The sequence below is a fragment of the Pseudomonas sp. B19125 genome (assembly GCF_044218855.1).
GTDB lineage: Bacteria > Pseudomonadota > Gammaproteobacteria > Pseudomonadales > Pseudomonadaceae > Aquipseudomonas > Aquipseudomonas edaphica.
Genome location: NZ_CP162589.1, coordinates 2072059 through 2186458 on the forward strand (window position 1 = coordinate 2072059; position 114400 = coordinate 2186458).

Annotated in this window: 100 protein-coding genes and 1 other RNA gene (2 of these 101 running past the window's edge); 45 read left to right on the forward strand and 56 right to left on the reverse strand. The window is 60.2% G+C overall.

Translation table 11 applies throughout. The features are described 5' to 3' along the window. Together AB4P96_RS09580 and AB4P96_RS09585 are read right to left on the reverse strand one after the other, a co-directional pair. A protein-coding gene (locus tag AB4P96_RS09580) for an NCS1 family nucleobase:cation symporter-1 (RefSeq protein ID WP_017134732.1) crosses the window boundary here: on the reverse strand, positions 1–78 show its start. The gene continues 1452 nt to the left of window position 1, outside the view; 78 of the gene's 1530 nt are visible here — the first part of the coding sequence; its start codon is at positions 76–78; its stop codon lies off the left edge, out of view. Positions 79–544: 466 nt separating this feature from the next. Continuing rightward, positions 545–1279 carry a phosphoadenylyl-sulfate reductase gene (locus tag AB4P96_RS09585; RefSeq protein WP_236460260.1) on the reverse strand — a complete coding sequence of 245 codons (735 nt, stop codon included), beginning with the start codon at positions 1277–1279 and terminating at the stop codon, positions 545–547. Positions 1280–1430: 151 nt separating this feature from the next. On the opposite strand from AB4P96_RS09585, the gene thrH reads away from it, so the two are divergent. Continuing rightward, positions 1431–2048, forward strand: a complete 618-nt coding sequence (thrH, locus tag AB4P96_RS09590) for a bifunctional phosphoserine phosphatase/homoserine phosphotransferase ThrH (protein WP_236460261.1) — start codon at positions 1431–1433, stop codon at positions 2046–2048. A gap of 109 nt (positions 2049–2157) precedes the next feature. Here thrH and AB4P96_RS09595 read toward each other — a convergent pair whose 3' ends face one another. The 6 genes from AB4P96_RS09595 to AB4P96_RS09620 all read right to left on the reverse strand — a co-directional run bounded on the left by AB4P96_RS09595 (position 2158) and on the right by AB4P96_RS09620 (position 7624). Then, complete coding sequence (locus tag AB4P96_RS09595; protein WP_099548788.1) at positions 2158–2514, reverse strand: type II toxin-antitoxin system HigA family antitoxin; 357 nt, start codon at positions 2512–2514, stop codon at positions 2158–2160. Beyond that, positions 2514–2816 carry a type II toxin-antitoxin system HigB family toxin gene (locus tag AB4P96_RS09600; RefSeq protein ID WP_099548789.1) on the reverse strand — a complete coding sequence of 101 codons (303 nt, stop codon included), beginning with the start codon at positions 2814–2816 and terminating at the stop codon, positions 2514–2516. Before AB4P96_RS09600 ends, AB4P96_RS09595 begins: the two co-directional genes overlap by 1 nt. A gap of 227 nt (positions 2817–3043) precedes the next feature. Beyond that, positions 3044–4387 (reverse strand): aminodeoxychorismate synthase component I, encoded by a 1344-nt coding sequence (pabB, locus tag AB4P96_RS09605; RefSeq protein ID WP_395600713.1) that lies wholly within the window; start codon positions 4385–4387, stop codon positions 3044–3046. Between the two features lie 179 nt (positions 4388–4566). Further along, positions 4567–5553: an alpha-L-glutamate ligase-like protein gene (locus tag AB4P96_RS09610; protein ID WP_395600714.1), complete on the reverse strand. Its 987-nt coding sequence runs from the start codon at positions 5551–5553 to the stop codon at positions 4567–4569. Next, positions 5553–7085: an inactive transglutaminase family protein gene (locus AB4P96_RS09615; RefSeq protein WP_017134739.1), complete on the reverse strand. Its 1533-nt coding sequence runs from the start codon at positions 7083–7085 to the stop codon at positions 5553–5555. Before AB4P96_RS09615 ends, AB4P96_RS09610 begins: the two co-directional genes overlap by 1 nt. A gap of 5 nt (positions 7086–7090) precedes the next feature. After that, positions 7091–7624 (reverse strand): ATP-dependent zinc protease, encoded by a 534-nt coding sequence (locus tag AB4P96_RS09620; RefSeq protein WP_017134740.1) that lies wholly within the window; start codon positions 7622–7624, stop codon positions 7091–7093. Between the two features lie 272 nt (positions 7625–7896). Between AB4P96_RS09620 and AB4P96_RS09625 the strand changes: the two genes are divergently transcribed. The 6 genes from AB4P96_RS09625 to prpD all read left to right on the forward strand — a co-directional run bounded on the left by AB4P96_RS09625 (position 7897) and on the right by prpD (position 16334). Next, positions 7897–8610 carry a GntR family transcriptional regulator gene (locus AB4P96_RS09625; protein WP_017134741.1) on the forward strand — a complete coding sequence of 238 codons (714 nt, stop codon included), beginning with the start codon at positions 7897–7899 and terminating at the stop codon, positions 8608–8610. Next, a complete protein-coding gene (gene prpB / locus AB4P96_RS09630; RefSeq protein WP_395600715.1) occupies positions 8607–9500 on the forward strand; it encodes a methylisocitrate lyase in 894 nt (297 codons plus the stop codon). Before AB4P96_RS09625 ends, prpB begins: the two co-directional genes overlap by 4 nt. Positions 9501–9542: 42 nt before the next feature. Continuing rightward, on the forward strand, positions 9543–10670 hold the full coding sequence (gene prpC, locus AB4P96_RS09635; RefSeq protein WP_099548790.1) for a 2-methylcitrate synthase: 1128 nt from the start codon (positions 9543–9545) through the stop codon (positions 10668–10670). A gap of 183 nt (positions 10671–10853) precedes the next feature. Continuing rightward, a complete protein-coding gene (gene acnD / locus AB4P96_RS09640; protein WP_395600716.1) occupies positions 10854–13448 on the forward strand; it encodes a Fe/S-dependent 2-methylisocitrate dehydratase AcnD in 2595 nt (864 codons plus the stop codon). A gap of 10 nt (positions 13449–13458) precedes the next feature. After that, the gene (prpF, locus tag AB4P96_RS09645) at positions 13459–14649 is read left to right on the forward strand and encodes a 2-methylaconitate cis-trans isomerase PrpF (RefSeq protein ID WP_395600717.1); all 1191 of its coding nucleotides are present in this window, start codon (positions 13459–13461) and stop codon (positions 14647–14649) included. Between the two features lie 200 nt (positions 14650–14849). Then, positions 14850–16334 carry a 2-methylcitrate dehydratase gene (gene prpD / locus AB4P96_RS09650; RefSeq protein WP_395600718.1) on the forward strand — a complete coding sequence of 495 codons (1485 nt, stop codon included), beginning with the start codon at positions 14850–14852 and terminating at the stop codon, positions 16332–16334. Between the two features lie 161 nt (positions 16335–16495). On the opposite strand, the gene AB4P96_RS09655 is transcribed toward prpD, so the two are convergent. Both AB4P96_RS09655 and AB4P96_RS09660 read right to left on the reverse strand, forming a co-directional pair. Further along, positions 16496–17818 carry an AAA-associated domain-containing protein gene (locus tag AB4P96_RS09655; protein WP_138449325.1) on the reverse strand — a complete coding sequence of 441 codons (1323 nt, stop codon included), beginning with the start codon at positions 17816–17818 and terminating at the stop codon, positions 16496–16498. Positions 17819–17832: 14 nt separating this feature from the next. Next, on the reverse strand, positions 17833–19578 hold the full coding sequence (locus AB4P96_RS09660; protein ID WP_099548794.1) for an ABC transporter permease subunit: 1746 nt from the start codon (positions 19576–19578) through the stop codon (positions 17833–17835). Between the two features lie 390 nt (positions 19579–19968). Here AB4P96_RS09660 and AB4P96_RS09665 point away from each other — a divergent pair, with 390 nt between their 5' ends. Then, positions 19969–20817, forward strand: a complete 849-nt coding sequence (locus AB4P96_RS09665; RefSeq protein ID WP_395600719.1) for a hypothetical protein — start codon at positions 19969–19971, stop codon at positions 20815–20817. Between the two features lie 62 nt (positions 20818–20879). Here the strand turns inward: AB4P96_RS09665 and AB4P96_RS09670 are convergent, their stop codons facing one another. The 5 genes from AB4P96_RS09670 to AB4P96_RS09690 are packed head-to-tail and all read right to left on the reverse strand — an operon-like array spanning position 20880 to position 26365. Next, a complete protein-coding gene (locus tag AB4P96_RS09670) occupies positions 20880–21611 on the reverse strand; it encodes an alanyl-tRNA editing protein (protein WP_017134750.1) in 732 nt (243 codons plus the stop codon). Between the two features lie 2 nt (positions 21612–21613). Further along, positions 21614–22606, reverse strand: coding sequence for a serine O-acetyltransferase (locus AB4P96_RS09675; protein ID WP_017134751.1), 993 nt, complete (start codon positions 22604–22606; stop codon positions 21614–21616). Positions 22607–22643: 37 nt separating this feature from the next. Then, positions 22644–23558, reverse strand: coding sequence for a PLP-dependent cysteine synthase family protein (locus AB4P96_RS09680; RefSeq protein WP_017134752.1), 915 nt, complete (start codon positions 23556–23558; stop codon positions 22644–22646). Between the two features lie 15 nt (positions 23559–23573). Then, on the reverse strand, positions 23574–25436 hold the full coding sequence (gene moeB / locus AB4P96_RS09685; protein ID WP_099548797.1) for a molybdopterin-synthase adenylyltransferase MoeB: 1863 nt from the start codon (positions 25434–25436) through the stop codon (positions 23574–23576). A gap of 35 nt (positions 25437–25471) precedes the next feature. After that, positions 25472–26365 carry a DMT family transporter gene (locus tag AB4P96_RS09690; protein ID WP_017134754.1) on the reverse strand — a complete coding sequence of 298 codons (894 nt, stop codon included), beginning with the start codon at positions 26363–26365 and terminating at the stop codon, positions 25472–25474. Between the two features lie 160 nt (positions 26366–26525). On the opposite strand from AB4P96_RS09690, the gene AB4P96_RS09695 reads away from it, so the two are divergent. After that, on the forward strand, positions 26526–27950 hold the full coding sequence (locus AB4P96_RS09695; protein ID WP_099548997.1) for a PLP-dependent aminotransferase family protein: 1425 nt from the start codon (positions 26526–26528) through the stop codon (positions 27948–27950). A 178-nt stretch (positions 27951–28128) separates the two neighbouring features. On the opposite strand, the gene AB4P96_RS09700 is transcribed toward AB4P96_RS09695, so the two are convergent. Further along, the gene (locus AB4P96_RS09700) at positions 28129–28947 is read right to left on the reverse strand and encodes a pyruvate, water dikinase regulatory protein (RefSeq protein ID WP_003193298.1); all 819 of its coding nucleotides are present in this window, start codon (positions 28945–28947) and stop codon (positions 28129–28131) included. 178 nt (positions 28948–29125) lie between these two features. Here AB4P96_RS09700 and ppsA point away from each other — a divergent pair, with 178 nt between their 5' ends. The 8 genes from ppsA (at position 29126) to AB4P96_RS09740 (ending at position 37266) form a co-directional block, all read left to right on the forward strand. Next, on the forward strand, positions 29126–31501 hold the full coding sequence (gene ppsA, locus AB4P96_RS09705; protein ID WP_017134756.1) for a phosphoenolpyruvate synthase: 2376 nt from the start codon (positions 29126–29128) through the stop codon (positions 31499–31501). Positions 31502–31607: 106 nt separating this feature from the next. After that, the gene (locus tag AB4P96_RS09710; protein ID WP_017134757.1) at positions 31608–32597 is read left to right on the forward strand and encodes an alpha/beta fold hydrolase; all 990 of its coding nucleotides are present in this window, start codon (positions 31608–31610) and stop codon (positions 32595–32597) included. 234 nt (positions 32598–32831) lie between these two features. After that, positions 32832–33320 (forward strand): ribonuclease E activity regulator RraA, encoded by a 489-nt coding sequence (gene rraA, locus AB4P96_RS09715; RefSeq protein WP_169985266.1) that lies wholly within the window; start codon positions 32832–32834, stop codon positions 33318–33320. A gap of 25 nt (positions 33321–33345) precedes the next feature. Beyond that, positions 33346–34341 (forward strand): zinc transporter ZntB, encoded by a 996-nt coding sequence (locus AB4P96_RS09720; protein WP_099548798.1) that lies wholly within the window; start codon positions 33346–33348, stop codon positions 34339–34341. An 86-nt stretch (positions 34342–34427) separates the two neighbouring features. Beyond that, positions 34428–34673, forward strand: a complete 246-nt coding sequence (locus AB4P96_RS09725) for a hypothetical protein (RefSeq protein WP_005790375.1) — start codon at positions 34428–34430, stop codon at positions 34671–34673. Positions 34674–34675: 2 nt separating this feature from the next. Further along, entirely contained in the window at positions 34676–35500 is an 825-nt protein-coding gene (locus AB4P96_RS09730) for a mechanosensitive ion channel domain-containing protein (protein ID WP_003193288.1), read from the forward strand. A gap of 87 nt (positions 35501–35587) precedes the next feature. Then, positions 35588–36178 carry an RNA polymerase sigma factor SigX gene (sigX, locus tag AB4P96_RS09735; RefSeq protein WP_017134760.1) on the forward strand — a complete coding sequence of 197 codons (591 nt, stop codon included), beginning with the start codon at positions 35588–35590 and terminating at the stop codon, positions 36176–36178. Between the two features lie 107 nt (positions 36179–36285). After that, positions 36286–37266, forward strand: coding sequence for an OmpA family protein (locus AB4P96_RS09740; RefSeq protein WP_017134761.1), 981 nt, complete (start codon positions 36286–36288; stop codon positions 37264–37266). Between the two features lie 60 nt (positions 37267–37326). Here AB4P96_RS09740 and cobA read toward each other — a convergent pair whose 3' ends face one another. From cobA to AB4P96_RS09780, 8 genes are all read right to left on the reverse strand, one after another. Beyond that, positions 37327–38070, reverse strand: coding sequence for a uroporphyrinogen-III C-methyltransferase (gene cobA, locus AB4P96_RS09745; RefSeq protein ID WP_099548799.1), 744 nt, complete (start codon positions 38068–38070; stop codon positions 37327–37329). Positions 38071–38080: 10 nt separating this feature from the next. Then, entirely contained in the window at positions 38081–40789 is a 2709-nt protein-coding gene (locus tag AB4P96_RS09750; protein ID WP_395600720.1) for a molybdopterin-dependent oxidoreductase, read from the reverse strand. Then, positions 40789–41106, reverse strand: a complete 318-nt coding sequence (gene nirD, locus AB4P96_RS09755) for a nitrite reductase small subunit NirD (RefSeq protein ID WP_017134764.1) — start codon at positions 41104–41106, stop codon at positions 40789–40791. The genes AB4P96_RS09750 and nirD overlap by 1 nt, the downstream gene beginning before the upstream one ends. Then, positions 41103–43556 carry a nitrite reductase large subunit NirB gene (gene nirB, locus AB4P96_RS09760; protein WP_395600721.1) on the reverse strand — a complete coding sequence of 818 codons (2454 nt, stop codon included), beginning with the start codon at positions 43554–43556 and terminating at the stop codon, positions 41103–41105. The genes nirD and nirB overlap by 4 nt, the downstream gene beginning before the upstream one ends. Positions 43557–43787: 231 nt before the next feature. Continuing rightward, on the reverse strand, positions 43788–45458 hold the full coding sequence (locus tag AB4P96_RS09765; RefSeq protein WP_395600973.1) for a protein kinase: 1671 nt from the start codon (positions 45456–45458) through the stop codon (positions 43788–43790). Beyond that, positions 45458–46669, reverse strand: coding sequence for a NarK/NasA family nitrate transporter (locus AB4P96_RS09770; RefSeq protein ID WP_170039289.1), 1212 nt, complete (start codon positions 46667–46669; stop codon positions 45458–45460). The genes AB4P96_RS09765 and AB4P96_RS09770 overlap by 1 nt, the downstream gene beginning before the upstream one ends. Positions 46670–46852: 183 nt before the next feature. Beyond that, complete coding sequence (locus AB4P96_RS09775) at positions 46853–47428, reverse strand: ANTAR domain-containing response regulator (protein ID WP_053257467.1); 576 nt, start codon at positions 47426–47428, stop codon at positions 46853–46855. Between the two features lie 13 nt (positions 47429–47441). Beyond that, a complete protein-coding gene (locus AB4P96_RS09780; protein WP_395600722.1) occupies positions 47442–48668 on the reverse strand; it encodes a CmpA/NrtA family ABC transporter substrate-binding protein in 1227 nt (408 codons plus the stop codon). Positions 48669–48956: 288 nt separating this feature from the next. Between AB4P96_RS09780 and sctC the strand changes: the two genes are divergently transcribed. The 4 genes from sctC (at position 48957) to AB4P96_RS09800 (ending at position 52575) form a co-directional block, all read left to right on the forward strand. Beyond that, positions 48957–50414, forward strand: coding sequence for a type III secretion system outer membrane ring subunit SctC (gene sctC, locus AB4P96_RS09785; RefSeq protein WP_395600723.1), 1458 nt, complete (start codon positions 48957–48959; stop codon positions 50412–50414). 206 nt (positions 50415–50620) lie between these two features. After that, a complete protein-coding gene (locus AB4P96_RS09790) occupies positions 50621–51022 on the forward strand; it encodes a winged helix-turn-helix domain-containing protein (RefSeq protein ID WP_017134770.1) in 402 nt (133 codons plus the stop codon). Next, positions 51015–51470 (forward strand): transglycosylase SLT domain-containing protein, encoded by a 456-nt coding sequence (locus tag AB4P96_RS09795; protein ID WP_099548806.1) that lies wholly within the window; start codon positions 51015–51017, stop codon positions 51468–51470. The genes AB4P96_RS09790 and AB4P96_RS09795 overlap by 8 nt, the downstream gene beginning before the upstream one ends. An 85-nt stretch (positions 51471–51555) precedes the next feature. Further along, positions 51556–52575 carry a quinone-dependent dihydroorotate dehydrogenase gene (locus tag AB4P96_RS09800; RefSeq protein WP_017134772.1) on the forward strand — a complete coding sequence of 340 codons (1020 nt, stop codon included), beginning with the start codon at positions 51556–51558 and terminating at the stop codon, positions 52573–52575. Between the two features lie 285 nt (positions 52576–52860). On the opposite strand, the gene rmf is transcribed toward AB4P96_RS09800, so the two are convergent. Beyond that, on the reverse strand, positions 52861–53076 hold the full coding sequence (rmf, locus tag AB4P96_RS09805) for a ribosome modulation factor (protein WP_002553055.1): 216 nt from the start codon (positions 53074–53076) through the stop codon (positions 52861–52863). A gap of 532 nt (positions 53077–53608) precedes the next feature. On the opposite strand from rmf, the gene rlmKL reads away from it, so the two are divergent. Together rlmKL and AB4P96_RS09815 are read left to right on the forward strand one after the other, a co-directional pair. Then, the gene (gene rlmKL / locus AB4P96_RS09810) at positions 53609–55873 is read left to right on the forward strand and encodes a bifunctional 23S rRNA (guanine(2069)-N(7))-methyltransferase RlmK/23S rRNA (guanine(2445)-N(2))-methyltransferase RlmL (RefSeq protein WP_017134773.1); all 2265 of its coding nucleotides are present in this window, start codon (positions 53609–53611) and stop codon (positions 55871–55873) included. Between the two features lie 151 nt (positions 55874–56024). Further along, complete coding sequence (locus tag AB4P96_RS09815) at positions 56025–58409, forward strand: diguanylate cyclase (protein ID WP_395600724.1); 2385 nt, start codon at positions 56025–56027, stop codon at positions 58407–58409. Between the two features lie 107 nt (positions 58410–58516). Here the strand turns inward: AB4P96_RS09815 and dacB are convergent, their stop codons facing one another. After that, positions 58517–59977 carry a D-alanyl-D-alanine carboxypeptidase/D-alanyl-D-alanine-endopeptidase gene (gene dacB, locus AB4P96_RS09820; protein ID WP_017134775.1) on the reverse strand — a complete coding sequence of 487 codons (1461 nt, stop codon included), beginning with the start codon at positions 59975–59977 and terminating at the stop codon, positions 58517–58519. 236 nt (positions 59978–60213) lie between these two features. Here dacB and AB4P96_RS09825 point away from each other — a divergent pair, with 236 nt between their 5' ends. Continuing rightward, positions 60214–60558, forward strand: coding sequence for a YggL family protein (locus tag AB4P96_RS09825; protein ID WP_017134776.1), 345 nt, complete (start codon positions 60214–60216; stop codon positions 60556–60558). A gap of 36 nt (positions 60559–60594) precedes the next feature. On the opposite strand, the gene AB4P96_RS09830 is transcribed toward AB4P96_RS09825, so the two are convergent. Beyond that, complete coding sequence (locus tag AB4P96_RS09830) at positions 60595–61785, reverse strand: benzoate/H(+) symporter BenE family transporter (protein WP_017134777.1); 1191 nt, start codon at positions 61783–61785, stop codon at positions 60595–60597. Positions 61786–62000: 215 nt separating this feature from the next. Here AB4P96_RS09830 and AB4P96_RS09835 point away from each other — a divergent pair, with 215 nt between their 5' ends. Continuing rightward, positions 62001–62765, forward strand: a complete 765-nt coding sequence (locus AB4P96_RS09835) for a GntR family transcriptional regulator (protein WP_017134778.1) — start codon at positions 62001–62003, stop codon at positions 62763–62765. 170 nt (positions 62766–62935) lie between these two features. On the opposite strand, the gene guaD is transcribed toward AB4P96_RS09835, so the two are convergent. The 4 genes from guaD to xdhA all read right to left on the reverse strand — a co-directional run bounded on the left by guaD (position 62936) and on the right by xdhA (position 69044). Next, positions 62936–64240, reverse strand: a complete 1305-nt coding sequence (guaD, locus tag AB4P96_RS09840; protein WP_395600725.1) for a guanine deaminase — start codon at positions 64238–64240, stop codon at positions 62936–62938. A gap of 15 nt (positions 64241–64255) precedes the next feature. Beyond that, positions 64256–65095: a xanthine dehydrogenase accessory protein XdhC gene (xdhC, locus tag AB4P96_RS09845; RefSeq protein ID WP_017134780.1), complete on the reverse strand. Its 840-nt coding sequence runs from the start codon at positions 65093–65095 to the stop codon at positions 64256–64258. 120 nt (positions 65096–65215) lie between these two features. Beyond that, the gene (gene xdhB / locus AB4P96_RS09850) at positions 65216–67603 is read right to left on the reverse strand and encodes a xanthine dehydrogenase molybdopterin binding subunit (protein ID WP_170039265.1); all 2388 of its coding nucleotides are present in this window, start codon (positions 67601–67603) and stop codon (positions 65216–65218) included. Next, positions 67596–69044: a xanthine dehydrogenase small subunit gene (xdhA, locus tag AB4P96_RS09855; protein ID WP_017134782.1), complete on the reverse strand. Its 1449-nt coding sequence runs from the start codon at positions 69042–69044 to the stop codon at positions 67596–67598. The genes xdhB and xdhA overlap by 8 nt, the downstream gene beginning before the upstream one ends. Before the next feature lie 280 nt (positions 69045–69324). Between xdhA and AB4P96_RS09860 the strand changes: the two genes are divergently transcribed. From AB4P96_RS09860 to ffs, 6 genes are all read left to right on the forward strand, one after another. Further along, positions 69325–69984, forward strand: a complete 660-nt coding sequence (locus AB4P96_RS09860; RefSeq protein ID WP_017134783.1) for a GntR family transcriptional regulator — start codon at positions 69325–69327, stop codon at positions 69982–69984. Between the two features lie 2 nt (positions 69985–69986). Then, on the forward strand, positions 69987–73475 hold the full coding sequence (gene smc / locus AB4P96_RS09865; RefSeq protein WP_170039260.1) for a chromosome segregation protein SMC: 3489 nt from the start codon (positions 69987–69989) through the stop codon (positions 73473–73475). A 284-nt stretch (positions 73476–73759) separates the two neighbouring features. Beyond that, positions 73760–74629, forward strand: a complete 870-nt coding sequence (zipA, locus tag AB4P96_RS09870) for a cell division protein ZipA (RefSeq protein ID WP_017134785.1) — start codon at positions 73760–73762, stop codon at positions 74627–74629. A gap of 87 nt (positions 74630–74716) precedes the next feature. Further along, the gene (gene ligA, locus AB4P96_RS09875) at positions 74717–77074 is read left to right on the forward strand and encodes an NAD-dependent DNA ligase LigA (RefSeq protein ID WP_395600726.1); all 2358 of its coding nucleotides are present in this window, start codon (positions 74717–74719) and stop codon (positions 77072–77074) included. Between the two features lie 161 nt (positions 77075–77235). Next, positions 77236–78402, forward strand: a complete 1167-nt coding sequence (locus tag AB4P96_RS09880) for a putative zinc-binding metallopeptidase (protein WP_395600727.1) — start codon at positions 77236–77238, stop codon at positions 78400–78402. 240 nt (positions 78403–78642) lie between these two features. Further along, positions 78643–78739, forward strand: an RNA gene (gene ffs / locus AB4P96_RS09885) — signal recognition particle sRNA small type. Positions 78740–78780: 41 nt separating this feature from the next. On the opposite strand, the gene AB4P96_RS09890 is transcribed toward ffs, so the two are convergent. Beyond that, positions 78781–78948: a hypothetical protein gene (locus AB4P96_RS09890; RefSeq protein ID WP_017134788.1), complete on the reverse strand. Its 168-nt coding sequence runs from the start codon at positions 78946–78948 to the stop codon at positions 78781–78783. Between AB4P96_RS09890 and AB4P96_RS09895 the strand changes: the two genes are divergently transcribed. The 3 genes from AB4P96_RS09895 (at position 78947) to AB4P96_RS09905 (ending at position 81674) form a co-directional block, all read left to right on the forward strand. After that, positions 78947–79876, forward strand: coding sequence for an N-acetylmuramidase family protein (locus AB4P96_RS09895; protein ID WP_395600728.1), 930 nt, complete (start codon positions 78947–78949; stop codon positions 79874–79876). The genes AB4P96_RS09890 and AB4P96_RS09895 overlap by 2 nt on opposite strands. 156 nt (positions 79877–80032) lie before the next feature. Next, on the forward strand, positions 80033–81079 hold the full coding sequence (locus AB4P96_RS09900; RefSeq protein ID WP_395600729.1) for an N-acetylmuramidase family protein: 1047 nt from the start codon (positions 80033–80035) through the stop codon (positions 81077–81079). Position 81080: 1 nt separating this feature from the next. Next, positions 81081–81674: a hypothetical protein gene (locus AB4P96_RS09905; RefSeq protein WP_169984919.1), complete on the forward strand. Its 594-nt coding sequence runs from the start codon at positions 81081–81083 to the stop codon at positions 81672–81674. Here the strand turns inward: AB4P96_RS09905 and AB4P96_RS09910 are convergent. Next, complete coding sequence (locus tag AB4P96_RS09910; protein WP_395600730.1) at positions 81671–82534, reverse strand: LysR family transcriptional regulator; 864 nt, start codon at positions 82532–82534, stop codon at positions 81671–81673. The two genes, AB4P96_RS09905 and AB4P96_RS09910, sit on opposite strands and share 4 nt — an antisense overlap. 102 nt (positions 82535–82636) lie before the next feature. On the opposite strand from AB4P96_RS09910, the gene AB4P96_RS09915 reads away from it, so the two are divergent. After that, complete coding sequence (locus AB4P96_RS09915) at positions 82637–83596, forward strand: DMT family transporter (protein WP_099548815.1); 960 nt, start codon at positions 82637–82639, stop codon at positions 83594–83596. Here AB4P96_RS09915 and AB4P96_RS09920 read toward each other — a convergent pair. After that, positions 83510–83881 (reverse strand): VOC family protein, encoded by a 372-nt coding sequence (locus tag AB4P96_RS09920; protein WP_395600731.1) that lies wholly within the window; start codon positions 83879–83881, stop codon positions 83510–83512. The genes AB4P96_RS09915 and AB4P96_RS09920 overlap by 87 nt on opposite strands. 54 nt (positions 83882–83935) lie before the next feature. Continuing rightward, the gene (locus AB4P96_RS09925) at positions 83936–84712 is read right to left on the reverse strand and encodes an amino acid ABC transporter substrate-binding protein (RefSeq protein WP_236460278.1); all 777 of its coding nucleotides are present in this window, start codon (positions 84710–84712) and stop codon (positions 83936–83938) included. A gap of 133 nt (positions 84713–84845) precedes the next feature. Here AB4P96_RS09925 and dnaX point away from each other — a divergent pair, with 133 nt between their 5' ends. From dnaX to AB4P96_RS09950, 5 genes are all read left to right on the forward strand, one after another. Continuing rightward, positions 84846–86936 (forward strand): DNA polymerase III subunit gamma/tau, encoded by a 2091-nt coding sequence (gene dnaX, locus AB4P96_RS09930; RefSeq protein ID WP_017134796.1) that lies wholly within the window; start codon positions 84846–84848, stop codon positions 86934–86936. Positions 86937–86982: 46 nt separating this feature from the next. After that, complete coding sequence (locus AB4P96_RS09935; protein WP_003175481.1) at positions 86983–87321, forward strand: YbaB/EbfC family nucleoid-associated protein; 339 nt, start codon at positions 86983–86985, stop codon at positions 87319–87321. A gap of 132 nt (positions 87322–87453) precedes the next feature. Further along, the gene (locus AB4P96_RS09940; RefSeq protein WP_395600732.1) at positions 87454–88488 is read left to right on the forward strand and encodes an NADP-dependent oxidoreductase; all 1035 of its coding nucleotides are present in this window, start codon (positions 87454–87456) and stop codon (positions 88486–88488) included. A gap of 66 nt (positions 88489–88554) precedes the next feature. Beyond that, complete coding sequence (gene recR / locus AB4P96_RS09945; RefSeq protein ID WP_017134798.1) at positions 88555–89157, forward strand: recombination mediator RecR; 603 nt, start codon at positions 88555–88557, stop codon at positions 89155–89157. 172 nt (positions 89158–89329) lie between these two features. Next, complete coding sequence (locus AB4P96_RS09950) at positions 89330–90478, forward strand: acyl-CoA dehydrogenase family protein (protein WP_395600733.1); 1149 nt, start codon at positions 89330–89332, stop codon at positions 90476–90478. 115 nt (positions 90479–90593) lie between these two features. Here the strand turns inward: AB4P96_RS09950 and AB4P96_RS09955 are convergent, their stop codons facing one another. Then, on the reverse strand, positions 90594–91142 hold the full coding sequence (locus AB4P96_RS09955; protein ID WP_017134800.1) for an adenine phosphoribosyltransferase: 549 nt from the start codon (positions 91140–91142) through the stop codon (positions 90594–90596). 81 nt (positions 91143–91223) lie between these two features. Beyond that, positions 91224–91958: a fumarate/nitrate reduction transcriptional regulator Fnr gene (fnr, locus tag AB4P96_RS09960; protein ID WP_056861531.1), complete on the reverse strand. Its 735-nt coding sequence runs from the start codon at positions 91956–91958 to the stop codon at positions 91224–91226. A gap of 153 nt (positions 91959–92111) precedes the next feature. Here fnr and AB4P96_RS09965 point away from each other — a divergent pair, with 153 nt between their 5' ends. Further along, entirely contained in the window at positions 92112–92597 is a 486-nt protein-coding gene (locus tag AB4P96_RS09965; protein ID WP_017134803.1) for a hypothetical protein, read from the forward strand. A gap of 5 nt (positions 92598–92602) precedes the next feature. Here the strand turns inward: AB4P96_RS09965 and hemN are convergent, their stop codons facing one another. From hemN to ccoN (AB4P96_RS10045), 16 genes are all read right to left on the reverse strand, one after another. After that, positions 92603–93985: an oxygen-independent coproporphyrinogen III oxidase gene (gene hemN, locus AB4P96_RS09970; protein ID WP_236447997.1), complete on the reverse strand. Its 1383-nt coding sequence runs from the start codon at positions 93983–93985 to the stop codon at positions 92603–92605. A gap of 103 nt (positions 93986–94088) precedes the next feature. Continuing rightward, positions 94089–94772 carry a sulfite exporter TauE/SafE family protein gene (locus AB4P96_RS09975; protein ID WP_017134805.1) on the reverse strand — a complete coding sequence of 228 codons (684 nt, stop codon included), beginning with the start codon at positions 94770–94772 and terminating at the stop codon, positions 94089–94091. Next, on the reverse strand, positions 94765–94977 hold the full coding sequence (gene ccoS, locus AB4P96_RS09980) for a cbb3-type cytochrome oxidase assembly protein CcoS (RefSeq protein ID WP_017134806.1): 213 nt from the start codon (positions 94975–94977) through the stop codon (positions 94765–94767). Before ccoS ends, AB4P96_RS09975 begins: the two co-directional genes overlap by 8 nt. A 22-nt stretch (positions 94978–94999) precedes the next feature. Continuing rightward, entirely contained in the window at positions 95000–97450 is a 2451-nt protein-coding gene (locus tag AB4P96_RS09985; protein ID WP_017134807.1) for a heavy metal translocating P-type ATPase, read from the reverse strand. Positions 97451–97565: 115 nt separating this feature from the next. Further along, complete coding sequence (locus AB4P96_RS09990) at positions 97566–98105, reverse strand: FixH family protein (RefSeq protein WP_017134808.1); 540 nt, start codon at positions 98103–98105, stop codon at positions 97566–97568. Positions 98106–98122: 17 nt separating this feature from the next. Beyond that, complete coding sequence (gene ccoG, locus AB4P96_RS09995; protein WP_236460282.1) at positions 98123–99538, reverse strand: cytochrome c oxidase accessory protein CcoG; 1416 nt, start codon at positions 99536–99538, stop codon at positions 98123–98125. A gap of 207 nt (positions 99539–99745) precedes the next feature. Further along, on the reverse strand, positions 99746–100156 hold the full coding sequence (locus AB4P96_RS10000) for a type II toxin-antitoxin system VapC family toxin (protein ID WP_236460283.1): 411 nt from the start codon (positions 100154–100156) through the stop codon (positions 99746–99748). After that, positions 100156–100410 (reverse strand): type II toxin-antitoxin system Phd/YefM family antitoxin, encoded by a 255-nt coding sequence (locus AB4P96_RS10005; RefSeq protein WP_395600734.1) that lies wholly within the window; start codon positions 100408–100410, stop codon positions 100156–100158. The genes AB4P96_RS10000 and AB4P96_RS10005 overlap by 1 nt, the downstream gene beginning before the upstream one ends. A gap of 171 nt (positions 100411–100581) precedes the next feature. Next, positions 100582–101559 carry a cytochrome-c oxidase, cbb3-type subunit III gene (ccoP, locus tag AB4P96_RS10010; protein ID WP_017134812.1) on the reverse strand — a complete coding sequence of 326 codons (978 nt, stop codon included), beginning with the start codon at positions 101557–101559 and terminating at the stop codon, positions 100582–100584. After that, complete coding sequence (locus AB4P96_RS10015; protein ID WP_005790274.1) at positions 101556–101741, reverse strand: CcoQ/FixQ family Cbb3-type cytochrome c oxidase assembly chaperone; 186 nt, start codon at positions 101739–101741, stop codon at positions 101556–101558. The genes ccoP (AB4P96_RS10010) and AB4P96_RS10015 overlap by 4 nt, the downstream gene beginning before the upstream one ends. Before the next feature lie 5 nt (positions 101742–101746). After that, positions 101747–102355, reverse strand: a complete 609-nt coding sequence (gene ccoO, locus AB4P96_RS10020) for a cytochrome-c oxidase, cbb3-type subunit II (RefSeq protein WP_053257425.1) — start codon at positions 102353–102355, stop codon at positions 101747–101749. After that, positions 102355–103797, reverse strand: coding sequence for a cytochrome-c oxidase, cbb3-type subunit I (gene ccoN, locus AB4P96_RS10025; protein ID WP_099548822.1), 1443 nt, complete (start codon positions 103795–103797; stop codon positions 102355–102357). The genes ccoO (AB4P96_RS10020) and ccoN (AB4P96_RS10025) overlap by 1 nt, the downstream gene beginning before the upstream one ends. Positions 103798–104245: 448 nt before the next feature. Continuing rightward, positions 104246–105193, reverse strand: coding sequence for a cytochrome-c oxidase, cbb3-type subunit III (gene ccoP / locus AB4P96_RS10030; RefSeq protein ID WP_017134813.1), 948 nt, complete (start codon positions 105191–105193; stop codon positions 104246–104248). Beyond that, positions 105190–105390 (reverse strand): cbb3-type cytochrome c oxidase subunit 3, encoded by a 201-nt coding sequence (locus tag AB4P96_RS10035; protein WP_017134814.1) that lies wholly within the window; start codon positions 105388–105390, stop codon positions 105190–105192. Before AB4P96_RS10035 ends, ccoP (AB4P96_RS10030) begins: the two co-directional genes overlap by 4 nt. 3 nt (positions 105391–105393) lie before the next feature. Further along, entirely contained in the window at positions 105394–106002 is a 609-nt protein-coding gene (gene ccoO, locus AB4P96_RS10040) for a cytochrome-c oxidase, cbb3-type subunit II (RefSeq protein WP_017134815.1), read from the reverse strand. 10 nt (positions 106003–106012) lie between these two features. After that, positions 106013–107437 carry a cytochrome-c oxidase, cbb3-type subunit I gene (gene ccoN / locus AB4P96_RS10045; RefSeq protein WP_099548824.1) on the reverse strand — a complete coding sequence of 475 codons (1425 nt, stop codon included), beginning with the start codon at positions 107435–107437 and terminating at the stop codon, positions 106013–106015. Between the two features lie 79 nt (positions 107438–107516). On the opposite strand from ccoN (AB4P96_RS10045), the gene AB4P96_RS10050 reads away from it, so the two are divergent. Beyond that, positions 107517–108209, forward strand: coding sequence for an alpha/beta family hydrolase (locus tag AB4P96_RS10050; RefSeq protein WP_236460284.1), 693 nt, complete (start codon positions 107517–107519; stop codon positions 108207–108209). Between the two features lie 84 nt (positions 108210–108293). On the opposite strand, the gene AB4P96_RS10055 is transcribed toward AB4P96_RS10050, so the two are convergent. Beyond that, positions 108294–109859 carry a PAS domain-containing methyl-accepting chemotaxis protein gene (locus tag AB4P96_RS10055; RefSeq protein WP_056861515.1) on the reverse strand — a complete coding sequence of 522 codons (1566 nt, stop codon included), beginning with the start codon at positions 109857–109859 and terminating at the stop codon, positions 108294–108296. Positions 109860–109932: 73 nt separating this feature from the next. Then, positions 109933–110724 carry a CPBP family intramembrane glutamic endopeptidase gene (locus AB4P96_RS10060; protein ID WP_026013506.1) on the reverse strand — a complete coding sequence of 264 codons (792 nt, stop codon included), beginning with the start codon at positions 110722–110724 and terminating at the stop codon, positions 109933–109935. 421 nt (positions 110725–111145) lie between these two features. On the opposite strand from AB4P96_RS10060, the gene AB4P96_RS10065 reads away from it, so the two are divergent. Further along, entirely contained in the window at positions 111146–112006 is an 861-nt protein-coding gene (locus tag AB4P96_RS10065) for a DMT family transporter (protein ID WP_017134819.1), read from the forward strand. A gap of 55 nt (positions 112007–112061) precedes the next feature. On the opposite strand, the gene AB4P96_RS10070 is transcribed toward AB4P96_RS10065, so the two are convergent. After that, complete coding sequence (locus AB4P96_RS10070; RefSeq protein ID WP_017134820.1) at positions 112062–113465, reverse strand: FAD/NAD(P)-binding protein; 1404 nt, start codon at positions 113463–113465, stop codon at positions 112062–112064. 158 nt (positions 113466–113623) lie between these two features. On the opposite strand from AB4P96_RS10070, the gene AB4P96_RS10075 reads away from it, so the two are divergent. Both AB4P96_RS10075 and AB4P96_RS10080 read left to right on the forward strand, forming a co-directional pair. Beyond that, positions 113624–113914: a hypothetical protein gene (locus tag AB4P96_RS10075; protein ID WP_176991419.1), complete on the forward strand. Its 291-nt coding sequence runs from the start codon at positions 113624–113626 to the stop codon at positions 113912–113914. A gap of 159 nt (positions 113915–114073) precedes the next feature. Further along, positions 114074–114400 carry the start of a glycosyltransferase gene (locus AB4P96_RS10080; RefSeq protein ID WP_026013507.1) on the forward strand. It continues 648 nt past the right edge of the window, so 327 of the gene's 975 nt are visible here — the first part of the coding sequence; it begins with the start codon at positions 114074–114076; its stop codon lies beyond the right edge, outside the window.

Sequence of the window (114400 nt, forward strand, 5' to 3'; positions counted from 1 at the left end):
GCCGGGGCTTGCGGCCTCGAGATTCAGGGCGGAGGAGGGCAGATCCAGTGCGATGTCATTCGAGAGGCTTGTACGCATTCCGGCAGGCTCCGGCGCATCTGCAGGAACGCTGCAGATGGCAAAGTGTATGTATGTTTTGTATTTATTGTATACAAAGAGCAATTCACCTTAAGCCACATGCGTGCCAGTTTTGGGTCTATGAAAATCAGGGTTAATTTCGTTTTTATAGGTCTGTTGAATAAATTGCTGAATTAAAAGCAATATAAATTGACCGATTGAACAGGTATTTATTTTTTGTGGGGAGGCGCTTTATTTAAGAGGGAAGCAGCGTTAGGAAATGAGTGTTACGTTTTGGTGCGGGAGAATACGGATTGCACACATAAATGGCACTTATGGTTACATTAGTGTGTACATTTTTATGGGCTGCCCAAAACAAAATGTGGGAGCGGGCTTGCCCGCGAAGGCGGCTTCTCAGCCGACTTATAAGTGACTGATCCACCGCAATCGCGGGCAAGCCCGCTCCCACATTTTACCGCGTCAGCCCTCAAGCCTTGCTGATGATATTCCCGGCATGCAGCCCGCATTCCTTCTGCGTGGCTTCTTCCCACCACCAGCGGCCTTCGCGCTCATGCTGGTTAGGCAATACCGGGCGGGTGCAGGGCTCGCAGCCGATGCTGATAAAACCGCGCTCATGCAGGCTGTTGTAGGGCAGCTCCAGCATGCGGATATAGCCCCAGACTTCCTCGCTGGTCATCTGCGCCAGCGGGTTGAATTTGTACAGGGTGCGCTCCGGGGTGGAGAACGCTGTATCGATCTCCAGCGCCGCCACCTGGCTGCGGGTGCCGGGGCTCTGGTCGCGCCGTTGGCCGGTGGCCCAGGCGTTTACGCCGGACAGTTTGCGCCGCAGCGGTTCGATCTTGCGCACGCCGCAGCATTCACCATGGCCGTCTTTATAGAAGCTGAAAAGGCCCTTTTCCTTGACGAAGGGTTCCAGCTTGCTCTGGTCCGGCGAGATCAGCTCGATGTCGATTTTGTAGAAGTCGCGCACCTGCTCGATAAACCGGTAGGTCTCCGGGTGCAGACGGCCGGTGTCGAGGCTGAACACCTTGACGTTCTTGCTCAGCTTCCAAGCCATATCGACCAGCACCACATCCTCGGCACCGCTGAAGGAAATCCACAGGTCATCACCAAACTGGCTGAATGCCAGCTTGAGAATGTCCTGAGCGGATTTGTTGGCATAAGTCGCGGCGAGTTCAGCGACGTCGAAGGCTTGGTTCATCAGGACGGTTCCTACAGGTCAGTGGCGCTGAGCGCTCTATAGGGGAGTGATGGTATCAAAATCCGCTCTGCGTTGCGGCGCCGCGCTTGAATCGCTAGAGTTCGGCAGTCCTTTTGCTCGCTCAACTAACAACATTTAATAGGAGTGTCTTGTGGAAATTGCCTGTCTCGACCTGGAAGGGGTGCTGGTTCCGGAAATCTGGATCGCCTTCGCCGAAAAAACCGGTATTGAATCCCTGCGGGCCACCACCCGTGACATTCCCGACTACGACGTGTTGATGAAGCAGCGTCTGCGCATTCTTGACGAGCATGGCCTCAAACTCGCCGATATCCAGGAAGTAATCGCGACCCTCGAGCCGCTGGACGGCGCCATCGAGTTCGTCAACTGGTTGCGCGAACGCTTCCAGGTGGTGATTCTGTCGGACACCTTCTACGAATTCTCCCAGCCGTTGATGCGCCAGCTGGGTTTCCCGACCTTGTTGTGCCACCGCCTGATCACTGATGAAAATGATCGAGTGGTGAGCTATCAACTGCGTCAGAAAGACCCTAAGCGCCAATCCGTACTGGCGTTCAAGACCCTTTACTACCGCGTGATCGCCGCTGGCGATTCCTACAACGACACCACGATGCTGGGTGAAGCTGACCGTGGGATTCTGTTCCATGCGCCAGAAAACGTGATTCGCGAGTTCCCGCAGTTCCCGGCGGTGCATACCTTTGAGGACTTGAAGAAAGCGTTCATCAAGGCGTCGAATCGGCAGTTGAGCCTGTAAGTGACTCAGTGCTGTTGATGGCCCCATCGCAGGCAAGCCAGCTCCCACACTGAATGCGGTCAACCTGTGGGAGTTGGCTTGCCTGCGATGAGGCCAGTGCGGCCACTGCCTAAACCCCGGCCAGTAACCGCTCATATGGAATGCTCAAGCCTTCATGCAGCCGCTTGATCATCGACAGGCTCAGCTTGCGCTTGTGGTTCAGCACCTCTGACACCCGCCCACTGGTGCCGATAAAGGGCTCCAGATCACGGGCAGTCATGCCTAATTGCTCCATGCGAAATCTGATCGCCTCCACTGGGTCCGAAGGCGGCATGGGAAAGTGTTCCGCCTCGTATTTCTCAATAAGCACGGCAAGAATTTCCAGCTCGTCACCCTCTGGCGAGCCAATGTCCGCGCCCCAAAGCTGCTCCACACGCGCAAGCGCAGCGGTCAGGTCTTCCTGGGAATGAATAGGTTTGATGTTCATCACACGGTCTCCGCGTTGATCTGGTCGTACTGCATATGGGTTCCCACGAAACGCACGAACCCCAGCTGTCGTTGATAGTCGATCGCCATGATCACTCGATACTTGTTGCCGCCCACGTTGAAAACAACTCTGCCGCCCTTGAGAATGCTCGCCGTTCCAAGCTCTGCCTTGAGCGCCTGTGGCGTTGTGTAAGTGGTCCTCTCCATATGGCGATACAGTTCGACCAGCGGTGTCTTGGCATCGGTATAAGCGCGATGGCTTTCCCAGAATGTCCTTAAGGTAGAGAGGGCGATTATCCGCATCGCTGCTCCCTCCCAATTTGGGAGATGTTAGGTGGGGTTCGTGTGAGATGCAATCCCGGAAATAATTTCTGACGAGTAGGCATTCGCTTCATGTGATCCTTCACAGGTGGCGGGTGGACGGTCTGAGCCGGACGCTATCCGCCCGCTCATACTGCGTCCACAGCCGTTCTGATTCAGGTTTTTTCTGTCACTGGGCGCCGCGTACGAGCGCCAGGAAAGGCGGGGTGCTACAGGTTTTCCAAAGTGTGTAACAAGACCCGCACCTTGGTCAGTGACTCTTGATACTCCGCCTCCCACTCCGAATCCGCCACGATCCCGCCACCGCCCCAGCAGTTCACGTGCCCATCCTTGACCAGCAAACTGCGGATGGCGATGGAGCTGTCCATCTCGCCGCGTACATCCAGATACACCAGCGAGCCGCAGTACAACCCGCGTCGGGTCGGCTCCAGCTCATCGATGATCTGCATCGCGCGAATCTTTGGCGCGCCGGTGATGGAGCCGCCAGGGAAGCTGCCGGCGATCAGGTCGAGGGCGTCTTTGTCGTCGGCCAGCACCCCCGTCACGCTGCTCACCAAATGGTGCACATTGGGATAACTTTCCAGGCTGAACAACTCCGGCACTTTCACCGAGCCGGTGCGGCAAGTGCGGCCGAGATCGTTGCGCAGCAGGTCGACGATCATCAGGTTTTCGGCGCGATCCTTGGCGCTGGCCAGAAGTTCGGCGGCGTTGGCGGCGTCTTCTTCAGGCGTCAAACCCCGCGGGCGGGTGCCTTTGATTGGGCGGGTTTCGACCTGGCGTTTGCTGATCTGCACGAAGCGTTCCGGCGACAGACTGAGTACCGCGCCGTCATCGGGCAGGCTCTGAAACCCGGAAAACGGGGTAGGGCAGGCCTCGCGCAACGCGCAATACGCCACCCAGGGATCGCCGCTGCAGGGCGCGCGAAAACGTTGCGCAAAGTTGACCTGGTAGCAGTCGCCCGCCTGGATGTAGTCCTGAATACGCGCGATGGCCTCTCGGTAGGCCTCGGGCGTGAGCTCCGGTGCCATGGGACCGTTGAGCTTGAAGGTGTCAGATGATTCAGCAGCAGGTTGCCCGAACAGGTTGACCAACCGCAGCCGTTCGCTGTCGGCCAGCGTGGGGTGAAAGACCAACTGGCTGGTCTGTGCCTGGTGATCGCTGATCAGCGCCCAGGCATACAGCCCGAAGCGCGCATCCGGCAGGTGCAGGTCATCCACAGCCCAATCAGGCATTTGCTCCAAGTGCCGGCCAAAGTCATAACTCAAGTAGCCAATCAGGCCGCCAGCAAACGGCAGCGCATAACCTGCAGGCAGATCCGCTTCGCCCAACTGCGTCAGGTTGGTCCGCAAGCGTTGCAGGAAATCACCGCCACTTTCGTCAGGCGCAACCGTCAATGTCGCTCGCGGCCAGGCGCTGAGCAAGTCATAACGCCCGCGTTCGGCAGCCGGGCGGCCACTGTCGAGCAGCACTGCGCCAGGGGCATGACGAATCGCCGCAAAGTAGTCGGCGGGGTTGGCCCGGTAGGGCATCGGGTGTACGGAGCAGGTCGACATTGCAGGGTGGATCAGCTGTTGGCGTGGGGGTGGCGATTGTAGTCCCCTGAAGGGTTTGGTCCTAGAGGGGATGTCGGTGATAGCTGGATAGAGGTGTTGCTTGTCAGAAAGCTATCGCAGGCAAGCCAGCGCCCACTGGTTGATCGCGTGTGGGAGCTGGCTTGCCTGCGATGAGGCCATCAGCCTTCTACCGCAGGAATATGCCCAAACATTTCCTGCACAAACTTCACCCGTTCTTCCGCAGTTTCGGTCACGCCAGCCGCTTTGAGTTCGTCCAGTCGCGCTTCAACCGCATGGGTACGCAACGTCAAACCGCAGTCGTTAGCGATCTGGATATTCAGCCCCGGTCGCGCATTCAGCTCCAGGATCAACGGACCTTTTTCCTGGTCCAGCACCATGTCCACGCCGATATAGCCCAGCCCGCACAGCTCATAGCAGCCGGCCGCGAGCTTCATGAACCCGTCCCAGTTGGGCAGCTGCACGCCATCCACCGCGTTGGTGGTGTCGGGGTGTTTGGTGATGATGTTGTTCAGCCAGGTGCCGCGCAGTGTCAGGCCGGTGGCGAGGTCCACACCCACGCCAATCGCGCCCTGGTGCAGGTTGGCCTTGCCGCCGGACTGGCGGGTCGGCAGACGCAGCATGGCCATCACCGGGTAGCCCATCAGCACGATAATGCGGATATCCGGCACGCCTTCGTAGCTGATGCTCTTGAAGATCTGGTCGGGCACCACGCGGTATTCGATCAGTGCGCGGTCGCGGTGGCCGCCCAGGGAGTACAAACCGGTGAGGATGCTGGAGATCTGGTGCTCGATTTCTTCATGGCTGATGATCTTGCCGGACACCGTGCGGTAGCGCCCTTCAAACCGGTCGGCTACCACCAGGATGCCATCACCGCCGGCACCCTGGGCCGGTTTGATCACGAAGTCGCTGCGCCCACCGATGATATCGTCGAGCTTGTCGATTTCCTTCTCGGTGGAAATGATCCCGTACATCTCGGGCACATGGATGCCCGCCGCAATCGCCCGTTCCTTGGTGATGATCTTGTCATCCACGATCGGGTACAGGCTGCGCTTGTTGTACTTGAGCACGTAGTCGGCGTTACGCCGGTTGATGCCCATGATCCCTCGTGCTTCGAGGGCCTTCCAGGTTTTCCAGAAGCCGAACATTACGAATCAGCCTTGAGGAAGGCCTTGAAACGCACCAGCTCGGTCAGGCGATAGCCGCGATAGCGACCCATGGCCAGCATGAAACCCACCAGGATCAACAGGATGGCCGGGAAGGTGAACACAAAGTAGACCAGCTCCGGCACGCTCATGATGATGTGCGCCAGGGCGGCGGCGAACAGTGTGCCCACGGCCACTTTCAACGCATGGTTGGCGCCACGTTCTTCCCAGGTGATCGACAGGCGCTCGATGGTCATGGTCAGAATCACCATCGGGAACAGTGCTACCGACAACCCGCGTTCCAGGCCCAGCTTGTGGCTGAACAGGCTGATGGCCGCAATCAGCACCACCACAAAGGTCAGCACCACCGAGAGCCTCGGCAGCATCTGCAGCTTCAAGTGTTCCAGGTACGATCTGAGCGACAGGCCCAGCGCGGTGATGATAGTAAACAGCGCAATGCCGAAGCCCAATTGCGTCTCGCGAAACGCCAGGGCGATCAGTACCGGGGTGAAGGTGCCCAGGGTTTGCAGGCCGATCAGGTTGCGCAGGATCAGAATCACCAGCACGCCGATGGGGATCATTACCATGATCATGAAGGTTTGCTGGGTTTGCAGCGGCAGGCCGTACAACGAGTATTCGAGGAAATTGGCGTCGGTGTTTTCGTCCGTCAGCTTGGCCAGGCGAATCGCGTTCATCTCGCTGTTGTTGAGGCTGAAGGTCACTGCGGCCTTCTTGCCGCCATCCACCGTGATCAGGTTTTCATCGCCGGTCCACCACAGCAGCCGGTCGGACGGCAGGCCTTGCTCGCCGGTTTCCGGGTTGAAGTACAGCCAGTCATTGCCGTTGAAGCTGCGCAACCACAGTTCCGGAGTTTGCGGCTGGTCGGCGACTAGCCGGATGGTGTGGACTTTTTCCACCGGCACATGGGCGATGGACAGCAACAGTTCGACGATCTTGGCTTTGTGTGGCGTGGACGGGTCGCCCGCCAGCAATAGCTTTACATTGTCGTCGTTGAGGTTGTTGGTGCGCTTGATCGCCTCGGTGATAAAGGTCTCGACGTCGGCCGAATGCTGGCGGATCGGCGCCAGCAGGGCTTCGGCGGCGATTTTTTCCGGGCCTTCCACAGCGATGCTGTCACGGAAGGTCGGGCCTTTGACCTTGACCTTTTCACCGCTGTAGCGCTTGGTCAGCACCAGGCGGTAATACAGGGTCTGCTTGCCTTTGGCCCGGCGCGCCGACCAGGTGACCTTGCGGTTGCCGTCGGTGCGGTTGACGCTCACGCCGTAGTTATTGGAAATAAAGCTTTCATTGAGACTGACGAAGTCGCGGCTCAGGGGCGGCACGAACATCGAGATCTTCACCGGGTCCTTGGGGTTGGCGACGAACTCGACCTTGGCGTCGATGTTCCACAGGTCGTCGGTGGCGTCTTCGGTGACGGGAATTCCCAGCACGAAAATCTGATAGGCGGTGACCGAAATACCCAACACCACCAGGATGGTGATCAGGATTCTCAGGTGCAGGGTCAGAGAGCGCATTCGGTTTACTCGGCGGTATGAGCGTCGGCGGCGCAGGCGGGTTTGCCCGCTGCGTATTTAAGACTGGGGTCGACCAGCGCATCAAAGCGTTTCAACGCTTCGGAGCCGATCAGCAGCGGGTATTGGAAGGCGCTGCGGTCAGTCAAGTTCACTTCGATGCTGCGTAAAGCGGTGCCCATGCAGATATCCAGGGAGATCACTGGGCGGGCGGTGTAGTTCTTGTCCTCATCGGGGTCGTAGTCACCGGCGCGGCGCTTGATCTTGCTGACGCGGGCCAGGGGGCGTTCGATGGGGTGGGAATGGGCGGTGTCGATGGCGAGATAAAAGCGTACCCAGGATTCGCCGTCGCGCTTGAAACGCTTGATATCGCGGGCGCTCAACGAGGCAGTCTTGGCGCCGGTGTCGAGTTTGGCGGCGACTTCCAGGTCGATGCCGGCCAATTTGGCGTATTCATTCAGGCCATACACGGTCTTCTCGGCGGCAACGCCAAGGCCAGGTATGCACAGTAGGCAAATAAGAAGGAAGGGCTTGAGTCTCATAGATCCTGACGCGGTGCAGTGCGATGTTTAATTCAAGGCGACTGGCATTGCTGCGCAAACTCCCTCGTGCGCCGTTTCATCAAGTGATGTCAGGCAAAAGCGGCGGGCATTCTAACATGATGCTTTTCTGGCGCCAGCGCTGGCAGGCGGCCATGCCCAGCGAAGGTGCGGCAAGGGTTATTAGATGATTGTCGACAATATGGATTTATTCTTTGACTAATAAGGCTTGATTGGCTAGTTTTTGCGACATTGCTTTTAAAGGTGTCGACAATATGCTGGATCAGCTGGAAACTCCGGTGGTGTCGCAAGACGATTCCCAGACCATGTCAGAGAACGTCTTCCGGCGTATCCAGGCCGCCATCGTCAAGGGTGAAATCGCTCCCGGCAGCAAGATCTCCGAACCGGAACTGGCGCGCACCTACGGCATCAGCCGTGGCCCGTTGCGTGAGGCTATCCACCGCCTCGAAGGCCAGCGCCTGCTGGTGCGTGTGCCTCATGTGGGCGCAAGAGTGGTGTCCTTGAGCCATGCCGAGCTGATCGAACTGTATGAAATCCGCGAGTCCCTGGAAGGCATGGCCTGCCGCCTGGCCGCCGAGCGCATGACCGACGCCGAAATCGAAGAGCTGCGCCAGGTGTTGCACACCCATGAGCGCGACGAAGCGTTCCAGGCGGGCCTGGGCTACTACCAGCAGGAGGGCGACTTCGATTTTCATTACCGGATAATTCAAGGCGCCGGTAACCGCACCCTTACCCAAATGCTCTGCGGCGAGCTGTACCAATTGGTGCGCATGTACCGCATCCAGTTCTCCGCCACCCCGAATCGTCCACGCCAGGCTTTTGCCGAGCATCACCGCATTCTTGACGCGATTGCCGATCGCGACGGTGAACTGGCCGAGTTGTTGATGCGCCGCCATATCGGCGCTTCCAAACGCAATATTGCCCGTCATTTCCCGGACGGCGCTCCTTCATCACGAGGTGAGTCATGAGTTCCAACAATAAAACCACTCCAGGCCAGCGTTTTCGTGACGCCGTTGCCAGCGAACAGCCCTTGCAGGTGGTTGGCGCAATCAATGCCAACCACGCGCTGCTGGCCAAGCGTGCCGGTTTCAAGGCGATTTATCTGTCAGGCGGCGGCGTAGCTGCCGGTTCCCTGGGCGTGCCGGACTTGGGCATCACCGGCCTGGACGACGTACTCACCGACGTACGCCGCATCACCGACGTGTGCGACCTGCCGCTGCTGGTCGACGTCGACACCGGTTTCGGCTCCTCGGCCTTTAACGTGGCGCGCACCGTCAAGTCGATGATCAAGTTCGGCGCCGCCGCCATCCATATCGAAGACCAGGTCGGCGCCAAGCGTTGCGGGCATCGCCCGAACAAAGAAATCGTGTCCCAGCAGGAAATGGTCGACCGCATCAAGGCCGCCGTAGACGCGCGCACCGATGACAGCTTCGTGATCATGGCGCGCACCGACGCGCTGGCGGTTGAAGGCTTGGAGTCGGCGCTGGAGCGTGCCGCCGCCTGCATCGAAGCCGGTGCCGACATGGTGTTCCCGGAAGCCATCACTGAGCTGGAGATGTACAAGCTCTTCGCCTCAAAGGTAAAGGCCCCGATCCTGGCCAACATCACCGAGTTCGGTGCAACCCCTCTCTACACAGTCGATCAACTGAAATCTGCCGATGTTTCCATCGTGCTGTACCCGCTCTCGGCTTTCCGCGCCATGAACAAGGCTGCCGAGAACGTCTACACCGCGATCCGTCGCGACGGTACGCAACAGAACGTCATCGACACCATGCAAACCCGCATAGAGCTTTACGATCGCATCGACTACCACACCTTCGAGCAGAAGCTCGACGCGCTGTTCGCCGCGAAAAAGTAACGAACGCGCCTCCCTGAATAACTACAAAATTGGAGAAGAACCATGGCTGAAGCAAAAGTACTGAGTGGTGCCGGCCTGCGTGGCCAGGTGGCCGGGCAGACCGCACTGTCTACCGTCGGCCAGGCCGGTGCCGGCTTGACCTATCGCGGCTATGACGTGCGTGAACTGGCCGCCGATGCGCAATTTGAAGAGGTCGCCTACCTGCTGCTCTACGGCGAGTTGCCGAGCAAAACCGAATTGGCTGCCTACAGCGCCAAACTCAGCAAACTGCGCGACCTGCCGCAAGCGCTTAAAGAAGTGCTGGAACGCATTCCTGCCGACGCCCACCCTATGGACGTGATGCGCACCGGTTGCTCGTTCCTGGGCAATATCGAACCCGAGAAAGACTTCAGCGCGCAGCACGATGTCACCGACCGCCTGCTCGCCGCTTTCCCGGCAATCATGTGCTACTGGTATCGCTTCAGCCACGACGGCAAAAAGATTGACTGCGTGACCGACGAGCCAAGCATCGGCGGCCACTTCCTGCACCTGCTGCATGGCAAGAAGCCCAGCGCGTTGCATGAAAAAGTCATGAACGTGTCGCTGATCCTCTACGCCGAGCACGAATTCAACGCCTCAACCTTCACCGCCCGCGTGTGTGCTTCAACCCTGTCCGACCTGTATTCCTGCGTGACTGCCGCCATCGGCTCGCTGCGCGGTCCGTTGCATGGCGGCGCCAACGAAGCCGCGATGGAGATGATCGAGCGTTTCGGTTCGGCCGAAGAAGCCGTCGAAGGCACCCTCGGCATGCTGGCGCGCAAAGACAAGATCATGGGCTTTGGCCACGCGATCTACAAAGACAGCGACCCGCGTAATGAAGTGATCAAGGGCTGGGCGAAACAACTCGCGGATGAGGTCGGCGACAAAGTGTTGTTCCCGGTCTCCGAAGCCATCGACAAGACCATGTGGGAACAGAAAAAGCTGTTCCCCAATGCTGACTTCTACCATGCCTCGGCGTACCACTTCATGGGCATCCCGACCAAGCTGTTCACGCCGATCTTCGTGTGCTCACGGCTGACCGGCTGGGCTGCGCATGTGTTCGAGCAGCGCGCCAACAACCGCATCATCCGTCCAAGCGCCGAGTACATCGGCGTTGAGCAGCGCAAGTTCGTGCCAATCGAACGTCGCTGAGTGGCATGAACCAGGCACATTGGCCTATGTGCTTTTCTGTGGGAGCTGGCTTGCCTGCGATCGCATCACCCTGGTGTACCTGTCACACCGCAGTGATGCCATCGCAGGCAAGCCAGCTCCCACAGAGAGCCAGGCCAGTGTCGACAGTTCGCCTTGTGAACCTACCGTGACCGAGTCCTGACGATGAACACTGAATTTCGCAAACCGCTGCCCGGCAGCCGCCTGGATTTCTTCGACGCCCGCGCGGCTGTCGAGGCAATCGCGCCCGGCGCCTATGCCACCTTGCCGTACACCTCGCGCGTGCTCGCCGAAAACCTGGTACGCCGCTGCGACCCGGCCACCCTCAACGCTTCCCTGAGCCAACTGATCGAACGCAAACGCGACCTCGACTTCCCTTGGTTCCCGGCACGTGTGGTGTGCCATGACATCCTCGGCCAGACCGCGTTGGTGGATCTTGCTGGCCTGCGCGATGCGATCGCCCTGCAAGGCGGTGACCCGGCGCAGGTCAACCCGGTGGTGCCGACCCAACTGATCGTCGACCACTCCCTGGCCGTGGAAGCCGGTGGTTTTGACCCGGACGCATTCGAGAAAAACCGCGCCATCGAAGACCGTCGCAACGAAGACCGTTTTCACTTTATCGAGTGGACCAAAAAGGCCTTCAAGAACGTCGACGTGATCCCGCCGGGCAACGGCATCATGCACCAGATCAACCTGGAGAAAATGTCCCCGGTGATTCAGGTGCGTGACGGTGTGGCCTTCCCCGATACCTGCGTCGGCACCGACAGCCACACCCCGCACGTGGATGCCCTGGGCGTGATCGCCATCGGCGTCGGTGGCCTTGAAGCCGAGAGCGTGATGCTCGGCCGCGCCTCGTGGATGCGCCTGCCGGAAAGTGTCGGCGTGGAGCTGACGGGCAAGCTGCAACCGGGTATCACCGCCACCGACATGGTGCTGGCGCTGACCGAGTTCCTGCGTAAACAGAAAGTCGTGGGTGCGTGGCTGGAGTTCTTCGGCGAGGGTGCTTCGGCACTCACACTGGGCGACCGCGCGACCATCTCCAACATGGCCCCGGAATACGGCGCTACCGCCGCGATGTTCTACATCGACCAGCAAACCATCGCCTACCTGAAACTCACTGGCCGCGAAGACGAACAAGTCACGTTGGTCGAGCAATACGCCCGCCACACCGGCCTGTGGGCCGATGACCTCAAGGGCGCGCAATACGAGCGCGGCTTGACCTTCGACCTGTCCAGCGTCGTGCGTAACATGGCCGGCCCGAGCAACCCGCATGCGCGTGTTGCCACCAGCGATCTGGCGTCCCAAGGCATCTCCGGTCAGTGGGATGATGTGCCGGGGCAAATGCCCGACGGCGCGGTGATCATCGCCGCCATTACCAGTTGCACCAACACCAGCAACCCGCGCAACGTGATTGCCGCAGGCTTGCTGGCACGTAACGCCAACCAGCTGGGGCTGACGCGCAAACCGTGGGTCAAATCCTCGCTGGCGCCGGGCTCGAAAACCGTGGCCATGTACCTGGAAGAAGCCGGCCTTGGCCATGAGCTGGAAAAACTCGGCTTCGGCGTGGTGGCCTTTGCCTGCACCACTTGCAATGGCATGTCCGGCGCACTCGACCCGGTGATCCAGCAAGAAATCATCGACCGCGACCTGTACGCCACTGCCGTGCTGTCGGGTAACCGCAACTTCGACGGACGTATTCACCCGTATGCCAAGCAAGCGTTCCTGGCTTCGCCGCCGTTGGTGGTGGCTTATGCGATTGCCGGTACCATCCGCTTCGACATCGAAAAGGATGTGCTGGGCCTGGATGCCGACGGCAAGGAAATCCGCCTGAAAGACATCTGGCCAAGCGACGAAGAAATCGACGCTGTGGTCAAGGCGTCGGTCAAACCGGAGCAGTTCCGCGCCGTCTACATCCCGATGTTCGCGATCCACGAAGACACTGGCCCCAAAGTCGCGCCGCTGTACGACTGGCGCCCGCAGAGTACCTATATCCGTCGCCCACCGTACTGGGAAGGTGCGCTGGCGGGTGCGCGGCCGCTCAAGGGCATGCGCCCGCTGGCGGTACTGCCGGACAACATCACCACCGACCACCTGTCGCCGTCCAATGCGATCATGCTCGACAGCGCCGCCGGCGAATACCTGGCGAAAATGGGCCTGCCGGAAGTCGACTTCAACTCTTACGCGACTCACCGTGGCGACCACTTGACCGCGCAGCGCGCGACCTTTGCCAACCCGAAACTGTTCAACGAAATGGTCGTGGAAAACGGCAAGGTCAAGCAGGGTTCCCTGGCGCGTATCGAGCCCGAAGGCCAGGTCACGCGGATGTGGGAAGCCATCGAAACCTACATGGAGCGCAAGCAGCCGCTGATCATTATCGCCGGCGCCGACTACGGCCAGGGCTCGTCCCGCGACTGGGCGGCCAAGGGCGTACGCCTGGCCGGTGTGGAGGCGATTGCCGCCGAAGGGTTCGAGCGCATCCACCGTACCAACCTGGTGGGCATGGGCGTGTTGCCGCTGGAATTTTTGCCGGGCACCGACCGCCACACACTGAAGATCGACGGCAGCGAAACCTATGACGTGGTCGGCCAACGCACCCCGCTTGCGCAACTGACGCTGGTGATCAACCGCAAGAATGGCGAACGTGTCGAAGTGCCGGTGACGTGCCGCCTGGACACCGCCGAAGAAGTGTCGATCTACGAGGCGGGCGGCGTGTTGCAACGTTTTGCCCAGGACTTCCTGGAATCGGCGGCGACGGCTTAAGGGGATAACCATGGCACACGCAGCGCAAATCAAGATCCCCGCCACCTACATGCGTGGCGGCACCAGCAAGGGCGTGTTTTTCAGCCTCAAGGACCTGCCCGAGTCGGCGCAGGTGCCGGGTGCTGCTCGCGATGCCTTGCTGTTGCGGGTCATCGGCAGCCCCGATCCCTACGACAAGCAAATCGACGGCATGGGCGGTGCAACCTCCAGCACCAGCAAAAGCGTGATCCTGGCCAAAAGTACCCGGGCCGATCACGACGTGGATTACCTGTTTGGCCAGGTCTCCATCGACAAGCCGTTTGTCGACTGGAGCGGCAACTGCGGCAACCTGTCGGCGGCGGTGGGTTCGTTTGCCATCAGCGCTGGCCTGGTTGACCCGGCCCGCGTGCCGCATAACGGTGTAGCGGTGGTGCGGGTGTGGCAGGCCAATATCGGCAAGACCATCATCGCTCACGTGCCGATCACCGACGGCGCGGTACAGGAAACCGGCGACTTTGAGCTCGACGGCGTGACCTTCCCGGCTGCCGAAGTGCAGCTGGAGTTCATGGACCCGGCAGCGGAAGAAGAGGGCGGCGGTGGCTCGATGTTTCCCACCGGCAACCTGATCGACGACCTGGAAGTACCGGGTGTCGGCACCTTCAAGGCGACGCTGATCAACGCCGGTATCCCGACGATTTTCATCAACGCCCAAGACCTCGGCTACACCGGCACCGAGCTGCAAGGCGCGATCAACAGCGACCCGAAGGCCCTGGCAATGTTCGAGACCGTGCGGGCCTATGGCGCGTTGCGCATGGGCCTGATCCAACATCTGGACGAAGCCGCCCAGCGCCAGCACACGCCGAAGGTCGCGTTTGTGGCAAAACCTTTGGATTACGTGGCCTCCAGTGGCAAGGCAATCAAGGCCGGTGATGTGGATTTGCTGGTGCGCGCACTGTCCATGGGCAAGTTGCACCACGCGATGATGGGCACGGCGGCGGTGGCGATTGGCACGGCGGCGGCGATTTCCGGCACCCTGGTCAACCTCGCGGCCGGTGGTGTCGAGCGCAACGCGGTGCGGTTCGGGCACCCGTCCGGCACCTTGCGCGTCGGTGCCGAAGCCACCCAGGTGAACGGCGAATGGGTGGTGAAAAAAGCCATCATGAGCCGCAGCGCACGGGTGTTGATGGAAGGCTTCGTGCGCGTGCCCGGCGACGCGTTCTAACCCTTGCGGGAGCTGGCTTGTGTGGGAGCTGGCTTGCCTGCGATGGCATCACCTCTGTGTTTCAGATGAACCGAGGTGATGCCATCGCGGGCAAGCCCGGCTCCCACAGGTGATTCTCTATTTCAAGGCAGACACCCAAGATCTGCTTTCCAATAACCGTAAGCCCGAGGACTAACCCCAACCCACTTTGGAGTACTGCCATGAGCGCCAACGTCGACCAGAATAACCGCCCCGACTACGACCAGGTCCTGCAGGACATTGCCGACTACGTCCTCAATTACCGCATCGATTCCCGCGACGCGTTGGACACTGCACGCAATTGCCTGATGGACACCCTCGGTTGCGGCCTGCTGGCCCTGCGCTTCCCCGAGTGCACCAAGCACCTGGGGCCGCTCGTCGAGGGCACCGTCGTGCCGTTCGGCGCGCGTGTGCCGGGCACTTCATTGCGTCTGGACCCGGTCAAAGCCGCCTGGGACATCGGCTGCATCGTGCGCTGGCTCGACTACAACGACACTTGGCTCGCCGCCGAATGGGGCCACCCTTCGGATAACCTCGGCGGCATCCTCGCCGTGGCCGATCACCTGTCGCAAAAACGCGTGGCCAACGGCGATGCGCCACTGACCGTGCGTGCGGTGCTGGAAGCGATGATCATGGCCCACGAAATCCAGGGCGTGATTGCCCTGGAAAATTCCTTCAACCGCGTCGGCCTCGACCATGTGTTACTGGTGAAAGTCGCCTCCACGGCGGTCACCGCCAAGCTGATGGGCGCCAACCGTGAACAGCTGCTGTCGGCGTTGTCCCACGCGTTTGTCGATGGACAGGCGCTGCGCACCTATCGCCATGCGCCGAATGCCGGCTCGCGCAAATCCTGGGCGGCCGGGGATGCATCGAGCCGTGGCGTACGCCTGGCGGATATCGCGCTGCGCGGCGAGATGGGCATCCCCGGTGTGCTGAGCGCGCCGCAATGGGGTTTTTATGACGTGCTGTTCAGCCACACCAATAAAGACCTGGCGCTTAAGCCTGAGGACAAGCGCGCGTTCAGCCTGTCCCAGCCTTATGGCACCTATGTGATGGAAAACGTGCTGTTCAAGATCAGCTTCCCGGCCGAGTTCCACGCGCAAACAGCCTGTGAAGCGGCCGTGACCTTGCACCCGTTGGTCAAGGATCGTCTGCATGAAATCGAACGCATTGTGATCACCACCCACGAGTCGGCGATTCGCATCATTTCCAAGGTCGGGAAACTGGCCAACGCTGCCGACCGCGACCACTGCCTGCAGTACATGACTGCGGTGCCGTTGGCGTTCGGTAATCTGGTGGCCGAGCAGTACGAGGATGAATTCCACGCGGCGCACCCGATCATCGATGAGCTGCGCGAAAAGATGGAGGTCGTTGAGGACTTGCGCTACAGCCGCGAATACCTGGAGGCCGACAAGCGCTCTATCGCCAATGCCGTGCAGGTGTTTTTCAAGGATGGCACCCACACTGAGCAGGTCGCGGTGGAATACCCGATTGGGCATCGCCGCCGTCGGGTGGATGGCATTCCATTGCTGGAGGACAAGTTTAAAGCCAACCTGGCCACGCGGTTTACCGCGCAGCGCAGTGGCGAGATTTTTGCGTTGTGCAAGGATCAGGCGCGGCTTGAGGCTACGCCGGCGAATCGGTTTGTGGACCTGTTTGTGATCTGACAAACACCAAAAAGCTAACGGGGGAGCTAGCTTGTGTGGGAGCTGGCTTGCCTGCGATAGCATCACCTCGGTACTTCAGAAACACCGAGTCGCCTGCATCGCAGGCAAGCCAGCTCCCACAAAAGCCAGCTCCCACAAAAAGCCCGCTCCCACTTGGTCCATTACATACTGCCTTCCACATCATCCAGGCTGAATGTCTCGGTATGGTCGTCATAGGAGAAAATCTCCGCATAACGCCCCCACGCCACCACGCTTTCCAGGGTTTTCTCCACAAAGGCTTCGGTCATCGAGTCTTCCAGCTCCTGCTCAAAACGCACCCGTGGCGCACGGTGCCCGCTGCGCTCAAGCAACACTTGATGAATCCGCGCGGCCAGGGGCACGTGTTTGATCAAGTGCTCGGCGAACAGGGTTTTGCGCTCTTGCGTGCCGTAGTCGGCGAACAGCTTGCCGGCCTCGGTGAGGGTGATGTCCGCGCCCTTGAGTTCAGCGAAACCCAAATGCTCGAGCATCTCGGCCACCGGGAACAGGTCATCGACTTCCAGCAAGCGCCGTTCGGCCACGGTCGGCAAGCCGGCGTGGCCGTTGTAAGGCTCGGCGGCCAGGGTTTCGATCAGGCCGGCCATCAGGTTGGTGGATACCTCCGGCAGCAGGCTGCCCATTTTCAGCTCGGGTATTCCACGGCTGGCATCGGCGCTGCGTCGGTCGGTCATCAGTGCGTAGATGTCGTCGACCATTTGCCGGAACGTCGGGTCCAGGCGGTTGCGCGGGTGCGCGAACGGCACCTTGATCTCGGCCACCACGCGGCCGGGGTTGGATGACAGCACCAGAATACGGTCGCACATCAGCACCGCTTCTTCGATGTTGTGGGTCACGATCAGGATCGACTTGATCGGCAGCTGTTTGCCGCTCCAAAGGTCGAGCAAGTCAGTGCGCAACGTCTCGGCGGTGAGCACGTCAAGGGCCGAGAAGGGCTCGTCCATCAGCAACAGCGTCGGGTTGACCACCAGGCCACGGGCAAACCCCACGCGCTGGCGCATGCCGCCGGAGAGTTCGCGCGGGTAAGCGTTTTCAAACCCGTCGAGGCCGATCAAGTCGATGGCGGCCAAGGCGCGCCGGCGGGTTTCCTTGCGCTCGACTTGCAAGGCTTGCAGGCCGGCTTCGACGTTTTCCAGCACGGTAAGCCAGGGGAACAGGGCAAAGGTCTGGAACACCATGGCCACACCTTCGGCCGGGCCGTTGAGCGGCGCGCCGTTGTAGCGGACTTCGCCGGAGGATGGCTGGATCAGCCCGGCGATGATGCGCAGCAAGGTGGATTTACCCGAGCCGGAACGGCCAAGCATGCCGACGATCTCACCTTCGTGCAGGCTCAGGTCGACGCCGCTGAGCACTTGCAGCTCGTCTTTACCTTTACCGAACACCCGGTTGACGTTTTTCAGCGAGTAGATTTGCGGGGTATCGGCAGTGTTTTCGGTGTAGGTAGTCATCACGGCGAATCCCATCAATTCAGACGAAGTTTGTTTTCAGCGATGGCGTACATCGGCCGCCAGACTGCGCGGTTGAACGCCACCACGAAGATCGACATCACCACCACGCCCAGGGCAATTTTCGGGAAGTCGCCGGCCGCGGTGGTTTGCGCGATGTAGGCGCCCAGCCCATGGGCGACCACATTGTCCTGGCCCCAGGACACGTACTCGGACACGATGCTGGCGTTCCAGGCACCGCCCGAGGCGGTAATGGCGCCGGTGACGTAATAGGGGAAGATCCCCGGCAGCATCACCTTGCGCCACCACAGCCAGCCACGGATGCGGAAGTTGGCGGCGGCTTCCTTGAAGTCATTGGGGAAGGCACTGGCGCCGGCAATCACGTTGAACAGGATGTACCACTGGGTGCCCAGCACGATCAGCGGGCTCAGCCAGATATCCGGGTTGAGGTTGTAGTGCAGGATCACGATCACAAACACCGGGAACAGCAGGTTCGCCGGGAAAGCCGCGAGAAACTGTGCCAGCGGCTGGATTTTTTCCGCCAGTGCAGGGCGCAAGCCGATCATTACGCCTAAAGGCACCCAGATCAGCGAGGCGATCAGAATCAGCCCGGCCACGCGTAGCAAGGTGATCAGGCCCAGTACAAACACGTGGCCGACTTCGGCGAAGGTCACTTCGGTGCCGACGTATTGCACGATGTGGTACAGCGCATACGCGGCCAGCAACGCAATCAACGTGCCCCACACCCAGTCGATCACTTTTGACGCCGCCGGTGTTTCTGCCGGCAACGCCTTGAGCGCACCGCCCGCCAGGCTGAAGCGTTTGTTGCCGATCCGGCTGAAGGTGCGGGTAATAGGGCGCAGACTGCGTTGCACGATGCGCGTGCGCTGGATCAGGTTCAGCAGCCAGGATTGTGGCGCAGCGCCCTGGGACGCAGTGGTTTCCATGCGGAACTTGTCAGCCCAGGCCACCAGCGGGCGGAACAGCAACTGGTCGTACAGCAGGATCACCACAATCATCGCCAAAATCACGTAACCCACGGCGTGCAGGTCTTTCTGGGCGATCGCCAAGGCCAGGTACGAACCTACGCCCGGCAGGGTGATGGTCTTGTCGCCGACGGTGATGGCTTCGGAGGCGACCACGAAGAACCAGCCGCCGGACATGCTCATCATCATGTTCCACACCAGCCCCGGCATGGCGAACGGCACATCGAGCTTCCAGAACTTCTGCCAGCCGGAAAGCCGCAGGTTGGTCGACACCTCTACCAAATCGTGGGGCAGCATGCGCAGCGACTGATAGAAGCTGAACGTCATGTTCCAGGCCTGGCTGGTGAAGATCGCAAAGATCGCCGCGAGCTCGGCGCCGAGCACGCGCCCAGGGAACAGCAGCAGAAAGAACGTCACCGTGAATGAGATGTAGCCGAGCACTGGCACCGATTGCAGGATATCGAGCACCGGCACCAGCAGCTTTTCAGCACGTCGGCTTTTGGCGGCCAGGGTGCCGTACAGCAGGGTAAAAACCAGCGCCGCGACCATGGCCGCGAGCATGCGCATCGTGGTGCGCATCGCGTATTCCGGCAGGTTGGCCGGGTCGAGGGAAATGACTTCACTTTGCAACGTGGCGATAGGCGCCCAGGTTTCCCGCGCGGTAAGGGAGAAAAACAGCAGAAAGCCGATCACCAGCGGCAGCGCGACCAGGTCCCAGCGGTTGGGCAGTAAGCGCAGGGTGGATGCCGGCAGGTAATCGCGGAACACTTTGTTCATAGGCATTCAGTCCTGCAGCGTTCAGGTTCAGGGGCGTAATGGGAGTGAGCTTAGCTGCTGCACGAATGACCCACCGAGGAGGACGGGCGCTGTTTTCGTGAGTCAGGGGCAACGATGCATTGCTGGCGGGATTGTACGTTTCTGAATGTTACAAGCACATAAATTTGCTGTCAGTTTCCTGTACGAACTGCGGCTTGGGCACCGGTTTTGCCTGCGTTGATCAACCTTCAGGAAAAGACTGATTGAGCTGCCGACATAATTAGCTACCCACACATCCTGTATCCCGGGAACCGCTTTCAGATAAATGCCAATCAATGGGTCAGATCACTTGCCGCAGCAAGTCTCTGCCAACCCACAACTCAGCACTGTCTGGATTTGAGAAAGCACCCTATGAATAGCGTAAATACCCGGCCACAAACGAACTACCCAACGGGCTACGAGGCGTCGCAATATTCGCAGCCCCTTCGTCAGAAAAACATGGCCGATACCTCAACGGGTGTCGACACACAGGGCGATGCTGCAGCTCCTCGGCCGCCCGTGACGGCAGAGCAACGCGGTCAGTTTTCGAGCCACAACACCCTCGTTAACCAGCCGCAATTGCATAAGGTCGGCCCACAGGCTGAGACCCTGGAGTTGTTGGGTAAAAATAACCAGCTCCTGATCGACTTCAAGGCGTTTATCACCGAGTGCCAGGAGAAAATCGTCAATCTTAAAAACGATATTGTCGAACTGCGTGAGCAACTGAGTGCTCCATGCAAAGACACCGACGAGGCCCCCGTAGAACTGCCTCAAACACCTCAAGAGTCGGTTAAGCAGGTTGTTCAAGACGCTCGGACAACTGAAGTTGCCCAGGATCAAGAGCTTGAGGAGGCGCTCAAGCTAAATACGCAGTTGCGCGATGATATCGGCGAGCTCATGCAGCGGATGAAAGAGGCCTTTGAAGCGTTGGGCAAGGAGCTTAAAAGTATGACTGAGCAGGTCAAGACGATGACCAAACCTGAAACCCAGGCGCCAACGGCGCCAGCGGATAAGTCCATTATGACCACCAGCGATGAGCCGGCAGATCCGACCAACGAGTCACCCACGCAGGCACTGCCCACCGCTGATCAATTCAGGGTGGACAACGCTAATATCGAAGCGGGTATTGCTGAGATGAAGTCCTACTACAGCACACAAATTTCATTGCTTGAGGAACAGGTTCAAGTGTTGAAAAAGCACCTTGATGAGGCGAAGCAGTAAGGCTTGGCTTCACTTCGGCAAGCGTGGGTCTCCAGCGCCCACGCTTGGCCGACTCGCGTACTTTAGCCCTCAAACCGCAGGATCACCCGGCGGTTATGCTTGCTCTTCTTCTCGATTTTTTCGCAGAACACCCGGCCGATTTCTTCGGTATTGATCACGTGGGTGCCACCGCACGGCTGGATATCGATCCCGGCGATTTCTATTACCCGCACCGAGCCCTGGATGACCGGTGGCGCCACCGCCTGGGTGCGGGTGATCTGCAGCAGGGTCGAGTATTCCGAGGCGGGCATCGACAGGGTCTTCACGGCATGGGCTTGTTCGATCAAGGCATTAAGGTCGCGGGTGATGCTGTCCTTGTCGAGGGTCATTTCCGGTAAATCGAAATCCAGGCGGCCTTTGTCTGCGCTGATGCTGCAGCCGGTGACGGGCGCATCAATGATCGAGCACAGCAGGTGCAGGCAGGTGTGCATCTTCATGTGCTGGTAGCGCCGTTCCCAATCCAGGCCGGCATCCACCTGCACGCCCGCCGTCAATTGCTCGGGGCAGTGTTCAACCTGGTGCCAGATGATCGAGCGCAACACCGGGTCGCGCACGGTGCCGGTCACGTTGACCCGCGTGCCGTCGGCCAGGGTCAGGTGCCCGGTGTCGCCCGGTTGCCCACCGCCGGTGGGGTAGAACAGCGTGTGTTCCAGGGCAATGCCTTGTTCACTGACGGCAATCACCCGGGCGCTGAAGGCGTTCTGGTAGGGCGCGCTGTCAAACAGCGCCAGGGTTTCCATGGTATGCACGGACATGTTCAACCTCCGACGATCAGTGGGCTGGCTTGCAGCAGGTGACGCACCATTGCGCTCAAGCCAGGCGGGGAGAGCAGGGTGATCTCAAATTCGGGGCCACAGACTTTCAGGTTCAGCGGCAAGCGTGGCAGATGGTCGCCGGTATCCAGGCGACGCAGACGAAACTGCAAATGATGGCGCTCCTTCACCGTGGGCTCCAGCAGCAGCCCCTGCAAAGGGTGAAAGTCGGCATCCAGCACCGTGACCTTGTGGCTGGCGCTGACTTCGCCGACCACGTGCAAACGCTCATCCAGCGCGAAAGCCCCCAGGTAATTGCTGTGATCCGATTCGGCATTCTTTTGTAATTGGATCTGGTTGACCACCTTGACCTTGGTGCCCGCCGGCACATCCTGGGTGATCACACACGAAGGGCTGATAAAAACGTTGTCGCCAATCAGCACATAGCCCAGCACACGGGCGCCGGAGCCTACCTCGACGTTATTGCCCAGGCGCGGGTGGCGTTTGCCGTCCGGGTTGTTGGCAATGCCTCGGGCCCCGAGGGTCACGCCGCAGAGGATGTAGCAATCATTACCGATCTCGCAGGTTTCGCCGATCACGGTGCCGAAGCCGTGATCCAGCACAAAGCGCCGGCCAATGCGGGCTGCGGGGTGGATTTCGGCGCCGGAGAGGATTTTGCCCTGGTTGCTGAGCTTGAGAGCCATGCGTGAAAACACACCGTTGGCCGGGTCGGGAAAATTCCACACCAAGTGTGCCAACCGGTAGAACAGCACCGCCTTGAACGACGCGTAGGATTCCAGGATCAGTTCGCCACGCCCACGGGACGCAGGGTCGCGATAGGCATAGGCAATCAAGTCCTCTGCCACGGCCTGGGCGGCATTCTGGATCAATGGCGCCAAATGCGGCTCCAACTGCTTCATCTGCGCAGGCGTCAGGGTCTGGATGAGGTGAGTGAGCAACTCATCGTGCAGCTGTTGCATGTCGATAAAGCCCCCCATGGAGGCACCCCCACAGTCTGGATGGTTGAAAAACCGATTATTCGAAATTGGGCAGGTAGCTATCGGCATTGTCGTAGACCATGGTCAACACCACCGTTTCAGGCGGGAGTTCGGGAGCGAGTTGGGCAATGGCAACCATGTTGGCGGCCGAAGACAAACCCAAGCTGATGGCGTCGGTGCGCATGATGCGTTTCATCATGTCGAGGCACGCCAGGCGTGAGACCTTGAGCATGCCGTCCAGTACACCCACGTTAAGAATGCTCGGGATCAAGCCGATCGACAGGCCCTGAATATGGTGCGGCGCGTGCTGGTCCTTGAGCAGGTCGCACTCCTCCGGTTCCACACCCATGATGCGCATCGCGGGCCAGGCTGCCTTGAGGGTTTCGCCGATGCCGGTGATATGGCCACCGGTGCCGATGCCGCTGACGAAGTAGTCCACCCGCTGCTCGCCGAACGCGCGGAGGATTTCCGGTGCGGTGGTGTCGCGGTGAGTCTGCGGGTTGGCGCCATTACGCTGCTGGTTGAGCATCACGAAGTTGGGGTTTTCCAACTGCAGTTCCATGCACTTTTCGCCGTGGGAGTTGTTGCCCAGACGGCTGTCCGACAGCACCACCTTGGCGCCGTATAAACGCAGCAGTTTCTGTTTTTCGGGGCTGTAGTTGTCAGGGATCACCAGCACCACTTTGTAGCCCAGCACATTGCCGGCCATCACCAGGCCAATGCCGGTATTGCCGCCGCTGGGCTCGATGATGGTTTGCCCGCAGTTGCGAATCAGCACGCCTCGGCGTTCTGCGTCGAGGATCATGCCCAGGGCAATACGCGCCTTGTGGCTGCCGCCAGGGTTGAGGGATTCGAGCTTGGCGTAGACCTCGATGCCGAGGTCTTCGGAAAACTGCGCCAGGCGCACGATCGGCGTATGGCCGATCACGTCGAGAATGGAGTTATGCAACATCGCTCAGCCCCCGGATCAGTACAAAGGCATGTCGGGTTCGACGTCGCGAACCCAATGTTTCATGCCGCCCTGCAGGACTTTGGTATTGGCGAAGCCGGCGGCCAGCAGGGTGCCGGCCGCTTGCTCGGCGCGGGTTCCGGCGTAGCAGATCAGGTAATGGGTATTGTCGCGGCTGAGGCTGTCCAACTGCCCATCCAGTTCGGCCAGGGGGATATGCACCACGCCCGGCAATTTGCACACCTCCAGCTCGCTGGCGTCGCGCACATCCAGCAGCACGTCGGCGCTGCGTGGGTGTTCGAGCAGTTGCTTGAGCACGCGTGGTTTGATGTAGCGCTCCTCGGCCAACGCGGGCTGGCTCGGGAGGGCGTCCGCGCAAACGGCTGGCGCGACGCTTTCGCTGTGGCGCAGGTCTGAGCAGCATGGGCAGTCGGCACGGCGTTTGAAGCGGATCTCGCTGAACTTCATGGCCAGCGCGTCGAAGCGCATCAGGCGGCCCGACAGCGGTTCGCCGATGCCGATGAGTAATTTAATCGCTTCGGTGGCCTGGATCATCCCGACCACACCCGGCAGCACACCGATCACGCCCCCGGCGCTGCAATTGGGTGCCAACTCGGCCGGCGGTGCTGAAGGAAACAGGCAGCGGTAGCACGGCCCGCCTTTGTAGTTGAGCACGCTGATCTGCCCATCGAAGCGGTAGATGGCGCCGTACACCAGTGGCTTGCCCAATTGCACGCAGGCATCGTTGACCAGGTAGCGGGTGTCGAAATTGTCAGTGCCGTCGATCACCAGGTCATAGGCGCCGACCAGCTCCAACGCATTGTCGGCGTTGAGTGCAGTGTCGTGGGCGTTGATCTGGATATGGCTGTTGAGGTCTTGCAGCCGCCGCTTGGCCGACTCGACCTTGGGCATGCCCAGGGTGCTGTTGCCGTGCACGATCTGGCGTTGCAGGTTGCTGCTCTCGACCACGTCGAAATCCACCAGGCCCAGGGTGCCGATGCCGGCTGCCGCGAGGTACAGGCTGATGGGCGAACCCAGGCCGCCGGTACCGATGATCAGTACCTTGGCTTTTTTCAGGTTCAACTGGCCTTCCCGGCCGACGCCGGGCAGGGTGATGTGGCGTACGTAGCGCTGCACTTCTTCGTTGCTCAGTTGGTCGACGTCCATGCCACCGGAGGTGGCCAGCAGCACTTCGATTTTGGCTTTTTCCGGCAACTGCTCATCGGCGCCGATCAGTTCTTCCTCGGCGGTGAACAGGAAGTGTTCCTTGAGCTGGTTGTTCTTTTCATGAAACAGGTGCGTGCGCAGCTGTGGGTGGCTGCTGCAGAGGCTTTCAATGACTTCGCGCAATGTCGATCCAGTGCCCTCAAGGGTCGATTCCGGCAGCTTGGCCACGCGAACCAGAATATCGGGGAAAGAGACAGCGTTCATGGACAACTCCGTGTGCAGGTCGTTGAAGGGTTTAAGGGCGAATTGCTTGCCATCCCAGGCAAACAGCTTTGAGCCCAGGGCCTGGCCCTGGCGCACGTCCACCACCAGGTAGCTGACGGGGTGGATCGGCTCACCCAGGAACAGTGCCTTGTCCTGGTCTTCATCACTGAAATAGGCGCCGACGTCCGGGTGGGAGTGGTAGATCACCACCACCGGGTTGTCGCTGCGAAACGCCTTGTTCATCAGCAGGGTGTCGGCCACCGAAAAGGTATAGCCATTGGCCGCGCTGCGCGGGTACATCTCGGGGTTCTTGTGGTGCAGCTCATTCTGGATATTGTTGCCCAGGTACACACTGCCATCGGCGAAGACAAAACCGCAGCATTCTTCCGGGTAGCTGCGGCTGGCATGGGCATAGATCTGTTCCAGAGCGGTGGGGCGGAGGACTTCCATGTTTCTCTCGCGTTGTTGTAGTTGTGGTTTAAGGGTCAATTTTTCTTGGCCAGGAGTTTTTCAACTGGCAACTTGGTGATCGCAAAGCCGGCCAGCAGGATGGCCGAGTACAGCATCAGGTCACGGGAAATTTCCACGCCCTCGTACCAGGCGCCGATGATCACCGCGAACACCGGGAAGATGATGAACACGAATGACAAAATGATCGGGCTCAAACGTTTGAGCAACATGAAGTACACGATAAACCCGCCCACCGACGCGACCAATCCCAAGTAGAACAAGGCACTCCATGAACGCAGGGTGATGTTTTCGAACGTCGGTGTTTCAAACCACAGGCCGGCCACGAACAGCATCAACCCGGCGATGCCGATGGGCAATGTGTTGTAGGTAATCACGCTGATGGCGCTGCCTTTTTGCTTGGTGATGACGTAGCACAAGGCATGCATGATCGCGGCGGTCAGAATTGCCAGCACGCCGAAGAATTCGGCGTGGTCCAGGTGCAGGCCCTGGCTCTTGATGATCATGTAGAGGCTGCCGAAACCGATGCCGATGCCGACCACCTGGGAAAAGTAGATGCGCTCGCGCAAAAACAGCGCGGAAAAAATCAGGATGAACACCGGCATGCAGCTGAACAGCAGCGCGGTGAGGCCGGACGACACGTGCATCTCGCCGTAGTTGAGCAAGTAATAGGGAACGCTGAAGTATGACAGGGTCACAAATACGAAGAACCAGCGGCTTTCGCGCGGGAACAGGATCGGCTCGCGGCGCACCAGGGCAAAACACAGGAACAGCGGGAATGCGATCAGAAAGCGCAGCCCGGCGGACGTCAGCGGCGGCACGCTTTCGACGGCGATCTTGATGCCCAGCCAGGTGGTGCCCCAACTCAGGCACACGATGAGAAACATCACGCTGGTGACCAGACCGGCCAACCACTGTTTCTGATTTTTTGTTTTTGTAGTGTTTTCAAGAACGGCGGACATTGGCATCGTTTATTGCTTCCCTGAGCCGGAATTGAACTCTATATTGACTGTGTATTAAGTTGTTTCATCCGGTGATTGAACCCGTAAAAGCACACTATTAGGGCGAATGATGGCTGTCAAAACAAATATTGACATGGTGTCAATTATGCGTGAGGGGTTGTCCAGCGGTCAGGGCGTCAAGTACAAACGCCTGTCCGATGTGATGGAGCGGGGCATCCTTGAAGGCTTGATTGAGCCGGGGCGCAAACTGCCGCCCCATCGGGTTCTTTCCGATAACCTTGGCGTGACCATCGGCACCATCAGCCGAGCCTACGGCGAGCTGGAACGCCTGGGGTTAGTGGTGGCGCGTGTCGGTGACGGCACCTTCGTGCGCAAGCGTGGGATGGAGCGCCAGCGTGATGAAGGCTTTCGTAACGTCAGCGAAGAGCCGCGCCAGTACTTCGACATGAGCCGCAACATGCACATTCCCGGGCAAGAAACGGTGTTTCTGGCCCAGAGCTTCCAAACCTTGTCGACCAACGCCAAATTCCTTCAGGACATCAGCGCCTATACGCCGGATGCCGGTTTGCCGCGCTACCGCGAGGCCGGTGCGCAATGGCTGGTGCAGCGCGATTTTCATCCGATTCCCGAGCAGGTCATCTGCGTCAACGGCGGCCAGCATGGCCTGCTCTGCGCCATGATGGCGTTGCTGCGGGCGGGGGATACGGTGGTCACTGAGCAACTGACTTACCCAGGGCTTATCACCGCCGCACGTATGCTCGGTGTACGGCTGATCGGCCTGGAGATGGATGACGAAGGCGTGCTGCCGGGTGCGCTGGATGAAGTCTGTCGTAATCACCGGGTTTCGGCGCTCTACTGCACCCCGACGATCCAGAACCCGACCACGGCCGTGCTGTCGGTCGCACGCCGGGAAGCGCTGGCCAAGGTGTGCCGCGAGCATAATCTGTTGATTCTGGAAGACGAAGCCCACGGCGTGTTAGTGGAAGATCGCCCGCCACCGCTGAGCTTTTTCGCGCCCGAGCGTACGATTTTGATCAGCAGCCTGAGCAAGGCGGTGTCTGCCGGGCTGCGGGTGGGGTATGTGCATGCGCCACCGGCATTGGTCAGCCGGATTTCGGCGGCCTTGCGCTCGACCTGCTGGATGGCTACGCCGGTGACGCTGGAGCTGGCGACGCAATGGATCGAAAACGGCACGGCGGAATACCTGCTGCGCCAGCAAATCAACGAAATCAGCCGGCGCAAGGCTCTGGTGCGTGATCTGCTGGTGGGGCTGGAATACCGCACTCACCTCAACAGCCCGCACTTCTGGATTGAAGTGCCGGAGCCCTGGCGTGCGTCGGAAATCGAGGCGGAGCTCAAGCAGAATAATTACCTGATCGCCACCGCTGAGGCATTTGCCGTAGGGCAGACGGCGGTGCCGCAGTTTATTCGGGCGAGTATTTGTAATACGTCAGGCGATGATCAGTTGCTGCGTGAGGGCTTTGATGCGCTGGCCACCGCGCTGGGGCAGGGCGGTGACAGGTTTCAGCTGTAGGCAGGTTTACCGCGTTATCGTTCATCGCAGGCAAGCCAGCTCCCACATTTGGAATGCATTCCCCTGTGGGAGCTGGCTTGCTGGGGCCAGTTCAGGTCTCCACCAGAATCTCCCCCATTTGGAATGCATTCCCTTGTGGGAGCTGGCTTGCCTGCGATGGCGCCCGTGCAGGCACCCACTATTTGAAGCGGCGCTCCACACCTTTTTCCACCAGAATCTTCGCCGAAATCTCTTCCACCGAAAAATGCGTGGAATTGATGTGCGCAATATTCTCGCGACGGAATAGATTTTCCACTTCGCGCACCTCGAACTCGCACTGGGCATAGCTGGAGTAGCGGCTGTTGGGCTTGCGCTCGTTGCGGATGGCGGTAAGACGGTCCGGGTCGATGGTGAGGCCGAACAGCTTGTGCGAATGCGCACGCAGGGCGGCAGGCAGCGTCAGGTGCTCCATGTCGTCTTCGGTGAGCGGGTAGTTGGCTGCGCGGATACCGAATTGCATGGCCATGTACAGGCAGGTCGGGGTCTTGCCGCAGCGAGACACGCCCACCAGGATCAGGTCAGCCTTGTCATAGTAGTGGGTGCGGGCGCCGTCATCGTTGTCGAGGGCGAAGTTCACCGCCTCGATACGCTCCATATAGTTGGAGTTGTGGCCAATGGAATGGGACTTGCCCACGGAGTAGGAGGAATGTTCACTCAGCTCCTGTTCCAATGGCGCCAGGAACGTAGAGAAGATGTCGATCATGAAACCATTGGAGGTTGCCAGGATCTCACGAATGTCTTGATTGACGATGGTGTCGAAAATGATCGGGCGAAAACCGTCTTTTTCAGCCGCCAGATTGATTTGTTGTACCATGGCCCGCGCTTTATCCACGCTGTCTATATAAGGCCGCGTGAATTTGGCGAAGGTAATGTTTTCGAACTGCGCGAGCAGGCTCTGACCCAATGTTTCGGCTGTGATGCCGGTGCCGTCGGAGATAAAGAAAGCAGATCGTTTCATTTGAGCCCTGGGCCTTAAGCTGATGGCGAATCTTGGATATGATAGGCGCGATTTTGCCGTCCCGCAGTGGGCCGCATTCTCACTTATTTTCCAGGTCCAGGCCACAAGCGCTGGCGTTTGCTCCTACTGAGCCGCCGGCGTCCTGAGCTTTTCCAACACAGAAAGTGGAGAGATCACCTTGGTAGAGTACGTAGTTTCCCTCGATAAGCTCGGCGTCCATGATGTAGAGCATGTGGGGGGCAAGAACGCATCCCTCGGCGAGATGATCAGTAATCTTGCAGGCGCTGGTGTGTCGGTGCCCGGTGGTTTCGCCACCACGGCCCAGGCTTACCGCGATTTCCTCGAGCTGAGCGGCCTCAACGCCCAGATCCACGCCGCGCTGGACGCCTTGGACGTCGATGACGTCAATGCCCTGGCGAAAACCGGCAGCCAGATCCGCCAATGGATCATGGACGCCGAGTTCCCCGAGAAGCTCAACGAAGAAATCCGTACCGCCTTCGCAGTACTGTCGGCCGGCAACCCGGACATGGCAGTTGCCGTGCGCTCCTCGGCCACCGCCGAAGACTTGCCGGACGCCTCTTTTGCTGGCCAGCAGGAAACTTTCCTGAACATCCGCGGCGTTGAAAACGTGATCCGCGCCGCCAAGGAAGTGTTTGCCTCGCTGTTCAATGACCGCGCTATTTCCTACCGCGTACACCAGGGTTTCGACCACAAGCTGGTGGCCTTGTCTGCCGGTGTGCAGCGCATGGTGCGTTCGGAAACCGGCACCGCCGGCGTGATGTTCACCCTGGACACCGAATCCGGTTTCCGTGACGTGGTGTTTATCACCGGCGCCTACGGCCTGGGCGAAACCGTCGTACAAGGCGCGGTTAACCCGGACGAGTTCTACGTCCACAAACACACCCTTGAGGCCGGCCGCCCGGCCATCTTGCGCCGCAACCTGGGCAGCAAGGCCATCAAGATGATCTACGGCGACGAGGCCAAGGCCGGTCGCTCGGTGAAAACCGTTGAAGTCGACAAGGCCGAGCGCGCGCGTTTCTGCCTGACCGACGCTGAAGTCAGCGAATTGGCCAAACAAGCGATGATCATCGAAAAGCACTACAAGTGCCCGATGGACATCGAGTGGGCCAAGGACGGTGATGACGGCAAGCTGTACATCGTGCAAGCGCGTCCGGAAACCGTGAAGAGCCGCACTTCGGCCAATGTGATGGAACGCTACCTGTTGAAAGAAACCGGCACTGTGCTGGTGGAAGGCCGTGCCATTGGCCAGCGCATCGGCGCCGGCAAAGTGCGGATCATCAAGGACGTGTCTGAAATGGACAAAGTCCAGCCCGGTGACGTGCTGGTCTCCGACATGACCGACCCGGACTGGGAACCAGTGATGAAGCGCGCCAGCGCCATCGTCACCAACCGTGGCGGGCGTACCTGCCACGCGGCGATCATTGCCCGTGAGTTGGGGATTCCCGCAGTCGTCGGTTGCGGCAACGCCACCCAACTGTTGAAAGACGGCCAGGGTGTGACCGTGTCCTGTGCCGAAGGCGACACTGGCTTCATCTTTGAAGGTGAACTGGGCTTCGATATCAAGCAAAACTCCATCGATGCGATGCCGGACCTGCCGTTCAAGATCATGATGAACGTCGGCAACCCCGACCGTGCGTTCGATTTCGCGCAGTTGCCGAACGCCGGTGTGGGCTTGGCCCGCCTCGAGTTCATCATCAACCGCATGATCGGCGTACACCCTAAGGCGCTGTTGAATTACGACGGCCTGCCGCTGGAAATCAAGGAAAGCGTCGACAAGCGCATCGCCGGCTACAACGATCCAGTGGGTTTCTACGTCGAGAAGCTGGTGGAAGGCATCAGCACCCTGGCGGCGGCGTTCTACCCGAAAAAGGTCATCGTGCGCCTGTCGGACTTCAAGTCCAACGAGTACGCCAACCTGATCGGCGGCAAGCTCTACGAGCCCGAAGAAGAAAACCCGATGCTGGGCTTTCGTGGCGCTTCGCGTTACATCAGCGAAGCCTTCCGTGACTGCTTCGAACTCGAATGCCGTGCCCTCAAGCGCGTGCGCAACGAGATGGGCCTGACCAACGTCGAGATCATGGTGCCGTTTGTACGGACCCTGGGCGAAGCGAGCCAAGTCGTCGACCTGCTGGCTGAAAACGGCTTGTCCCGCGGCGAGAATGGCCTGCGCGTGATCATGATGTGCGAACTGCCGTCCAACGCCATCCTGGCCGAGGAGTTCCTGGAGTTCTTCGACGGCTTCTCCATCGGGTCCAACGACCTGACCCAGTTGACCCTGGGCCTGGACCGTGACTCGGGGATCATCGCGCACCTGTTTGATGAGCGTAACCCTGCGGTCAAGAAGCTGCTGGCCAACGCCATTCAGGCCTGCAACAAGGCCGGCAAGTACATCGGTATCTGCGGCCAAGGCCCTTCCGACCACCCGGACCTGGCCAAATGGCTGATGGAACAGGGTATCGAGAGCGTCTCGCTGAACCCCGACTCCGTGCTGGAAACCTGGTTCTTCCTGGCGGAAGGCCAAGCGTCCGCTTAAGGGCGTGACGTCAAAAGTGCCGGTCACCCAGCCTGGGTGACCGGCATTCTTATCTGTACAGGGCGGAATTCCATCCGGACGCCGCCCTTTTTTGTGCAAGAGCATTATGCAAAGCAGCAGCAACCTATTTCCCGTCGCCTTGATCAGCGCTGAACGTCGTGGCGACCTGAGTGAAGATGTGTACCGCCTCAAACCCGGCAACAGCCCCGACGGCACCGTTGAGCTGGCTGTGACCCGTTTGGGCCTGGCAGATGTCCCGGAAAACCGGGGCACGCCGGTAATTTTATTGCACGGCAGTTTTTCCAATCGGCGCTTCTGGTATTCGCCCAAAGGTATCGGCCTGGGCGCTTACCTGGCGCGCCAGGGGTTTGATGTGTGGATCCCGGAAATGCGCGGCCATGGCCTGTCCAAGCGCAATCAGGATTACGCCAGAAACCGCGTCGCCGATTATGCGCGTTACGATTTGCCGGCGATCGGCGCGTTTGTCCGTGAGCAAAGCGCACAAATCCCGCACTGGATCGGCCACTCCCTGGGCGGCACTGCCTTGGCAGCGGCTTTGGGCGGTCAGCACCTTGGCGCGCCAGCCGTGGCGTCGGTAGCCCTGTTTGGCTGCCAGGTCAGCCGCACCCACTGGCCGTTGAAGATTCCGCCGCTGGAGTGGACCGGCCGTTTGCTCTTGAAACGCTTTGGTGAAGTATCCGGTGTACGGCTCAAACGCGGCCCCGAGGACGAGCCGGCGGGCGTGATGATCGAAGCCATGCGCTGGAACGGCCTGTTCGGTCGTTTTGGCGATGGCAAGCAGGACTGGTGGAAAGGCCTGGCCGATGTCGACGTGCCGCTGCTGGCGGTCAGCGCTGCTGGCGATCAACAGGACCCGGACTGGGCTTGTCGCAAGTTGTTCGAACAAGTTGGCTCTGAACACCGCCAATACCTGTGCCTGGGGCGCAAGCAAGGCTTCAGCGGGGATTTCGGGCACGTCGAGATGCTGGTCAGCAAGGCCGCGCAGGCCGAAGTGTGGCCGTTGATGGCGCAATGGTTGAAAGATCCACTGACACCTTTATTCGCAGCAGAGCCCCAAGTAGCTGCAACGGTTTAGCATAACCGCTCTGCCAAGGGCGTTTCACTCCAGAGAGGTTGCGGCTAAGATATGACGCGTCAAACGCTTCTGGTCATATTCAGTCGCGCAGTCGCTATTGCGTTGCGATGGCGTGGGTCTGATCATGGCCGCCGCTGAGGGGTGAGCGCTTAAACTTCAGCCGTTGTGACGCGTTTTTCTGATGTACACCGTGGGATGTTCGACCTCTTCCTTGATGACAGGAGTTTCCCGATGATTCATTACGTGACGCCCGATCTGTGCGACGCCTACCCGGAGCTGGTGCAGGTAGTTGAGCCGATGTTCAGTAATTTCGGTGGCCGAGACTCCTTTGGCGGTGAAATCGTCACCATCAAGTGCTTCGAAGACAATTCGCTGGTCAAGGAACAGGCCGACCAACCAGGCGCCGGCAAAGTGCTGGTGGTCGATGGCGGCGGTTCCCTGCGTCGCGCGCTGCTGGGCGACATGATCGCCGAGAAAGCTGCAAAAAATGGTTGGGAAGGGTTGGTGATCTACGGTTGCGTGCGTGATGTCGACGTCCTCGCCCAGACAGACCTGGGTGTGCAGGCGTTGGCGCCTCACCCCATGAAGACCGACAAGCGCGGCATTGGCGACCTGAACGTGGTGGTGACGTTTGCCGGCGTGACATTCCGCCCTGGTGAGTACGTCTACGCCGACAATAATGGCGTGATCGTTTCGCCAAGCCCGCTGAAAATGCCTGAATAAACCGCAGTAGCCGAAAGGGGTGAGGATGTTCGAGGAAGAAAACGCGCAATGGGGGCTGGTGCATGCCCTGGTGCTGGACGGTAAAGGCGGTGCGCGTTCGATTGCCCGGACTGAGCTCGATGATTTGCAGCTGCAGCCTCAGGAAAGCCTGTGGCTGCATTGGGATCGCAGCCATCCACAAACCCAGACCTGGTTGCGTAAATCCAGCGGTTTGAGCGAATTTGCCTGCGACTTGTTGCTGGAGGAAAACACCCGACCGCGCCTGTTGCCGCTGCCGGACAGCGAATTGCTGTTGTTTCTGCGCGGAGTCAACCTCAACCCTGGCGCCGAGCCGGAAGACATGGTCTCGGTGCGTATTTTCGCGGCAGCCAGTCGCGTGATTTCCCTGCGCTTGCGCCCATTGCGGGCTACCGATGAGCTACTGGTGCAACTGGCTGAGGGCAAAGGGCCAAAAACCGCTTCTGAACTCATCCTTTATATGGCGCAGTACCTGACCCATAAAGTGCAGGATCTGGTCACCGACCTGTCCGAAGTCGTCGATTTAGAGGAAGAAAAACTCGATGCCGACGAACGGTATACCCCGGAGCACGGCAACGTCTTGCAGATCCGTCGACGGGCTGCCGGATTGAAGCGTTTCCTGGCGCCGCAGCGGGATATTTTTGCGCAGCTGACGCGGATCAAATTAGCGTGGTTTTGTGATGACGATGCTGACTACTGGAACGAATTGAACAACAGCCTGACCCGCTACCTGGAAGAGCTCGAACTGACCCGGGAGCGCGTGGGGCTGGTACTTGAGGCCGAAGACCGGCGCTTGAGCGTACGCATGAATCGCACCATGTACCGCTTCGGGATCATCACCGGGATCTTCCTGCCGATGAGTTTTCTGACCGGTTTGCTGGGTATAAATGTGGGCGGGATTCCGTTCTCTGCCAGCCCCTATGGATTCGTGATTGCCTGCTTGTTGATGGTCTCGGTAGCACTGGGGCAATGGTGGCTATTTCGACGATTGCGCTGGGTTTGACCTGAATATGACCTGAACACAGGCAGGGGCACATGTGACCCAAAGAATTTAACCCTCGTCTTTTAACTCACTTGCGAGAGGTCTTTATGCACGATCCGTTCGAACAGTCTTTGCGTGACATGCTCAATGCGTCGCCATCCAACCGTGATGACGATGCATGCCTGGGCCGCGTGTTGAAAACCGCCAACCGTCAGGTAGGGGCGGGTGACCTGTTCGGTCTGCTGGGTCGTTGGTTGCCGGCGTTGATGATGGCCCTGAACAATGGTTCGGCCCACGTATCGCCGGTTTCGCGTCGTAAACCTCTTGCTCGCACTGCTGATAAGGCTGATTGAATATGGAACTTGATCTCTGGACCCAGAGCCTGGTCACCGCGATGACCGCATTGTGGACCAAGGTGGCGAATTTCATTCCCAACCTGTTTGGTGCTCTGGTTTTGGTGTTGCTGGGCTTTGTCGTGGCCAAGTTGCTCGACACCCTGCTGTCCAAATTGCTCGCAAAGTTGGGGCTGGATCGCTTGATGGCGGGCACCGGCCTGACCAAGCTGCTGGGCCGTGCAGGGCTGCAAGTGCCGATCTCAACCCTCATCGGTAAGATCGTTTATTGGTTCGTTCTGCTTATTTTTCTGGTTTCTGCGGCTCAATCCCTTGGACTTGAGCGAGTTTCAGCTACGCTCGACATGCTGGCGCTGTATTTGCCGAAGGTTTTCGGCGGCGCGCTGGTGTTGCTGGTAGGTGTTTTACTGGCGCAACTGGCCAACGGGCTGGTGCGCGGTGCTGCTGAAGGCGTGGGGTTGGACTATGCTGCGGGCCTGGGGCGAATTGCCCAGGGGCTGGTGATCATCATCAGTATTTCCGTCGCGATCAGCCAGCTGGAGGTCAAAACTGACCTTCTAAACCACGTGATTGTGATTGTTTTGATTACCGTTGGTCTGGCAGTTGCGCTGGCCATGGGTTTGGGAAGCCGGGAAATTGCCGGTCAGATTCTTGCGGGAATCTATGTGCGTGAGCTGTATCAGGTTGGGCAACAGGTGCGTGTGGGCGAGGTCGAAGGGCAAATCGAGGAGATCGGCACGGTCAAGACGACGGTGCTGACCGATGACGGTGAGCTGGTATCGCTGTCCAATCGGATTCTCCTCGAGCAGCAGGTCAGTAGCCGCTAACCCGGCAAATCCTGCTAATGTACGCCGCCGCAAACCCGGGAGACCGGGCTGTAGCGGACATTGACCTGACTGTCGGCACGACTTGTTTTGAATAAAGCCCAAACGCTGTCCACGCGCTATGACCCCCGTGAGCTCTCTGATGAGGAGTTGGTCGCGCGCTCGCACACGGAGCTGTTTCACGTAACACGCGCGTACGAAGAATTGATGCGCAGGTATCAACGCACTCTGTTCAACGTTTGTTCAAGGTATTTAGGGAACGATAGAGATGCGGATGATGTCTGTCAGGAAGTGATGCTCAAGGTGCTGTACGGCCTGAAGAACTTCGAGGGCAAATCGAAGTTCAAGACATGGCTCTATAGCATCACGTACAACGAGTGCATCACGCAGTATCGTAAGGAACGGCGAAAGCGTCGCTTGATGGACGCTTTAAGTCTGGACCCCCTTGAGGAAGCGTCTGAAGAAAAGGCGCCGGTACCCGAGGAAAAGGCCGGACTTGATCGCTGGTTGGTGCATGTGAATCCGATTGACCGGGAAATTCTGGTGCTACGATTTGTCGCAGAGCTGGAGTTTCAGGAAATTGCTGACATCATGCACATGGGTTTGAGTGCTACAAAAATGCGTTACAAGCGTGCTCTTGATAAATTACGTGAGAAATTTGCGGGCGAGACTGAAACTTAGTGCGTGGCAAATATCTCTTACGTGTAGGCAAGTTCTGTTAGACTTGTCGCCGAGTTGTCCCCCGGTTTGTGGGACTGCTTTACAATCACCAGATGGGGATTTAACGGATGAAACTGAAAAACACCTTGGGCTTTGCCATTGGTTCTATTATTGCCGCTACTTCTTTCGGCGCACTGGCACAAGGCCAAGGCGCAGTTGAAGGCGAGCTGTTCTACAAGAAGCAGTACAACGATAGCGTTAAGCACATCGAAGACGGCTTCAACCCAGGCGCTCGCATTGGTTACTTCCTGACCGACGACCTGTCGTTGAACCTGTCCTACGACAAAACCAACCACACCCGTTCGAACGACGGTACTGGCAGCCAGAAGATCGGTGGCGACACTAGCAGCCTGACTGCTCAGTACCACTTCGGCCAGGCTGGCGTTGACAGCCTGCGTCCATACGTAGAAGGCGGTTTCGGCCACCAAAGCCGTGGCAACGTCAAAGCTGACGGCCACAGCGGTCGCGACCAGTCCACCCTGGCTATCGCCGGCGCTGGCGTGAAGTACTACTTCACCAACAACGTGTACGCTCGTGCCGGTGTTGAAGCTGACTACGCACTGGACAACGGCAAGTGGGACTACTCCGCACTGGTCGGCCTGGGTGTGAACTTCGGCGGTAACGCTGGCGCAGCTGCTCCAGCTCCTACCCCAGCACCAGCTCCAGAGCCAACTCCAGAGCCAGAAGCTCCAGTTGCTCAGGTTGTTCGTGTTGAGCTGGACGTTAAGTTCGACTTCGACAAGTCGGTTGTTAAGCCTAACAGCTACGGCGACGTGAAAAACCTGGCCGACTTCATGGCTCAGTACCCAGCTACCAACGTAGAAGTTGCTGGTCACACTGACTCCATCGGTCCAGACGCCTACAACCAGAAGCTGTCCCAGCGTCGTGCTGACGCTGTTAAGCAAGTCCTGGTTAAAGACGGCGTTGCTCCTAGCCGCATCACCGCGGTAGGTTACGGCGAATCCCGCCCAGTTGCTGACAACGCAACTGAAGCTGGTCGCGCTGTTAACCGTCGCGTAGAAGCGTCGGTTGAAGCTCAAGCTCAGTAATTACTGAGTGGTAGAAAAAAGCCCGGCTTAGGCCGGGCTTTTTTTTGCCTGAAATTTACCTCAGGCGCTGGCTGACACAGTAATAGAGGCGGCTTGCCCTGCGCCAGCAACACTGCCGATCACCAGGATTGCAGGGCTTTTCAGAGCAAATACCTGTGCATCGGTATGCATGTGCGCCAGAGTGCTGCGGCACTCGCGTTGCTGAGGCAATGATGCGTTCTCGATCATCGCCACCGGCGTATCCGCTGCCATTGCGCCCTCCAGCAATTGCTGACGAATCTCCTCCAGCTTCGCCACGCCCATATACACCACCAATGTCGTACCGCCCTCGGCCAAGGCACGCCAGTTCAGGCTGCTGTCGTCCTGGGTATGCGCCGTGACCAGCGTCACACCGCGGCTGACCCCGCGCAGCGTCAGGGGAATATCGCAGTTCGTTGCACCTGCCAGGCCCGCGGTAATCCCGTTGACCAATTCCACCTCAACCCCGCGTTCACGCAACCACAGCGCTTCTTCGCCGCCCCGGCCGAAAATACACGGGTCGCCGCCCTTAAGTCGCACCACGCATTTGCCTTGGCGCGCATAGCGCAGCATCAGGCGGTGGATAAAATCCTGGGGTGTCGAACGGCAGCCGCCGCGCTTGCCCACGGTTATCACCCGAGCGTCCGGGCAGTGCTCCAGCACCCTCGGGTTGACCAAATCATCGATCAGCACCACATCGGCTGCGTGCAGGGCGCGTACCGCCTTGAGGGTTAACAACTCCGGATCACCGGGGCCTGCGCCTACCAGCCAGACTTTTGCGCTCATGTTTATCCCCTCACACACTGATTGCGATTGGCAGCGACGTGCTGGCCAAAAGACGTTTGATTTCCGGTACACAAGAGCCGCACTGCGTGCCGCAGTCCAGTTCCTGCTTAAGCCCGTCCAGGTCCAGGCCACGGCCGATACCGGCGCATACCGCGCTTTCACTGACGTTCTTGCAGTTGCACAAAATTTTACTGCTGGCTGCCGCGCCGCCCGGTGGTGCACTGAGTGGCGCCAGCAGCCAGCGCCGTAGTTGATCGTCGGCACGGCCTTCCAGCCACAAACGCTGCAACCAATGCCGTGCCAGGGTTTCGCCGGCCAGGCGCAGCGCGGTGATGCGGCCTTTTTCGATTTTTACCCGCTTGCCAATCGAACGCCGCGGATCGTCATAGGCCATGACCGGACCGTCATTGAGGCCCAGCAGTTCGTCGATACGGGTTAACAGTTGCAAGTCGGGCGCCTCGGTATGGGCTGCGCGCACCAGAAGAGCCGGCCGTTCACGCCCGGTCAGGCTCAAGCTGACGTAGGCAAAGCCCTCACACAGCGGGCGTAGGGCGTCAAAGTGTTGCTGCACATTTCCCTCGATCAGCGCGAACAGCTGCCACGGCAGTTGCACTGGCTCCAGGCGCACGCCGCTGTGTTTGAGTTCGGGCTGTTTTGACAAGGGGTCGAACGCCGGCTGGGTAAGGGCATTAACACCGCCCTTGAGAAAGCGATCACCCCAATGCATCGGCAGGAATGCCTGGCCCGGGCGCACGCTGTCATCGCTGCTGACGGCGATAATCACGCTGCCACGACGGCTTTTCAGGCTGACCAGATCGCCCTCTTTGAAACGGTGCCGACGCAGCTCATCCGGGTGCAGGCTCAGCAGTGCTTCATTGACGTGCCCGAACAACTGCGCGGCTGTGCCGGTGCGGCTCATGCCGTGCCATTGATCGCGCAGGCGCCCGGTGATCAGGGTCAGTGGGAAGCGCGCGTCACGTTGTTCTTTGGCGGCGCGGTAAGGGTCGGCGATAAAGTGCGCGCGGCCGCTGTCTGTCGGGAACACACCCTCGGTGTACAGGCGCGGCGTGCCCGCTTGTGCGCCCACGGGAAATGGCCATTGCTGCGGGCCGAGCTGATCGAGCAGAGCATGGCTGATACCCGACAGGTCGAGGTCGCGGTTACGGGTCAACATCTTGTACTCATCAAAGATCTGCGCCGGTTGCTCGAAGGCGAACAAACTCGGCAACCCCGGACGCAAGCGTTGCTCAAGGCGCTGTGCGAAATCCACGGTAATCGCCCAGTCCGGCCGTGCTTCCCCGGGTGGGTCGATGGCGCGGCGTACGTGGGAAATCCGCCGTTCGGAATTGGTCACCGTGCCTTCTTTCTCGCCCCAACTGGCGGCGGGTAACAGCAGGTCGGCGTAGGTGGCGGTTTCAGTGGTGCGAAAAGCCTCCTGCAACACCACGAACGGGCAGGCCGCTAATGCCGCACGCACGCTGTTCTGGTCCGGCAAGGATTGCGCGGGGTTGGTACAGGCAATCCACACGGCCTTGATCTTGCCGGCCTGGATCTGTTCGAACAGTTCGATAGCCGTCAGCCCGGTAGGCGCCGGCAACGATTCAACGCCCCAATAGGCCGCGACTTCAGCCCTGTGCTCAGGGTTGGCCGCCTCGCGATGCCCCGGCAGCAGGTTCGACAAACTGCCGGTTTCGCGTCCGCCCATGGCATTTGGCTGGCCGGTCAGGGAAAACGGCCCGCAACCCGACCGACCGATAGTGCCGGTGGCCAGGTGCAGGTTGATCAGCGCACTGTTTTTGGCGCTGCCGGCGGTGGACTGGTTGAGCCCCATGCACCACAGCGAGAGAAAACTGCCGGAGGTGCCGACCCACTCTGCACACACGCGCAACTGCTCGACGCTGATGCCGCACAACTGCGTGACCATCTGCGGCGTGTAGTCATGCACCAGTCGTTTCAACTCGAGCAACCCATCGGTATGCGTCTGGATAAAGTCGCGGTCGATCCAGTCTTCCCACAGCAACAGGTGCAAGATCCCATGGAACAGCGCCACATCGGTGCCCGGCAGGATCGCCAGGTGCAGGTCGGCCAAATCGCAAGTGTCTGTGCGCCGTGGGTCGATCACCAGCACTTTCATCTGCGGGCGCCGCGCCTTGGCTTCCTCAAGACGTCGGAACAATACCGGATGGGCGTAGGCCATGTTGCTGCCGACGATCATCACGCAATCACTTGCCTCCAGGTCTTCATAGCTGCACGGCGGCGCATCGGCGCCCAGGCTGCGCTTGTAGCCGACCACTGCCGAAGACATGCACAGCCGCGAATTGCTATCGATATTGTTGGTGCCCACCAGCGCGCGGGCCAGCTTGTTGAAGCTGTAGTAGTCCTCGGTCAGCAACTGGCCAGAGATGTAAAACGCCACGCTGTCCGGCCCATGTTCGGCAATGGTGTCGGCGAACACATTGGCCGCGTGGTCCAGGGCGCTGTTCCAGTCGGTGCGGGCGCGGGACAGGCCTTTGCCCAGGCGCAGTTCCGGGTACAAGGCACGGGCGGTCAGGTCGCCGGTCAGGTGCAGGCTCGAACCCTTGCTGCACAACTTGCCGAAGTTGGCCGGGTGGTTCGGGTCGCCTTGCACCCCCAGGATCTGCACGCCGTCATGCTCGATCAGCACGCCGCAACCCACGCCGCAGTAACAGCAGGTGGACGCGGTGGTCTGGCGGTTCATCAACCGGCGTCCCGCAGGGCCAGCATCACCCGGCCGTTTTCTACGCGGGCGGGGTGATGATGGGCGCAGCCGATGTCCGGCGCCTGGGCTTCACCCGACGCCAGGTCGATCTGCCAATTGTGCAGCGGGCAGGCCACGCGCTTGCCGTAGATCAAGCCTTGGGACAGCGGCCCGCCTTTGTGTGGGCAGCGGTCATCAAGAGCGAAAACCTCATCGTCACTGGTACGAAAAATCGCAATATCGCCTTTTGGCCCATTGATGATGCGCGAGCCCAGGGCGTTGATTTCATCGAGGGCGCAGATATCCAGCCAGTTCATGCCGACACCTCCAGCTGTTTGACGGGGATGACCTCGAATTCCTTTTTCAGCAGCGGCTGTTCCAGGCGTTCTTTCCACGGGTCTTGTTCGAATGACAGCGAGAATTGCAGGCGCTCGTTGAGGGCCTGGCGCCGGGCCGGGTCTTCCAGAACGGCTTTCTTGATGTGCTCCATGCCTACCCGTTGCAGGTAATGCACGGTGCGCTCGAGGTAGAAAGCCTCTTCGCGATACAGCTGCAGGAACGCGCCGTTGTATTCACGCACCTCTTCGGCAGTTTTCAGCTTGACGAAAAACTCCGCGACTTCGGTCTTGATCCCACCGTTGCCGCCGATGTACATCTCCCAGCCGGAGTCGACGCCGATAATGCCGACGTCCTTGATGCCCGCTTCCGAGCAGTTGCGTGGGCAACCGGACACCGCCAGCTTGACCTTGTGCGGCGACCACATATTGAACAGGTCGTGCTCCAACTCGATACCCAACTGCGTGGAGTTCTGCGTGCCGAAGCGGCAGAACTCGCTGCCCACGCAAGTCTTCACGGTGCGGATGGATTTGCCATAGGCGTGGCCGGAGGGCATGTCGAGGTCCTTCCACACACCGGGCAAATCCTGTTTCTTGATGCCCAGCAGGTCGATGCGCTGGCCGCCGGTGACCTTGACCATCGGCACGTTGTACTTGTCGGCCACATCGGCAATGCGCCGCAGCTCCGACGGATTGGTCACACCGCCCCACATCCGTGGGACTACGGAGTAGGTGCCGTCTTTCTGAATGTTGGCGTGGGCGCGTTCGTTGATCAGGCGCGATTGCGGGTCGTCCTTGGCCTCGCCGGGCCAGGTGGAGATCAGGTAATAGTTCAGGGCCGGGCGGCAGGTCGCGCAGCCGTTGGGGGTGCGCCAGTTCAGGTAGCTCATGGTGCCGGCGATGGTCAGCAGGTGCTGGTCGCGGATCGCCTGGCGGATTTGCCCATGGTTGAGGTCGCTGCAGCCGCAGATGGCTTTTTCGCTTTTGGGTTTGACGTCGGCGGCGCCGCCCACGGTGTTGATCAGGATCTGTTCCACCAGCCCGGCGCAGGATCCGCAGGAGCTGGCGGCTTTGGTGTGCTTCTTCACATCGTCAACGCTGAACAGCCCGTGTTCCTGAATCGCCTTGACGATGGTGCCTTTGCACACGCCGTTGCAGCCGCATACTTCAGCGCTGTCGGCCATGCTCATGGCTTTGTCCTGGCCTTGGTGGCCGACATCGCCTAAAGCATTTTCGCCAAACATCAGGTGATCACGAATCTCGCCAATCGCGTGGTTCTCACGGATCTGGCGGAAATACCAACCACCGTCGGCGGTATCGCCGTACAGGCACGCGCCAACCAGGATGTCGTCCTTGATCACCAGCTTCTTGTACACGCCGCCAATCGGGTCGGAGAGGGTGATGGTCTCAGTGCCTTCGCCACCCATGAAATCCCCGGCGGAAAACAGGTCGATACCGGTGACCTTCAGCTTGGTCGAGGTCACCGAGCCTTTGTAAGTGGCAAAGCCCAACTGGGCCAGGTGATTGGCGCAGACCTTGGCCTGTTCGAACAGCGGCGCCACCAGGCCGTAGGCGATCCCACGGTGGCTGGCGCACTCGCCGATGGCATAGATGCGCGGGTCGTAGGTTTGCAGAGTGTCATTGACCAGAATCCCTCGGTTGCAGGGGATGCCGGATTTCTCTGCCAGTTCGGTGTTGGGGCGGATGCCGGCGGCCATCACCACCAAGTCGGCGGGGATGATGTCGCCATTCTTGAACTGCACCGAGCCGACACGACCATTGCCGGCGTCGTGCAGGGCTTGGGTTTGCTCGTACAGGCGAAACACCAGGCCACGGCTTTCCAGTTCGGTTTGCAGCAACTGGCCGCTGGTTTTGTCCAGCTGGCGCTCCAGCAGCCATTCGCCGATGTGCACCACGGTCACGTGCATGCCGCGCAACATCAGGCCGTTGGCGGCTTCCAGGCCGAGCAGGCCACCGCCGATGACCACCGCGTGCTTGTGGGTCCTGGCGGTGTCGATCATGGCCTGGGTGTCGGCGATGTCGCGGTAGCCGATCACACCCTGCAAGGTATTGCCGGGGATTGGCAGGATAAAAGGCGTCGAGCCGGTGGCAATCAACAGACGATCGTACTCGGCCTCGCTGCCGTCCTCAGCGATGACGATGCGTCTTACACGGTCGATCTGCACCACTTTGCGGTTGAGCAACAGCTTGATGTGGTTGTCCAGGTACCAGTCGAGGTCGTTGAGCACGATCTCTTCGAAGGTCTGCTCGCCGGCCAGCACCGGTGACAGCAGGATGCGGTTGTAGTTGGTGTGGGGCTCGGCGCCGAACACCGTGATGTCGTACAGGTCGCTGCTCAGCTTGAGCAATTCTTCAAGGGTGCGAACCCCGGCCATGCCGTTGCCGATCATCACCAGTTTGAGTTTTTTCATGTCGTTCTCCGCAATGGCTCGACAAATCGTGCGCAAACAAAAAAGGCGCCCCCACCAGTTACCTGGCGAGGACACCTTTGTCCGGTCCCGTTCTCTCGGGAAGCTCAACCCTTCGGCGTTGAAGGGGCGGCTATATGTGAGTTGTTGATGAAGCTAATGCAGCGGTTGTGCCAAGTCGCCGGACGCCCGTTTTATTGGGATTCCCATCGATATTGCGTGGAAATTCGCCCCCTAGTGGTGCAGCAGCCAGTACAGCAGCACCAAATTGACCAGCAGCGAGACGGTCGCCAGGGTTTGCCAGACCTTGAGCGGCTCGCGCTCCAGCAACGGTTTGGGTCGTACGCTCAATTCACGGCGGTCGGCCTGTTCCAGCACCAGCAACCATTCCTCGGCGGTTTCATAACGTTCTGCGGGCTGTGCGGCCACAGCGCGTTCCAGGCTCAACGGCAACCAGTCCGGTAAATCGGGGCGGTAACGACTGGCGCTGACGGGCTGGGTGAAACGTGGCCGCTGGAAAGCTTCGATTTCACCGTAGGGGTAATGCCCGGTCAGCAGGTAATAGAGCGTGACACCGATACTGTATAAATCCTGTTGCGGCGTAGGACGTTCGCCACTGAAGGCTTCGGGCGCGATAAAACTTGGGGTGCCGGGCAGCAAATGGGCGCGGTCCTCGGAAAGCCCCGGGCAGTAGGCCAGGCCGAAATCCAGCACGCGTAATTCGCCATCATCGCCCAGCAGCAGGTTTTCCGGCTTGATGTCACGGTGCAGGATCTGCCGTCGATGCAGAAGGCCCACTGCCCGCAGCAAACGCTCGGCAATGGACTGCCATTGCGCCAAGGGCAGCGGGCCTTGTTGCTGGAACAGCTGCGCGAGGGTCTGCCCCGAATATTCACGCATCACGTAGTACAAATGCTGACGCCCACTGGCCGCATGCACTTCAGGAAACGCGCGCCCGGCCACTCGTCGCAGAAACCATTCTTCCGACAGCAAGGCTTGGCCGGCGTCGTTGTCATCGTCGCGGTTGAGCGGCAAGGTTTTCAACAGCCAAGCTTGTTGCTGGGCATCGCGCACGCGGTACAGCAATGACTGTCGGCTTTGCGCCAGCAGGCTTTCAACCTGCCAGCCTTCAAAGCGTTGCCCGGCCTTCAGGGGCGGTGGCAGCGGCCATTGCTGCAACTGCACCAGCGCATCGCCCAGGGTCGCGGCGCCTAGCTGGTCGATACGCACCAGCAGCGCGCTGGCATTGTCCTGGCTGGCGGCCAGGTGTGCGGCACTGACGAGCGTGTTCACCGCCACATCGAGATTGGTTTGTTCGCGCAGGATCGCGCTGATGCTGTGGTCGCCCAACGTGGCCCACACGCCATCGCTGAGCAGCAGGAAGCACTCGCCTTCGCGCAGTTCACCGTCGAGAAAGTCCAGCACCATGTGCTGATCCAGGCCGAGGGCGCGCTTGAGCACATGCTGCATGCCCGGTTGTTCCCACACATGGTCTTGCGTGATGCGCTGCAACTCGCCGTCCAGCCAGCGATACACCCGGCAATCCCCCACATGCGCCAGGGTGAAGCGCTGGCCGCGAAATACCAGGGCGCTGAGGGTGGTCAGCAGCGGCTGGCCACCGCCGTTGGCCTGCAACCAGCGGTTCTGTGCCAGTAACAGTCGCTCCAGTGCCTGGGCCACGCCCCAGGTTTGCGGCGTGGCGTAGTAGTCCAGGGCCAGCGCCTGCAAGGTTGAACGGGCGGCCAGGCCACCGTCGGCGCATTGGCTGACGCCATCGGCGATGGCGCACAGGTAACCCTTGCTTGCGGCCAGTTCCGGCATGGGCGTGACCACCCGCAGGGCGTCCTGGTTTTCTGCCCGCGGGCCGATGGCGCTGGCCTGGGCGACGCTCAGTTGCAGGCTCATCAGACGCGTGCGGCGGTCACGGCGGCCGAGCCCCACGTGGTTCTCCAGCGACGCTTGACGCCGTGCAGGCCGAACCAGGCCAACACGCCAAGGCTGGCAAATAACCACAAGGCCAGCTGATAACTGCCGGTGCTCTGTTTGATCGCGCCCATGCCTGCCGCCAGGGCAAAGCCGCCAATGCCGCCCGCCATGCCGATCAGGCCGGTCATCACGCCTATTTCGCGGCGAAAACGCTGGGGCACCAGTTGGAACACCGCGCCATTACCTGCACCGAGGCCGAGCATGGTGCAGACGAAAAGCGCCAGTGCGGCGTAGGAACTTGGCAGGTTGAAACCCACGGCGGCGATGCAAATCGCTGCCACGCCGTACATGCCGAGCAGGGTGCGAATCCCACCGAAGCGGTCGGCCAGTGCACCGCCCAAGGGGCGCATCAAGCTGCCGCCAAACACACAGGCGGCGGTGTAGTAGCCGGCGGTCACCGGGCTCAGGCCGTACTGGTCGTTGAAGTAGCCGGGCAAAGCGCTGGCCAGCCCGATAAAGCCGCCGAACGTCACGCTGTAGAAGAACATGAACCACCAGCTGTCGCGGTCGCCCAAGGCTTTGAAATAGTCGGCCATGGACTTGGCTTTCGGGCGCTCGGGCGCATTGCGCGCGAGCCACGCGAACACGATCAGTGTCAGCACCAGCGGGATCAGCGCGAAGCCGAACACATTGCTCCAGCCAAATGCGGCGGCCAATACCGGCGCCAGCAAGGCGGCAAATACGGTGCCGGAGTTGCCGGCGCCGGCAATACCCATGGCCTTGCCTTGGTGCTCAGCCGGATACCACTGGGAAGCCAAGGGCAGGGCGACTGCAAAGGATGCACCGGCCATGCCCAGGAACACGCCCAGCAACAGCGCTTGCTCGTAGGTATGGATGCCGAGTTTCCAGGCGCCGAACAGGGCGGCGATCACAATCACCTGGCCGATCAGCCCGGCGGTCTTGGGTGACAGCTTGTCGGCCAGCATGCCCATCAAAAAGCGCAGCACCGCGCCTGCCAGGATTGGCGTGGCCACCACCAGGCCGCGTTGCTGGGTGGTCAGGTGCAGGTCGGCGGCAATCTGCACCGCCAGTGGCCCCAGCAGGTACCAGACCATGAAGCTCAGGTCGAAATACAGGAACGCGGCAAACAGGGTCGGGGTGTGCCCGGATTTCCAGAAGCTTGATTTCATCACGCACCTCAACGGTTGGGGGTCTTGTCAGAAGGCCTGTTGGCCCCAATCGCCGGGGCCAAAACGAAAAAAAACGCCGCCATCGAGTTCGCGAGTGCAAACCGGATGAGCGACGTCTTTGTCGTAGAAGGGGCAACCGCCGTTGGCTACCTGTAATAAGTGCTTAGCAAGAGCTGCGCCAGTTCAGCCGAGCAGCTCACTCATGGCGATGATCTGCTCGGCCACCTGGATCAATTTCTGCTGGCGGCTCATGGCCTGGCGGCGCATCAGGGTGTAGGCCTCTTCCTCATTGCAGTGCTTCATTTTCATCAGCATGCCCTTGGCCAACTCGATGCGCTTGCGCTCGGCCAACTGTTGGTCACGGGCCTGGAGCTGGGCGCGCAAGGCCTGGTCGCTTTCAAAGCGGGCCATGGCCACATCGAGAATCGGCTGCAGGCGCTGGGCCTGAATGCCTTCGACGATGTAGGCGCTGACCCCGGACTTGATCGCCTGGCGCATCACGTTCGGGTCGTGCTCATCGGTGAACATCACGATTGGTCGCGGCTGGTCGCGGCTGACCAGCACCACTTGCTCCATCACATCGCGTCCGGGTGACTCGGTATCGATCAGGATCACGTCCGGGCGCACCGTTTCGACGCGCGCCGGCAAGTCGATGGTCAAGCCGGACTCATCGATCACCTCGAAACCGGCCTCGGTCAAAGCGGCTTTGAGGCGCCCAACCTTGCGCGGGGTGTCGTTGATCAACAGGATTCGTAACATAGTCGTGGTCCTGTCAGCGCAGTGCCTGGCGGCTGGTAAGGTTCGCCAGGGCATGCAGTCGGAAGCTGCGGGCGTAGGCGGCGGGGTCGGAGCCGTCCCAGATCTTGCCGTCGATCAACAGGCTGCTGCGCATGTCTTGGGCGTTGGCCGGGACGCCAACGGCAGTCGCGGCCTGGCGATACAGGTCCAGTTGCTGCACCTGGCGAGCCACGCCCAGGTAGTCCGGGTCTTCGCGCAGCAGGCCCCAACGTCGAAACTGGGTCATGAACCACATGCCATCGCAGAGGTACGGCAGGTTCACCTCGCCATCAGCAAAAAAGCGCAGGGCGTGCGGGTCTTGCCACTGGTTGCCGAGGCCGTCGTCATAAGCCCCCAGCAAGCGGGGTTCGATGCAGTCGAGCGGGGCATCGAGGTACTCGCGAGCGCTGAGCAGTTGTGCGGTGGAGCGGCGGTTTTCCTGGCTTTGTTCGATAAAACGGCTGGCCTCGAGGATCGCCATAACCAGTACGCGGGCGGTGTTTGGGTAGTGATCGACGAACGCCTGGGTGCAGCCGAGCACTTTTTCTGGGTGGTTTGGCCAGATCGACTGGGTAGTGGCCAGGGTGAACCCCTGGTTTTGCTTGACCGCGCTGGCGCACCAAGGCTCACCGACACAAAAACCGTCGATGCGCCCGGCTTGCAGGTGCGCGATCATCTGCGGTGGCGGCACCACCACACTGTCTACATCTTGCAACGGGTGAATGCCTTGGCTCGCCAGCCAGTAATACAGCCACATGGCGTGGGTGCCTGTGGGAAATGTCTGGGCGAACGTCAGCTTTGTTCGGCTTTGGTGCACGTGGCGGTCGAGTGCCTCAGGAGTGGTCACGCCCTGCTGTTGCAGGCCGTGGGACAGGTTGATGCTCTGGCCGTTCTGGTTGAGCCCCATCAGTACCGCCATGTCGGTGGGCGCCACGCCGCCAATGCCCAGGTGTACGGCATAGATCAACCCGTACAGGCTGTGGGCGGCGTCCAGTTCACCGCTGACCAGTTTGTCGCGCAGGCTGGCCCAGGAGGATTGGCGCTTGAGGTTCAGCGTCAGGCCGTAGGGTTGGGCAAATCCCTGGGTGGCGGCGACCACCAATGAAGCGCAGTCGGTGAGTGCCATGAAACCCAGGTCCAGGCTGCTCTTTTCCGGGGCGTCACTGCCGTTGACCCACGCCAGTGGGGTGTTCACCGGGCTGTTGCCGACCGAGTCGTTCATCAACACCTACCTTTTCTGTCAAAAAAAAAGCATCGCTCCTTCGCATGGCAGTACAAGCCATTGCCGGGTAACGACGCCTTTGTCTGTAAGCCTGCTCCGACGTTGGCGCGGGCTTTGATGCAGAGTCCGTAGCAAGGCACATGCCACGGGGCGGCGGATGGAGCCTGCCGTCACCTTTCCATCAAGATTGAAACTCGAGTGCCTTTCAGTATGGCCGCTTCTTTGCGCCCGACTGCCAGGAACACCCAAGTTGCCTATCGATTCACCGACCCTGATGAGCTATCACCGATGAGCTCTCCCTGGCTATGCCGCTGGCTGCTGTGCGGTGCGTTGCTGTGGGCCAATGCCTGCGCCTGGGGCGCAAGCTACGAAGCCCGGGATGAAAGCCTGCATACCTTTTTCAGTGCGTTGTCGCATTCTTTGGGGGTGCCCGTCGTTGTCAGCCGCGAAGCGGCGCGTAAACGCATTTGCGGCACCTTCGATCTGGAGGCTGCGCAGCAGACCCTCGCAACCGTCGCCGAGCAGCAGGGCCTGATCTGGTACAGCGACGGTCAGGTGCTTTACCTGTATGACGCCAGCGAAGCAAAAAGCTCGGCGGTTGCGCTGCGGCACATTCCGGTCGACAGGTTGCGCGGGTTCATGCGCCGTTCGGGGCTTGATGAATCACGTTATCCGCTCAGAGAGAGCGGCGCGCGCACGTTCTATGTGTCCGGGCCACCTAATTATGTGAACCAGGTGTTGCACCTGGCCCAACTGATGGACAGGCCGCGCACCGAAGTGCGTGTCGGTAAACAGGCCTTCGGTGTGGTGCAGGTGTTCAACACCCATGTGGCAGACCGTCAGTACGTCATGGGTGACGACAAGGTCAATGTACCGGGCATGGCCACGATGATCGAGAACCTGCTGGCTATCGAGCAGAAGGATGCCAGGCAGCGCCCTCCGGGTTTGCTGGCTGACAAGAGCCTGTTGGTGATGGCCTACCCGGACTCCAACAGCTTGCTGATCAAGGGCAAGCCTGATCAGGTCAAGGTGATAGAGGAACTGGTGGCGGAGTTGGACAAGCCCAAGCGACCAATCGAAGTGTCGCTGTGGCAGATCGATGTAGACCGTAGAGAACTCGACAAGATGGGCGTGGCCTGGGCTCAGGAAACCGGCACCGGAGCCTCCGTGACGCGGGTGCTGGAGCCCTTGGATGACAGCCGTTTGATGGCACAGCTCGGTGTTCTTGAGCGGCGACGCAAAGCCAGGATCACCGCGTTCCCCGTGCTGCTTACCCAAGAGAATGTTCCAGCGGTTTTCCAGGACAACCATACTTTTTACCTGCCCAAGCCTGGTGCTGACAGCGGCAAGTGGAAGCCCGTTGGGTATGGCACCGAAGCCAGCGTGCTACCACGCTTTGCGGCAGCGAATCAGATTGAAATGCAGCTGACCCTTGAGGATGGCCGTCAACTGGACAGCAAACTCGAGCCAGGCTCGGTCGGGGCAGTAGGGCGGGTGGGAATCAACACGGTGGTGCGCGTGCCTCAGGGCAAGCGACTGTGGTTGGGCGCGTTTGAACGTGAGGGCGGCGTGGGTTCCGGTCGGCGCGCCGAGGTACGGCTGTTTGTGATCCAGGCCCGGGCGGTTGGTGCAGAGCCGCGGATGCTGGCGGGTGCTATCGGGCCGCCGCCGCTGACGCAAAGTCAATATGAGCGTGTGCAACGCGCATTTGTGCGCGAAAACCGCGAAGCCTCTGACATCCAATAACTTTCTGAACGCCTATCAACGCTTTCCTGAGTGTTTGTTGCCGGTAATGGCGAAAAGTCCTACGCGATACGCACACAAAGCTTCGATTACATGGGCTTTTCCCTAGCGTTGTTCAGGGGCCGACTTTCTATAGTCGCGGGGTTGGCGTATCGACCGTTTCTGGAAACAAGGTAATCAATGTCAGTAGATCAGGTACAGAGGTGAATATGACCCTCGCGAATGAAGAACTGGCAGCCTCGTGGTTTTTTGCCGGATGGACCTTGCATGTTGATGGCCGGTTAACGGGTGAGGGTGTGGATATTCAGCTGCCACCCAAGGAGTGGCAGGTGCTGCGGTTGCTGTTGGCATCCGGTGGTGTGCTGATGACCAAGGACCGTTTACTCGAGCAGGCCTGGTCCCGTGGCGAGGTTGCGGAAGAGTCGCTCACCCGTTGTATCTATGAATTGCGCAAGCACTTGAGAGAAGACAAAGGCTTTATCAAGACGATCTATGGCAGGGGGTATCGCTTTACCTGTGCTGTCACCGTTCGGCAACACACCCAACGGCTGCCCGGGCAGGCGTGTGTGCCTCGCATCTGTTCGGCCTGTGGCCAGGTGAACCATGATTAAGCGTTTGCGCAAAGGCTTGCTGCTGTGCCTGCTGATGGGCAGCTACCCGGCCTGGGCCAGTTGTTGGGAGGAAGTCGCCGGCCGGTATGACATTGAGCCGGAGCTGTTGAAAGCCATTGCTGTGGTGGAGTCGGGCGCACGCGCGGGCGCGATGAACCCGGGTAATAGCGATGGTTCGCGAGACATTGGCCTGATGCAGATCAACAGCATGCACTTGCCTCGTCTGGCCAAGCAGGGGATTACCGAGGAAAGGTTGCTGACTGAGCCGTGTTTATCGATCGAGGTGGGGGCTTCGATCCTGGCCGACTTCATCCAGCGCTTCGGTTACAACTGGACAGCCGTGGGGTCCTATAATGCCGGGCCGGCACCCGAGCGTGAGGCATTACGCCTGCGTTATGCAGAAAAAATCTGGGCGCAGTATGAAGCGTTGGTTGCACATCGCCAGTGACGAATGGACGGCACGCCTCGCACCCGGCGTGCCACCCCGGCTATAATCGCGCCACCTTTCGCCGCCATCCGAGTCTAGCCCGCCCATGTATACCCTGGCCCGCCAGCTGTTGTTCAAACTCTCCCCGGAAACCTCCCACGATCTGTCCCTGGACTTGATCGGTGCCGGTGGCCGCCTGGGGCTCAATGGTCTGGTATGCAAGGCACCGGCAAAAATGCCGGTTTCGGTGATGGGGCTCGATTTTCCCAACCCGGTCGGGCTGGCTGCGGGTCTGGACAAGAACGGCGCGGCCATCGACGGTTTTGCGCAACTGGGTTTCGGCTTTGTCGAGATCGGCACCGTCACGCCACGACCACAACCGGGTAACCCGAAGCCGCGTATCTTCCGTTTGCCCGAAGCCGAGGCAATCATCAACCGCATGGGCTTCAACAACCTGGGCGTTGATAACTTGCTGTCGCGGGTTCAAGCCGCGAAGTACAAAGGCATTCTCGGCATCAATATCGGCAAGAACTTCGACACGCCGGTCGAGCGCGCCGTGGATGATTACCTGACCTGCCTGGACAAGGTCTACGCCCACGCCAGCTACGTCACGGTCAACGTCAGTTCGCCCAACACGCCAGGCCTGCGCAGCCTGCAGTTTGGTGATTCCCTCAAGCAATTGCTCGAAGCCTTGCGCCAGCGCCAGGAAGACCTGGCCGTGCGCCATGGCAAGCGCGTGCCGTTGGCCATCAAGATTGCCCCGGACATGAGCGATGAAGAAACCGTGCTGGTCGCCCAGGCCCTGGTGGATTCGGGCATGGATGCGGTGATCGCTACCAACACCACCTTAAGCCGCGTCGGCGTTGAAGGGCTGGCGCATGGTGACGAAGCGGGCGGCCTGTCGGGCGCGCCGGTGCGGGACCAGAGCACCCATATCGTCAAGGTACTGGCCGCTGAACTGGCGGGGCGCTTGCCGATCATCGCCGTGGGCGGCATCACCGAAGGCAAGCACGCAGCCGAGAAGATCGCTGCCGGCGCCAGCCTGGTGCAACTCTATTCCGGCTTTATCTACAAAGGCCCGGCGTTGATTCGCGAGTCGGTGGATGCCATCGCGGCTTTGCGCTGATAGATCAGCCAATAGATCGTTCCCACGCTCTTTAGATCGTTCCCACGCTCTGCGTGGGAATGCATCAAGTGACGCTCTGCGTCACAACTTCAAAACGGGACGCGGAGCGTCCTGGGCGGCATTCCCACGCAGAGCGTGGGAACGATCAGTAGATCAGCCAATTCCTGAGCATTAAAAAGGGCTCCAAAAGGAGCCCCCTGGGCCGAAGCCCGCCGCCCGGATAGGACGTGCGTGGTTAAGTCGTTACAAAATCTTCAAGGTGGTTGTCGGATTAAGTGCCCCGTGTCAGCCGACGGCGTGAAGTTCGTTGAGTCTGTGGATTCCCGCAGTGCCAGTCATACCGTCCCAGTTGTCGCCGCGTCCTTCTCGCCAGCCGTTGATCCAGGCTTGGCGTACCGACGGTAGAGTAAATGGGCAAAGCTCACGGGATTTACCATGAACGCCATATTGATATCCGCGTAAAAATGCTCTTTCCAACGGATCACGCTTAAGTCTTCTCATAGGGTGTTTCCCTCACTTGTTGACTGTCTAGATATCCTTCGGCCCCGCGTGGGGCCGGGCAGGGTTTTCCTGCCGTTGGTGGGCTCGCTGCCGGCGTGGCGAGCCTATGTGTCGGCGTCGTTACGGCGCCAACCTGTGTTGAGTTCTAACCAATAGGTCACATGGATTCAATGATCGTTTTGTCATAAGCACGTAACGATAACGATGCTATAGCCATAAGCTGGGATGGCTTTTCGCCCCATTTAATAGGCAAACCCAGCTATGATGTGCCCTGCATAGAGGATGGGTTTAATCCTTTAGTGAGAATGCCCGCCTGTTGCAGTCGGTTATTATTCGACGAAGGGTCGGAATATTTCTTTTTGTTGCGATGATTTATTTATCTGCCCCGGCAATTCAGGCCCAAACGCCCGGTAGCCGGGGTGGAACGGCACATTCGTGCCACGCGAGCACTCTTCAAGAAAAGTGCTTGATTGAAAACCGAGCCGGCGATGCGTCGCCCGTTCATTTATTGCTGAAAAGCCTGGAATGCCCCATGTCGGACCGTTTTGAACTCTTCCTCACCTGCCCCAAGGGCCTCGAAGGCCTGCTGATCGAGGAAGCCGTCGGGCTTGGCCTTGAGGAAGCCCGCGAGCACACCTCGGCCGTGCGCGGCATGGCCGACATGGAAACCGCCTACCGCCTGTGTCTCTGGTCGCGCCTCGCCAACCGCGTGCTGCTGGTGCTCAAGCGCTTCCCGATGAAGGACGCCGAGGACCTCTACCACGGCGTGCTGGATATCGAATGGGCCGACCACATGGTCCCGGACGGCACCCTGGCCGTTGAATTCAGTGGCCACGGCTCGGGCATCGACAACACCCACTTCGGCGCGCTGAAGGTCAAGGATGCGATTGTCGACAAGCTGCGCACCCCGACCGGCGAACGCCCGTCCATCGACAAGATCAACCCGGACCTGCGCATTCACCTGCGCCTGGACCGTGGCGAAGCCATCCTTTCCCTGGACCTGTCCGGTCACAGCCTGCACCAGCGCGGTTATCGCCTGCAGCAGGGCGCCGCACCGTTGAAGGAAAACCTCGCAGCCGCGATCCTGATTCGCGCCGGCTGGCCGCGTATTGCGGCCGAAGGCGGCGCGCTGACGGACCCGATGTGTGGCGTGGGCACCTTCCTGGTGGAAGGCGCAATGATCGCCGCCGACATGGCGCCCAACCTCAATCGTGAGCTGTGGGGCTTCACCACCTGGCTCGGTCACGTACCGGCGCTGTGGAAGAAGCTGCACACCGAGGCCACCGAGCGTGCTGCCATTGGCATGAACAAGCCGCCATTGTGGGTGCGTGGCTATGAGGCTGACCCGCGTCTGATCCAGCCCGCCCGTAACAACATCGAACGCGCAGGCTTAAGCCACTGGATCAAGGTGTACCAGGGCGAAGTCGGCACGTTCGAGCCGCGCCCGGACCAGAACCAGAAAGGCCTGGTGATCTGCAACCCGCCCTACGGCGAGCGTCTCGGTGACGAAGCCAGCCTGTTGTACCTCTACCAGAACCTCGGCGAGCGCTTGCGCCAGGCCTGCATGGGCTGGGAAGCGGCGGTGTTCACCGGCGCGCCGGACCTGGGCAAGCGCATGGGCATCCGCAGCCACAAACAGTATTCGTTCTGGAACGGCGCGTTGCCGTGCAAGTTGCTGCTGATCAAGGTCAACCCGGACCAGTTCGTCACTGGCGAGCGCCGCACCCCGGAGCAGCGCCAGGCCGAGCGTGAGCAAGCCGCTTACGATCAAGCCCCGACCGAGCCGGTCGAGCGCCAGTACAACAAGAACGGCAACCCGATCAAGCCGGCTCCAGCCCCGGTGGTTGAGCAGGCGCGCCTGAGCGAAGGCGGGCAGATGTTCGCCAACCGCCTGCAAAAGAACCTCAAGCAGTTGGGCAAATGGGCCAAGCGCGAAGGTGTGGACTGCTACCGTGTGTACGACGCTGATATGCCGGAATACTCCATGGCCATCGACCTGTACCACGATTGGGTGCATGTGCAGGAATATGCCGCGCCTAAATCCATCGACCCGGAAAAAGCCTCTGCGCGTATGTTCGATGCGCTGGCCGCGATTCCCCAGGCGCTGAACGTCGACAAAAGCCGCGTGGTGGTCAAGCGTCGCGAACGTCAGAGCGGCACCAAGCAGTACGAACGTCAAAGCGCCCAAGGCAAGTTCACCGAAGTCAGCGAAGGCGGCGTGAAGCTGCTGGTCAACCTCACCGACTATCTGGATACCGGCCTGTTCCTCGACCATCGCCCGATGCGCATGCGCATCCAGAAGGAAGCGGCCGGCAAGCGTTTCCTCAACCTGTATTGCTACACCGCCACCGCGAGTGTGCACGCAGCCAAGGGCGGCGCGCGCAGCACCACCAGCGTCGACTTGTCCAAGACTTACCTGGACTGGGCGCGTCGCAACTTCTCCCTTAACGGTTTCTCTGACAAGAACCGCCTGGAGCAAGGTGATGTGATGGCCTGGCTGGAGGCGAGCCGTGATGAGTTCGACCTGATCTTCATCGACCCGCCGACCTTCTCCAACTCCAAGCGCATGGAAGGCATCTTCGACGTACAGCGTGACCACGTGCAGTTGCTCGACCTGGCCATGGCGCGCCTGGCGCCTGGCGGCGTGCTGTACTTCTCGAACAACTTCCGCAAGTTCGTGCTGGAGGACAACCTCAGCGAGCGCTACGCGGTCGAGGAAATCAGCGACAAAACCCTGGACCCGGACTTCGCACGTAACGCGAAGATTCACCGGGCCTGGAAAATCACCGCTCGCTGATCGCCACACTCAAGCTGCACCAAAAAGCCGCAAGCCCGGAATATTCCGGGCTTGCGGCTTTTTTGCACTGGTCAAACACCGGCCTCATGGTTATAACTTAACGCCTAGCCAAAGTGACACCCCCCGCACGCTGGCGTTGTGAGTGTTGCCTATGCCGATGCAAGCCGTTCGCCCGAAAATACTAGGCTTTATCAGTGAGCAGGCGTCGGCTTGGCTGGTGGCATTGGTGGTGTTATTGGCAGGTGGAGCGCTGACGGTCATCGTCGCCTGGGCGGCCGCCGACCTCTACAAACAGCAAGTGCGCCAGCGTTTCCAGTTATTGGTCAACGAGCGCTACACCCGCCTTCAGGAGCGGTTCGAAGACCAGGAGCAACGCCTGGCCAGCCTGCAGCGTTTCTTCGTCAATTCCAGTGACGTGTCCCGCGCCGAGTTCGATGGTTTCGCCAAGCCTTTGCTTCTGCGCGCCCGCGCCTATGCCTGGGCGCCGCGTATATTTCGCGAACAGCGCAACGCTTTTGAACAGGAAATCTCGCGTCAGCGTGGTACAACTTTCGCCATTAGAGAATTGAACACTTCGGGTGAACTGGCGCCGGCGCCCGAGCGCGACGAGTATGTGCCGGTGCTGTACAGCCAGACCCAAAGCTTGCTGGGTTCGCCCTTGGGGTTCGATCTGTTGGCCCAGCCACTGCGTCGTTCGGTGCTTGAGCGGGTGCAGAAAAGCGGCCGGCCTGCGGTGTCCCAGCCCATGCAGTTGGTGGGCGTAGAACCAGCTTATGCCGCCGGCGTCTTGTTGGTGGCGCCCGTGAGCAAACCCGTCGACACCGAGCCCCATGGTTATGTGATGGCAGTGATCAGCATGCGCCAACTGGTCGCCGATGGTTTGCCCAAGCCCAGCCGCGACAACCTGGTGATGCAGATCGTCGACACTTCCGACACGCAGCAGCGCGTGCTGTACGCGTCCAGCAACGCGGTGGGCGACAGCGGCCTTGTTGCCACGCGTCGTCTCACCCTCGGCGACCATGTGTATGCCTTGAGCGTTCGCGCCAGCCAGGTGTTCGACCAGGCCAATCACTCGTCGATGCACACCATACTGGCAATGGGCGTGCTCCTCAGCCTGCTGCTCAGTGCGTTGCTGTATGTGTTGGTCAGCCAGCGCCAGCGCGCGCTCAAGCTGGTGGAACAACGCACGCAGCAGTTGCACCTGCGTGAGCAGGAGCTTCGCGCAGCCCACGGGCAATTGCGCAGTGTGCTGAACGCCGCCACCCATGTTGCGATCATTGCCACTGACCTGCGGGGTGTGATCAACACCTTCAATGCCGGTGCCGAGAAAATGCTCGGGTTCAAATCCGAGGCGGTGGTGGGGCGACTGACCTTGGAAAGCCTGCATCTGGCCCTGGAACTCGAAGCGCGCGCGGCCAGTTTGAGCGTGGCCTTGGGCAAGCGTATTCCGGCGAGCCAGGCGATGCTGGTGGAAAGCCCGGACAATCTGCACGAGGCGCGCGAGTGGACATTATTGCGCGAGGATGGCCGCTACCTGACGGTGAATATGCTCACAACCGTATTGCTGGACGACTACGGCCTGTGGATCGGGCACCTGGCGATCTACATGGATGTGACCGAACAAAAACGCGCCTACGAGGCGTTGGCCGCGCGCGACCGACTACTCAAAAAGCTCAGTGCCCACGTGCCTGGCGGGATTTTTCAGTTCACCCTCGAACCCAAGGGGAAGGGGCGTTTCATCTATGCCAGCGATGGTATGCGCGATATCTATGAAATCGACACGGGCGTACTGCAGCAAGACGCGGACAAGGTGTTCGAACGCATTCATCCGCAAGACGTGGAGCGTGTGCGCCTGTCGATTCGTCTGTCAGCGCTGCAGTTGAGCCATTGGCGCGAAGAGTACCGGGTGGTGTTGCCGCAACGCGGCCTGCGCTGGATTCGCGGCGAAGCCACGCCGGAGGAGTTAACCGGCGGTGGCACGTTGTGGCATGGCTACGTGTCGGATATCTCCGATCTGAAGCGGGTCGAAGAGGAGCTGCGTGCGCTGTCGATTACCGACTCGCTGACGGGCATTCATAACCGCCGTTATTTTCAGGATCGCCTCAAGGCCGAGATGCTGCGGCTCAACCGAACCAAGGGCACATTGTCGTTGATCATGCTCGATATTGATCACTTCAAGCGCATCAATGACCAGCACGGGCATGCGGTGGGCGATGGGGTGTTGCAGGAAGTGTGCAAACGCATCGGCCGGCGCCTGCGCCGCACGGATGTGTTTTGTCGTTTGGGCGGCGAAGAGTTTGTGGTGCTGTGCCCGCATACCGATGCCGAGCAGGCTTATAGCCTGGCGATGGAGTTGTGGCAGTCGCTGCGCACCGAACCGATGGAGGTGGTGGGCGTGGTGACCGCCAGTTTCGGTGTGGCCAGTTGGCGGATCGATGAAGGGATTGACGGGCTGCTGCTGCGCGCGGACTCGGCGGTGTATGTGGCCAAGCAGGCGGGCCGCGACCGGGTGGAGGCCGAGCGCTTGCGCGCCTGATCGTTCCCACGCTCTGCGTGGGAATGCCTCTTGTGACGCTCTGCGTCACGCTTTGGGACGCAGAGCGTCCCAGGCTGCGTTCCCACGCGGAGTATGGGAACGATCAATTACAAAACGGGCGCTGCGGCTGTCAGCTTCGGCTGGCGATACAGGTCCAGCAGCACCTGATCGAGCACCGAAGAAGCCCCCCATGGCTTCGAATCGTTGAGTATCGCCACCACCACCCAGGTGTTGCCATTGTTGTCGCGGCTGAACCCGGCAATGGCGCGCACGGTGTTCAAGGTGCCGGTCTTGACGTGAGCCTCACCGCGCAGAGCCGTGGTTTTCAGGCGTTTGCGCATGGTGCCATCGGTGCCGGCAATCGGCAGCGAACTGATGTATTCCGCCGAGTACGGGCCTTTCCACGCCGCTTGCAGCATGGCCGCCATTTCGCGGGCGCTGACGCGTTCGGCGCGGGACAGGCCGGAGCCGTTCTCCATCACCAGGTGCGGCGCGGTGATGCCTTTTTTCGCCAGCCACTGACGCACCACGCGTTGCGCGGCCTTGGCGTCGTCGCCATCGGCGTCGTTGCGGAACTGCGCGCCCAGGCTCAGGAACAACTGCTGGGCCATGGTGTTGTTACTGTATTTGTTGATGTCACGGATGATTTCCGCCAGGTCCGGCGAGAACGCACGAGCCAGCACTTTAGCGTCCTTGGGCACTGGTGCCTGGATATCACGGCCCTGGATGGTACCGCCCAACTCCTGCCAGATCGCACGCACGGCGCCGGCGGTGTAGGTGGCGTGGTCGAGCAGCGACAGGTAGGTCTGCGAGCTGCACCCATCGCCCAACTGGCCGCTGACCGTCACGGTCACGCTGCCATCGGCGGCGGTCACCGGGCTGTAGCGCACATCGCCGGTGCATTGCTTGGCGTTGGAGACTTTGACCTGGTTGTCGATGCGGATGCTCGCAATCGGCGGCTCGACCGAGACGATCACCCGGCCCGAGTCATTGCGGGTGACAAAGCGCAGGGCCTTGAGGTTGACCAGCAGGGCGTCCGGCTTGACCAGGAACGGCTTGTTCTCGTCGTTGCCGTCGTCATTGAATTCAGGCAATTGCGGCTGATTGAAGAAACTGCGGTCCAGCACCAGGTCGCCGGTGACTTGCTGTACGCCATTGGCGCGCAGGTCACGCATCAACAGCCAGAGTTTTTCCATGTTCAGCTTGGGGTCGCCGCCGCCCTTGAGGTAGAGGTTGCCGCGCAACACGCCACCGCTGAGGGTGCCGTCGGTGTAGAACTCGGTCTTCCACTGGTGGTTGGGGCCGAGCATTTCCAGGGCCGCGTAGGTGGTGACCAGCTTCATGGTGGAGGCCGGGTTAACCGAAACATCAGCGTTGAACACGGTCGGCGTGCCGGGCCCGGTGAGGGGCAGCATCACCAACGACAGCGAAGTATTGGGTATTTTGGCTTTCTGCAGTGCCTGCTGAACATTTGGCGGCAGGCTGTTGTTGATCGGCGCGGCGGTGACGGAAAAAGCCAGAGGTAGAAGAAAACCGGCAAAGAGTACTGAACGAAAAGAGTTGATCATAAGGAATAAAACCCTACTGCTGAGAAGGGTGAAAAAGGTGAGGGGTATGGAAGAAAATCCCTCATTGGTCACGAAAGTGTCGGCATTATGCCCCAAGGTGGATCCAGTTGTAGCTGAACGATAGCGGGTATTTCGGGTTTTTTTGCAGACCAATGGCCGCCCGTCCCATAGAGTCGGGCAAAGGTCGGCTTAAACTGCTAAAGTGCCGGCCGTTATTACTTAAGAGGATTGTTCCAATGGCGACTAACCGTTCCCAGCGTCTGCGCAAAAAACTGTGCGTTGATGAATTTCAAGAGCTGGGTTTCGAACTGAACCTGGACTTCAAAGAAGACCTGAGTGAAGAAGCTACCGATGCTTTCCTCGAAGCATTCATCAAAGAAGCCATGGAAGCCAATGGTCTGGGCTATGTCGGCGGCGATGACTTCGGTCTGGTTTGCCTGCAGAAGCGTGGCTCGGTCAACGAAGAGCAACGCGCAGCTGTTGAAAGCTGGCTCAAAGGCCGCAGCGAGCTGAAAAGCGCTGAAGTCAGCCCACTGCTGGACGTGTGGTATCCGGAAAAGCCGATCAACGCGGCTAAGTGATACTAAAAAAACGGCGACCCTCGGGTCGCCGTTTTTTTATGCCTTGCGCCAATTCAGAATCAACAGCGTCAACACCCCCGCCACAATCCCCCAGAACGCCGAGCCGATGGAAAACAGCGTCAAGCCAGACGCGGTGACCATAAAGGTGATCAGCGCCGCTTCCCGCTCCTTGGGCTCATTCATGGCGATACTCAAACCATTGATGATCGAGCCAAACAACGCCAGGGCCGCAATCGACAGCACCAGTTCCTTGGGCAACGCTGCGAATAACGCCGCCAAGGTGGCGCCGAACACCCCGGCGATCCCGTAGAACACCCCGCACCAGACGGCCGCGGTGTAGCGCTTGTTGCGGTCTTCATGGGCATGTGGCCCGGTGCAGATGGCTGCACTGATGGCCGCCAAGTTGATGCCGTGGGAGCCAAAGGGCGCCAGCACCAGCGAGGCCAGCCCTGTTGCGGTGATCAACGGCGAGGCGGGTACGGTATAGCCGTCAGCGCGCAACACGGCGACGCCGGGCATGTTTTGTGAGGTCATTGCCACCACAAACAACGGGATACCGATGCTGATGGTCGCCGCCAGCGAGAAGTGCGGCGTGGTCCACACCGGTGTTGCCACTTCCAGGTGGAAACCGCTGAAGTCCAGCAAACCCATCAGCCCTGACAACAGGGTGCCGATTACCAGCGCGGCCAGTACTGCATAACGCGGCGACAGGCGCTTGATGATCAGATAGGTGAAAAACATCCCCAGCACCAGGCCAGTGCGATGTTGCGCGGCGACAAAAATCTCGCTGCCGATCTTGAACAGAATCCCCGCCAGCAAGGCGGCCGCCAATGAGGCGGGGATGCGCTTGACCAGTTTTTCAAAGCTGCCGGTCAGCCCGCAGAGCGTGACCAGCACCGCGCAGGTGATATAGGCGCCGATGGCCTCGCCGTAACTTACTCCACCCAGGCTTGTGATCAGCAGCGCGGCGCCGGGCGTGGACCAGGCAATGGTGATCGGCGTGCGATAGCGCAACGACAGGCCGATGCTGCACACCGCCATGCCGATAGAGATCGCCCAGATCCACGAAGAAATCTGCGCCGTGGTCAAACCGGCTGCCTGGCCGGCCTGGAACATCAGCACCAGGGAACTGGTGTAGCCGGTCATCATGGCAATGAAGCCGGCGACGACGGCCGACGCAGAAGTGTCGGCCAATGGGCGCAAGGGCGCTTGAGTGGCGTCGGTCATGGAGAGGTGTTCCTTTTACCTGGGAAAAAGCGAATTCAAGCCTAAACTCAAACGTAACCACTCATTGCAATACAGCCGCCACCGCAAATAGCCGTACAGTGTGTTGGCGCACTGGGTTGTGTACAATGTGCCCTGTTTTTAGGTGATACTTGCCAGCAACACGCTGTTGACGTATTACCGTTAATTCGCCGCCGTTCTCCAAACCCCGAGTGCCCATGAACGAACAGTTGCAACCTCTCAAGAAACAACCGCGAGCCGGCAAGGCTGGTCGCAGCGGAACCCAGGACGATATCGTCTATGCGCATATCTTCGAGGCGATCCTCGAACAACGCCTGGCGCCCGGTACCAAATTGAGTGAAGAAGCACTGGGCGAAATCTTCGGCGTCAGCCGCACCATCATCCGCCGCGCGCTCTCGCGCCTGGCCCATGAAGGCGTGGTGCTGCTGCGGCCCAATCGTGGTGCGGTGGTGGCAAGCCCGAGTGTAGAAGAGGCGCGCCAGGTATTTCTCGCCCGGCGGCTGGTGGAGCGGGCGATCACTGAATTGGCGGTGCAACACGCCACGGCTGAGCAACTGGCCGAGTTGCGCCAGATGGTCAACGACGAGCGCGACAGCTTCTCACGGGGTGATCGCGGTGCCGGTATCCGCCTCTCCGGCGAATTCCACTTGAAGCTCGCCGAAGCGGCGAAGAATGCACCGCTGATCAGCTTCCAGCGCAGCCTGGTGTCGCAGACCTCGTTGATCATCGCCCAGTACGAAAGCGGCAACCGCTCGCACTGTTCCTACGATGAGCACACCCAACTGATCGATGCGATCGAAGCACGCGACGCGACGCTGGCAGTGAATTTGATGATGCACCACATGGATCACATCGACAGCAAGCTCAACCTCGACGAGGAAAGCGCGTCGGATGATTTGCACGCGGTGTTCTCGCATTTGTTGCAGACCAAGAAGCCAGGGCGTTCTTCAGTCAAACTGTGATGTTCCAGGTTCGCCTGGGACTAAAAATGTGGGAACTGGCTTGTGTGGGAGCTGGCTTGCCTGCGATGCAGGCACCGAGGTGTATCAGGTACACCGCGGTGATGCTATCGCAGGCAAGCCAGCTCCCACACAAGCCCAGCTCCCACATTTGTTTTGTGGTGTTGCTGAAATTAGCGCTGGTGCACCAACTGACCCGCTGCATACGTCTGCAACACCGTCCGGTCATCCCCCAGCGTCATCAACACAAACAACGTCTCGGCAATGTTATTGGCCTGCTTCAAGCGATAGCTGAGCAGTGGCGTAGCGTTGTAGTCCAGCACCAAAAAGTCCGCATCCGTGCCCGGCTGCAATGTGCCGATCTTGTCTTCCAGACGCAGTGCCCGCGCACCGCCCAAGGTTGCCAGGTACAGCGACTTGAACGGGCTCAAACGCGCGCCCTGCAGTTGCATGACCTTGTAGGCTTCGTTCAGGGTTTGCAGCAGCGAGAAGCTGGTGCCACCGCCCACGTCAGTGCCCAGGCCGACATTCAGCTTGTGCTTCTCGGCCATCGGCAAGTTGAACAAACCACTGCCGAGGAAGAGGTTCGAGGTCGGGCAGAACGCCACGGCTGAACCCGTCTCCGCCAGCCGTGCGCACTCGTCATCACACAGGTGTACGCCGTGGGCAAACACCGAGCGCTCGCCCAGCAGTTTGTAGTGGTCGTACACGTCCAGGTAGCCGTTGCGCTCCGGGAACAGCTCTTTTACCCACTCGACTTCCTGCTTGTTCTCGCTGATGTGCGTCTGCATGTACAGGTCCGGGTATTCGCCCAGCAGTTGCCCGGCCAGCGCCAGTTGTTCCGGGGTGCTGGTCGGCGCAAAACGTGGCGTGACGGCGTAGTGCAAACGGCCCTTGCCGTGCCAGCGTTCGATCAGCGCCTTGCTTTCCTGATAGCCGGATTCGGCAGTGTCGGTGAGGTAGTCCGGCGCGTTGCGGTCCATCATCACCTTGCCGGCGATCATGCGCAGGTCGAGTTTCTCGGCGGTTTCAAAGAACGCGTTCACCGACTGCGGGTGCACACTGCCGAACACCAACGCCGTGGTGGTGCCGTTGCGCAGCAGTTCCTTGATAAAAATGTCCGCGACTTCTTCGGCGTGGGCCTTGTCGGCGAACTGGCTTTCACACGGGAAGGTGTAGGTGTTGAGCCAATCCAGCAACTGCTCGCCATAGGCACCAACCATGCCGGTTTGCGGCAGGTGAATATGGGTGTCGATCAGGCCGGGCGTGATCAGCGCATCCTGATAATGGGTCACGTCGATGTCGGCGGGCAGGGTTGGCAGCAAATCGCTGGCGTGGCCCAGGGCGCTGATCTGGCCGTTATCGATCACCAGCAGGCCGTCTTCGAAATACTCATAAGAGGCTTCGATCCCCACTTCGGCGGGGTCGGCGATGCTTTGCAAAATGGCGGCGCGGTAGGCTTTGCGAGTCAAAGGCATGGTGATCTCAATGTGTTAGATAGCTTGGCTGCGACGCGAGGCCGGCAGCAGTTTGGCAATAGGTTCGGCGCTCGCACTGTGCTGGCCGAAATTCGCGTTATAGGTGGCGATGATTTCGCCGGCGATGGAGATGGCGATCTCCACCGGCAGTTTGCCCTTCACCTCGGTGAGGCCCATGGGGCAGCGCATGCGTTGCAGTTGCGCGGTGTCGAAGCCGCGATCTCGCAGGCGGTGTTCGAACTTGACCCGCTTGGTCTTTGAACCGATCAGGCCGAAATAGGCAAAGTCATTGCGCTTGAGCAGCGCGGCGGTCAGTTCCAGGTCCAGCGCGTGGTTGTGGGTCATCACGATGCAGTAACTGCCCACCGGCAGGTCGGCAATTTCGTCGACCGGCTCTTCGCTGATGATTTTACGCACGCCCTGAGGGATGTGTTCTGGAAACTCCTGATCACGCGAATCAATCCAGCGCACCCGACACGGCAGGCTTGCCAACAACGGCACCAGCGCGCGGCCGACATGGCCGGCGCCAAATACCGCGATCTGCGCCTGCACCTGGCCCATGGGTTCGAACAGCAACACCGTCACGCCGCCGCAGCACTGGCCCAGGCTGGCGCCGAGGCTGAAGCGCTCCAGATGGGTGTTCTGCTGGCCACGCACCAGCATGTCACGGGCGATCTGCATCGCCTTGTATTCCAGGTGTCCGCCGCCGATGGTGTCGAAGGTGTGCGCGGCGCTGATGACCATTTTTGAGCCGGCGTTGCGCGGCGTGGAGCCGAGCTCTTCGATGATGGTCACCAGCACGCAGGGTTCACCCTGGTTCTGCAGGTCGGCGAGGGCGCTGATCCAGTTGTTCATAGTCACCTCCAGTCAGATCGTTCCCACGCTCCGCGTGGGAATGCATACCGTGACGCTCTGCGTCACAACAGCGGACGCAGAGCGTCCAAGGCGGCATTCCCACGCAGAGCGTGGGAACGATCAAGCCAGTTCAGTCTCAACGGCTTTTGCAGTGCTCAACTGCCGCATCTGCTCACAGCCCCACAACACTCGCTCCGGCGTCGCCGGCGCATCAATCTTCGGCTGATGGCGATAGTCACCCAAGCTTGCCACGGCATCCTTGATCGCACACCACGAAGCAATCCCGAGCATGAACGGCGGCTCGCCCACGGCCTTGGAGTGGAACACCGTGTCTTCCGGGTTTTTGCGGTTTTCCACCAGCTTCACACGCAAATCCAGGGGCATGTCCGCCACGGCCGGGATCTTGTAGCTGGCCGGGCCGTTGGTCATCAGCTTGCCCTTGTTGTTCCACACCAGCTCTTCCATGGTCAGCCAGCCCATGCCCTGGATAAAACCGCCTTCGACCTGGCCGATGTCGATGGCCGGGTTCAGCGAGGCGCCCACATCGTGGAGGATGTCGGTGCGCAACATCTTGTATTCGCCGGTCAGGGTGTCGACGATCACTTCGCAGCAGGCCGCGCCGAACGCGAAGTAATAGAACGGCCGGCCACGTGCCTGGCTGCGGTCGTAAAAGATTTTTGGGGTTTTGTAAAAGCCGGTGCTCGACAGCGAAACCTGAGCGAAATACGCCTGCTGGATCAACGCCTCAAAGGTCAGGATCTGATCGCGCACGCGCACATGGCCGTTGTGGAACTCCACGTCCGCTTCACTCACGTCGTACTTACGCGCGGCAAATTCCACCAGGCGCTGCTTGATGGTTTCGGCAGCGTTCTGCGCGGCCTTGCCGTTCAAGTCGGCACCGCTGGAGGCGGCGGTCGGCGAGGTGTTGGGCACCTTGTCGGTGTTGGTGGCGGTGATCTGCACGCGGTCGATCTCGACCTGGAATATTTCAGCCACCACCTGCGCGACCTTGATGTTCAAGCCCTGGCCCATCTCGGTGCCGCCGTGGTTCAGGTGGATGCTGCCGTCGGTGTAAATGTGGATTAACGCGCCAGCCTGGTTGAGGAAACTGGCGGTAAACGAAATACCGAATTTCACCGGCGTCAGCGCCAGGCCTTTTTTCAGAATCGGGCTGTGGGCGTTGTACAGGCGGATCGCCTCGCGACGCTCGGCGTACTGGCTGCTGGCTTCAAGCTCGGCGGTCATTTCTTCGAGCATGTTGTGCTCGACGGTCTGGTAGTAGTGGGTGACGTTGCGCTCGGTCTTGCCGTAGTAATTGGCCTTGCGCACCGCCAACGGGTCCAGCGCCAGATGACGCGCAATGGCGTCCATGACTTCTTCGATGGCCACCATGCCTTGCGGGCCGCCAAAGCCGCGATACGCTGTGTTGGATGCGGTGTTGGTCTTGCAGCGGTGGCCGTTGACGGTGGCGTCGCCCAGGTAATACGAGTTGTCGGAGTGGAACATGGCGCGGTCGACAATCGAGTTGGACAGGTCCGGCGAACAGCCGCAGTTACCTGCCAGGTCCAGATTGATGCCGTGCAGGCGGCCGTTGTCGTCAAAGCCCACGTCGTATTCGATATAGAACGGGTGGCGCTTGCCGGTCATCAGCATGTCTTCGACACGCGGCAGGCGCATCTTGGTCGGCTGGCCGGTCAGGTGCGCGACCACCGCGCACAGGCACGCGGGGCTGGCGGCCTGGGTTTCCTTGCCGCCAAAACCCCCGCCCATGCGGCGCATGTCCACGACGATTTTATTCATCGACACGTCGAGCACTTCGGCCACCAGCTTTTGCACTTCGGTGGGGTTTTGCGTGGAGCAGTAGACGATCATGCCGCCGTCTTCGGTGGGCATTACCGAGGAAATCTGGGTTTCCAGGTAGAAGTGTTCCTGGCCGCCGATATGCAGGGTGCCCTGGATACGGTTTTTCGCGGTGGCCAGCGCACCGGCAGAATCACCGCGTTGGTGGGTGTGGCTGTCGAGCACAAAGTGCTTCTTGCGAAAGGCCTCGACCACATCCAGCACCGGCTCCAGGTCTTCGTATTCGATCACCGCCGCCAGGGCCGCTTTGCGCGCGGTTTCCAGGTCGCGGGCGGCCACGGCCAACACCACTTGGCCGACAAACTGCACGGTGTCGATGGCCAGTAACGGGTCGCCGGGCATCAATGGACCAATGTCTTTGAGGCCCGGCACATCTTCATGGGTGATGACGATACGCACGCCGTCAAAGGCGTAGCAGGGCGCGGTGTCGATGCTGATGATGCGTGCGTGTGCACGGTCGGACATGCGCGCATACAGGTGCAACTGGTTAGGGAATTCAAGGCGATCATCGATGTACTGCGCTTCACCGCTGACATGCTTGGCGGCGCTGTCATGCTTGACGCTGCGGCCGACCCCGGTGGTCAGGTCCTGGGCAAACAGCTCGGCGAGTTCGGCCTGGGTTTTAACGACGGCGTGATGGTTAGACATAAGCGGTCACCCGAGTCTCGATGTGCGGTGTTTGCAGTTCGATGAAGTATTTGCGCAGCAGATTCTGCGCGCTGAGCAGGCGGTATTCCTTGCTGGCGCGGAAGTCCGACAGCGGGGTGAAATCCTGGGCGAGGGCGGCGCAGGCTTTCTCCACCGTGGCGGCGTTCCAGGTGGCGCCGACCAATACGGTTTCGCAGCTTTTCGCGCGTTTGGGCGTGGCGGCCATGCCGCCAAACGCCACGCGGGCGTCGCTGATCACACCGTTGTCGAGCTTCAGGTTGAAGGCGGCGCACACGGCGGAAATATCATCGTCCAGGCGCTTGGAAACCTTGTAGGCGCGGAACAGCGCGTGGCCCTTGGGCACGATGATCTTCTCGATAAACTCGCTGTCCTGGCGCGCAGTGACACGGTAGTCGATAAAGTAATCTTCCAGCGCCAGGGTGCGACGGGTGTTGCCCTTGCACAGCACGATCTGCGCGCCGAGCGCGATCAGCAGTGGTGGCGAATCGCCGATGGGCGACGCATTGCCGATATTGCCGCCCAGCGTGCCCTGGTTGCGGATTTGCAGCGAAGCGAAGCGGTGCAGCAAATCGCCGAAGTCCGGGTATTCGTGGTGCAGCGCGCTGTAGCAGTCGGACAGCGGTGTAGCCGCGCCGATTTCCAGGCGGTCGTCGAACGACTCGATGCGCTTCATCTCTTCAATGTTGCCCACGTAGATCATCACCGGCAGCACACGGTGGAACTGCGTGACTTCCAGTGCCAGGTCAGTGCCGCCCGCCAGCAAGCGCGCCTGCGGATAGGCGTCGTAGAGATCGGCCAGATCGGCAACGGTGAGCGGCACCAGACAACGTTTGTCGCCGCTGTTGAGTTCACCGGTTTGCGTGGGCGCGATGGCTTTGAGACGGGCAATGGTCTCGGGTTGGCGGCTGTCGAACTGATCCGCCGGCTTGTTGCAGCAGGCCTGTTCGGCGGCGGCGAGGATCGGTCGATAACCGGTGCAACGGCACAGGTTACCGGCCAGGGCTTCATGGGCTTTCTGGCTATCGGGGGCGTCGCTGTTCTTTTGCAGGGCAAACAGCGACATCACAAAGCCTGGGGTGCAAAAGCCGCATTGCGAGCCGTGGCACTCGACCATGGCCTGTTGCACGCTGTGCAGTTGGCCTTGATGCTTGAGGTCTTCGACGCTGATCAGCTGTTTGCCGTGCAATGACGACACAAACGTCAGGCAGGAATTGAGGCTGCGATAGCGGATCTGCTCCGCGCCTTGAGTGTCGGTGTGCAATTCGCCGACCACCACGGTGCATGCACCGCAATCGCCGCTGGCGCAGCCTTCCTTGGTGCCGGATTTGCCCAAATGCTCGCGCAAATAGTTGAGCACGGTCAGGTTGGGGTCCAGGGCGTGCTCGCTACGGAGTTCCTGGTTAAGTAAAAACTGGATCACGGAAGGCCTCGCAGACTCATTATTGTTGTTAACCGCTTTGCGCCGAATCTAGTCATGTCTGACTTTTCGGTCAACGATTTTCTGACCAGAAGGTCAAGAAATTGCGATCACAACACTTTTAATTATGGTCCAGTCTTCTGGAACCGGTGTTTTTGCTGGCTTTTGGCTTTTCATCGCTGCTTATTTCATGCCAAATTCGCGCCTGTGGGCGTAGCGCCATCAGCCAGCCAATGCGCTACACTGCCGCGCTTGTACCGATAGAAGATTTTGAAGGGAAAACATGACGTTCAAGGCGCCGGACAGTCTCGCCGAGCAAATTGCTCACCACCTCGCCGAACGTATCATTCGCGGCGATCTCAAGCCTGGGGAGCGGATCCAGGAACAGAAAGTCACGCTGGCACTCAATGTCAGCCGTGGTTCCGTGCGTGAAGCTTTGCTGATCCTCGAGCGCCGCCACCTGATCGCGATCCTGCCGCGCCGTGGCGCCCACGTCACTGAACTCACCGCGCACAAGGTGCAGAGCCTGTGCACGCTGATGGGCGAGTTGTACATCCTGCTCGGCAATTCGGTGGCTGAGGGCTGGAAGGTCCAGGCTGACATGGCGCCGTTCCTGCAGATCCAGCAACGCCTGATGACCAGTTTCGAACGTGAGGACGTGCGTGCCTTCGTCGAAGAAAGCTTCAGTGTGATGCGCGCCGCGTACCCCTTCGCCAACAACCCGTACTTGCAGGAAACCGTCGAAAACCTGCAGCCGGCGATGAACCGTGCCTATTACCTGGCCCTGGACCAGCGCAAGGCGGAGATGAGTGAGTACCTGGCACTGTTCGAGCAGCTGCTCGCGGCGGTGCTCGCCCGTGATCTGCCGCAGATCCGCCAGGTACTGTCGGCCTACTGCGAGCGCAGCAGCTCGTTGGTCATCGCTGCGTTGGCGGGCGCCTAAACGTGCGGCTCAAGTGCATCAAACTGGCGGGGTTCAAATCCTTCGTCGACCCGACCACGGTGAACTTCCCCAGTAACATGGCGGCGGTGGTCGGGCCCAATGGCTGCGGCAAGTCGAACATCATCGACGCCGTACGTTGGGTGATGGGCGAGAGCTCGGCAAAAAACCTGCGTGGCGAGTCGATGACCGACGTCATCTTCAACGGCTCCACCAGCCGCAAGCCGGTGAGCCAGGCCAGCATCGAACTGGTGTTCGATAACTCCGATGGCACCTTGATCGGCGAATACGCGGCCTACGCGGAAATCTCGATTCGCCGCAAAGTGACGCGTGACAGCCAGAACAGTTACTTCCTCAACGGCACCAAATGCCGTCGACGCGATATCACCGACATTTTCCTCGGCACCGGCTTAGGCCCGCGCAGCTACTCGATCATCGAGCAGGGCATGATCTCCAAGCTGATCGAAGCCAAGCCCGAAGACCTGCGTAACTTTATCGAAGAAGCGGCCGGCATCTCCAAGTACAAGGAGCGCCGCCGCGAGACCGAAAACCGTATCCGCCGTACCCACGAAAACCTCGCCCGCCTGACCGACCTGCGTGAAGAGCTGGAGCGTCAACTCGAACGCCTGCACCGTCAGGCCCAGGCCGCCGAGAAGTACCAGGAATACAAGGGCGAAGAGCGCCAGCTCAAGGCGCAGCTCTCGGCCCTGCGCTGGCAGGCGCTGAATGATCAGGTCGGCCAGCGCGAAGCGATCATCGGCACCCAGGAAATCAGCTTCGAAGCGCTGGTGGCCGAGCAGCGTAATGCCGACGCCAGCATCGAGCGCTTGCGTGACGGTCACCATGACCTGTCCGAGCGCTTCAATCTGGTGCAGGGGCGGTTCTACTCGGTAGGCGGCGATATTGCCCGGGTCGAACAGAGCATCCAGCACGGCCAGCAGCGCCTGCGCCAGTTGCAGGACGATTTGAAAGAAGCCGAACGCGCGCGGCTGGAAACAGAGTCGCACCTGGGCCACGACCGTACGTTGCTGCTGACGTTGGGCGAAGAGCTGGACATGCTCACGCCCGAGCAGGAAATCACCAGCGCCGCCGCTGAAGAGGCCGCGGCCGCCCTGGAAGAAGCCGAAACCACCATGCACGGCTGGCAGGAACAGTGGGACGCTTTCAACCTGCAATCCGCCGAGCCGCGCCGCCAGGCTGAGGTGCAGCAATCGCGCATCCAGCAACTGGAAACCAGCATGGAGCGCCTGGCCGAGCGCCAGCGCCGTATGCAGGAGGAGCGCGCGTTGCTCGCCGCCGACCCGGAAGACGCGGCGATCATGGCGTTGAGCGAACAGCTGGCCGAAAGCGAAATGACCCTGGAAGAACTCGAGGCCAGCGAAGAACAGCAAGTGGAGCGCCTGGAGCAATTGCGTCAGCAACTGCAACAGGCGACCCAGGCCCAGCAGCAGGCCCAGGGCGATTTGCAGCGGCTGAACGGGCGCCTGGCGTCGCTTGAAGCCTTGCAGCAGGCAGCGTTGGACCCAGGCACCGGCACCGCCGAATGGCTGCGTGACCAGCACCTGGCCGAGCGTCCGCGCCTGGCCGAAGGCTTGAAAGTTGAAGCGGGTTGGGAATTGGCGGTCGAGACCGTGTTGGGCGCCGACCTGCAAGCCGTATTGGTGGATGATTTTGGCGGTTTCGACCTGGCCGGTTTTGCCCAGGGCGATTTGCGTTTGCTCAGCCCCGCAGTCGATGGCACGCGAGTGCCGGGCAGTTTGCTCGACAAGGTTGAGGCCGCGATCGATCTGGCGCCGTGGCTGGGCCAGGTCAAACCGGTTGAATCATTGGAGCAAGCCTTGTCCCAGCGTGGCCAATTGGGCGCCGGTGAAAGCCTGATCAGCCGAGACGGTTACTGGGTTGGCCGGCACTTCCTGCGCGTGCGTCGCGCCAGTGAGGCCGAGAGCGGCGTATTGGCCCGTGGCCAGGAAATCGTCAACCTGAGCGCCGAACGCGAAGAACGCGAGGCCACCCTCGAAAGCCTGGAAACCGAACTGCAAACCCTGCGTGCCACTCAGCGCCAACAAGAGACTGGCCGCGAACACCTGCGCCGCCTCTTGCAGGACGAAGCGCGCCAGCAAGGCGAATTGAAAGCCCAACTGTCGGCGAGCAAGGCCAAGGCCGAGCAACTGACCCTGCGCCGCACCCGCCTTGACGAAGAAGTGGCCGAGATGGGCGAGCAGCGCGCCCTCGAACACGAGCAGATCGGCGAAGCGCGCCTGCACTTGCAGGAAGCCCTCGACAGCATGGCGCTGGATACCGAGCAGCGCGAACTGCTGCTGGCCCAGCGCGACAGCCTGCGTGAGCGACTCGATCGAGTGCGCCAGGAAGCCCGTCAGCACAAGGATCACGCCCACCAATTGGCCGTGCGCCTGGGCTCGTTGCAGGCCCAGCACACCTCCACGCGCCAGGCGCTTGAGCGTTTGGAGATGCAGTCCGAACGCCTCACCGAAAAGCGCGAGCAACTGAGCCTCAACCTGGAGGAGGGCGAGGCGCCGCTGGAAGAGTTGCGCCTTAAGCTCGAAGAGTTGCTCGACAAGCGCATGACCGTTGATGAAGAACTCAAGACCGCGCAAATCGCCCTGGAAGACGCCGACCGCGAACTGCGCGACGCCGAGAAACGCCGGACCCAGGCCGAGCAGCAATCCCAGCTGATTCGCGGCCAACTCGAACAGCAACGCATGGAATGGCAAGCCCTGACCGTGCGCCGCAAAACCCTGCAAGACCAGTTGCTTGAAGACGGCTATGACTTGCACGGCGTGCTCAATACATTGACCGCCCAGGCCAATGAAAAAGACGCTGAAGAAGAACTTGAGCGCATCGCCGCGCGTATCCAGCGCCTGGGCGCGATCAACTTGGCGGCCATCGACGAATACCAGCAACAGTCCGAGCGTAAACGTTATCTGGATGCTCAAGACGCCGACCTGGTCGAAGCGCTGGACACTCTGGAGAACGTGATCCGCAAAATCGACAAGGAAACCCGTAATCGCTTCAAAGATACCTTTGATCAGATTAATGGCGGTTTACAGGCGTTATTCCCGAAAGTTTTCGGTGGCGGCAGCGCCTACTTGGAACTGACGGGCGAAGATCTACTCGATACAGGGGTGACGATTATGGCGCGGCCCCCGGGCAAGAAGAACAGCACCATCCATTTGTTGTCCGGTGGCGAAAAGGCACTCACGGCATTGGCCCTGGTATTTGCGATCTTCAAGTTGAACCCGGCGCCGTTTTGCATGCTCGACGAAGTTGACGCGCCGCTGGATGACGCTAACGTTGGACGCTACGCTCGATTGGTTAAAGAGATGTCCCAGACCGTGCAGTTCATCTATATCACCCACAACAAGATCGCCATGGAAATGGCCGATCAGTTGATGGGCGTGACGATGCATGAGCCGGGTTGTTCGCGGTTGGTGGCGGTGGATGTCGAAGAAGCGATGGCGATGGTGGACGCCTAGCGGCGAGTTGCAAGCTGCAAGTGTGTGAGGCTATAGCTTGCAGTGTGTAGCTCACAGTTGGCGGCTTGCGTAAGAGATCTCCCATGTCGCCGAAAGATGGCAAACCGATACATTTCGCGCCAACTGTGTAAAGTTATCGAAGGTCGTGCTAGTTTATTGTCAATTCCTCGTATGCGTGGGCAAAACGTCAGTCAGAACATAGAGTTGGCGCCACGTTTTAAAGCGGTTTGGACGTTGCTAAACCCCTTATTTTTCAGCATTTTTTATTAGAGGCACGGGATTACATGGAAATCGGTCTGCGCGAGTGGCTGATCGTCATCGGCATTATTGTCATTGCCGGTATTCTTTTTGATGGCTGGCGCCGCATGCGCGGTGGCAAGGGCAAGCTCAAATTCCGTTTGGACCGTAACCTGTCCAACTTGCCCGACGACGACGGCAGCGCCGAGCTGCTGGGGCCGCCTCGTGTGCTGGATAACCATAAAGAACCACAACTGGACGAGCATGACTTGCCGTCGATGAGTGCGCCGGTGCGTGAAGCCCGCGAGCCGTCGTCCAAGCGTGGCAAGCGCGCCAGTGCCGCCGTCGCCGAGCCGCATCAGGGCGACCTGAACCTCGACGTCGACGAAGGCCCGAGCTTCAGCAGCCGCGACGACGATTTCCCGGATGAAAATATCGGCAAGGCATCCAGTGCGCCGCGCCAATCGGTCAACGACCAGCCAGCTGCCGAAGAAGTCTTGGTGATCAGCGTGATCTGCCGTGACGCCGCCGGCTTCAAAGGCCCGGCACTCTTGCAGAATATCCTCGAAAGCGGCCTGCGCTTTGGCGAGATGGATATTTTCCACCGCCACGAAAGCATGGCCGGTAACGGCGAAGTGCTGTTCTCCATGGCCAACGCGGTCAAGCCGGGCACTTTCGATCTGGACGATATCGACTTGTTCAGCACCCCGGCGGTGAGCTTCTTCCTCGGTTTGCCAGGCCCGCGTCACCCGAAACAAGCGTTCGACGTGATGGTGGCTGCTGCGCGCAAACTGTCCCAAGAGCTCAACGGCGAGCTCAAGGACGACCAACGCAGCGTGCTCACTGCCCAGACCATCGAGCATTACCGTCAGCGCATCGTCGAGTTCGAGCGTCGCGCCCTGACACAGAAACGCTGAGGTTCGATCTTAAGCGTTGCCTGTAGAATCCGTGCACTAACATATTGAGCAGCTTCGGCTGCTCTTTTGCTTTATGAGAGAACACCCATGACCGCCGCCCACACCCGCATTCTCGAACTGCGCGCTGAACTGGATCAGCACAATTACCGCTACCACGTCCTCGACGAGCCGAGCATTCCGGACGCCGAGTACGACCGGTTATTCCATGAGCTAAAGGCTCTGGAAGCCGAGCACCCGGATTTGGTGACGCGTGATTCGCCGACGCAGCGGGTTGGCAGTGCGGCGCTGTCGGCGTTCACTCAGGTCAAGCACGAGATTCCGATGCTCAGCCTAGGCAACGCCTTCGATGAAACCACCATGCTCGAATTTGATCGCCGGGTGACCGAAGGTCTCGACCTGCCGGTGGGCGATCTGTTTGGCGGCGGCGCAGCGGTGGAATACAGCTGCGAGCCCAAGCTGGACGGCCTGGCGGTCAGCCTGCTGTATCAGGATGGCGAGCTGGTGCGCGGCGCCACGCGTGGCGATGGCACCACCGGCGAAGACATCAGCGTCAATGTGCGCACCGTGCGCAATATCCCGTTGAAACTGCACGGCAGCGGCTGGCCGGCGACCCTGGAAGTGCGCGGCGAAGTGTTCATGTCCAAGGCTGGCTTCGAGCGCCTTAATGCCTCGCAACTGGAAGTGGGCGGCAAGACCTTCGCCAACCCGCGTAATGCCGCTGCGGGCAGCTTGCGCCAGCTGGACTCGAAGATCACCGCCAGCCGCCCGCTGGAGTTTTGCTGCTACGGCGTGACTACCGACATCAGTGACACCCATATCGGTAACCTGCAGCAACTGCAGAAGTGGGGCATGCCCATCAGCCATGAGCTGAAGCTGGCCAAGGGCATTCAGGATTGCCTGGCGTACTACCGCGATATCGGCGAGCGGCGTAACAGCCTGCCGTATGAGATTGACGGCGTGGTGTTCAAGGTCAACAACATTGCTTCCCAGCGTGAGCTGGGCTTCCGCGCCCGCGAACCACGCTGGGCCATCGCGCATAAATTCCCGGCCATGGAAGAGCTGACCGAGCTGCTCGATGTGGAATTCCAGGTCGGCCGCACCGGTGCTGTAACGCCGGTGGCGCGCTTGAAGCCGGTCAAGGTCGCGGGTGTGACGGTGTCCAACGCAACCTTGCACAATATGGATGAAGTGGCGCGCCTGGGCTTGATGATCGGCGACACTGTGATCATTCGCCGTGCCGGTGATGTGATCCCGCAAGTCGTCTCGGTGGTCACCGAACGCCGCCCGGAAAACGCCCGCGCCGTGCACATTCCGCAAAGCTGCCCGGTGTGCGGCTCCCATGTGGAGCGCACGCAACTGGTCAAGCGCAGCAAGGGCAAGGAAACCGTCAGCGAAGGCGCGGTTTACCGCTGCGTCGGGCGCCTGGCCTGTGGCGCGCAGCTCAAGCAGGCGATCATCCATTTTGTGTCGCGCCGCGCCATGGACATTGACGGCCTGGGCGACAAAACCATCGAGCAGTTGGTGGATGAAAAGCTTATCGGCTCGCCGGCTGACCTCTACAAGCTCAAATACGAGCAGATCATCGACCTGGAAGGCTTTGCCGATATTTCCAGCAAGAAGCTGATTGCCGCCATCGAAAACAGCAAGACTCCAACCCTGGCGCGGTTTATCTACGCCTTGGGCATTCCGGACGTGGGCGAAGAGACGGCCAAGGTGCTCGCGCGCTCGCTGGCGTCCCTGGAGCGCGTGCAGCAGGCCTTGCCGGAAGTGCTGACGTACTTGCCGGACGTGGGCCTTGAAGTCGCCCACGAGATTCACAGCTTCTTTGAAGACAGCCATAACCAGGAGGTGATTGGCGCGCTGCTGTCGCCGGATGAATGCGGCCTGCAGTTGCAGGATCAGGGCGACCTGAGCGCCGAGTTTGCCGCCAGCACCACCCTCGGCGGCCTGCTCGACAAGCTGCACGTGCCCAGCGTAGGGCCTGGCGCCGCGCAAAAACTGGCCGACAAGTTCGTAAGCCTCGAAGGCGTAATCAAGGCCGACTGGCTGGATATGCGCCAGGCGTTGCCCGAGAAGCAGGCCAAGGCGGTGCGCGAGTTTTTTGATAACCCGGACAATGCCCACCGTGCCCTGGCCATCGAGCAGCAGCTCAAGGACTTCGGTATGCACTGGCAGAGCGAGAAGAAGGTCGTCGAGGGCTTGCCGGAAGCGGGGCATACCTGGGTGCTGACCGGCTCTCTTGAGCTGATGAGCCGTGATGTGGCCAAGGACAAGCTCGAAAGCCTGGGCGCCAAGGTGGCAGGTTCCGTCTCGGCCAAGACTCACTGCGTGGTTGCCGGGCCGGGCGCGGGTTCCAAGCTGGCCAAGGCCACCGAGCTGGGCCTCAAGGTGCTGGACGAAGAGGCCTTCGTCGCTTTCCTGGCCAAACACAACATCAGCGTCTGACGATCGTTCCCACGCTCCGCGTGGGAATGCAGCCCTGGACGCTCTGCGTCGGCTCTTGAACCTCGTGACGCAGAGCGTCACCGCAGGCATTCCCACGCAGAGCGTGGGAACGATCTTTCACGGTAAATGATCTAGTCTTGGTCACCCAGGGAGAGATCGCCATGTTCCGCTACTTCGAGCAACTCAGCACGCGCATCGCCGCACCGTTCATGGCCGGATCCTCGCGCAGCAGCAAGGTGTGGCAGTGCCGGTGCGGCCAGTCGCTGTTCTTTCGCAACAGCCAGTGCCTGGTCTGTTCTGCGCTGTTGGGCTATCAGCCCCAGCACAGCCGGCTGTCGTCGCTACAGCCCGGCCCGGTCGATGGCACATGGCTACAGGACGATAACCTTGACGCCGGCACCTTCCGCCGCTGCGCCAACCTCGACACCCCGGCCGCCTGCAACTGGCTGATTCCTGCCCACAGCACCGCAACGCTGTGCGTGGCGTGCAGCCTGAACCGCACCATTCCCGACTTATCGGTGCCGGAAAACCCCGAACGCTGGCGCAAAGTCGAAACCGCCAAGCGCCGGTTGGTGGCGCAACTGATCAGCCTGGGCCTGCAAGTGGTGCCCAAAAGTGTTGACGAGAACAGCGGCCTGGCCTTCGATTTCGTCGGCATTGACCTTGAAGGCAACGCACCCACCACCGGCCACGCCAACGGCCTGATCACCCTCGATATCAAGGAAGCGGACGACGCCCATCGCGAGAAAGTCCGTGTGCAAATGCGCGAGCCGTATCGCACGTTGCTCGGCCACTTTCGCCACGAAGTCGGCCACTACTATTGGGATCGGCTGATTGCCAACAGCCATTGGCTTGAATCGTTTCGTAGCCTGTTCGGCGACGAACGCGCCAGTTACGCCGAGGCACTCGAGCAGCACTACCAGAACGGCCCGCGCGCCGACTGGCAGCAAACCTGTGTCAGCGCCTACGCGACCATGCACCCCTGGGAAGACTGGGCCGAAACCTGGGCTCACTACCTGCACATGATGGACGCCGTCGACACCGCACTGGGCTTTGGCATGAGTGCCCGCGAGATGGACCTGGATTACCAACCCTTCCCGTTGACCACGCTCTACGACCCCGAACACCCTGGCGGCCCGGCCTTCCTGTCGTTCGTCAACGCCTGGATCGAACTGGCCGGCATGCTCAACGAACTGTCGCGCAGCATGGGCCAGCCCGATTTCTACCCCTTTGTGTTGCCGCCGGCCGTGATCGCCAAGCTGCACTTCATTCACTTGGTGATTCAGGAGGAGGGCGGCAGGGCCGACGAAGTCGTACAAGCACAGTAATCCGCCCCTATGTGGGAGCTGGCTTGCCTGCGATTACGGTGCATCATCCAGTGAATGCCCCAACTGATGCACCGCAATCGCGGGCAAGCCCGGCTCCCACAAGGTTCTGGCAGGTTATCGAGGTTGTGGACAAGTGCTTGAGCCCCTTCATATTTTTAATCCGGAACAACGGTTGTAAGTTCCGATGAGATCGGTACAATGGCGCGGCTTGCCGAGAGGCCAGCGTCGTTATGGTGACCCCATCGGTCCCCCCGCAACGATTACCCGTGAACCTGGTCAGAGCCGGAAGGCAGCAGCCACAGCGGGAACATTGTGTGCCGGGGTGTGGCTGGTGGGGTTGCCTCCATAACGCTCTCCTTTGTTTCTACCCTTCCTGTTTCAAATCAAACATTGTTTTAATCGCCCATCTGCCATTTTTTGCGCAGCGATGACGGCGTTGTGCTGGAAAACTTTCAGCGGCCTGCTAGCGTCATTCTTGTAAGCGACCCTGTGCTGGAGTAGTAAAGAAGTGATGGCACTCCTTTGATCAACAAGGATGATTGCCATGCCCAGCCTTCCCGTTTTACCCAGAACGCTCAGTGCTTCAGTCGGCGCCCCAGGCAAGGCGCAGAATGTGCTTGCTGATGTTCGCTTTATTCAGCATCTGTTTAATCTGATCACGCCAGAATCCGCTTCGCGCCTTGTGGAGGACGGAAAGTGCGGCCCGCTGTTGTTGCGGCGCATCAGCGACTATCAGGCGAATCGTCTCAAGGTCAGCAAACCTGATGGGGTGATTGACCCGGGCGGTCGGACGTTCAATAGCCTGGTCGACGATGCAGGCAAAGCCAATGCCGTTGTTCTTCCCGACCAGTCGTTAGTCACCAGGCCCACCTGTGACGGTCAAATCGCCCTGACCGAGGCTGATTTTCAGCGCGCGGCTGCAACGCTGGGCAACGGTATTTCGGTGAACCTGATCAAGGCGTTCGCCGCCGTTGAGTCTGGTGGGCGATCCGGGTTCGGGCCGTCCAACATGCCGGTTATCGCCTTCGAGGGCCATATCTTTCGCAAGTACACTCAACATAAGTACGACAGGACCTACCCTTTTTTGTCCTACCCCTTTTTGGTCAATGCTGGCCCGCAATGGAAAGCCAACAATAAAACCCAGGCGATTGCGTGGCGGACTCTGGTCGATGCTTATACGTTGGACCAGGCAGCAGCGCTGATGTCGGCGTCCTACGGTATGTTCCAGGTCATGGGCTTTAATTTTGCTGCCTGTGGCTACAAGAACGTGTTCGAGTTTGTGGCTGCACTGAAGCTTAACGCCGGCCAGCAATTGATGGCGTTCTGCGGCTTTTGCCGCAAGAATCCGGCCTTGCTCAGAGCGATGAAAAGCAAGGACTTTGCCGGCATGGCGCGCAATTACAATGGCTCAAGCTATGGCGACTACGACAGGCGTATCCAAAAAGCCTTCGAGGCGCTGGAACGGAAAAAATAGCCGCACCTGCTGGCTGCCTCACATCGTTGAGGTGGCCCACTGGACAACCCAAAATCATCTTGTTAGTTTCCGCCAGCCACTTGTTTCAAGTTATGACAGGTGTGCGGTGCTGATATTGAAGTGCTATCACTTCTTGAACTAACAAGGATGTCCATGATGAAAAGCCTGCAAGGGTTGCCCCGTCTTATCAGTGCTTCAGTGGGCGCGCCGGGTAAAGCGCGCAACTTGCCCGCCGATGTTCAGTGCATCCAGTATCTATTTAATCTGATCATTCCCAAGATGGGTTTTGCGCTGGTCGAAAACGGTAAGTGCGATGGGCAATTGGTGCAGTGCATCAGCCAGTATCAGTTCCGGCACCTCAAGTATGCGCATCCTGATGGCGTGATCGACCCGACCGGTCGAACCTTCAATAGCCTGATAGAAGAGGCGGTCAAAGTGCCGGTGAAGGCGTTTCCGACGATGCGCATTCCGAGCTTTCTCAACGCGTTTGGCAATAACGGCGGCGATGCGGTACAGGCCACGGTCAATGTGTACCTGGAGCGCATGCGCGCGACTATCGAGGCCGAGCGGCGTAACCGCCAGTTGATACTCCAGGCCACGTGTGATGGTGGCATGACGCTGACCGATACCGACTTTCAAAGCGCTGCCACCCAGTTGGGCAGCGGCATTTCGGTGAATATCATCAAGGCTTTCGCCACGGTCGAATCCGGCGGGCGTTCCGGGTTCGGGCCGGCCAAGTTGCCGGTGATTGCCTTTGAAGGCCACTTGTTTCGCAAGTACACCAAGCACATCTACGATCAGGCGCACCCGCTGCTGTCTTATATCTACGTGAGAAAGGCCGGGCCGCAGTGGCAGGTCAATAACAAGGACCAGACCAAAGCCTGGGAGACCATGGCCACAGCGTTTGCGCTGGACCAGGAGGCGGCATTGATGTCGGCGTCCTGGGGCATGTTTCAAATAATGGGGTTCAACTACACCTCCTGCGGTTACAAGACGGTGTTTGAATTTGCTGCCGCCCTGAAGGTCAATGCCGGTAACCAATTAAAAGCGTTTATTGGTTTTTGCAGCCAGAGCCCGGCCCTGATCAAGGCCATGAAAGAAAAAGACTACGTGGCCATGGCGCGTAACTATAACGGCAAGGATTACGGTGACTACGACAGCCGTATCAAAAAGGCCTACGAAGCATTGGAAGGGAAGAAATAAGATGAGCCGTTTTCTAGCGATGAGTGTGTTGTCGTTGTGCGCCTTGGTGCCCGCGTTGGCAGGTGCCGCTGAGCTGCATTCTGGTAAATACGAGGGATTGATGCTGGCGGTCACCCCTGAGCATCAGGTCGAAGGCTACTACGCAGAAGAACTGGGCGAGGGTGTGACCCGCAGCTGCACGTTTTACCTGCAAGGCCAGCCTGAAGCGCTCACCACCTGGCTAGACAAGGCCTACCCTGGCAGCGTCGCAGCGTCCTCCGACGGCGTGACTTTGACGGTGGAGCAGGGGCGCGAGCATCCCGGTTGCATCAGCGTGCTGATGCCGGAAATAGCCACCGGCCTGGACCTGGCCCAAACGGCCAGCAAGCAATGGATCGGCCTGGTGACCGTGACGGCCGACAAGGCTTACCTGCTGAAAAAACCAGGCGCTGAAGCGGCCAAACGCGCGTATATCGTCAAGGACGATGTGGTCGGCGTGCTGGCGTTCAAGGACGGCTGGGCCAAGGTCGAGTTCACCAATGCCAAAGAGCATACCTACACCGGTTGGATCAGCCAGGACCAGTACGCACGCTTGGCGGCGCCGCAAGCCAACTAGCCAAACGTCTCCCGCAGCAGCCCGGCAAACGCATCCCGCGCCAGGTGGCGCTGGGTGTCTTTGTGCCAGAACAGCAGGTTGTCCACGGCCTGCAACTCCTCGAACCGGTAGGAGGCCAGTTGATTGGCCTGCTCGTAGCGGGCCAGGATGCCTTCCGGCGCCAACGCCACGCCAATCCCTGCACTGACGCAACCAATGATGGTGCCCCAACTGGCATAGCTGGCGATGCTTGGTTTGAAGGCGTGCGGTTTGATCCAGTTCTCCAGCGCCGCGCGATACGGACAACCGGGCGGCCACACCAGCAAGGTGCGGCCTGCCAAGTCTTCGGCACTGTTGATCGGCGCGCTGGAGGCGCTGGCGATCAGCACCAGGCGTTCGCTGTAGACCACACTGTGTTCGAGCTTGGCGCGCTTGCCGCCCGAGGCCACCAGCGCCACATCGAGGCGATGGTGTTGCAGGTCGTCGAGCAGTTGCGCCCAGGCGCCGGTGACCAGTTCCAGGCTGACGTCCGGGTAGCGCCGGTGGTATTCGGCCAGCAGCGGCGGCAGGCGGCCGCTGGCGCTGGATTCCACCGCACCGATGCGCAGCGTGCCGCGCGGGATGGCGTTGGCATCCACTGCGCGTTTGGACTCATCCACCAGGGCCAGGATGCGCTCGCAGTAATCGAGGAAGATTTCCCCGGCGGCACTGATGGCCAACCCACGGCCTGCGCGAATAAACAGCGGTGTGCCCAACTCGCTTTCCAGCTGCTTGATGCGCGTGGTGATGTTGGACGGCACGCAGTGCAGTTGCAGCGCGGCCTGGGCCACGCTGCCGGTTTGTGCCACGGCGCGCACCATTTTCAGTTGGGCCAGTTCCATTGCTCAGTTCCAATGATTTCAGAAGTCAGAAACGCTTAATTGTCCTGCGCCTTGCGCGGCTCAAGACTGACGGTATTCCTTCTCAGTATCTGGATGCCGTCGATGAATGCCCCGTCACCCGTAAAGCTTACGCTAGTCATCGCTGGCGTGATTCTCTGTTGGGCCTATTCGCCGATTGGCGTGCACATGGGGCTGCACAGCTACAGCCCTGGCCAGTTGGCGTTGCTGAGGTTTCTGATCGCCTCGGTGTTCATGGGCGGCATCGCCCTGGCGGTAGGCATCGGCTGCCCGCGTGTGCGGGATCTGCCGTGGTTGCTGGTGTTGGGTTTTTTCGGCGTGTTCCTGCACCACACCAGCCTCAACTACGGGCAACAGTGGGTGACGGCGGCGGCATCGAGTGTACTGGCACAGTCGGTGCCGCTGTTCAGTGTGGTGATCGCGTTTTTCTGTTTGAAGGAACGGGTCAGCCTCTGGCGTTGGGGCTGCGTCTTGCTCGGCTTGCTGGGTGTGCTGGTGGTGATCTGGGGTGATCATGGCGTCGGTGATATCGACCCGCGCGGCTTGCTGATCTTGCTGGCAGCCGTGTCGTGGAGCGTGTATTTCGTCATCCAGAAACACTACGCCCATCGCTACAGCCCGCTGACCATGGCGTGTTACATGGTGTGGGCGGGCACCTTGATGCTGTGCGTGAACCTGCCGGGCTTGCCGGCTGCGGTGGCCCAGGCGCCAATGCCGGAGAATCTGTCGGTGCTGGTATTGGGGATTTTCCCCAGCGCCCTGGCCTACCTGGCCTGGGGCTATGTGCTCAAGCACGTGGACGTCAGCCGCGCCTCGGTGGCGATGTACCTGATTCCGCCGGTGGCCATGCTGATGGCGGCGACGCTGCTGGGCGAGCACATTGCCCTGCAAGTGATATTGGGCGCGGTGATCGTGCTGGCCAGTGTCGCCGCCATCAGCCTTGAAGGGCGCTGGCGCTCAATCGCTCAGGCTGAACGCGCGCAGGCGGTGGCCGTCGAGGTCCTCGGCGACAAAGGTGTAGCCGAAGTCAAGGTGGGTCGGTGACTGAATGATGGTCGCGCCGCGCTCTACCCATTGAGCGTAAAGGGCGTCTACGGCGGCTGGGTCCGCCAGCGAAAAACCTACCTCACCGCCTCCGCCGGTAAAGTGAGCCGCAGGTTCTACGGTGTGACGCGACCACAGCCCCAGCTTGACGCCGTTGTCGAGAATGAACAGGGCGAACGTCGGGTTCAGCTCCACCGGCGGCTTGCCCAGCAGGCGGCTATAGAAGTTGGCGCTGGTGGCCGGGCTGTCGACGTAGAGCAGGAAGTAATGGGCGACGGTGTGCATGCAGGCTCCTTGATTACGGGCGGTTAAGTGAGCCCAGTCTAGGGGACGGCCCTGTCAGTTCTTGTCAGGAGCGTTCTTGTCAGGAGTGCGCAGCGGTCGCGCGTTCTCCCCGGTGTACAGTTTGATCAGGTCATCGATCTCGCCCGACATTTTCATCCGCAGCAGCGTGCGCAAGATCCGTTGCACCGGCACGCTCGGGTCATTGCGCACGATGCAGCCCAGGTTTTGTTCGTCGATCACCGCGACGTTGTGCAGCCGCAGGCTTGGGGGCACTTTCAGGTTGAAACGGTCCAGGGTCCATTCGTTGATCACGGCGTATTCGAAACGCGCGGCCACCAGCTTGTGCAGCACCAACTCCTCGCTGCGCGAATCGTCGCGGGTCAATTGGCCACTGGCGAACAGCGGTTCGAGGACGACATAGCGGTAGTTGAGCACCGTGCCAATGGCCTGCGGTGCCAACCTGGCCACCTGAACGGGCGGTGCGTGGACACTGGCCAACACATTGCGCTGCACCATCAAGGGTACGCTCCAGCTGTAGTCGCCGGACAATTCGCCGAGCCATTCCTGGGCGACATAGCAGCGCACATCGACCTCTGCGCGTGCCATGGCACCGGCGAGTCGCGCCCGGGCCAGCACGTGGAACTCGGCTGGCCGCCCGACCTGGGTGGCCAGGCTCAACATCAAGTCATACAGAATGCCCTGTGTGGGCTGGTCACCCTCTATCTGTGCCATGGGCATTGCCCAGCTGTCGGAAACCGAAAAACGCAACGGTGCGGGCGCCGCCAGGCAAGCAACGGAAATCATCCATAAAGCGCCCAGGACTACACGCATACACTCTCCGGGTTCAGGCCTTTGTGGGGCCAGTCAGGCAAGCTTAGTCAGATTAGACGAGCGTGCCGGATGCAATTTCCCCCTTGCTCCGCTAGCATTACCGGCTTCCGCTTCCCAGTTGCGACGGTTTTCGATGAGTTATCAGGTTCTTGCACGTAAATGGCGCCCGCGCTCGTTCCGCGAAATGGTCGGCCAGACCCATGTGCTCAAGGCTCTGATCAATGCCTTGGACAGCCAACGGCTGCACCACGCCTACCTGTTCACCGGTACTCGCGGGGTCGGCAAGACCACTATCGCGCGCATTATTGCCAAGTGCCTGAACTGTGAAACCGGCATCACGTCGACGCCTTGTGGCACCTGTTCGGTATGCCGCGAGATCGACGAAGGGCGTTTTGTCGACCTGATCGAGATCGATGCCGCGAGCCGCACCAAGGTCGAAGACACCCGCGAGCTGCTCGACAACGTGCAGTACGCGCCGAGCCGTGGGCGCTTCAAGGTCTACCTGATCGACGAAGTGCACATGCTCTCCAGCCATTCCTTCAACGCCCTGTTGAAAACCCTGGAAGAGCCGCCGCCCTACGTTAAGTTCATCCTTGCCACCACCGACCCGCAGAAACTTCCTGCAACGATTTTGTCGCGGTGCCTGCAGTTCTCCCTGAAAAACATGACGCCCGAGCGCGTGGTCGAGCATTTGACCCATGTGCTCGGCGTCGAGAACGTGCCGTTCGAAGACGACGCGTTGTGGCTGCTCGGCCGCGCCGCCGATGGTTCGATGCGTGACGCCATGAGCCTCACCGACCAGGCCATCGCCTTCGGTGAAGGCAAGGTCATGGCCGCGGATGTACGCGCCATGCTCGGCACGCTGGACCACGGCCAGGTGTTCGACGTGTTGCACGCGCTGATCGAAGGTGACGCCAAGGCGTTGCTCGAAGCCGTGCGCCACTTGTCGGAGCAAGGCCCGGACTGGAACGGCGTACTCTCGGAAATCCTCAATGTGCTGCACCGCGTGGCCATCGCCCAGGCGTTGCCCGAAGGTGTCGACAACGGCCATGGCGACCGCGACCGCGTATTGGCGCTGGCCCAGGCGTTGCCAGCCGAAGATGTACAGTTCTACTACCAGATGGGCCTGATCGGCCGCCGCGATTTGCCCTTGGCGCCAGACCCGCGTGGCGGCTTTGAAATGGTCTTGCTGCGGATGCTGGCCTTCCGGCCCGCCGACTCGGCGGACGCACCGAGACAGCCGCTAAAGCCAGTGGGGATCAGCCAGGCCACAGTTGATTCCGCCAAACCAGTGGCTGGCGCGGCGGTAGTCGCGCCAGTAGTTGCTGCACCTGAACCTGCGCCGCCTGCACCTGCGCCAGCACCCGAGCCTGCGGTTGCCGCGCCGGTGGTCGAACCTGCGCCCGTGGTTGAGCCTGAACCTGCTCCCGCGCCGGTGGTTGACCTGCCTTGGAACGATCCGGTCGACGCAGAAGCTGAACCTGAGCCTGAACCTGAAGTCGAGCAAGTGCCTGCTGTGGAGCCCGTGCTGGAAACCACCGGCGAGCAGCCCGAGCTGACGCCGATGCCCACGCCGACTCCGGACAGTGCGGTGCCGGACGCGCCGGAATGGGTGTCGGCGCCGGTCCCCGAGCCGACCGTTGCGCAGGTGGACGCCGCTACGCCGGGTATCGACCTCGATGACGAGCCGCCGCTGGACGAAGATTACATCGAGCCGGACATGGATTCGGCCTACAGCTACCTGGACGACCTGGCCAGCGAGCACACCGCCGAACCGGCCCCCGAGCCCGAAGCGGAACCCGCTGCGGCCCCGGCCACTGGCCTGGCGTTGCAATGGTTGGAGTTGTTTCCGAAATTGCCGATCTCCGGCATGACCGGCAGCATCGCCGCCAACTGCACCTTGATCTCCATCGAGGGCGACCACTGGCTGTTGCACCTGGACCCGGCCCACAGCGCCTTGTTCAACGCCACTCAGCAACGCCGACTCAACGATGCGCTCAACCAGTACCATGAACGCACGTTGACCATCGCCATCGAACTGATCAAGCCTGAGCAGGAAACCCCGGCCCAGGCGGCGACCCGTAAGCGCATCAACCGTCAGCGTGAGGCCGAAGACTCGATCCATGGCGATCCGCTCATCCAACAGTTGATGCAACAGTTCGGTGCGGTGGTGCGTCACGATACTATTGAACCTGTCGAAGCCCCGGTGCCCCAAGCGTCATAAAACCGGGCTACTAATTGATTGATCCACGTACTTTGAGGTGATTCCCATGATGAAAGGTGGCATGGCCGGCCTGATGAAGCAGGCGCAGCAGATGCAGGAAAAGATGGCCAAGATGCAGGAAGAACTGGCCAACGCCGAAGTCACCGGTAAAGCCGGTGGCGATATGGTCAGCGTGGTGATGACCGGTCGTCACGACATCAAGCGCGTGAGCATCGACCCAAGCGTATTGCCTGGCGTCGGCGAAGATGACCTGGAAATGCTCGAAGCGCTGTTCGCCGCGGCCGTCAACGACGCCGTGCGCAAGATCGAAGCCAACAGCCAGGAAAAAATGGGTGGCGTGACCGCTGGCATGCAACTGCCGCCGGGCATGAAACTGCCGTTTTGATCGTGCAGCGTTAGCTAGACTCAAATGCCAGGCATCGCGCCTGGCATTTTTGTTTGTGCTAATCCGATCGAACCCTGGCATGGCAAGCAGGGTCTGCACCCTATACCGAAAGATTCGTTAAAGGAGCCCCTCATGCCTCAAGAACCCATTCTTAACCAGCGCATTGTCCTGGTCTCGCGCCCGCAAGGCGCGCCGACACCGGAAAACTTTCGCCTGGAACGCGTGAACCTGCCGGAATTGGCAGATGGCCAGGTGCTGCTCAAAACCCTGTACCTGTCCCTCGATCCCTACATGCGTGGGCGCATGAGTGACGCGCCGTCCTACGCAGCTCCGGTGGAAATCGACGAAGTGATGACCGGTGGTGCTGTCAGCCGTATCGAGCAATCGCGTAACCCGAAATTCGCAGCGGGTGATCTTGTGGTGGGTTCCACCGGCTGGCAGAGCCATAGCATCTCAGACGGAAACAAACTGATCCCGCTGCCCAAAGGCCTGGCCAGCCCCTCGATGGCGCTGGGTGTATTGGGTATGCCTGGCATGACCGCGTACATGGGCCTGATGGATATCGGCCAGCCCAAGGCCGGCGAAACCCTGGTGGTGGCGGCTGCCTCCGGCGCGGTGGGTTCGGTGGTCGGGCAGGTGGCCAAGCTCAAGGGTTTGCGCGTGGTGGGTATTGCCGGCGGCGCGGACAAGTGCCGCTACGTGGTCGATGAGCTGGGCTTTGACGCCTGTATCGACCACAAGAGCGCCGATTTTGCCCATGAGCTGGCGTTGGCCTGTTTCAAAGGCGTGGATATCTACTTTGAAAACGTCGGCGGCAAAGTCTTCGACGCCGTGCTGCCGCTGCTCAACCCCAAGGCACGCATTCCGCTGTGCGGCCTGATCGCCGGTTACAACGCCCATGAAGCCCCCAGCGGTCCTGATCGGCTGCCGGCACTGCAACGTACCTTGTTGACCAAGCGCGTGCGCATCCAGGGTTTTATCGTGTTCGACGATTATGGCGATCGCCAGCCCGAATTCCTCAGCGCCATGGCGCCGTGGGTGCGCGACGGCAAGATCAAGTTCCGCGAAGACGTGGTCGATGGCCTGGAACAGGCACCCGAAGCCTTTATCGGTTTGCTCGAGGGGCGCAACTTCGGCAAGTTGGTGGTGCGCGTCGCACAGGATTGAGCATTTGACGCTAATCCGAGGCGCGGGTATAAACCGCGTCTCGTTGTTTTGTCGGACCCTTCGCCCATGAGCTTCAGCCCCCTGATTCGCCAACTGATCGACGCCCTGCGCACTTTGCCGGGTGTGGGCCAGAAAACCGCCCAGCGTATGGCGCTGCAACTGCTGGAGCGTGATCGCAGCGGCGGCACGCGGTTGGCCCAGGCCTTGAGCCAGGCCATGACCGGCGTGGGCCACTGCCGCCAGTGCCGCACCCTGACCGAAGAAGACCTGTGCCCGCAATGCGCCGACCCACGTCGCGACGACACTTTACTGTGCGTCGTTGAAGGGCCGATGGACGTGTACGCCGTCGAGCAGACCGGCTATCGCGGGCGCTACTTTGTGCTCAAGGGGCATCTTTCGCCGCTGGACGGCCTGGGGCCGGAAGCCATTGGCATTCCGCAACTGGTGACGCGCATTGAAGAGCAGGGCACGTTTACCGAGGTGATCCTGGCAACCAACCCGACGGTGGAAGGCGAGGCGACGGCGCATTACATCGCCCAATTGCTGACCAACAAAGGCTTGATCACCTCGCGTATCGCCCATGGCGTGCCGTTGGGTGGCGAGCTGGAATTGGTGGATGGCGGCACGTTGGCGCATTCGTTCGCCGGTCGCAAGCCGATCGCGCTCTAAAATGTGGGAGCTGGCTTGCCTGCGATAACGGTGGATCAGTGACATTGATGTCGCCTGACACTCCGCTATCGCAGGCAAGCCAGCTCCCACAGTGGTTTTGTGTTGTCAGGGATATCTTGATAACCAAGCAAGCGCTTGGTAAGTTCTCTCCACCTCACCGTGGAGCTTGCCGATGTCTGCCTATCAGGACTACTTCGACCCCAGCCACCAATTGGTCCGCGACAGCGTGCGCCGTTTCGTCGAGCGCGAGATGTTGCCGGACATCGAGCAATGGGAGGAGGGCGAGAGCTTTCCTCGTGAGCTGTACCTCAAGGCGGGCGCGGCGGGGATCCTGGGCATCGGCTACCCCGAAAGCCTGGGCGGCAGCCATGAAGGCGACCTGTTCGCCAAGGTCGCCGCCAGCGAAGAGTTGATGCGTTGCGGTTCGGGTGGCGTGGTCGCGGGCCTGGGTTCGCTGGATATCGGCTTGCCGCCGGTAGTCAAATGGGCGCGCCCCGAGGTGCGTGAGCGCGTTGCGCCTCAAGTGCTGACCGGTGAGAAGATCATCGCCCTGGCCGTCACCGAGCCCGGTGGCGGCTCCGATGTAGCCAACCTGCAAACCCGCGCCATTCGCGATGGCGACTGTTACCGCGTCAGCGGCAGCAAAACGTTTATCACCAGCGGCATCCGCGCCGACTTCTATACGGTAGCCGTACGCACCGGCGGGCCGGGCTTCGGCGGCATCAGCCTGTTGCTGATCGAAAAGCACACGCCAGGTTTCACAGTCGGCCAACCGTTGAAGAAAATGGGCTGGTGGGCGTCGGACACGGCTGAGTTGTTCTTCGACGATTGCCGCGTGCCGGTAGGCAACTTGATCGGCGTCGAGAACATGGGCTTTGCCTGCATCATGGGCAATTTCCAGAGCGAGCGCCTGGCGCTGGCGCTGATGGCGAACATGACCGCGCAGCTCGCCCTTGAAGAAAGCCTCAAGTGGGCGAGCCAGCGCGAAGCCTTCGGCAAACCTATCGGCAAATTCCAGGTGCTCAAGCATCGGCTGGCGGAAATGGCCACCGCAGTGGAAGTCTCCTGCGAGTTCACCTACCGCCAGGCGGCGAAGATGGCGGCCGGCAAGAGTGTGATCAAGGAGATTTCCATGGCCAAGAACCTGGCCACTGATACCGCGGATCGGGTGACCTATGACGCGGTGCAGATACTGGGTGGGCAGGGGTATATGCGTGGCAGCCTGGTGGAACGGCTGTATCGGGATAACCGCATTCTGTCGATTGGCGGGGGCACGCGTGAGGTGATGAACGAGATCATCAGCAAGCAGATGGGGTTGTGATTAGTGGTGTTCTTTCAGGCGCTATCGCAGGCGAGCCAGCTCCCACCTTTGACTGTGTTTGCAAATCAAAATGTGGGAGCTGGCTTGCCTGCGATAGCGCCGGCCCAGGCAACTTTTAAACTTCGGTCAACCCAAACTGCGTCAGGCAAAACGTCGGAATGCCCATATCCTGCAGGCGTTGCGAACCACCCAGCTCAGGCAGATCAATGATCGCCGCCGCTTCGAAGATCTTCGCGCCCATACGTCGCACCAGGTTCGCCGCGGCAATCAAGGTGCCGCCTGTGGCGATCAGGTCATCGAACATCAGCACCGAGTCGCCGTCACACAGGCTGTCGGCGTGTACTTCGAGAAAGGCTTCGCCGTATTCGGTCTGGTAACCCTCGGCCAGCACGTCAGCGGGCAGCTTGCCCTGTTTGCGGAACAGGATCAGTGGTTTGTTCAATTGGTAGGCGATGATCGAACCGATCAGGAAGCCACGGGCATCCATCGCGCCGATGTGGGTAAAGTCGGCCTCGACATAACGCTGGGCAAAGCTGTCGGCCACCAGGCGCAGGGCGCGGGGCGATTGGAACAGCGGGGTAATGTCACGAAAGATCACCCCAGGCTTGGGGAAGTCGATGACGGGGCGGATCAGGGATTTGATGTCGAACGAATCGAAGGTCATCGTCGAAGAGTCCTGGGAGCGGAAAACGGACTCGAAGTATACCTGCGGCCTTGCCGATTGGCGCGGCCGCAAGCGTGCGCTTCAGACTTCCAGCGAGCCCCCGGCCAGCGCGCAGAGCTGGATCGGGTCGAGGATATGCACTTCCTTGCCTTCGGCGGCAATCAGTTCGTTTTGCTGGAAACGGGTAAACACGCGGGACACGGTTTCCACCGCCAGGCCCAGGTAATTGCCGATTTCGTTGCGCGACATGCTCAGGCGGAACTGGTTGGCCGAGAACCCACGGGCACGGAAACGTGCCGACAGGTTGACCAAAAACGTGGCGATGCGCTCGTCGGCGGTTTTTTTCGACAGCAGCAACATCATCTGTTGGTCGTCGCGGATTTCGCGGCTCATCACGCGCATCAATTGGCGGCGCAGTTGCGGCAGCTGCAGGGCCAATTCATCCAGGCGTTCGAAGGGGATTTCGCACACCGAGGTCGTCTCCAGGGCCTGGGCCGACACCGGGTGAATCTCGGTGTCCATGCCAGACAGCCCGACCAGTTCGCTGGGCAGGTGGAAGCCGGTGATCTGCTCTTCGCCGCCGTCGCTCAGGCTGAAGGTCTTCAATGCGCCGGAGCGAACTGCATAGACAGAATCGAATTTGTCGCCCTGGCGAAACAGAAACTCGCCTTTTTTCAGCGGTCGGCCGCGTTTAACGATTTCGTCCAGCGCTTCCATGTCTTCCAAATTCAACGAAAGTGGCAGGCAGAGGGGGGCCAGGCTGCAATCCTTGCAGTGAGCCTGGCTGTGAGCGCGCAGTTTAACTGGCTCGGACATTTCTTAAATCCTTGTGGGAAAACACACATAAGACGTAAGGGTAACGCACCGAGGGTGGCTGAGGCCAGCGTGTACAAAAAAGCAGCAACGGTATAAAGCTCTTTGTATCGGTGCCGATACACAGGTGTCTCTCTATGAGCTGGAGCTCAAATCATGTCAGTCAGCACTGTCTCAAACCCATCGATCAACGTTGCAACGGTATCGGTCTGGAAGGCCGCCGATGCGGCCAGGGATAAAGACGCCGCGCCCAAGGCCGCCACCGAGGACAAGCCCGCTGAACCTAATGCGGCTGAAGGTGTGAAGGTGGTCATTTCCGGCGCGGGGATGGGCATGGCTTCGGCTGAGAAATCCTCCAATAGCGATATTGATGAAAGCAATCTGAAAGACAACATCAAACAGTTGCTGAAGATGATCCGCGAGCTGAAAAAGCAGCTTGCCGAAAAGATGGCTCAGCTCTCGGCAGTCATGAATGACACCACGTTGACCCCGCAAGCACGCCAAGCCAAAGTGGCGGGTTTGCAGGGCGACGTGGCGACGATACAGGCCGGTTTAATGACCGCCCAATCACAACTGGCCAAATCGCTGAAAGATGAGTCGCCTGAAGCTCAGATGGAAGCCATGAGCCTGATGGCGAAATAAAGCCCTTAGATCACCCGCGAGAATCGCTGCCTGTTCTGGTGCTCCAGGTAGGCATCGAACACCATGCACACCGAACGCACCAGCAAGCGCCCGGCGGGCAATACGCGAATGCCGTGTGCATCCAGCTCGATCAGGCCGTCGGCGGCCATTGTCTCCAGCTGTGGCCAGAGTTCGTCGAAATAGCCGCGAAAATCGATGTTGAAAGCCTGTTCGATCCGCTCGAATGCCAGGCTGAAATTGCAGATCAACTGCTGAATCACTTCCCGGCGCAAACGATCATCCGTGGTGCAGACCAGGCCACGGCTGGTGGCCAGTTGCGCGCCGGCCAGTGAGTTCTGGTAGTGATTGAGGTCGCTGCTGTTCTGGCAATACAGGTCGCCGATCTGGCTGATCGCCGACACGCCCAGCCCAATCAAATCGCAATGCCCGTGGGTGGTGTAGCCCTGGAAGTTACGCTGCAGCGTGCCTTCTTCCTGGGCCACGGCCAGTTCGTCATCCGGCAGGGCAAAGTGGTCCATGCCGATGTAGCGGTAGCCGGCACGGGTCAACTGCTCGATGGTGGTTTGCAGCATCAGCAGTTTTTCTTCCGGCGAGGGCAAATCGTCGGCATTAATGCGCCGCTGCGGCATAAAGCGCTCGGGCAGGTGCGCGTAGTTGAAGACCGACAGGCGATCCGGTTGCAGGTTGATCACCTCTTCAACGGTGCGCGCAAAATTCAGCGGCGTCTGCTTGGGCAGGCCGTAGATCAAATCAATATTGATCGAGCGAAATTGCAGGGTGCGCGCCGCATCGATCACCGCACGGGTTTCTTCCAGGCTTTGCAGGCGGTTGACCGCACGCTGCACCTCGGGATCAAGGTCCTGCAGGCCGATGCTTACGCGGTTAAAGCCCAGTTCGCGCAGCAGCCCCATGGTCGCCCAGTCGGCTTCACGCGGGTCGATCTCGATGCCGTAGTCGCCGGAATCATCATTGAGCAAATTGAAGTGCTGGCGCAGGCGGGTCATCACCTGGCGCAGTTCGTCGTGGCTGAGAAAAGTCGGCGTGCCGCCGCCGAAGTGCAGTTGCTCCACGGGCTGTTTCGGGTCCAGGTGGCAGGCCACCAACTGGATTTCCTGCTCCAGGCGTTGCAGGTAGGCCTGGGCTCGGCCACGGTCCTTGGTGATGACCTTGTTGCAGGCGCAGTAGTAGCAAATGTTTGCGCAGAACGGCACATGCACATACAGCGACAAGGGCCGTACGGCCTTGCGGCTGTCGCGCAGGGCGTGGAGCAGGTCGAAGGTGCCGACCTGGCTGTCGAATTGTACGGCGGTGGGGTAGGACGTGTAGCGCGGCCCCGCCAAGTCGTAGCGGTGAATCAGATCTGTGTCCCAACGAATGGCGTCGAGCATGCGGGCGGTCCCCGGGATTGGCTAGTGGGCCGAGTCTAGGGGCGCGCCGCAGGTACCATCTTGATTTGCATCAACGGGGAGCGGCGCTATGCCACATGGCGATTTAATGGCCCATTAGCCAGTGTTGATGCGGGCCTGGCAACGTCCAAACGCCGAAGAGCATAACCAGCACGCCACCGGCCACACGCACGCTGCGTTTGCGCAGCACCGCCGTGACACGTTCCGCCGCCAAGCCAGTCGCCAGCAGTACTGGCCAGGTTCCAAGCCCAAAGGCGAGCATCAGCATTGCGCTGTCCAGCGCATTACCCTGGCTCGCCGCCCATAACAGCGTGCTGTAGACCAACCCGCACGGCAACCAGCCCCACAGCGCGCCCAGCAGCAATGCGCGTGGCAGGCTGGATACCGGCAGCAAACGGTTGGCGACCGGCTGTACGTAGCGCCACAGGCCGCGCCCCAGGCTTTCGATACGGGTGAGGCCGCTCCACCAACCGGCCAGGTACAAACCCATGCTGATCAGCAACAACCCGGCGAGCACGCGCATGAACATCGCCGCCGGGCTGTTGGCCACCGCCCAGCCGGCCAGGCCGATCAATAACCCGGCAGCGGCGTAGCTGAGGATGCGCCCCAGGTTATAGGCGAGCAGCAGGCGAAAACGGCGGCTGCGTTGTTCTTTGGGGATTGCCAGCGTCAGCGCGCCCATCAGCCCGCCGCACATGCCCAGGCAATGGCCGCCGCCCAGTAGCCCGAGGATCAAGGCCGAGACCAGCAATGGCGCCAACTCAAGCATGGGGTGGGTCTTTGGGCGGTTGCTCGGCCCGGTTGGCTTCGTCGACGCCCGCCAGGTGGTTCGGGTCCTGGTCGTCGAACAGCACGCTGTGGGCCGGGCCGTCGAGGTCGTCGTACTGGCCGCTGTCCACCGCCCAGAAGAAAATGTAAATGGCCACGCCGACTAACAGCAGCGCCGCCGGAATCATCACGTAGAGAGCTGGCATCGGTACTCCATGCCCACGCGGCTCAAGCCGGCAGCGGGCGGGTTACTAAGGTGGCACTGTTTGCCTGCGTGCTCGGCAGGCGAGTCAGGCGCAAGGCGTTGAGCACCACGGTCAACGAGCTGAGGGACATGCCGATCGCGGCCCAGATCGGGGTGATCCAACCGAGGGCGGCAAACGGCAGCATAAGGCCATTGTACAGCCCGGCCCACAGCAGGTTTTCAATGATTACCCGCCGCGTGCGCCGCGCCAGGGTAAACGCCTGCACCAGCGCGTCGAGACGGTTGGACAGCAGCACGGCATCGGCACTGGTTTTTGCCAAGTCGGTGGCTGAGCCCATCGCCACGCTGATATCGGCGGCGGCGAGCACAGGCACATCGTTGACGCCGTCGCCAAGCATCAGCACCTTGCGGCCTTGCTGGTGCAACTGGTGCAGCACCTGCAGTTTGTCGTCGGGGCGCAAGCCGCCCTTGGCCTCGTCAATCCCCAACTCAAGCGCGACACTGGCGACCATCGGCGAGCTGTCACCCGACAGCAACAGCGTACGCCAACCTCGCGCTTTGCACGCGGCCAGCAGGGCGGGCGCATCGCTGCGCAGGCGGTCATCGAGCACGAACCAGGCGAGGGCGCCTTCACGATCGCCCAGCAGCAACCATTGGCCTGCTTCGTCCGGCGAGGCGGGAATCGCGCAGCCGCTTAATTGGCACACAAAGCCCGGCTGGCCGATGCGCAATTGATGCTCGCCCACACGACCTTCCAGGCCTAAGCCTGGGAAACTCAGGACTTCCTCAGCGGCCAGCGGCGCACGCCCGAAGGCGCGGGCAATCGGGTGCTCGGAGCGGTTTTCCAGCGCGGCGGCGAGGCCCAGGCAGTCGTCGCTGTTCAACGTGCCCAACGGGCGGATGGCACGCAGGGCCAGGCGGCCTTCGGTCAGGGTGCCGGTCTTGTCGAAAATCACCGTGTCGATCTGGTTCAAGCCTTCCAGCACGTGCCCACGAGTGAGTAACAGCCCGAGTTTGTGCAATGTGCCGGTGGCGGCGGTGAGGGCGGTCGGTGTCGCCAGCGACAACGCGCAAGGGCAGGTTGCCACCAGCATCGCCAGCACAATCCAGAATGCGCGTGACGCGTCCAGTTCCCACCACAGCAGGCCGATCAGCGCGGCCGCGATCAGCGAGCACAGCAGAAACCATTGAGCAGCACGGTCGGCGATTTGCGCCAGGCGCGGTTTCTCGGCCTGGGCACGTTCCAGCAGGCGCACGATGGCAGACAGGCGGGTGTCATGCCCCAAGGCGCGCACCTCGACGGTCAGCGCGCCTTCGACGTTGAGCGTGCCGGCGGTAACCGCGTCGCCGACGTTGCGCGGCTGCGGCAGGTATTCGCCGGTGAGCAGGGACTCGTCAATGCTCGACTGGCCATCAAGAATCAGCCCGTCGGCCGGCAGCACGGCGCCGGGATGCACCAGTACGCGATCACCTACGGCCAGTTCGCTGAGCAGGATGCGCTCGCTCTGACCATCACTTTTGAGGCGTAAGCATGACGCCGGCAGCAGGTTGACCAACTGCGCGGTGGCGGCGGCCGTACGCTCACGTGCCCGGCGCTCCAGGTAGCGCCCGGCGAGCAGGAACAGCGCGAACATGCCCACCGCGTCGAAGTACAACTCGCCAGTACCAGTTATGGCGGTCCAGATGCCCGCCAGGTACGCGCCGCCAATCGCCAGGGACACCGACACATCCATGGTCAGGTGGCGCGTGCGCAGGTCGCGCAGGGCGCCTTTGAAGAACGGCGCACAGCTGTAGAACACGATGGGCGTAGTCAGAAACATCGCCACCCAGCGCAGGATCACGTGCAACTCCGGGCTCAGGTCAATATTGAATTCCGGCCAGGTCGCCATGGTCGCCATCATTGCCTGGAACCACAACAACCCCGCCACGCCCAGCTGGCGCAAGGCCCGGCGGTTTTCGCTGGCCAATTGCTCGGCGGCGCGATCGGCCTGGTAAGGGTGGGCGGCGTAGCCGATATGGCGCAGTTCGCTGAGCACCTGGCTCAACGGCAATTGCCCATCGGCCCAGCGCACGTGCAGGCGATGGTTGGACAGGTTCAGCCGCGCCTCGGCCACGGCGGGCAGGCTGCGCAAGTGTTTTTCGATCAGCCAGCCACAGGCCGCGCAGCTGATGCCTTCCATCAACAGGGTGGTTTCGGCCAGATCGCCTTCGTGGCGCACAAAGGGTTTTTGCACGTCGGCGCGGTCGTACAGCGCCAGTTCGTCGACCAGTTGCACCGGCAGCGCCTCGGGGTTGGCCGAGGCTTCGCTGCGGTGCTGGTAATAGCTTTGCAACCCGCCGGCTACAATCGCCTCGGCCACTGCCTGACAGCCCGGGCAGCAGAGTTCGCGGCGCTCGCCGAGGATTTCGGCGGTGAACCGGCTGCCGGGCGGGACGGGCAGGGCGCAGTGGTAGCAGGGGGTTGGGCTGGTCATGGTGTGAAATCTATATCGGCTGGGAGGGCCTCATCGCGGGCAAGCCCGGCTCCCACAGGAGACCGCGATCCACTGTGGGAGCGGGCTTGCCCGCGATGCGCGAAGCGCAAGGGTTTTACTTTTTCAGGTCTTCGGCACCCTGCAACGGTTCATCACCCAGCAGCAAGTCCTTGTCGTGGCTGACCTCTTCTTCTTCGAACAGGCGCCAGGTCTTGTCGCCCTCCACGCCGAGCAATTCCACGAAGCGCCGGCCCTCTACCTTGTCGGTCACCTGGCCGATGTAGCGGCCGGGTTCGCTGTCACTGCGGGTCAGGTTGATCTTGCGATCCTTCTGCGGCTGGGTCGGGGAAATCAGGTTCAGTTCCAGAGTGTTCGGGTTGCTGTAGCCCGTCAGTTGCAACTCGACTTCACCGGTCAACTCGTCCAAGTGCAATTTGCCGCGCAGTTGCAGGGTCTGGGCCAGCCGCTCACGGTCCAGGGAGCGGTTGATGCCTTTGCCGGCCTCGTAGTAGTTGTCGTTGACCAGGTTGTCCGGGTTCTTCACCGCAATGGTCACCATTGACAGGGTCAAGGTCACCGAGCAGGCCAGGATCCCAATGATGATCCAGGGCCAGAGGTGCTTGTACCAAGGGCTTGCGGCAGTAGCTGCGGGCATTGTTGTGCTCTCTGTTATTAGCGGACTTGTGGGCCGATGAATCGGCTCTTGGCTTCAATGTGGACGCTGTCGTCGTCGGCATCCTTGAGGATGAATTTCACCTCGTTGGTGCTCGATGGCAGTTGCTCAGGGGCGCTGGACAGCTCTACCGGCATCGTGAAGATCTCCCCGGCGGCGACCTTGATCTCGCGTCGGCCTTGCAGCTTGAGATCCGGCAGGCCCGAGGCATCGAGCACGTAAGTGTGGTCGCGCTGGTCCTTGTTCATGATTTTCAGGCTGTAGACGTTTTCGATGCGGCCTTCGGCGTTTTCGCGGTAGAGCACGCGGTCTTTGCTGACGTCGAAGCCCACCAGCGAGCGCATGAAAAATGCACCGGCCAACAGGCCGATCATCGCCAGCAGCACCAAGGCATAACCGATCAGGCGCGGGCGCAACTTATGGGTTTTCTGCCCGGACAGGTTGTGCTCGGTGGTGTAGCTGATCAGGCCGCGCGGGTAGTCCATTTTGTCCATGATGTTGTCGCAGGCGTCGATACACGCGGCGCAACCGATGCACTCGATTTGCAGGCCGTCACGGATGTCGATGCCGGTGGGGCACACCTGCACGCACATCGTGCAGTCAATGCAATCGCCCAACCCCTGGGCCTTGTAGTCGATGCCTTTTTTGCGCGGGCCACGCACTTCGCCACGGCGCGGGTCGTAGGAAACAATCAGGGTGTCTTTGTCGAACATCACGCTCTGGAAACGCGCATACGGGCACATGTAGATGCACACCTGCTCACGCAGCCAACCGGCGTTACCGTAGGTGGCCAGGGTGAAGAACCCGACCCAGAAATACGACCAGCCATCGGCCTGGCCGGTGAAGAAGTCGAACACCAGCTCGCGGATGGGCGAGAAGTAGCCGACGAAGGTCATGCCGGTGACAAAGCCGATCATCAGCCACAGCGTGTGCTTGCTGAACTTGCGCAGGAATTTGTTCGCGCCCATCGGCGCCTTGTCGAGCTTGATGCGCTGGTTGCGGTCGCCTTCGGTGACCTTCTCGCACCACATGAAGATCCATGTCCACACGCTTTGCGGGCAGGTATAACCGCACCACACGCGCCCGGCGTACACGGTGATAAAGAACAGGCCAAAGGCCGCCACAATAAGAATGCCCGAGAGCAGGATGAAATCCTGAGGCCAGAAAGTGGCGCCAAAAATGAAGAATTTGCGTTCCGGCAGGTTCCACCAGACGGCCTGGTGGCCACCCCAGTTCAGCCACACGGTGCCGAAGTACAACAAGAACAGAGCGGCGCCACCGACCATGCGCAAGTTGCGGAACAGGCCGGTAAAGGCGCGGGTGTAGATTTTCTCGCGCGAGGCGTAGAGGTCGACAGTGCTGCTGGCGTTTTTGGCAGGCGGGGTAACGTCATGTACCGGTATCTGGTTGCTCATCATTGCATCCCACGGCGGTGGAGATTTGCCTCGGCCAGTACGTGCCAACCGTGGTCAAATTGGGGGTGTTGCAGTGGCGTAATGATACGCCTCTAGTACAGCTGAACAGGTGCGACCTTTGGTCGCGTTGGGGGAAATCAATTGATGGTGTACGTGATCTGGATCAATTGACTTGTGAAGTATGGCCGGTTTTTGCCGCTAGGCAGGTCATTCGTCCCATGGATTGATCAGAGGCACACCGCTGGACATGAAGTCACTGACGTTGCGCGTCACCACGGTGAGCCCGTGCACCAAAGCCGTTGCGGCAATCAACGCGTCACTCTCGTTGGACTGGTCCGGCACATGCAGATGGGCACAACGCAGCGCAACGGCGGCATCAACCGGCAGTATCCTGGCATCGAACGCTGGCATCACGTGGAGTTTGAGCCATGTCCGTAACACTTTCCCCTGAACCGGGTCTCGGCGTTCCATGCGCAGTACACCGGTTTCCAATTCCTTCAGCGTAATTGCCGAGATGAACATGCGCGGAGCGATAACACTTTTTGCCCAGGCTACTACTCTAGCGTCGGCCTGGGGTTTGCGAAGTTCGGAGATTACGTTGGTGTCGAGTAGATACATCAAGAGAGGTCCACAGGTCGGTGGGTGATCACGGCGCGTTCGGTATCGAAGTCGATTTCGGCCGCTTCCGGCATCACCAAGAGGTCAACGATGTCGACGTTCAAACCTGTCAGTTTCTGGTAGTCCTCAATGCTTAGCAGTACATGGGCAGGCTTGCCGCGATCGGTGATAAAAACCGGACCTTTACTGGCGGCTTTTTTGGCACCACTTGTGTCTTGATTGAATTCACGGCTGGAAATGGTAGTGATGGTCATGGGGTATTCCCCTTCGGCAAATTTAATGTAGTAACGTTACTACTTTGCGTCGGCGCGCAGCAAGTGCAAGGTTCCGAATGGTCATGCGCTGCAATCGTCCCAGCCCGGCAGAAAACCATCCCGGCAAACGACAAAGCCCCGCACTGCGGGGCTTTGTCGTTTGCCGAGAGCTTACTGCTCCTCAGCCTGCTTATCCCCATGGGACAAACTGTAAACATACGCTGCCAGCAAGTGCACCTTGTCATTGCCTTGCAGCAACTCCTGCGCCGGCATCTGGCCCTGACGGCCATAACGAATGGTCTGCTGCAATTGCGCGAAGCTTGAGCCGTAGATGAATGCACCCGGGTGGGTCAGGTCCGGCGCGCCCATTGCTGGCGTGCCTTTACCGGCCGGGCCGTGGCAGGCCACGCAGTTGGCGGCGAACAGTTTCGCGCCGTTGGCCACGTCGGCCTTGGCGCCTTCCGGCAGTTTGCGGCCATCGAGGTTAGTCACCACAAAGCCCGCCACGTCGGCCACGCCTTGTTCGCCAATGACATCGGCCCAGGCCGGCATCACCGCATGGCGGCCTTTCATGATGGTTTCCTTGATGGTGGCCGGCTCGCCGCCCCAGCGCCAGTCGGCGTCGGTCAGGTTAGGGAAGCCGTAGGCGCCCTTGGCGTCGGAGCCGTGGCACACCGAGCAGTTGGAGGCGAACAGGCGGCCACCCATCTTCAAGGCTTGCGGGTCTTTGGCGACGTCTTCAATCGGCATTGCAGCGAATTTGGCGAAGATCGGGCCGAACTTGGCGTCCGATTTGGCCATTTCCTTTTCCCATTCGTGCACGCCGGTCCAGCCGGTCTGGCCGTTGGCGAAAGGGGTTTGCTTGTCGTTGTCGAGGTAGTTATAGCCCGGCAGCAGGCCTTTCCAGTTGCCAAGGCCGGGGTACAGCGCCAGGTAGCCGAGGGCGAAGATGATGGTGCCGACAAACAGCATGAACCACCATTTGGGCAGCGGGTTGTCGTACTCCTCGATGCCGTCGAACGAGTGGCCGACGGTCTCGTCCGTCTGCTCGGTGCGCTGGCCCTTGCGGGTCGACAGCAGCAGCCAGGTCAGGGCGAAAATGGTACCCAGACTGAGGACTGTGACGTACAGACTCCAGAACGTAGTCATTCTTTGTTACTCCTAGAAGCTTGCTCGACGTGCTTGATGGCCTCGGGATCATCTGCAAAGGGCAGCATGGTCGCGTCGTCAAACTCCGACTTGCGGCGCGGGCTGAACACCCACAGCGCCAGGCCGACAAAGGCCACCATCACCACAACGGTGCCCAGGCCACGAATCATCCCGATATCCATGAAGATCACCGTTTGCTTTTGATGATGGTGCCAAGGCCTTGCAGGTAGGCCACCAGTGCGTCCATTTCGGTCTTGCCCTTCACGGCAGCGGCTGCACCGGCGATGTCTTCATCGGTGTAGGGCACGCCCAGGGTGCGCAAGACTTCGAGTTTCTTGGCGGTGTCCTTGCCGTCGAGCTTGTTTTCCACCAGGAACGGGTACGCCGGCATTTTCGACTCAGGCACCACGTTGCGCGGGTTGTACAAGTGCGCACGCTGCCAGTCATCGGAGTAACGACCACCGACACGGGCCAGGTCCGGGCCGGTCCGTTTGGAGCCCCACAGGAACGGGTGGTCCCAGACGCTTTCCCCGGCAACCGAGTAGTGGCCGTAGCGTTCGGTTTCGGCACGGAACGGACGGATCATTTGCGAATGGCAACCCACACAGCCGTTGGCGATGAACACGTCACGGCCTTCAACTTCAAGCGCTGGGCGCGGCTTCATGCCTTCTACGGGTTTGTTGGTCACGTCCTGGAAAAACAGCGGAACGATCTGGGTCAGGCCGCCGATGCTCACGGCGATGACCATGAAGAAGGCCAGCAGGCCGATGTTCTTCTCGACTACTTCATGCTTCATCAGTGAGCTCCCACAACGGCGATCTTGGTGGCGGCTTCGGCTTCTACCGGGTCGGAAGCACGCACGGTGCGCCAGACGTTGTAGGCCATGAACAGCATGCCGCTGGCAAAGAACGCACCACCGATGGCGCGGACGATGTAGCCCGGGTGGCTGGCTTGCAGCGCTTCGACGAAGGAGTAGGTGAGGGTGCCGTCATCGTTGATCGCACGCCACATCAGGCCCTGGGTGATGCCGTTGACCCACATGGAGGCGATGTAGAGCACGGTGCCGATGGTGGCCAGCCAGAAGTGGGTGTTGATCAGGCCAACGCTGTGCATCTGTGGGCGGCCGAACAGTTTGGGGATCATGTGGTACAGCGCGCCGATGGAGATCATCGCCACCCAGCCGAGCGCGCCGGCGTGTACATGGCCGATGGTCCAGTCGGTGTAGTGGGACAGGGAGTTGACCGTCTTGATCGCCATCATCGGCCCTTCGAAGGTCGACATGCCGTAGAACGCCAGCGACACCACCAGAAAACGCAGGATCGGGTCGGTGCGCAGCTTATGCCAGGCGCCCGACAGGGTCATCATGCCGTTGATCATGCCGCCCCAGCTTGGCGCCAGCAGGATGATCGACATCGCCATGCCCAGCGATTGCGCCCAATCCGGCAGCGCGGTGTAGTGCAGGTGGTGGGGACCGGCCCAGATGTACAGGGTGATCAACGCCCAGAAGTGCACGATGGACAGGCGATACGAGTAGATCGGGCGTTCGGCCTGCTTGGGTACGAAGTAGTACATCATCCCCAGGAAACCGGTGGTGAGGAAGAACCCCACGGCGTTGTGGCCATACCACCACTGAATCATCGCATCGGTCGCCCCGGCATAGGCCGAGTAGGACTTGAACCAGCTCACCGGCAGGGAAGCGTGGTTGACGATGTGCAGCATCGCCGTCACCAGGATGAAGGCACCGTAGAACCAGTTACCGACATAGATGTGCTTGGTCTTGCGCTTGACGATGGTGCCGAAGAACACCAGGGCGTAGGTCACCCAGACGATGGCGAGCAAAATCGCGATCGGCCATTCCAGCTCGGCGTATTCCTTGGTGGTGGTGTAGCCCAGCGGCAGGGTGATGATGGCGCCGAGGATTACGGCTTGCCAGCCCCAGAAGGTGAAGGCGGCGAGGCCATCGGAGATCAGTCGCGTCTGGCAGGTTCGCTGCACGACATAGTAGGAAGTGGCAAATAACGCACAACCACCGAAGGCGAAAATCACCAGGTTGGTGTGCAGCGGGCGCAGGCGGCCGAAGGTCGTCCAGGGCAAACCGAAATTCAATTCCGGCCACACCAGTTGCGAGGCGATAAACACCCCGAGCCCCATGCCAAGGATCCCCCAGACCACCGTCATGATGGCGAACTGGCGGACGACCTTATAGTTATAAGCAGTCGGACTGATTGCTGTGCTCATTCTAAGGTTCCACGGTTTAGGTTTTTTTATAGGTAAAATCGGCCGCAAGTATGTAGAAAGCGAGGGGCCATTGCAACGCAATGACTGACCTGTATCAATGCGTTCCGAGCCAGATTCTGCGCCCTTTCCATGTTTTACGTAGGGACAAAATCAGAAATGGAAAGCTGATCGAGTGGACAGGAATTTTCAGGGGCGCAACGAATACCGTCGCGTAGGCCAGGATTGGTCCACTGTGGGAACAAGCGTAGACCCGAAAGTGAGGAGGGGAAAGTTGGACTTGGGAAGGGTGCGACACTTGGCCGCGAGGTGAACCTGTGGCGAGGGAGCTTGCTCGCGCTGGAGTGCGTAGCGCTCCCAGGATTTTGGGGCCGCTTCGCAGCCCAGCGGGAGCAAGCTCCCTCGCCACAGTTAAGCGGGCCTCCCCTGATCAGGGGGAGGCATTCAGCAGTTACTCAGGTTGGCTTTCTGGCGTTGCGCCATCAGCGGTGTGGGACAAGCTGTACACATAGGCTGCCAGCAGGTGCACCTTGTCATTGCCTTGCAGTACATCCTGCGCCGGCATCTGCCCTTGGCGACCATGGCGGATGGTCTGCTGCAACTGGGCCAGGCTGGTGCCGTAGATGAAGCCGGCAGGCTCGGTCAGGTTCGGCGCGCCCATGGCTTCCATGCCGTGGCCTTGTGGGCCGTGGCACGCCACGCAGGTGGTGTTGAACGCGGCTTGGCCGGCTACCAGGTCGGCCGTGTTGTCAGCCGGCAATGGCAGCTTGGCCAAGTCATGACGCACATAGGCGGCGACGTTCTTCACGCCGTCCTCACCGAGGATTTCACCCCAGGCCGGCATCGCCGCATGGCGCCCGCTCATGATCGTGGCCTTGATCGCCTCAGCCGAGCCGCCCCAGCGCCAGAGGTTGTCCGCCAGATTCGGGAAACCATACGCGCCCTTGGCATCCGAGCCGTGGCACACCGCGCAGTTGGAGGCGAACAGGCGCCCACCCATTTTCAGCGCCTGCGGGTCTTTGGCCACTTCTTCCACCGGCATGGCCGAGAATTTGGCGAAGATCGGCCCGAACTTGGCATCAGCCTTGGCCATTTCCTTGTCCCATTCCTTGGTCTGGGTCCAGCCGTCTTCATAGCCCGGCAACACGCCTTTCCAGTTGCCCAGGCCCGGGTAGAGGATCAGGTAGCCGACGGCAAACACCAGGGTGCCGGCGAACAGCATGAACCACCACTGGGGCAGCGGGTTGTCGTATTCCTCGATACCGTCGAAGGCGTGGCCCATGGTCTGGTCCACGCTGCCCTTGGTCTCGCCCTTGCGGGTGCCGATCAGTAGCCAGGTCAGGCCGATCAGGCTGCCGAGGGTCAGTACGCAGATCCATGTACTCCAGAAGGTAGTCATGGGCGGGTGCTCCTTGTTGCAGGCTCTTCTTGAGCGTCGGATGGAGAAGGTTCATCGGCAAACGGCAGCAGGCGGGCCTGCTCGAAGTCCGCATTGCGCCGGTTGTTGAACACCCACAGCGACAGGCCGATAAAGGCGATGGCGACCACCAGCGTGCCAAGGCCGCGGATGGTGCCCGCATCGAATTCAAATCCCATGGCTCACCTCTTGCTCTTGATGGCAGTGCCGAGCACTTGCAGGTACGAAACCAGCGCGTCCATCTCGGTCTTGCCCTTGAGGCTGGCGACGGCGCCACTGATGTCGTCGTCGGTGTACGGCACGCCGAGGGTGCGCATCACCTTCAACTTGGTCTCGGTGTGGCTGCTGTCGACCGGGGCCGTGACCAGCCATGGGTAGGCTGGCATTTTCGACTCCGGCACCACGTTGCGCGGGTTGTACAAGTGCGCGCGGTGCCAGTCGTCCGAGTAACGTGCGCCAACGCGTGCCAGGTCCGGCCCGGTGCGCTTGGAACCCCACAGGAACGGGTGGTCCCACACGCTTTCACCGGCTACCGAGTAGTGGCCGTAGCGTTCGGTTTCGGCGCGGAACGGGCGGATCATCTGCGAGTGGCACTGCACACAGCCTTCGCGGATGTAGATGTCGCGGCCTTCAAGCTGCAGCGCGGTGTAGGGCTTCATGCCTTCCACCGGTTTGTTGGTGACGTCCTGGAAGAACAGCGGGACGATCTGGGTCAGGCCGCCGATGCTCACGGCAAGCACCATGAGCAGCATCAACAGGCCGACGTTCTTTTCAATCGTTTCGTGTTTCATCATCGACTCCTCAGGCCAGCTGCGCAGTGGTAGTGGCTTCGACAGGTTGCGCCGAACGCACGGTGCGCCAGGTGTTGTAAGCCATCAGCAACATGCCGCTGAGGAAGATCGCACCACCCACCAGCCGCACGATGAAGCCAGGGTGGCTGGCCACCAGGGTTTCGACGAAGGAGTAGGTCAAGGTGCCGTCTTCGTTGACCGCACGCCACATCAGGCCCTGGGCGATGCCGTTGACCCACATCGAAGCGATGTAGAGCACGGTGCCGATGGTGGCCAGCCAGAAGTGCGCGTTGATCAGGCCGAGGCTGTACATCTGCTCGCGGCCAAAGACTTTCGGGATCATGTGGTACAGCGCGCCGATGGAAATCATCGCTACCCAACCCAGCGCCCCGGCGTGTACGTGGCCGATGGTCCAGTCGGTGTAGTGGGAGAGGGCGTTGACCGTCTTGATGGCCATCATCGGCCCTTCGAAGGTCGACATGCCGTAGAAGGCCAGGGAGACCACGAGGAAGCGCAGAATCGGGTCGCTGCGCAACTTATGCCAGGCGCCCGAGAGGGTCATCATGCCGTTGATCATGCCGCCCCAGCTGGGTGCCAGCAGTACCAGTGACATCACCATGCCCAGCGACTGTGCCCAGTCCGGCAGCGCGGTGTAGTGCAAGTGGTGGGGGCCGGCCCAGATGTACAGGGTAATCAGCGCCCAGAAGTGCACGATGGACAAGCGATAGGAATACACCGGACGCTCGGCCTGTTTGGGTACGAAGTAGTACATCATCCCCAGGAAGCCTGCGGTGAGGAAAAAGCCTACCGCGTTATGCCCGTACCACCACTGCACCATCGCATCCGTCGCACCACCATAGGCCGAGTAGGACTTGGTCCAACTCACTGGCAGGGACGCGTGGTTGACGATGTGCAGAATGGCCACGGTGATGATAAACGCACCGAAGAACCAGTTGCCGACATAGATGTGCTTGGTCTTGCGCTTCATCACCGTGCCGAAGAACACCACACCGTAGGCGACCCAGACCACGGCGATAAGAATGGCGATCGGCCATTCCAGCTCGGCGTACTCCTTGGATGTGGTGTAGCCCAGTGGCAGGCTGATAGCGGCCAGCACAATCACAAGCTGCCAGCCCCAGAAGCAGAACGCGGCGATTTTCGGCGCGAACAGCTGGGTTTGGCAGGTGCGTTGCACCGAGTAAAACGAGCTGGCGAACAGTGCGCAGCCACCAAAGGCAAAGATCACCGCGTTGGTGTGCAGCGGGCGCAAACGGCCGAAGCTGGTCCAGGGTAAATCGAAGTTGAGCGCAGGCCATACCAATTGGGCGGCGAGAAAAACCCCGAGCCCCATGCCGACGATGCCCCACACCACCGTCATAATGGCGAATTGGCGGACCACCTTGTAGTTATAGGCGGTACTTAAAGTAGTGTTCATGGTTCCCCATCCACGGTTCAACCCAAGCAAATGCGGCACTTGGGCTGGAGTTATAGGCAGACTAAAAAGCGAGGCAAGCATGGGCAAAGAGCACAAGGCCAGTATTGACGGGGATCAATGGGCGCAGTGTGTACGGGAACATGGCTGGTTGTGGAATGCCGCGACGGGGTCTATCGCGCGTGCGCCGGCGACACTGATCCTGGCCCACGGCGCCGGTGCACCGATGGACTCAGCCTTTATGAACGACATGGCTGCACGCCTTGCCGGACATGGCGTGAACGTGTTGCGCTTCGAGTTCCCGTACATGGCTCAACGCCGCGTGGACGGCGGTAAACGCCCGCCGAACCCGGCGCCGAAACTGCTCGAATGCTGGCGCGAGGTGTATGCCGAGGTGCGACGTCATGTCGCTGGGACGCTGGCGGTTGGCGGCAAGTCCATGGGTGGGCGTATGGCCAGTTTGTTGGCCGATGAGCTGGGGGCTGACGCGCTGGTGTGTTTGGGTTATCCGTTTTATGCGGTGGGCAAGCCGGAAAAACCTCGAGTCGAACATCTGGCCGGGTTGAAGACGCCGACGTTGATTGTGCAGGGCGAGCGCGATGCGCTGGGTAACCGGGCGGCGGTGGAAGGGTATGCGTTATCGCCGAGCATCGAAGTGATGTGGCTGGTGGCGGGGGATCATGATTTGAAGCCGTTGAAGGCTTCGGGGTTTGGTCATGAGCAGCATTTGGAGGCGGCTGCGGTGAAGGTGGCTGGGTTTTTGGGCGCCTGTTAGGGCCCCATCGCAGGCAAGCCAGCTCCCACATTTTGAATTGTGAATACCTTCAAATGTGGGAGCTGGCTTGCCTGCGATAGCGATTTACCGGTTAAAACGTTCTACCAGCGAATACTGGGTATTGGCGGTGTGCGTCAGCTCCTCACTCAACTGCGCCGAGTTCATCGCCTGTTCCGAGGTCTGATCCGCCAACAGCGCAATCGTGCTGATGTTACGGCTGATCTCTTCGGCTACTGCGCTTTGCTCTTCGGTAGCGGCAGCGATTTGCGTCGTCATGTCGGTGATATTGGCCACCGCCTCACTGATGCCCACCAGCGCCTGATCCGCCTCCATCACCCGCGCCACACCTTCTTCGGCCTGGCGATGCCCGGCGTCCATGGTTTGCACGGCCGCCGCTGCGGTGTGTTGCAGCTTGGCGATCAGCGTATGGATCTGCCCGGTGGACTCGGCAGTGCGCTGCGCCAGTTGGCGAACTTCGTCAGCCACCACCGCAAAACCTCGGCCCATCTCACCGGCGCGCGCCGCTTCGATGGCCGCGTTCAGTGCCAGCAGGTTGGTCTGGTCGGCAATGCCTTTGATCACATCGACCACACCGCCGATTTCATCGCTGTCCTTGGCCAGTTGGGTGACGGTCACACCCGTCTCGCCCACGGCCACCGACAGACGCTGGATCGCCTCGCGGGTTTCCCCGGCGATGTCGCGGCCGCGACCGGTCAGGCGATTGGCTTCCTGGGTGGCGTCCGCCGTGCGCTGTACATGGCTGGCGACTTCCTGAGTGGTCGCTGCCATCTGGTTGACCGCCGTGGCTACTTGTTCGGTCTCTACACGCTGGCGTTCCAGGCCGCTGGAACTGTTATGCGCCAAGGTATTGGACTGCGCCGCTTGGTCGTTCAGGTGTTCAGCCGTGTCTTGCAAGCGTGTCAGACAGGTCTTCAGCCGCGCTTCCTGGCTGAGAATCGACATCTCCAGCCGCGCCTGCGCGCCTCGGCTGTCGGTGTACATCTGCGCGATCAACGGGTCAGACGTGGTCTGCTCGGCCAAACGCAGCAAACGCTTGAGGCCGCGCTGCTGCCAGCTCAGGCCCAGCAGGCCCAGTGGCACCGACAGGCCCGCCGCCAGGGCAAAACCCCAGTGGGAATTGAGCGATGCACCAATCATAAAGCTCAGCTGGCTGACCAGGATAAACGGCAGCCAGTCCTGCAACACCGGCAGCCACTTGTCGCGCTGCGGCACGGCGGACTTGCCCTGGTTGATGCGTTGATAGAGCGCTTCGGCCCGGCGGATCTGCTCGGCGGTGGGCTTGATGCGCACCGATTCGTAGCCGATCACCTGGTTGCCATCGAAGACCGGCGTCACGTAGGCGTTAACCCAGTAGTGATCGCCGGTCTTGCAGCGGTTCTTGACGATGCCCATCCATGGCAAGCCTTGTTTGAGCGTGGACCACATGTGCGCGAACACAGCCGACGGAACATCCGGGTGACGCACCAGGTTGTGCGGCGCTCGGACCAGTTCGTCGCGGGTGAACCCACTGATTTCGACGAAAGCGTCGTTGCAGTAGGTGATCACACCTTTGGCGTCTGTGGTGGAGATCAACCGTTGCTGAGCGGGGAAGGTACGTTCGCGCTGGGTAACGGGTTGGTTATTACGCATGGTTGTTCAATCCGCAAGGCTTTCAGGGGTTATCGGCGCTTGCGGGCTTTTATTTAACTTATTTTTGCAATAATCAGCCGGCCAGCATCGGGTAGGTAAACAGCCCGAAGTGAAGCAGGTTCAGCCCGAAGTGCGTGGCGATTGCCGCGCCCAACCCTCCAAAGCGATAGGCCAGGCCATAACCGACCCCGGCGATGCTTGCCAGTAATACCCAATGCCAACCTGCGCCCAGGTGCATCAAACCGAATAGCAGCGAGGCCAGCAGCAGCGCCACATTCTCGCCATAAGGCAGGTGTTTGAAGCGCTCGCTCAGGCCGCCCTGGATGTAGCCACGAAACAACGCCTCTTCAACCAGGGTCACCAGTAGCAGGTTGTTCAATACCCACAACCACGCCTGTTCCGGCCATTTGGGCGCCCAACTGATCATCCCCAGCAACATTGCGCCGCCCAACGCTGCAACGGCTGTCAGGGTCAACGCCAGCGCAGTCACGCAGATCGACAGGCGCAATGACCTGCGTGCCACGATCCAGGGGCAGGCCAGCAGCAGCCAGAAGCCGATCAACGGTTTGTCCTGGTTGAGGTACATCGAAAATGGCACCGAATCAGGCGTAAAGCGTTGAGGCGCGATCCCGCGGCCGTTGTAGAAACCTGGCAACCAATGCATCGCCAGGCCCAGCGCCAGCACGATAAACAAGCCGTGTCCGAGGTAACGCGCCCAAGGATTGCGTTGCTGGCGCACGGCGTAACCCGCAATCAGCAGCATGACTACGGAAACCGCCGCCAGCATGCCCAGTTGCCCGTAGGTCAAGGCCAGTACATAGCCAATGGAAAGAAGCAGCAGGTACAGCCAGGGCAGAGCAATCATGTGAAATCCTTGAAAAAAACTGGCCGGCATTATAGCGACCGACTTTCGTTGCAGGCATGAAAACTCTTCCACGCAAAACGCCTGGGTGAAGTGATTGCAAAATCGCTTGGCAGCTGGTTATAGTCCGCAGGTCTCAATCCCTTCAAAAAGATCAGCACATGCCAGCTTTCCAGCGCATAGCGGTAGTCGATTCAGCGGTCAACGCTGTGGTCGTGCCGTGCGCGAATAAGCAGCCTGCGCAGATCAGTCACTATCCCCCACCTGTCAGTAGCACGCCGGTGTACGCAGTCGTATCACCGCCGGGTGTTGGCATTTCGGGCTGATCAGCAAATTGCTGTTCCCGTCTGCCCGCCTGAAAAAAACCTATTGAATCTCAGCGTCTGCTGAATCGGCTTTTTTTGCCTGATGACAGGTGGTAACCATGTCTGTTCTTTCGAAACAATCCGTGGCCGCGGCGGCCTCGACGAGCCTGTTTGTCCTGCTGTGGAGCAGCGGGGCGATTTTCTCCAAGTGGGGCCTGGCCCACGCTTCACCCTTTGCCTTCTTATTGATCCGTTTTGCCATCGCCCTGGCGGGCCTGGTCATCCTGGTGCCAATCCTCAAGCTGAAACTGCCGCGCCCCGGCAAACCCATGCTGTATGCGGCGGCGACCGGCCTGGTGTTGTTGGGCGCTTATCAGATTTTCTACCTGCTGGCCCTGGACCTCAGAGTCACGCCAGGAATGATGGCCACCATCATGGGCGTGCAGCCAATCCTGACGGTGGTGCTGATGGAGCGTCAGCGCTCGTTAAGCCGGTTGTTCGGCCTTGGGCTGGGGTTGGCGGGGTTGATCATGGTGGTCTATCAGGGCATCGGGCTGTCGGGTATGTCCCTGGCCGGGATGTTGTTCGGCTTGCTGGCGCTGGCCAGCATGACGCTGGGTTCGATCATGCAAAAACGCATCACCGACAATCCGTTGGGCACACTGCCGGTGCAGTACGTGGCAGGGCTGCTGCTGTGCGCGGTATTTGTGCCGTTCCAGCCGTTCCACTTTGAGCAAAGCGCGAGCTTTTACCTGCCGGTGCTGTGGATGGGCCTGGTGGTGTCGTTGCTGGCGACGCTGCTGCTGTATCGACTGATCGCGCGTGGCAATCTGGTGAATGTCACCAGCCTGTTTTACCTGGTGCCGGCGGTAACGGCGGTGATGGATTACCTGATCTTTGGCAATCGGCTTGCGCTGTTGAGCGTGCTGGGGATGGGGTTGATCGTTGTTGGGTTGGGGGTTGTGTTTCGTAGAAGTTAGCAGGCTGTATCTCCCTCCTTCGCCTTTGTGGGCGGAGGAGGGCAAGATTCGCGGATTACTGACGGACGAGTGCGCTAGCAAGGGTGTCCGCCATGCGCTTTACGTATTCCCGTAGCTCGGGTACGGCGGTGGCTTCCCAGTCGCGTGCTTGTAGGAAGGGGCCGACGTAATACAGCCAACGCGACTCCGCGCCGTCGCTATTGACCAGCGCGCCTGAAGGGGTGATCTCCATGCCGGTCCCTAGTGCATCGGGTTTCAGCAGGCCCCTAGTTCGCAGCGACTCGAGAAGTGGATCGTCCAATTGTCGGAGATCAAACGCTGGTGTCGTGCAATTAATGACGGCATCCACTTTAATGTTTTCCTCGTTCTTTGCTTTGCGGCGGCGAATATGAACGCTGACGCCTTCCGAGTTTGATTCGTAGCCGGTTACCCGTGCTGCGAAGAGATTGAGGCTGCCGCTGTCAATCTCGGCCTGCAAGCGTGCTCCCGCCTGCGGTGCGCAGCGGTGGCGATGGGTGTCCCAGTAAGGGCGTACGTGGCGCAAAAAGCGTTGTCGCTCGGGGATAGGGAGTGCATGCCACAGTTGAGAGGTGGTGGATCTCAGTCCGCCAATCACGTCACGCCAATCGCCCCCCTCAAGCGCCTGAAGCTTTATTGCGTTGCGAACTTCACGCAGATAGTGGCGTATTGTGCAGTGCTCAAGCATGTGTTGAGACAGCTGGCCATCATACTGGGGGTGTGAGCTCAGTACTCGGTGAGGTTGGGGGGATAGACCGCGACGAGAAACTGCATGGATCATGCCCTGGTGTCCGCGATCGCGCAGGTCAAGTACTACGTCCAGCATGGTCAATCCGCTGCCAATCAAGAACACCGGGCTGTTTTTTTCTATACGGGCTAACGACTCGGCCTGCCATGGGTCATGAATGTAGCGCGGGTCTTCGTAAAACGTCTGACTCTCTGCTGTCGTTGACGGTCGTTGGCGAGCGCAGCTGCCGATGCTCAGGACGACTGTCTCGACATCAAAATGGTCCCCATTTTTCATCAGGACGCGAGCTCCGTCGCTCTCTGTATTGGGGACTACTTCCAGCACCTCGCCAGTCACGTTGCATAGCTCGTTGTCATGAGCCGCGTTATGCGAGGCATCGTTAAGCAATGCTTCTAGATAGTCACCATACAGTTGTCTTTGGACAAATGAGGCGGGGGTGACGTCCGGATAAAGGCGTTTTGCGTACTCGTAAAAGCTGTCGTCATTGTCAGTCAGAGCACTCATTCTGCCTGCGGGTACGTTGAGTACATGTGAAGACGCGCGGGTGCCGTAGGCCACCCCTCGGGCCTTAGCGCCGGGCCGACTGATTAGTAGGACTTTAACGGGAGTGGAGGTGGGGGTACGCAATAAATGCACTGCTAATACTGAGCCGCAGAAGCCTGCGCCAATAATCGCGATGGTTTTGGTCTTCATCCTTGCTCCAACTTGAATAGGGTGTTTCGTGCCATCTGGCTAATTTTTAGCGACTCATTCGGTGCCGTTTGCGAGCAGGCGAAGGCATGTGTGGTCCATATAGTGGAATGAATCAAGGTGGTACTCCAGTACCTTTTGCGTGCATTCAGGATCATTTGATGTGGATCACGCTTCACTTTGGTGCGAATGGCATCGCATTGTTCGCTCTATACACGCCTGTTATAAATGCCAGTGGTTTAAAAACAATTATATCTAAAAAAAGTAATGAACTTTTTGGCATTGAATTTTGTCGGCATCTGCCGATGGCGGTTTTATTTGAAATCATCAACCTTATTGGTGAGGTCTGTGAATATATAGATGATGGCAAAATGCCGCTCTCTGCTGTCGCTCGCGCCACTACTGTATTAGCGGTTCAGGGGCGGGCGAAGGCTCTAAAGTCGGTTTCTTGACGCAAACTGCTGCGATATTGGTGCTTTGAGTTTTGAATATCGACCATTGGTCAATGCGTCAGATTGTACGTTTTGAAAATAGCTGTAATAATTCGTACTTTCTTACGGCGTACATCCCTGTTTCCTACAGGTTTGGCAGTTCGTCGCGACGGGATATTCGTGTCTATTACCACATTGTGTAGTCCTTCTCGCTTGCAATCGCGCGATATTCGCGGAGCTAAAGTCGTGGTGCTAATGTGCACCTACAACGGCGAGGCATTTCTTACTGAGCAGCTCGATTCATTGGAGCGCCAGACTCATCCCAACTGGACCTTGATGGTGTCTGATGACGGCTCTCAAGACGGGACTGTTGCGCTTTTGGAAGGCTGCCGTAATCGATGGGGGTATGATCGCCTGCGAATTTTAGAAGGCCCAAAACGAGGGTTTGCTGCCAATTTTTTGTCGCTGAGTTCTCAGGTAGACATTGAGGCCGACTTTTTCGCCTGG

What these genes read in the sequence shown, in the direction of transcription:
- AB4P96_RS09860 (WP_017134783.1), top strand. Translation starts at nt 69,325, where the DNA reads ATGACGTTCAAGGCGCCGGACAGTCTCGCCGAGCAAATTGCTCACCAC.
- AB4P96_RS09625 (WP_017134741.1), top strand. Translation starts at nt 7,897, where the DNA reads ATGCTGGATCAGCTGGAAACTCCGGTGGTGTCGCAAGACGATTCCCAG.
- AB4P96_RS09720 (WP_099548798.1), top strand. Translation starts at nt 33,346, where the DNA reads ATGTTCGAGGAAGAAAACGCGCAATGGGGGCTGGTGCATGCCCTGGTG.
- AB4P96_RS10000 (WP_236460283.1), bottom strand. Translation starts at nt 100,156, where the DNA reads ATGTATCTACTCGACACCAACGTAATCTCCGAACTTCGCAAACCCCAG.
- prpB (WP_395600715.1), top strand. Translation starts at nt 8,607, where the DNA reads ATGAGTTCCAACAATAAAACCACTCCAGGCCAGCGTTTTCGTGACGCC.
- AB4P96_RS09880 (WP_395600727.1), top strand. Translation starts at nt 77,236, where the DNA reads ATGTTCCGCTACTTCGAGCAACTCAGCACGCGCATCGCCGCACCGTTC.
- AB4P96_RS09615 (WP_017134739.1), bottom strand. Translation starts at nt 7,085, where the DNA reads ATGCGCTCTCTGACCCTGCACCTGAGAATCCTGATCACCATCCTGGTG.
- AB4P96_RS09795 (WP_099548806.1), top strand. Translation starts at nt 51,015, where the DNA reads ATGATTAAGCGTTTGCGCAAAGGCTTGCTGCTGTGCCTGCTGATGGGC.
- AB4P96_RS09890 (WP_017134788.1), bottom strand. Translation starts at nt 78,948, where the DNA reads ATGGCAATCATCCTTGTTGATCAAAGGAGTGCCATCACTTCTTTACTA.
- acnD (WP_395600716.1), top strand. Translation starts at nt 10,854, where the DNA reads ATGAACACTGAATTTCGCAAACCGCTGCCCGGCAGCCGCCTGGATTTC.
- AB4P96_RS09965 (WP_017134803.1), top strand. Translation starts at nt 92,112, where the DNA reads ATGTCAGTCAGCACTGTCTCAAACCCATCGATCAACGTTGCAACGGTA.
- AB4P96_RS09610 (WP_395600714.1), bottom strand. Translation starts at nt 5,553, where the DNA reads ATGTTCGGCTTCTGGAAAACCTGGAAGGCCCTCGAAGCACGAGGGATC.
- xdhC (WP_017134780.1), bottom strand. Translation starts at nt 65,095, where the DNA reads ATGAACAACTGGATCAGCGCCCTCGCCGACCTGCAGAACCAGGGTGAA.
- dnaX (WP_017134796.1), top strand. Translation starts at nt 84,846, where the DNA reads ATGAGTTATCAGGTTCTTGCACGTAAATGGCGCCCGCGCTCGTTCCGC.
- AB4P96_RS09905 (WP_169984919.1), top strand. Translation starts at nt 81,081, where the DNA reads ATGAGCCGTTTTCTAGCGATGAGTGTGTTGTCGTTGTGCGCCTTGGTG.
- AB4P96_RS09950 (WP_395600733.1), top strand. Translation starts at nt 89,330, where the DNA reads ATGTCTGCCTATCAGGACTACTTCGACCCCAGCCACCAATTGGTCCGC.
- AB4P96_RS09710 (WP_017134757.1), top strand. Translation starts at nt 31,608, where the DNA reads ATGCAAAGCAGCAGCAACCTATTTCCCGTCGCCTTGATCAGCGCTGAA.
- AB4P96_RS09660 (WP_099548794.1), bottom strand. Translation starts at nt 19,578, where the DNA reads ATGAACAAAGTGTTCCGCGATTACCTGCCGGCATCCACCCTGCGCTTA.
- AB4P96_RS09925 (WP_236460278.1), bottom strand. Translation starts at nt 84,712, where the DNA reads ATGCGTGTAGTCCTGGGCGCTTTATGGATGATTTCCGTTGCTTGCCTG.
- AB4P96_RS10065 (WP_017134819.1), top strand. Translation starts at nt 111,146, where the DNA reads ATGTCTGTTCTTTCGAAACAATCCGTGGCCGCGGCGGCCTCGACGAGC.
- ccoN (WP_099548822.1), bottom strand. Translation starts at nt 103,797, where the DNA reads ATGAGCACAGCAATCAGTCCGACTGCTTATAACTATAAGGTCGTCCGC.
- moeB (WP_099548797.1), bottom strand. Translation starts at nt 25,436, where the DNA reads ATGGAAGTCCTCCGCCCCACCGCTCTGGAACAGATCTATGCCCATGCC.
- pabB (WP_395600713.1), bottom strand. Translation starts at nt 4,387, where the DNA reads ATGTCGACCTGCTCCGTACACCCGATGCCCTACCGGGCCAACCCCGCC.
- AB4P96_RS09725 (WP_005790375.1), top strand. Translation starts at nt 34,428, where the DNA reads ATGCACGATCCGTTCGAACAGTCTTTGCGTGACATGCTCAATGCGTCG.
- AB4P96_RS10055 (WP_056861515.1), bottom strand. Translation starts at nt 109,859, where the DNA reads ATGCGTAATAACCAACCCGTTACCCAGCGCGAACGTACCTTCCCCGCT.
- cobA (WP_099548799.1), bottom strand. Translation starts at nt 38,070, where the DNA reads ATGAGCGCAAAAGTCTGGCTGGTAGGCGCAGGCCCCGGTGATCCGGAG.
- AB4P96_RS09990 (WP_017134808.1), bottom strand. Translation starts at nt 98,105, where the DNA reads ATGCCCGCAGCTACTGCCGCAAGCCCTTGGTACAAGCACCTCTGGCCC.
- ccoS (WP_017134806.1), bottom strand. Translation starts at nt 94,977, where the DNA reads ATGCCAGCTCTCTACGTGATGATTCCGGCGGCGCTGCTGTTAGTCGGC.
- ccoG (WP_236460282.1), bottom strand. Translation starts at nt 99,538, where the DNA reads ATGAGCAACCAGATACCGGTACATGACGTTACCCCGCCTGCCAAAAAC.
- AB4P96_RS09985 (WP_017134807.1), bottom strand. Translation starts at nt 97,450, where the DNA reads ATGACCAGCCCAACCCCCTGCTACCACTGCGCCCTGCCCGTCCCGCCC.
- AB4P96_RS09700 (WP_003193298.1), bottom strand. Translation starts at nt 28,947, where the DNA reads ATGAAACGATCTGCTTTCTTTATCTCCGACGGCACCGGCATCACAGCC.
- AB4P96_RS09835 (WP_017134778.1), top strand. Translation starts at nt 62,001, where the DNA reads ATGAACGAACAGTTGCAACCTCTCAAGAAACAACCGCGAGCCGGCAAG.
- ccoN (WP_099548824.1), bottom strand. Translation starts at nt 107,437, where the DNA reads ATGAACACTACTTTAAGTACCGCCTATAACTACAAGGTGGTCCGCCAA.
- AB4P96_RS09695 (WP_099548997.1), top strand. Translation starts at nt 26,526, where the DNA reads ATGGCTGTCAAAACAAATATTGACATGGTGTCAATTATGCGTGAGGGG.
- fnr (WP_056861531.1), bottom strand. Translation starts at nt 91,958, where the DNA reads ATGTCCGAGCCAGTTAAACTGCGCGCTCACAGCCAGGCTCACTGCAAG.
- rlmKL (WP_017134773.1), top strand. Translation starts at nt 53,609, where the DNA reads ATGTCGGACCGTTTTGAACTCTTCCTCACCTGCCCCAAGGGCCTCGAA.
- zipA (WP_017134785.1), top strand. Translation starts at nt 73,760, where the DNA reads ATGGAAATCGGTCTGCGCGAGTGGCTGATCGTCATCGGCATTATTGTC.
- AB4P96_RS09955 (WP_017134800.1), bottom strand. Translation starts at nt 91,142, where the DNA reads ATGACCTTCGATTCGTTCGACATCAAATCCCTGATCCGCCCCGTCATC.
- AB4P96_RS09585 (WP_236460260.1), bottom strand. Translation starts at nt 1,279, where the DNA reads ATGAACCAAGCCTTCGACGTCGCTGAACTCGCCGCGACTTATGCCAAC.
- xdhB (WP_170039265.1), bottom strand. Translation starts at nt 67,603, where the DNA reads ATGTCTAACCATCACGCCGTCGTTAAAACCCAGGCCGAACTCGCCGAG.
- rmf (WP_002553055.1), bottom strand. Translation starts at nt 53,076, where the DNA reads ATGAGAAGACTTAAGCGTGATCCGTTGGAAAGAGCATTTTTACGCGGA.
- sctC (WP_395600723.1), top strand. Translation starts at nt 48,957, where the DNA reads ATGAGCTCTCCCTGGCTATGCCGCTGGCTGCTGTGCGGTGCGTTGCTG.
- recR (WP_017134798.1), top strand. Translation starts at nt 88,555, where the DNA reads ATGAGCTTCAGCCCCCTGATTCGCCAACTGATCGACGCCCTGCGCACT.
- dacB (WP_017134775.1), bottom strand. Translation starts at nt 59,977, where the DNA reads ATGATCAACTCTTTTCGTTCAGTACTCTTTGCCGGTTTTCTTCTACCT.
- AB4P96_RS09815 (WP_395600724.1), top strand. Translation starts at nt 56,025, where the DNA reads ATGCCGATGCAAGCCGTTCGCCCGAAAATACTAGGCTTTATCAGTGAG.
- ccoO (WP_017134815.1), bottom strand. Translation starts at nt 106,002, where the DNA reads ATGAAACACGAAACGATTGAAAAGAACGTCGGCCTGTTGATGCTGCTC.
- AB4P96_RS10070 (WP_017134820.1), bottom strand. Translation starts at nt 113,465, where the DNA reads ATGAAGACCAAAACCATCGCGATTATTGGCGCAGGCTTCTGCGGCTCA.
- AB4P96_RS09900 (WP_395600729.1), top strand. Translation starts at nt 80,033, where the DNA reads ATGAAAAGCCTGCAAGGGTTGCCCCGTCTTATCAGTGCTTCAGTGGGC.
- AB4P96_RS09620 (WP_017134740.1), bottom strand. Translation starts at nt 7,624, where the DNA reads ATGAGACTCAAGCCCTTCCTTCTTATTTGCCTACTGTGCATACCTGGC.
- guaD (WP_395600725.1), bottom strand. Translation starts at nt 64,240, where the DNA reads ATGCCTTTGACTCGCAAAGCCTACCGCGCCGCCATTTTGCAAAGCATC.
- AB4P96_RS09920 (WP_395600731.1), bottom strand. Translation starts at nt 83,881, where the DNA reads ATGCACACCGTCGCCCATTACTTCCTGCTCTACGTCGACAGCCCGGCC.
- AB4P96_RS10050 (WP_236460284.1), top strand. Translation starts at nt 107,517, where the DNA reads ATGGGCAAAGAGCACAAGGCCAGTATTGACGGGGATCAATGGGCGCAG.
- AB4P96_RS10035 (WP_017134814.1), bottom strand. Translation starts at nt 105,390, where the DNA reads ATGGGATTTGAATTCGATGCGGGCACCATCCGCGGCCTTGGCACGCTG.
- AB4P96_RS09730 (WP_003193288.1), top strand. Translation starts at nt 34,676, where the DNA reads ATGGAACTTGATCTCTGGACCCAGAGCCTGGTCACCGCGATGACCGCA.
- ccoO (WP_053257425.1), bottom strand. Translation starts at nt 102,355, where the DNA reads ATGAAGCATGAAGTAGTCGAGAAGAACATCGGCCTGCTGGCCTTCTTC.
- AB4P96_RS09830 (WP_017134777.1), bottom strand. Translation starts at nt 61,785, where the DNA reads ATGACCGACGCCACTCAAGCGCCCTTGCGCCCATTGGCCGACACTTCT.
- prpF (WP_395600717.1), top strand. Translation starts at nt 13,459, where the DNA reads ATGGCACACGCAGCGCAAATCAAGATCCCCGCCACCTACATGCGTGGC.
- AB4P96_RS09600 (WP_099548789.1), bottom strand. Translation starts at nt 2,816, where the DNA reads ATGCGGATAATCGCCCTCTCTACCTTAAGGACATTCTGGGAAAGCCAT.
- AB4P96_RS10005 (WP_395600734.1), bottom strand. Translation starts at nt 100,410, where the DNA reads ATGACCATCACTACCATTTCCAGCCGTGAATTCAATCAAGACACAAGT.
- hemN (WP_236447997.1), bottom strand. Translation starts at nt 93,985, where the DNA reads ATGCTCGACGCCATTCGTTGGGACACAGATCTGATTCACCGCTACGAC.
- AB4P96_RS09770 (WP_170039289.1), bottom strand. Translation starts at nt 46,669, where the DNA reads ATGAAATCAAGCTTCTGGAAATCCGGGCACACCCCGACCCTGTTTGCC.
- nirD (WP_017134764.1), bottom strand. Translation starts at nt 41,106, where the DNA reads ATGAACTGGCTGGATATCTGCGCCCTCGATGAAATCAACGCCCTGGGC.
- AB4P96_RS09825 (WP_017134776.1), top strand. Translation starts at nt 60,214, where the DNA reads ATGGCGACTAACCGTTCCCAGCGTCTGCGCAAAAAACTGTGCGTTGAT.
- AB4P96_RS09915 (WP_099548815.1), top strand. Translation starts at nt 82,637, where the DNA reads ATGAATGCCCCGTCACCCGTAAAGCTTACGCTAGTCATCGCTGGCGTG.
- AB4P96_RS09675 (WP_017134751.1), bottom strand. Translation starts at nt 22,606, where the DNA reads ATGGGGGGCTTTATCGACATGCAACAGCTGCACGATGAGTTGCTCACT.
- AB4P96_RS09895 (WP_395600728.1), top strand. Translation starts at nt 78,947, where the DNA reads ATGCCCAGCCTTCCCGTTTTACCCAGAACGCTCAGTGCTTCAGTCGGC.
- AB4P96_RS09780 (WP_395600722.1), bottom strand. Translation starts at nt 48,668, where the DNA reads ATGAACGACTCGGTCGGCAACAGCCCGGTGAACACCCCACTGGCGTGG.
- ccoP (WP_017134813.1), bottom strand. Translation starts at nt 105,193, where the DNA reads ATGACTACCTTCTGGAGTACATGGATCTGCGTACTGACCCTCGGCAGC.
- AB4P96_RS10060 (WP_026013506.1), bottom strand. Translation starts at nt 110,724, where the DNA reads ATGATTGCTCTGCCCTGGCTGTACCTGCTGCTTCTTTCCATTGGCTAT.
- nirB (WP_395600721.1), bottom strand. Translation starts at nt 43,556, where the DNA reads ATGAAAAAACTCAAACTGGTGATGATCGGCAACGGCATGGCCGGGGTT.
- AB4P96_RS09655 (WP_138449325.1), bottom strand. Translation starts at nt 17,818, where the DNA reads ATGACTACCTACACCGAAAACACTGCCGATACCCCGCAAATCTACTCG.
- AB4P96_RS09750 (WP_395600720.1), bottom strand. Translation starts at nt 40,789, where the DNA reads ATGAACCGCCAGACCACCGCGTCCACCTGCTGTTACTGCGGCGTGGGT.
- AB4P96_RS10075 (WP_176991419.1), top strand. Translation starts at nt 113,624, where the DNA reads ATGTGGATCACGCTTCACTTTGGTGCGAATGGCATCGCATTGTTCGCT.
- AB4P96_RS09800 (WP_017134772.1), top strand. Translation starts at nt 51,556, where the DNA reads ATGTATACCCTGGCCCGCCAGCTGTTGTTCAAACTCTCCCCGGAAACC.
- AB4P96_RS09665 (WP_395600719.1), top strand. Translation starts at nt 19,969, where the DNA reads ATGAATAGCGTAAATACCCGGCCACAAACGAACTACCCAACGGGCTAC.
- AB4P96_RS09680 (WP_017134752.1), bottom strand. Translation starts at nt 23,558, where the DNA reads ATGTTGCATAACTCCATTCTCGACGTGATCGGCCATACGCCGATCGTG.
- AB4P96_RS10015 (WP_005790274.1), bottom strand. Translation starts at nt 101,741, where the DNA reads ATGGATATCGGGATGATTCGTGGCCTGGGCACCGTTGTGGTGATGGTG.
- AB4P96_RS09765 (WP_395600973.1), bottom strand. Translation starts at nt 45,458, where the DNA reads ATGAGCCTGCAACTGAGCGTCGCCCAGGCCAGCGCCATCGGCCCGCGG.
- AB4P96_RS09940 (WP_395600732.1), top strand. Translation starts at nt 87,454, where the DNA reads ATGCCTCAAGAACCCATTCTTAACCAGCGCATTGTCCTGGTCTCGCGC.
- AB4P96_RS09775 (WP_053257467.1), bottom strand. Translation starts at nt 47,428, where the DNA reads ATGTTACGAATCCTGTTGATCAACGACACCCCGCGCAAGGTTGGGCGC.
- AB4P96_RS09910 (WP_395600730.1), bottom strand. Translation starts at nt 82,534, where the DNA reads ATGGAACTGGCCCAACTGAAAATGGTGCGCGCCGTGGCACAAACCGGC.
- ligA (WP_395600726.1), top strand. Translation starts at nt 74,717, where the DNA reads ATGACCGCCGCCCACACCCGCATTCTCGAACTGCGCGCTGAACTGGAT.
- AB4P96_RS09740 (WP_017134761.1), top strand. Translation starts at nt 36,286, where the DNA reads ATGAAACTGAAAAACACCTTGGGCTTTGCCATTGGTTCTATTATTGCC.
- AB4P96_RS09595 (WP_099548788.1), bottom strand. Translation starts at nt 2,514, where the DNA reads ATGAACATCAAACCTATTCATTCCCAGGAAGACCTGACCGCTGCGCTT.
- ccoP (WP_017134812.1), bottom strand. Translation starts at nt 101,559, where the DNA reads ATGACTACGTTCTGGAGTCTGTACGTCACAGTCCTCAGTCTGGGTACC.
- AB4P96_RS09670 (WP_017134750.1), bottom strand. Translation starts at nt 21,611, where the DNA reads ATGTCCGTGCATACCATGGAAACCCTGGCGCTGTTTGACAGCGCGCCC.
- prpD (WP_395600718.1), top strand. Translation starts at nt 14,850, where the DNA reads ATGAGCGCCAACGTCGACCAGAATAACCGCCCCGACTACGACCAGGTC.
- AB4P96_RS09935 (WP_003175481.1), top strand. Translation starts at nt 86,983, where the DNA reads ATGATGAAAGGTGGCATGGCCGGCCTGATGAAGCAGGCGCAGCAGATG.
- AB4P96_RS09790 (WP_017134770.1), top strand. Translation starts at nt 50,621, where the DNA reads ATGACCCTCGCGAATGAAGAACTGGCAGCCTCGTGGTTTTTTGCCGGA.
- prpC (WP_099548790.1), top strand. Translation starts at nt 9,543, where the DNA reads ATGGCTGAAGCAAAAGTACTGAGTGGTGCCGGCCTGCGTGGCCAGGTG.
- AB4P96_RS09975 (WP_017134805.1), bottom strand. Translation starts at nt 94,772, where the DNA reads ATGCTTGAGTTGGCGCCATTGCTGGTCTCGGCCTTGATCCTCGGGCTA.